Here is a 99,151-nt window from a genome sequence, read left to right on the forward strand (position 1 = left end):
TTGAGTTTGCTTAGCTCAAACACTGACTGTGTTCCGCTTTAAGCTTATAGATTTGTTATGGTTTATTCTCTTATACCATTTAATTAACTTGGTTCAAGTCGCTGCTCTTTCGAAACAGCTTATTTAGTATATCTCGCGTCGACTGAAATGTCAAGCACTTTTTAAAACTTTGTAAAAGTTTCGTTTGGCTCTCACGAGACAACTTGTATAGCCTACCTCGAATCGCGTTCGCTGTCAAGAACTTTTTTGAAATTCTTTTTTTTGCGATCCCGCTCTTTCGAAGCGACTTGATCAGTTTACTATGTGAACCGATCTTTGTCAACCTTATATTAAGCTCGATATATCGACCTGTCTTTAAGGTTCTTTTATAGTATACGCAGATCTTTTTACAATGTCAAGAATACTTTTACGTATTTCTTATAGGTTTTTTACTCTTCATTTGTGAGCTTTCGTGTCTGCTCGATAAGCTCCCATAATTGACTGTCAGACGCTAAATGGTAGGCCGCTTCGAAATCACAAAGTGCTTCTGAGAAGGCCTCGCTTCTATAATAAAGGATCCCTCGATTCATGTAGGCAGTTCTGTCTTCTTCGTTATTTTCTATAGTTTCCGTTAATACGCCTATAGCATCTTCTTCGCGTCCGAGGGCTGCCAGGGCGATGGCATAATCATTTAATACGTCGCCGGCTTTTGTGTGGCGAGAAGCTTCTTCCAGATAGTCGACTGCTCTTTCATAATCTCCCAGTCCATAATAGGCCATCCCTTTAATATAGGTACATTTTCCGGGATCGGTATATTGGGAGCTTACTTCATCTAAAGACTTAAGGGCGTCTTCGTAGCGCCCGTAATGTAGATAGGTCTTTGCCCCGTCAATGGCGGCAGGTTCCGTCACGGTTTCGATAGCTCGACGTAATTCCTCTTTAATTCCGTCGTCATCGGATGATTGTAGAGCTTTCTCGTAGTAGAATTTCGCCTTGATCCAATGTTCTCTTGCTTCGTGGACTCGCCCCAGTGCCATTAAAGCGTGGGTGTTGTCTGGGTCTTCTTCGAGTATTGCTTCGTAGCGATCCATTATCTCTTTTAACAGATCTTCACTACTCTTTCCTTCGTCCTCATACCATCTAAGATTATAAATCCCCTCCATAGCATAGGTTGTGTCGAGGCGATCCTCTATGCTGCCCCGCAAGATTTCTTTGGCGTGGGCGAAGAGGTAAACTCGCTCCGCGTCATCACTTTTAGATGCTGAAAGAATCTTTCCCTCCAGGGCTCGGAGAGTATCTTCCAGATTTTCTTTTAGAAAAGCGATGTAATCACTTGCATAGGGAAAGTGCTCGTCTAATCCGACAACCACACACATAGCCGTAAAGATATGGTCCACATCGAGGGTTCCTTCTTTCCCGGGATTTTTAATTTCGTCGACGATATCTGTTTGAAGCATAGGAATGGGCACGCCGTTTAATATGGCGCCTCCATTTTGTTGTTCCAGAAAACCGATGGCGTCGTACCAATCGGCCAGATATTTTTTACTGTCCATTCTTGTTCCTTTCATCGCAATGCACTTGATACTTTCCGTTTTTATAATTGATGTAGCGACAGATATCGCCGAGTTTGATGCCTCTTACATTTTTCGACGCTTTCAGTGGGTCCTTCGTCTCGATAAAGTCGGAATTCTTTTTTATAAATGCCACCACTTCTTCTCTCCCGAGTTCCGGATCGTCGAAACCTAATGCTTGGCCGATATAGCGATTTTCCCGACGGTAGAAGTCCCACTTAAATGCATGGTAAAGATCCTCGTCCATATAGTTCTTCTCTCGCAACTCTTCGTAAAAGAAGCGATACTTGCCGTTTTGTCCCTTCATGGGATTTTCTTCAATGCGTTCCATAACTTTTCCCGCCATTTCATAAAACAACCGGGCCAAGGATATTCCCCGCATCCTTATTGCTTCGAGTGTCGAAGCGAAAGCCTCTTCGTCGTAATATGTTTCCACGATTTCGGCAAAGTATTTTAATTGCAAGACTTCTCGGGAATTCAATGCGTTCGTTTTTATAACTTCGTAGGGTGGGGCGTCATCGTAGACGATGCCGAATTCTTTTGCCCGCGCCCTCAGTTCCGTTCCGGGAAGTAATTTTAGGAAGCCGATTTGAATGCGCTTCCCTCCGAGAGGGACGACTTTATCGAATCCGCCGAGAAAGCTATCCAAATTCTCTTCCGGCAGCCCGACGATAAGATCCAGATGCACGTGAATTTTATCGCCGTCGATTTTCTTCATGACGGTATGGATTTTTTCAAGTTCGGTCCGCCTGTGAATCAATTCGTTGACCTCGGGGTTCGTCGACTGGATTCCTGCCTCGATTTGAAAGCGACCTTTCGGCGCACTGTTCATCAAATTTATAAGCTCATCGGACATATGCTCCAGGTTCATTTCAAAATGTATGCACATATCCTCCGGGGACTCATCTATAAAAAAGTTCAGTATGGATTTCGTTCGCTCCCTATGTATATGAAAGGAACGATCTACGAATTTTATAAGTTTTGTACCCGTTTGAAAGATGTGCTCCATATCCGCTTTTATATCTTCAACCGATCGATAGCGCACGAGATCATCTTGAGAAGACAGGCAATAGCTGCAATGGTAAGGGCAGCCGCGCATGGATTCATAATAGATGATCCGGTGTTCCATATTCGTCGAGTATTGAACAGAGGGCAAATAATCCAGGTTTTCGAAGGGAACGGCTATGGGATTTTCCGATATATCATCTTCTGTTCTATAGCATAGCCCGGGAACGGATGACGCCGAAGTTTTACCGTTTACATAGTCGAGGAAAACATTAAAGCTCAACTCCCCTTCGCCGCAGAGTATCCCTTCGATCCATAAATGGGCATTTAATCGCTCCGGTGCGTCGAAGCTGACCTCCGGACCGCCTAAAAATTGCCGTATCTCAGGTTTCGCCTTGTGAATATAACTGCCGATAGATTGTATCCTCTCCCAATTCCATATATAGGTAGAGTACATAATAAAATCCGGCGATTTTTTTGCGATTTTTGCCAGGCATTGCTCTAGGGGCTCGTTAATCGTCATCTCTAAAATTTCAATTTCTCTCTCCGCCACTGCCTGTAAAAGTCTGACGGCGAGATTGGTATGCACATAGCTTGCATTAAAAGCGACGAGTAATCCTTTCATATCTTCCCTCCTTTCGCTTTTTATAGTTTAACACATCCTATTAGTATGCCAATCAAAAACGGACACTCCCGTTCGAGAGGTCCGCTTTGAGTTTACATTTTGCCCGGCGCTTCGATACCCAGCAAATTTAAACCGATCTTAATCATGTTTTTCACGCCGTAGACCAGAAGAAGGCGAGCATTTTTCACTTCTTCGTCTTCGACGAGAATGGGTGTGTTCGTATAATACTTGTTAAAAGTCTTGGCGCATTCCGTAATATAACGGGTCACGAGATAGGGCTCGTATTTTTCGTGACTGTCCACGATGACTTGATTGAAGCCGTAAAGCTGTTGAAGTAATTCTTTTTCGTCGTCTAAGGTCAGCGCCTTTACATCCACCTCTTTCGAAGGATCAAAGTTTCCTTTTTCGAGTAGGGAATGCATACGGGCGTGAGTGTATTGAACATAGGGCCCTGTCTCGCCATCGAAACTTAGGGTGCGATCCCAGTCGAATACGTAATCTTTAATGCGCTGATTGAAGAGCTCTTGGAATTTCACTGCGCCGATGCCCACTTGGCGGGCAAGTTCTTCGCGATTTTCCATGGTATAGCCGTTTTTCTCTTCCCTTTCGCGGAGGATGTCGTCTACTTTTTCCGTGGCGCGATTCAACACATCTTCCAGGTAGACCACTTTTCCCCTACGGGTGGAAAGGGTGCCTTCCGGCAAGGATACCATGCCGAAGGGAACGTGAACGCAATCGTCCGCCCAGTCATATCCCATTTCCTTTAAGATAGCCTTTAATTGTTGGAAGTGAAGGTTTTGCTGACTTCCTACGACGTAAATATTTTTGTAGAAGTCGTAGGTATCTTTTCTGAAAATCGCCGTGGCGATGTCCCGCGTCAGATAGATGGTAGATCCGTCGCTTTTAATAATGATGGCGGGAGGCAAGTTATATTTGTCCAGGTTAATAATTTGCGCACCCTGATCTTCGATAAGGAGGCCCTTCTCCTTAATTTCATCGACGGCTTTAAGCATTAAATCGGAATAATAGGATTCGCCGCGATAGGAGTCGAAGTCCACATCGAGCATGTCGTATACGCGCTTAAATTCATCGAGACTCAGATCTCTAAACCATTGCCAAAGGGCAACCGCTTCTTCATCGCCGCTTTCCAATTTGCGGAACCACTCTCTGGAATTATCCAAGAGTTCCTTGTTTGTTTCAGCCTCTTGATTGATACGAACGTAAAGCTTTACGAGCTCGGGGATGGGATTTTTCTCGATAATGTCATCGTCGCCCCAAAGTTTGTAGGCCTCGATCATCATGCCGAATTGAGTTCCGTAATCTCCCAGGTGATTAATGGCTTCTACATTGTAGCCTAAGTGCTTGTAAATTCGCTTAATAGAATCGCCGATAATCGTCGTGCGAATATGACCGATGTGGAAAGGCTTAGCGATATTCGGCGAAGAATATTCGACGATGGCGGTCTTGCCCTTCCCCAAATCGGAAGATCCGAAGCGATCTCCCTCTTCCAACACGGCTTTCAGCACATTTTCGGCGAGAGCGGTTGTGTCGATGAAAAAGTTAAGATAGGGACCGGCCACGGCGATTTCGCGAATGCCTTCCACGTCGCTTAATTTATCTTTAAGTTCCTGAGCGATAACCGCCGGATTTTTCCGCATGGTCTTCGCCAGTGTAAAGGTCGGGAAGGCATAATCGCCCATTTTTCGATCCGGCGGCGTCTCAATTTTATAAAGTAAGTCTTTGGCGTCCAAGCCCGTTTCCCGAGCGAGGCCCTCTGCGATCTGTTCTTTAAAATTTATCATCGTAACTCCTATCTTAAATATGCAATGGTCACGCCGCTGCCACCGTCACCGGGCTCGGCGTCTTCGTATTTTTTTATCGAGGCGTGGGTACGCAAATATTCCTTCACTTTTTTCCGAAGCATGCCCGTTCCCTTGCCGTGAATAATGCGTATATGGTCGAGAGAAGCCAGATAAGCGTCGTCGAGCGCCTTTTCTAAAATAGGCTCCGCCTCTTCAAAGGTCTTTCCTCGAATATCAAATTCTACTTTAGCATTTTTTGATTTTTTCTGCGACACTTTTCCCGTATTGGCCTTTTGACGATGATTATCCTGCACCTGCCGCTTTACCAAAGTATTCGCGGGGAGGGTCATTTTCATAAGGCCCGCCTGAACGAGTACATTGTTCTTTCCGTCGGGTTTTTCCAGGACAGTCGCCTCCACTCCCAAACTTTCGGCATACACCGTGTCGCCGGGCTTCAGCTTTTTAGCGGGATTCTTCGCTTTTTTAACCACGAGACCTCTATCGCCGTCGCGGAATTTCTTATTGCCTTCTCGCAAAACATCTTGCGCTTCCTGAAGGGTCTTTGCTTCATCGCTTTCCAGATGTTGCTTCAATTCCTTGATTTCCGACACGGCGAGATCCGCATCTTCTTTCGCCGATTTCAATACGCGGCGCGCTTCGTCGCGAGCTTTTTCTAATATACGATCCCGCTCTTTTTCTATTACTTCCGCCTTGCGCTTGGCCTGTTGCATTTCCCTTTGATATTCGCCCTTTAGTTGAACGAGCTCCGCTTCCCGCTTTTCAAGACGGCTTCTCTCCGCCTCGAGGGTTTTCAATACATCTTCAAAGGCGATGTCTTTTCGTTCCAAAAAGCCTTCGGCCCCGTTTAAAATTTCGGGAGACAGCCCGAGGCGGGAAGAAATTTCAAATGCATTACTTTTTCCCGGCACGCCCACATGTAGTTTGTAAGTTGGCGTCAAGGTTTCGATGTCGAATTCCATAGAAGCATTTTGCACGCCGTCTCGTGTCAAAGCGTAGAGCTTAAGTTGAGTGTAGTGAGTCGTCGCCATAAAGGTAATGCCCGTGGCGATGCAGTGTTCGATAATGCTCAGGGCAAGAGCGGCCCCTTCCGTGGGATCGGTACCGGCGCCGAGCTCGTCGAAGATTACCAGGCTGTTTTCCCCGGCACGATCCAAGATGTCGATAATGTTCATCATATGGCCGCTGAAAGTAGAAAGGGATTGCTCGATGCTCTGCTCGTCGCCGATATCGGCGTAGACGCCGTCGTAAATCCCGATGACCGTTCCCTTGTCTGCCGGAATATGAAGACCATGTTGGGTCATCAATACCATGAGCCCCAAAGTTTTCAAGCTTACGGTTTTACCGCCGGTATTGGGTCCGGTTATAATGAGGCCTCCCGCTTCCCCGCCCAATTCTAAACTCAAGGGCACGACTTTGTCCGCCGGAATTAAAGGGTGCCGGGCATTGAGAAGCTTCGTGGTTTTATTTTTCGAGAGTTTCGGTGATATTGCGTTCTGATCCGAGGCCAATTTCGCCTTGGCGAAAATAAAGTCCAGATCGGCAAAGAGGATCTCATTGCTCGCAAAGGCCTCCGCATCTTCCCCGATAATGGCGGAAAGTTCTTCTAAAATTCGCTGGATCTCTTCCCTTTCTTTAAGCTCCAATTCGCGAATATCGTTGTTGATTTCCACGACCGCCATTGGTTCGATATAGACGGTCTGTCCGGAAGCACTCATGTCGTGAACGAGACCTTTTACTTTACTTCTCGCATCGTGGCGTACGGGCACGACGTAGCGGCCCTGACGCATGGTGACCAGAGAATCCTGAAGAGATTCCTGTAGATCCGCCGAATTTAAAATACCCTGAAGTTTCTCCCGCACCTGATCTTTCTTCCGCGCGAGGGAGCGACGAATCCGTAAAAGCTCCGGCGTAGCGTCGTCGTAAATACTCTCTTCACTTTCGATGGTGGACTCGATCCTTTCTCTGAGATCGCCTCGGGTCCAAAGACCGAAGACCATTGCGCGAATGAGGGGATAAGGATCTTCCGCCATTTCATCGGTTTCCGCTATATAGCGCTGCATCCTGGAGACGCCGCGAAGGGAATCGCCGATTTCGAGAACTTCCGCAATGCTCAGCGTTCCGCCTCGAGAAGCGTAATGGGCGCTTTTCGCCACGGGACGGGCGCCGCTTAATGGCGGAGCGGATCGCGTAACGAGGAGTTGGAAAGCCTCTTCTGTCTCTTGCTGCATCCGTAGAATTTCTTCTCTATTCGAGGTAAATGCCATAGCATCTACCCGTTCTTTTCCGATGCTCGAAACGGTAAGTTCTTTTAATCGGTCGATAATGTCGTAAAATTCAAGAATCGCTTCAATTTTATGCGCCATATCTCCTCCTCTTTATCCTAAAATGCCGCGCATCCAATGGCCTCGCGTAAATTCCTTAAGAACCGGCTCGTTTATTTTTTCGCCGTCGATAAGGCGTCGAGCCTCTTTAATAATATCGGTTATGTCTTCCCCTATTCGGCTTCGAATTTTAAGAGCCGCGGGCTTGAGTGCCATAAGCTGATCTCCTTTGTCGCCGAGGTAAATAGGAAGGCTATTGTAAATCTCCGTCATATCCCCGACGCGTCTAAAGGGAAAGGCCACATTCTTTTCATCCCGCAAGTAAAAGCCTCGTCTTAGATTGCAAGTCGGGCAGTTTCTATCTTTTCCGCAGCCCTTGATTAAGCTCATAGGGCAGTGACGCATGGTCAAGGAACGAGGATAGCCGTAGTAAAGGACTTCGCCGCAGGTTCCGAAGCGCCGCGTCATTCCCTGCAATTGTTCCCGTTTACATTCGAAAGAAGGCATGACACTTCCCTTCTCAGCAAAATGGCGAAAACTGTAACTGTTAAAAATGTTCATGCCCTCGCCGAAGACGATATCTCCCTCGGCACCAGCGATTTGACCGAGGTTTTGTACGACGACACCGTCGAAGTAATCTTTTACCTCGGCGTAACCCTCGGGGGTTTCGTAAGGAAGGCTCAAATAGACCGGCACGGATAGAGTGCTTAAAAAGTCCATGGCCTCTCGCGACGGAAGGAAGTAAAGTTCTAATCGATCGATTAAATCGTAGGGCAGATCTTGTAACATTTCCTCGTCGGCTATTTCCACGGTGAGCAGAGTCTTGTTTGTCTTGAGCTTTTCAAAACGCTCGTAAAACTCGATGGGCTCGAGACTCCTCTCTTCCCCGGCCTCATACTTGGAAAGAGCTTCACGCCTGAGAGCATTCACGAGGGAGATGGGAAGAAATACATCTTCGTCTACATCAAGCTCGATGTCTTCCAGGCGGTAGGCGGAAGTATCGAATTTTGAAAGATTCGTTCGGATGCGCTCTTCGTTCAATTTCGCCGATCGGGCTTTTTCCAAAACATCTTCGCCTACAACCTCCGATTTACGGGAGCCTTCCAAACGAAAGATGGGACGCTCCCCTACGCGGGCAATAAAAGTGCCTCGCAGGCCTTCCGTTCCCATTACATCTTCGGGGTTTACTTTCAGCCTCGATTCTAAAAGGGCGGATGTTAGGCGAACAATGTCTGTCCCTTTATCGGGCGTGAGGGAAATGTTTCCGTCGTAAGTTTCTCTCTCCGTCTCTCCCTTTACGGTCCATTCCAATAAATCTCCGGAATCGGGCGCGGTATTCCATCGGATCTTCCCTTTTTCGTCGACTCGTCCGATAACGAGCCCCCTGTGATTGGGACGCTTCGTGCTGACGAATTCGTGGCCGAACTCGCCGAAGCCCAAGCCCTTCGTGTAAGAGCGGTTAAACATCTGGGCCATTTCGTCCTGATCGTATTTTTTCCCGCCGAGAGCCAAATCGTAATTCCGCGTAACGGCGGCGACATATTCGGGAGACTTCATGCGCCCCTCGAGCTTAAAGGAATAGACCCCGGCATCTGCCAATTCCTCGACGGAATCTATCGTTCGAAGATCCCTGGGGCTCAGTAAATAGCCCCTCTCGAGCAGATTATTTCCCTTTTCACCTTCGATAGCGTAGCGTTTTCTGCAAGGCTGAGCACAGCTTCCCCTATTGCCACTTCTGCCGCCGATAAAGGAGCTCATTTCGCATTGGCCGCTTATGGAGACGCAGAGAGCGCCGTGACAAAAGGCCTCAATTTCCATGGTTGTATTTTCGTAAATCCTTCGAATTTCATCGACGGTAATTTCTCGTCCCACGACGACACGGCTGAAGCCCATGTCCTCGATATAGCGGGCGCCTTCCAAGTCCATAATACTCATTTGCGTCGATCCGTGGCGTTCAAAATCCGGTAAATAATGCGCCAATAAATCGGCAACGCCTATGTCTTGAAGGATCACCCCGTCGATGCCCGTTCGGTAGAGATCGGCGGCATATTCCACCGCACGCTTACATTCTTCGTCCGACAGTAATATGTTTAAAGTGACATACACTTTTTTACCCCTAACATGGGCATAGGAGACGGCACGGGCCATCTCCTCCAAAGTAAAATTCTGTGCACTTGCCCTGGCGGAAAATTCTTTCCCGCCTAAATAGACCGCGTCGGCCCCGTTTTCGATGGCGGCGTAAAAAGACGCCATATTGCCTGCCGGCGCTAAAAGTTCTATATTATTTCTCTTCATGATCACCGCGGAGCACATAGATCTCCTTGTTCAAATCGATTAAACGCATTTGAGATTCGTAATTTTTATCTTCCAGTTCTTGAATCGTTTCGTCCTTCGATTTGATCTCCTCGTCGAATTCTTCTCTCTTACGCTTAAGTTCATCGATTTCTTTTTGAAGAGATTTTTCACTCTCATCTTTTTCTTTCAAATCCGATTTTAAGCTTTCATAGCGCTTGTTAAAGCCTTCGATCCGTTCATCTTTTTCGGCAATTTGCTTTTTAAGGGTTTCGATCTCCAAAAGCTTTTCTTTCATAGCTTCCGTATCGCCTGCAAGAGCACTGGCCTCTTTATCGGAGCGCTCCATTTTGTGCATGTCGTCTAAAGCATTTAACAAGCTCAAAAGGTACAATTGTACGTCATTTAGGCGATAATTATTCTTTTCAACGTCTCCGATGCGGCGATTAGCCTCATCAGCTAAACTTCTCACATAATCGGCATCGTCTTCACCTACGACGTGGAATGTCATGCCGGCAATTTCAACTTGTACACGCTTAGATCCCATTTTGCACCTCTTATTTCGATCGCAATTGTCCTTGGAATTTTGTCTCGATGCCTTCGATCAGATCGTCGACGGTAGGGACAATTTCCTTTTCCTTTAACGTGCGCTCTTTGTGGCGGAAGGCCAGCTTAAGAGCGATACTCTTCTTGCCCTCTTCAATTCCCTTGCCGAAGTAGACGTCGAAGACTTCTACACTTTCCAGGAATTCTCCGCCGTTTTCTTCTACATAATCCAGTAAGTCTTGAGCCGGAAGTTTCTTGTCCACGACGAAAGCCAAGTCCCGCTCCATGGAGGGGAATCGTGCGATAGGCTTGTAGGTTACATTGTCCTTCGCGTAGTCTACGATTTTAGAAAAATCGAGCTCGGCGAGGTAAACTTCTTGCTTTAAGCCCAAATCATCTTGTGCCTTCGGGTGAACGCAACCGAAGATGCCGATGAGGTCGTCGTGAATATAAACTTCCGCCTGGCGACCCTTGTGGAATAAGGGGAAATCTTGAACTTGTACGAAGCGAAGGCCGTCGATGCCCAGTCTGGACAGCACAGTTTCCACAGTCTTTTTCAGGTAATAGAAATCTTCTTCGCCGTAAAAACCGATGGCGAGCTTCATAAATTCCTTGGGAAGGCCTTCGTCGTCCGTGTCCACGGCAAAGACATTGCCGAATTCAAATCCGTAAGCCGAAGGATTTTTGTAACTCATATTCTTTACGAAAATATCCAACATATTGGGTAGAAGCGTCGTACGCATAATGGAATATTCCTCGCCGAGAGGATTGGAAATCTTGACGGCTCGGCGCAAGGGATCTCCTTCGGGGAGTCGAATGCGGTCGAATGCCGAGGGGCCCATAAAGGAATAGGTCATAAATTCATTAAAGCCCGCGGCCAATAATACGTCCTGTGCTTTCTTTTCGATTTGGCGATACAAGCTCTTGCCGCCGCGAGTGAGGGTTCCTTTTAAAGGAAGGGGCGTAATATTGCCGAAGCCGTAAATACGGCCCACTTCTTCCGCTAAATCTTCCCAAATATGGAGATCGCCGCGGGCAGTGGGAATGGTGGCGTGAAGAGTATCCCCTTCGAGGGTTGTTTCGATGAGAAGGGACTCTAAAATGCGCACCATTTCTTCGCCGGTGATGGAGGTTCCGAGAAGGCCGTTAATGCGATCTACGCTCGCATCCACCGTCCAAGGTTTTAATTCTTCCGGATAGTGATCGAAAGATCCCTTGGCTACTTTTGCCGCGCCGATTTCAACGGCCAATTCGCAAACGCGATCCACTGCCATCTTCGCAGTATTGGGATCGAGGCCCTTTTCAAAACGAGTAGACGCTTCGGAGCGCAGGCCTAAGCGCTTGGATGTCTTGCGGATATGGCCGGCTTCAAAATTGGCTCCTTCCAAAATGACCGTGTGGGTGCCTTCGGAAACGCCGGAAATCGCACCGCCCATAACGCCTGCAAGGCCGATAATGCCACTTTCATCGCAAATGACAATATCATCCGCCGTCAAACTACGTTCCACTTCGTCTAATGTGGTCATGGTTTCCCCGTCTTTTGCCAGGCGCACATGAATTTCAGGTCCTTTAAGGGAGTCCATGTCGTATGCGTGAAGGGGTTGGCCGTATTCCAACATGACGTAGTTCGTCAAGTCGACGATATTATTAATGGGACGCACGCCCGAAGCCATTAAGTCATTTTGAAGCCATTGGGGAGAGGGCGCCACTTTTACATCGGTTAACATGCGAAGGTAGAAGCGGGGAGCAAATTCCGTTTCCACATGAAGGCCGTTAAACTTGTCTTCCATGGAAACGTCACTCGTCTCTTTCACAACGGGGTCTTTCATAGAAAGTTCGCTGCCCGTAGATGCCGCCGTTTCCACGGCCATGCCGCGAATGCTCAAACAGTCCGGACGATTGGGCGTGATCTCGAGCTCGATCACTTCTTTGTCCAGCTCTAAAAGCTTTAAGTAGTCGGTGCCCGGCTCTACATCCGATTCTAAAATGTGGATGCCGTCTTTTGCGGATTTCGGAATGACCGAACCGTCCATGCCTACTTCTTCCAAAGAGCACATCATGCCGAGGCTGGGAAGGCCGCGCATTTCCGTATCGTGAATTTCCATACCGTCGGCAAGCTTCGCCCCGTCTAATGCCACGGGAACGAGGGCGCCTTCAAATACATTCTTTGCGGCGGTTAAAATTTGCTTCACTTCTCCGCCGATATCGACTTGGCAGACCACGAGCTTATCGGCATTGGGATGAGGTTTGATTTCTAAAATTTTTCCCACGACGATGCCGCTTAAATCTTTGCTGCGCAATAGGATGGATTCTACGTGATTGCCCGTCGCCGTAATTTCGTCGGCTATGGCGCGCCTATCACCATTAAGTGTTACATATTTTTCTAGCCATGATTTAGGTAATAACATAATTCCTCCTAGAATTGAGATAAGAAGCGGTCGTCGTTTTCAAACATAAGGCGAATATTGTCGATGCCGTATTTTACCATGGCGATGCGATCGATCCCCATGCCGAAGGCAAAGCCGCTGTAAACATCGGGGTCGATTCCGCAGTTTCTTAAAACATTGGGATGCACCACGCCGGCGCCTAAAAGTTCCATACTCCAGCCCGTCTCGTGACATGCCGGACAACCTTCACCGTGACAGACCAGGCAGGTTACATCGACTTCCGTGGAAGGTTCCGTAAAGGGGAAATTGTGAGGACGGTAGCGAATTTGCATATCGTCTCCGAACATTTCTTTTACGAATACATTCAGCGTGTCGATTAAATTGGCGAGGCTTACACCTTTATCCACTACGAGACCTTCAAATTGATGGAACATAGGCGAGTGGGTATCGTCTACATCGTCGAAACGGAACACACGGCCGGAACTTACGATGCGAAGTGGCGCGCCGTATTCTTTCATGGCGCGGATTTGCATAGGAGACGTGTGGGTTCTTAACAGCGTGTTGTCGTCGATATAGAAAGTGTCGCTCTTGTCGCGGGACGGATGGTTTTTTGGCGAATTGAGAGCGTCGAAGTTATTGGCCACGCTTTCGATCTCCGGTCCGTCGACGACGGTAAAGCCCATTTCCACGAAGAGATCTTCCAATTCTTCCTTCGTCTTTAAAAGCGGATGGCGGTGACCTACGCGAAGTTTCGCGGGATTTAGAGTAACATCTAAGTACTCTTCTTCCATGCGCACGTCATAGGCCGCTTCTTTTATATCGGTTTTTTTCTTATCTAATTCTATTTGAACTTCTTCACGTACTTCATTGGCATAAGAACCCATTACCGGGCGCTCCTCTTTCGGCAAACCGCCCAGGCCCTTTAGGATTTGGGTAAGTTCACCTTTTTTGCCGAAGTATTGAAGACGAATTTTTTCCAATTCTTCAATTGTCTTTGCGTTTTCGATAGCAGCGAGTGCATTCGATTCAAGTTGTTGAAGCTGCTCTTTCATAAGTACCCCCTTCGGATAGTGCTATTATCTAATGGTTCATTATATCACAGATTTTTTTGCGATCCTATTGCTCGCCGTAATAATCAGTATAAGTTTGCACAAAGTCTAGGCTTGCTTAAATAAAAAGCCTATGTTATACTTAACAAGTAATGAGTTGCGGCGACATAGCCAAGTGGTAAGGCGCGGGTCTGCAACACCCTTATCCCCGGTTCAAGTCCGGGTGTCGCCTCCAAAACCGTCGAGAAACCTCGGCGGTTTTTTTTATTGCAAATGAAAGGCTCTTAACTGTCCGTTGGAGATGTGTTCCCAGCAGGATAGTTTTGAGCCTTTTTTGTTAAACAGATAAATGCTTTTACTTAAACTTCTTCCATTCGTTTAAAGTCGATGCGAAAGTCCGGTTATTTTAAAAAACTAAAAAAGAGTATAAAAAAAGCCCGGTAAAAACCGAGCTATGGAGCGGAAGACGAGATTCGAACTCGCGACCCTCGCCTTGGCAAGGCGATGCTCTACCACTGAGCCACTTCCGCACTGGTGCCCGGAGCCGGAATCGAACCAGCGACACGCAGATTTTCAGTCTGCTGCTCTACCGACTGAGCTATCCGGGCAAGGTTGTTTAACAACCTTTGTCTATATTACAGAAATTTCATGAAGCTGTCAAGCCCCAATTAAAAATCTGCAAAGCTTATTCTTTATCCGCCGATAACATACTTTCCAGTTCCTCTTCGCTAAATTCGTAGCGACGATTACAGAAATGGCAAACGGCTTCGGCTCCGTGATCCTCTTCCATCATTTCCCGAATGTCGCTGTCGGGTAATGCGGCGATGGAATCGGCCACTTTATCTTTCGAACACTCGCAGACGAAGGCTACGGGTGCTTCGCTTAAAATCTTCAGGTCTAAATTAGGCAAGATAGCATTCATTAAACCTTTTGCATCGAGACCTTCTTCCAAGAGCTCCGTAACGGACTTCACTTCTTTAAGCATGGCCTCCAATTCCGAGATTTCTTCGTTTGTTGCGCCGGGCATAATTTCCACAATAAAGCCGCCGGCTTTTTTTACACTTAAATCTGTATCCACGGAAACGCCGAGACCTACTGCCGAAGGGATTTGTTCCGATTGAAATAAATAAGCCGCCACATCGTCACCGATTTCTCCCGTAGCCAGAGATACTTTCCCCGTATAGGGCTGACGCATACCCAGATCCATCGTCACGGTCAAAGTTCCCGGAAGGCCGACGATGCCGCTGACGTCGAGCTTGCCGTCAGTTCCCCTCGTAGGAAGGTCCACCATGGGGTGATCTACATAACCTTTGACATGCCCGTCGTTTTTACCCGTCACCACGATGCGTCCGAGAGGTCCTCCCCCGTCGATGATCATCGTAAGAGAATCATTGTCGTTCTTTAATTTATTGCGTAGCAAAATGCCGGCGATTAAACTGCGACCTAAAGCCGCCGTGGCCGTCGCCGATGTCTGGTGGGTAATGTGCGCCGTCTCCACGAGGGCCGTGGCCGTTACGACACTTACCTTAATGGTGCCTGTTTCATTAATCGCACGAATACAAATATCTTTCACATATACTCCTTTTAATTTTTCTCTACCACATAACAAATCCGTTCCGTTTTGTCGTGGGCTTTTCTATCCGTATAGCCGTCGTATGCTTCTATGAGCTTCAGACCCGCCTCCCTTAAGAGGGATTCCACTTGTTGTCGGTCAAAAGCCCGCTCCTCGTGGATCTCTCGATAGCGGTCGTATTTTCCATCTTTATCTCGAACAAACATGGTAATGCAATACTCGTTCACGGGAGGATCGTAGTCATTTTCCCAGATCAGGGTAAAATTATCTTCCTCTCGCATTTCCGTAAAGTTTCCGTAATCTGAAAAGCGCACATGAGTGTTCATATCGAATACGAAAAGTCCGCCTTTTTTTAAGTGCTTTTCCACTCTCAAAAAACTTTGGAGAAGTTCTTCATCACTCTTTAAATAATTCATACCGTCACAGAGACAAAGTATGCAATCGTAGGTTTTATTTATGTCGAAGGTCCTTAAATCCAATTGAAGAAGGGGAACGCCTCTCCCCCTTAAGCGCTCCTCGGCCAATGCAAGCATATCGGCTGAATAGTCGAATCCCGTCACCTTTCCGATGTCGGCAAGTTTTTCCGTTAACCTTCCGGTACCCATAGCCATTTCGAGGATCTCTAATTCCCTTTTTTCCGGCATAAGGGATTTCAACCATTGAAAAACTCGGTCATAGTCGTAATTGTCCATCACCGAGTCATAAATCTGACTGAATGTCGTGTAGCTATTCATTTAAGCGCTTCTCCAGCTCCACGAGTACGTCCGCCGCACTTCCCTTGAAGATGACATCCGCTTGGTGATCGTAGGGAGTGGAGCCTTGATTGACGATAATTAAATGTTCGGCAAGGCGGGGCAAATACGCAACGGGCATGACCTGGAGGGAACTTCCCACGACGAGCATAAGATCCGCCTTTTCAGCAGCCTTTACCGCCGCATCAAATGCCGGCGGCATGGCGTCGCCGAACAAAACCACATTGGTGCGCATATCGTGTCCGCATTCCGGGCATTTCGGCGGAATATTTCCCGCCTTCACCTGCTTGTCGAATTCGGCAAAATTCGTATGATAATGGCAATACTCACAACGGGCAGTGGACGCGTCGCCGTGCACCTGAAGCACATTTTTCGCGCCACCTCGCTGATGGAGATCGTCGATGTTTTGCGTAACAATTTCGTGTAAAAAGCCTTTCTCCTGCATGGCCGCCAGTGCCTTGTGACCGGGATTCGGTTCTTTTCCCTCGAGGTCTTTTAAAATCGTGTAGCCTTCGCTGTAAAAACGCTTGGGATCCGATTCCATAACCCCGACAGAAAGGGCGTCTTCCGGGATGAAATTGGTGTAATAACCTCGATTGCTTCGAAAATCCGGAATACCCGACTCCGTGGAAATGCCTGCGCCTGTCAGGCAAATGGCATATTTAGCTTCTTTGAATAGTTTAACCGCTTGATCAAAACCGTCCATTACTACCTCCTATGCGAAAGTTTTAATTACGTAGACGAGCACGAGGGCCGCCACGGGGATCCATTCCTTCCCGCGAACAACGGCGCCTCCCTTAGGTAAGGGGCGCTTAGAAGATTTTCGTAGAATAATAAAAATTCCCAGGGCGCTCCCCGCGAGGAGCACGAGGGTCATAAAATTTTTCACGCCGCCCATTCCCCTCACCAGGGCGAGATCGCCTAATGTTTTCATCCAGGATTCGCTGAAAGAGCGAACGAACAAAATGGAGCAGAAATTATATAGAAAATGTGAAAAAACCGATGCTTTCAATCCGCCGTAAAGGTAAATATATCCGAGGGCCAGGCCGAATAAAAAAGGCGCCATACTGTTTTGCCACTGAAAGTGGAATAGAGCGAAGAGAATCGCCGAAAACAATACGCTCCCCATGGGGCTTCGCCTTGCAAATTGCTCGCAAATGACGGATCGGAAGAAGAGCTCTTCGAAAAACGCGGGGATAATTGCCAAAGTAATGAGCTGCTTTATCAGTGATCCATTGGACTTTATAATGTCCAAATTTTGATTTTCCAGGGGCAATAATTGATTGAGTCCTTCGAGAAAAAGTCCGTTGATCACGAGGATGACCGGGAAAAGAGCCACGGTTAAAATAGCCGCCTCTTTTAAGCTCATAGCCTTTCGCTCTTTTGTGCGAAACCGCTTCCGACAATAAATCGCCGGCAACCCGATGGCGATGAATTCCGTCAACACCACGCCCCAGAGAGGATCCCTTCGTGAAAGTAGGGGCCCCAAGGCTAAAAATAAAACAGCCGCTCCTAAGACGCCGTAAAGTAATACTAAAAAATTAGTCTTCTTCGTAGGTGTAGATATAGGGTTTGTTTCTGTAATAGGGACCATAATTCAATCCATATCCTACGATAAATACATCGTCGATTGTAAAGCCCGTAAAGTCTGCGGCATAATCCACTTCCCGTCTCGATGGCTTATCGAGCATAACCGCCGTCTTTACAGAAGCAGGTTCCATGGCGCTAATGGATTTTACCACCGTCTCCAAAGTGTGGCCCGTGTCGATAATATCGTCGACGATCAGCACATCTCTTCCCTTTACATCGGCGCGCAAATCGCTGAAAAGCTTTACTTCGCCGGATGAAGAAAATTCATCTTCATAACTGGAAGTGGTCATAAAATCCACTTCCATCTTACTTTCCATGGCGCGAACCAGGTCCGAGCAAAAGACGAAACATCCACGGAGCAGGCCGATGACGAGAATTTCCTTTCCGTCATAATACTCGTCGATTGTCTTCGCCATTTCGGCGACGCGGCTTTTGATCACTTCTTCCGAATATAAAACGCGTTCTTTTCCTTTCATATTGTCCTCCTTATAGCTATTAACTCATTATAACAGAATCACGCGCTTGATTCTCCGATCAATGGTATAATTCTTGTAGGTGATAATATGAAGAGTGTACCCATCCATACATTGGCATCGGATAAACTGTATATCTTGGCATCCATTAAACAGGGTGGCGGCAAAATGACACGACGCGCCCTCCAAGACGCTATCCTTTCCGAGGGTCGGATGAATTATTTTTTTCTGTGCCAGTATATTCTGGAGCTTATCGAGGCCGATTTCCTCGTAGAACGAGACGAAACATTAATTCTTACTCAAGAAGGCGAAGAAGCTTTCGCTATGTTTTCCGATCAATTAAATGACGACGATGTTAAGGTATTGCATGTAGAAAATGTGGATTACCGCATAACCCACGAAGAAGACCACACGACGTACGAAAAAAGAATCGATGGGGAGATGGTATTTTCTCTATCGATCCTAAATTCTATGGCGACGGTTACAGATGAAGAGCATAAAGAGGCCATCATCGAAAACTTAATTCAATGCATCAAAAAAGCGAGCATCTAGTGCTCGCTTTTTTGATGATTACCATTGGCTATCGTAATTTCCCTTGTTTACATTGCCGGCTGCATTACTGCCTAATTGATTGGCTCTGTTCTTTTGTTTCTTTTCTTCGAAATCTTTACGAGTTAAAACATCGACAACTTCGACGTTTAATTCTACAAGATTTAAGCCGGTCATAAGTTTTAATTGTTGGGAAGCGTATTGTTTCAATTCGTCAAAAATGCGGGGAGCGGATTGGCCGAACTCGAGAAGCATTTTTACATCCAATACGACATCTTTGTCGTTAATAGTGGCGTCTACGCCCTTGGTGGAATCGGAACCGCCGAAACTTTCGGTAATGCCGGAGATTAAGCCGCCCTTAAGATCGAGAACGCCTTTGATTTCTCTCGCTGCGAGGGAAACGATCTTTTCTACGACGGAATCGTTGAATACTAAGGAATCGCGGTGATCTTCTTCTACTGCTTCTTCGCCCGGTACTTCCGGTACATCTTTTAATTCTTCTTTAATGTCTTTTTTGTTGTCATAATTGTTAGCCATTATAAACTTCCTTTCTTAGCCCAGGTTCTTTAAAAACTTCATAACGATTGGATTACGGTCAAAGAAACCGCCCACGACAAAACCGACGCCGATTAATATGGCGAGTAATAAGGTTTTGAAAAATCCAATGGTAATAAACAATATACCCACAATCAGCCCGATCACCATACCGATGGTGGTCTTTTTATAGCGATTGAAGAAGCGTTTCGTACTTCCCGCCATCGCATTCCCCGACATGGGGCTACCGCTACGGCCGTCGATCAATTGTCCCGACGGTGCGATATCGTAATCGCCGATATAGTTGAATTGATTTTCAGAATTTTGCGTAAATAGTCTCATCTCATCACCCCGCGACCTTTTCTGTTTCAGGTTCATCAGGATCCGTAAATGTTACTTCCACATCGCCTACGGGAAATCCGACATAGGTTTCCAGGTCTTGGCGCACGCGCGATTGAATGTTTTGCGCGAGAGTTTGGAGATCTTCCTCTTCTCTCACCCTACAGGCAACCTTAGAGCGCACCGTCGGATTTTTTCCGCCGTGAATGCTTACTTCCACTTCAGGTCTGGAGACTTGGTGGAAACTGCGCACCGAATAATCCACAACCGATTCCACGGAAGATTCCGTGAGGTAGACTTCACCGTCGGCATTTTTCATTCGAATGCTGCGTTCCCTTGTCTTCGTAATTAGAGCACGAAGAAAGAGGAACAGGCCGTAGGCCGCAGTAATCGACGCTAAAACGGCCAAGGTGTAAAAGCCCCACTCTTGATTCAAAGCCGAGAGCAGACTCTGTTGCGCCGAATCCATGCCGATTAAATTGCCATAGATCGAAAAGAAACAAATACAGGCAAAGACGAGAAGAATGATGGCTACTATAATGTCAAGCGCCTTTTTTCCTTTTCTCATGTTAGCCTCCCAAATATACAATACTGCTTTTCGTTTACATTGTAAGTTTACCCATTGCTTGATGAAATATGCAAAAAAGATGAGAGTTTTTGTAAAAAGGCGCTTTTATCTTATTTATCGATCTGTGATTGTACGAACGCCATGCGCTCTTGTAAGTTCGAAAGATTATTTTTATGGTTTTGAAGTTTTTCTCTTTCTTTATCTACAACCTCCGGTTTCGCTTTGTTGACGAAATTTTCGTTGGCAAGTTTTTTATCCGCCCGTTCAATTTCAGATTTCGTCTTCTCGATATCCCGTGCCAAGCGTTCCGCTTCTTTTGCATAATCTACAAGATCTTTCATGGGTAGGAAAAGTTCCGCCTTTTCCGTCACGACGGAAATAACATCGTCCGATACGTCTTGGCGATTGTCGATTAGTTCGATTTCGGTAATATTGGCAAGGTTTACGAAATGACCTTCCATTTCTTTATAAAGAGCCTTTCGATCCTCGTCGCCCGTTAAAACGTAGAGCTTGCTCTTGCGATGGGGCTCGATGTCCATTTCAGCCTTGGCGTTGCGGATGCCGCGAATGGCTTCCCGAACCACCGCAATACTTTGAACATCTTGGTCAAAGGCATAGACGCCGGATTCGGGCCACTGGGCGCTGATTAATTCCCCTTCGGTGCCGGGAAGGAAGGAATAAATCTCTTCCGTAATGAAGGGCATAAAGGGATGAAGCATAATAAGGATCTTTTCGAGCACATCGAGGAGAACCCCATAGACCACTTCCCTGTCATCGATATCGTCGCCGTAAAGGCGGGGTTTTACCATCTCAATATACCAGTCGCAGTATTCGTCCCAAATAAAATCGTGGACCGCTTCGGCGGCGAGGCCGATGTCGTATTTTTCGATCTTCGCCTCCACATCGGCTACAGTTTCATCGAGACGGGTTAAGATCCAACGATCTTCGCCTCGAAGTTTATCTTTTTGTACCTTGGAATATTTGAAGTCTTCGGGGAGATTCATGAGCACAAAGCGGGATGCATTCCATAGCTTATTGCAGAAATTACGGTTGTTTTCCACACGTTTATAGCTGAAGCGCATATCATTGCCCGGCGTGGTGCCCGTCACGAGGGTAAAGCGCAAAGCGTCGGCGCCGTACTCGGCGATAACATCCAAGGGGTCGATACCGTTGCCTAAGCTCTTGCTCATTTTGCGGCCCTGTTCATCGCGAACGAGGCCCGTCAAATAAACATCCGTGAAGGGAAGTTCGTCCGTAAGTTCGAGGGCGGAGAAGACCATGCGGATGACCCAGAAGAAAATAATATCGTAGCCCGTGACGAGAACGTCAGTGGGATAGTAGTATTTTAAATCTTCCGTGTTTTCGGGCCAGCCCATAGTGGAGAAAGCCCAAAGAGCGGAACTGAACCAGGTGTCCAGGGTATCCTCGTCTTGGCGTATATTATGGCTGTGGCAAGAGGTACACTCTTCTACATTCTCTCTCGATACTATGACCTCGCCGCAATCGTCGCAGTAATAGACGGGCAGGCGATGGCCCCACCAAAGTTGTCTGGAAATGCACCAGTCGCGGATATTTTCGAGCCAGTGGGTGTAGATCTTGCCGAAGCGATCGGGCACAAAGTGGAGATCGCCCTTTTTATAGGCTTCCAGGGCGGGTTTCGCCAGTTTTTCCATGGCGACAAACCACTGATTGCTGAGCATAGGCTCGATAACGGTCTTACAGCGCTCGCAGTGGCCGACGGCGTGGTGATGATCTTCGATTTTTACGAGATAACCCTCGGCATCCATATCGGCGACGATGGCTTTTCGAGCTTCCGAGCGTTCCATTCCCGCGTATTTCCCTGCGTTTTCATTAAGGTGCGCCGTTTCGTCCATAATGAGGAACTGACCTAAATCGTGACGCTCCCCGACGCCGAAGTCGTTAGGGTCGTGGGACGGGGTAATTTTAACCGCGCCCGTACCGAATTCGGAATCGACATAATCGTCGGCGACGATGGGGATCGTACGATCGAACAAAGGCAGGTGGACGTGCTTGCCGACCAAATCTTTATAGCGATCGTCTTCCGGATTGACGGCCACCGCCAAGTCCCCGGGAATGGTCTCCGGACGGGTAGTGGAAATTAAAATCTCTCCCTCTTCCCCTTCGATGGGATAGCGGAAAGTCCACATTTTGCCGTCTTCATCCTCGTGTTCCACTTCCGCGTCGGATAGGGCAGTCTTGTCGTGGGGACACCAGTTGATAATGCGATTGCCTCTGTAAATTAAATCTTTTTCATAGAGGCGGAAGAAAAATTCTTCGACGGCTTTCGAAAGACCTTCATCTAATGTGAAGCGATCTCTGGACCAGTCGCAGGACACGCCCAGCTTTTTCAACTGATTCTTAATATTGCCGCCGTATTCTTCCGTCCATGCCCACGCTTCTTCCAGAAACTTTTCACGTCCCAGACTTTCCTTTGTCTTTCCCTGTTCGCGAAGACGTTCCACAACTTTTACTTCCGTGGAGATCGACGCGTGGTCGGTGCCGGGAATCCAAAGGGCACTGTAACCTTTCAGGCGCTTAAAGCGAATTAAAATATCCTGCAACGTATTGTTCATGGCGTGGCCCATGTGGAGATTACCCGTTACATTTGGCGGCGGCATGACGATGGTAAAGGTTTTTTTGCCTTCTGCCTGATCTTTTTCTCTGTCCGGTGTAAAGGCGCCGTGATCCATCCACGCCTTATAAATTCTCTCTTCAAAATCTTTCGGATCATATGTTTTTTGCATATCGTTCATAAATCCTCCTCTCAATAGAAAAAACCCCATCCTTAAAAGGACGGGGTTTCCGCGGTACCACCTTTGTTCCGCAAAATGCGGCGCTCAAACTCTATAACGGCGAGTACCGTTGCCTTCGCAAATGTCGTAAGGGCGACCTTCAGTCGTTTTCGCAATTGCTCACACCACACGCAATCTCTCTTGAGCGAAAATGGGACCTACTCCTCCCCTACCAAATAGTTACATTCATTATAGAAACTTTCCCGACGTGCGTCAAGGAATGTTTAAAACTGCGCAAACCCTACCTTGCGATAGACTTTTCGAAGGGTCCGTTGTGCCAAGCGAGAAGCTTTTTCAGCGCCGGTTCTGCAAATCGATTCGAGCATTTCCTTATCTTCGCGAATTTCTTTATAACGTGCCTGAACCGGAGCGAGCCCTTCCACTACGGCTTCCGCCACGGCTTCTTTTAATTCGCCGTAATTCGCTTGGGCAAACTCTTTTTCCGCCTCTTCGGGGGTAATGTGTTTAAAGGAGCAGTAAATGTCCAGGAGATTTTTTACCCCCGGCTGCTCGTCGGTGTAGTGAACTTCGCCGACAGAGTCCGTAACGGCCCGTTTAATCTTGCGGCGAATGACATCGGGTTCGTCCAAAATTAAAATATAGGCATTTTCGTCCACATCGGATTTGCTCATTTTAGACGTAGGATCTTGAAGACTCATGATCCGTGCCCCAACCTTCGGCGCTAAAATGTCCGGCACGGTGAACGTCGGCGAATAGCGCGTGTTGAACCGCTCGGCAATATCGCGAGTGAGCTCGATATGTTGACGTTGGTCTTCCCCCACGGGCACGAAAGAGGTTTGGTATAGCAAAATATCCGCTACCATGAGCACCGGGTAGTTTAAGAGACCGGCATAGATCTCTTTCTGTTTTTGGGATTTATCCTTAAATTGGGTCATGCGATTTAATTGGCCCACGGAGGTAATAGTGTTCAGAACCCAGGCGAGCTCCGCATGCTCCGGAACTTGGGATTGAATGTAGAGAATGCTTTCTTCGGGATCGATGCCGCAGGCTACGTAAAGGGCGATCAGATCCAATGTGCGGCGTCGTAAATCCGCCGGCTTTTGAGGCACGGTAATGGCGTGCATATCGGCGACGCAGTAGAGACAGTTATAATCCTTTTGCAGATCGGCAAAATTGCTGAGAGCTCCCAAATAATTGCCGATGGTTAAGCTCCCGGAAGGTTGAATGGCCGAAAATACTATTTTTTTATCCATAAAGATCTCCTTTTAGTTAGGCTCTTTCATTTTCTTTTTGGGCTTTACGCTCGAGGAGCGCTTGGAACTTTTCTTCAACTTGGCGGCGAATCTCATCGAGATCCACGCGGGTAAACTGTCTGTCCCGCATAACGAACTCCCCGTCGATCATAACGTGCTTCACATCTTCCGATTGAGCGGAATAGCAAAGGGCGCTGATTAAATTGTTAATGGGCGTAAAGCTCGGCGAATTTAAATCGAAGCAGGCGATGTCCGCCTTCTTTCCCTCTTCGATGGAGCCGATTTCATCTTCACGTCCGAGGGCGTAGGCGCCGTTAATGGTGGCCATGCGAATGACATCCGCCGCAGAAACTGCCTCTGGATCCATGGTGACCGCCTTATTGACGATGCTCGCAATGTGCATTTCTTCGAGCATGTTCTGATTATTATTGGAGCTGTCGCCGTCGGTGCCCAAGGCCACGCGGAAGCCCTTCTCGAGGAATGTTTGCACCGGCGTAAAACCGCTGGCCAATTTTAAATTACTGGAGGGATTGTACACCGGGAAGAATTTCGATTTATCTACAAGATCCATTTCCTCTTCCGTCATGTGGACACAGTGAGCGGCGATCGTATGCACCTCGCCGAGGCCGAGGCCCATCATATAATCTACGGGCGTCTTGCCGTAATTTGCCACACTGTCTTCTACTTCTTTTTTCGTTTCCGAAGCGTGAAGATGTAAAAGTCCGTCCATTTCTTTGGCGAGTGAAATAATATCCTGAATGTACTCGCCGCTACAGGTATAAATGGCGTGAGGTGCAGGCGCCACGCGAACTAGATCGTTCCCCTTGCCGTGGCAGGAAGCGTACAGCATGCGAGTCTCTTCCAGTTTCTCCTCGCCGCTGCCGTCGATATCCGTCAGACCGCGGGTTAAAAGACCTCGCATGCCGATCTCCACAGCGGCATCGGCGACGCGATCCAGTTCATAATACATATCGCAGAAAGTCGTGGCGCCGGAACGAATGCCCTCGGCCATGGAGAGGAGGCTCGCCCAGTAAATATCGTCCGGCGTTAAATGAGCCTCCAAAGGCCAGATCGCCGTCGTAAGCCAAGTATTTAAATCCATATCGTCGGCATAGTTTCTGAAATAACTCATACCGAGATGGGTGTGGGCGTTGACGAAGCCGGGCACGAGGAGAAGATGGGATCCGTCGATTTCCTCTCCGACTTTTAAGCTTCCGCCCTCGGCAATGGTCATAATCTTGCCGTCTTTTATTTCGATGTCTTTGTTCTCTCTCACGACGCCCTCGATGACGTCGATAAAACGCGTGTTTTTAAAAATAGTATGCATGTTCCACCTCTTTTTTCTCTTATGGGTAGTATAACATAAGGAAAAGTCCTCATGTTAAGGGAATAAGCCCTTTACATACGGAAATCTATCTTATATAATAATTGAGGTTCTAAATTATCGCGGCAAATAATAATTTAGGAGTGAAAGATAATGGCAAAAATGATGGGACCTAGATTTAAACAATCCAGAAGATTAGGTCTTAACGTATGTGGACACCCGAAAGCAATGAACAGAGCAGGTAGAGGTACCGCTCGTTCCGATAAGAAGTTAACCGAATACGGTAAACAATTATTGGAAAAACAAAGACTTAGAGCATACTACGGCGTCATGGAAAAACAATTTTTCCGCTATGTTACAGAAGCTCAAAAAGCCGAAGAAGAAACCGGTCCCGCACTGGTTAAGCGCTTAGAAGTCCGCTTAGATAATTTAACGTATCGTATGGGATTTGCATCCTCCATTCGTCAAGCTAGACAAATGGTAACCCACGGTCACATTCACGTTAACGGACAAAAAGTCAACATCCCCTCCTACCGTGTAGAAGTCGGCGATGTTATTTCCTTAAGTGAACGTGGACGTAAAGTTGACATGTTCAAAGAAAACTTTGAAAACAACTTCGTCAACAGCTATCCCTATATCACGAAGGAAAAGAACAATAAGGCAACCTTAAGTTCCGAACCCGCTCGTGAAGATATTCCCATTGAAATCGAAGATCAACTGATCGTCGAGTTCTATTCCGGAAAATAATGAAATTGCGGATTTTTCCGCAATTTTTTTATTACATTCTTTAAACACAAACTAAGGAAGCGAGGAAAATATGTTTCAGTTTGAATTTGGTACGGACCACTACCACCACATTCACTTTATCGGCATCGGTGGCATCAGTATGTCCGGCTTGGCGGCATTAATGCTTTCAAAAGGTTATAGCATTTCCGGCAGCGATCAGAAAACCTCCTCCATTACCGATCATCTTAAAGAGCTCGGCATTACCGTCTATGAAGGCCACGATCCTTCTCAAATCGAAGGCGCCGATCTCATCGTCTATACAGACGCCATCCACATGGACAATCCCGAATATCGTGCGGCGGTTCAGCAAAAGATCGACATCGTGGACCGTGCCACTTTTTTAGGCTCCGTAATGCGAAACTTTCATGTTTCTGTCGCCGTATCGGGTACTCACGGCAAGACGACCACCACGTCCATGATCGCCACCGCCATTAAAGACGCCCCCTTTTCCCCTACCATTATGGTGGGCGGAAACCTCGGCGAAATCAGCGGCAATGTGCGTATCGGCACCGGCGATTTCTTCCTCACGGAGGCCTGCGAATATCGTGCCAATGTATTGAAGTATTTCCCCTCCACGGCGATTATCTTAAATATCGACGAGGACCACCTGGATTTCTTCGATAATATCGATCATATCTTAGATACTTTCAGGCAATACGCCGGCAATTTAGGCAAGGGCGATACATTAATCTTAAATAAGGACGACGAAAGAGCCTACAGCATGCGAAATGCCACCGAGGCCGACATCGTCACCATCAGTATTAAGAGCGATGCGGATTACATGGCGAAAAACCTCGACGTCGATCCCATAACCGGCCATATACGCTACGAACTTTACATTCGCGGGAAGAACTGCGGAGAAGTGGCCATGAACACCATGGGGCTGCACAATGTTACCAATTCCCTGGCGGCCATTGCGGCCTGCGTCGAAAACGGAATCGCCATCGAAGAGGCCGTGGCAGGTGTGCAGAAATACCACGGCGTCGGGAGACGCTTAGAGTTTAAAGGCGTCGTCGACGATGTTCGCGTCATCGACGATTACGCACATCACCCGACGGAAATCGCCTCAACTCTCCACGCCTTAAAACCCACGGTCACCAATCGTCTGATCTGTATTTTCCAACCCCACACCTATACGCGCACGAAGCTGCTCTTGGACAGCTTCAGCCATAGCTTTAAGGAATCGGATATTACGATCATTGCCGATATTTACGCGGCGAGAGAAAAAGATTACGGCGATATTCACTCGAAAACATTAGTGGATGCGGTAAAAGCCAATCACGACCAGGCCCTCTATATCGGCGAGCAAGACGATATTTTGGATTATATTATGGAAAAATCCAGACCGGGAGACGTGATCCTTACCATGGGCGCCGGCGATATTTATCGCGTAGGCGAACGCTTCTTGGAAAATTGCAAAACTCAAAAGTAAAAACTCCCATTTTAGAGCTCGGTATCGCCGGGCTCTTTTTTTGCGAAACTTCGACTGAAATCTCTCCAATAAAAAAGGTTCTCTGTCGACTATAATCGTCGATTGAGAACCTTTTATTCATTATCTGAATAGAGAAGCGATCCAGTCGATAAAACGACCGATGGCGCTTTTAATGGACATGAGCATGCTTTGTCCTTCTTCGCTACCGAGATATTCTTTCGCCTGGCCGGCGGCACCTTTCGCCTTTTCGGCGATGCCGTTCCAGTCGATGTCGGTTTTTCTTAAGCGATCGAAGAAGTCCGTCAAATCTTCCTTTTGTTGTTCGGAAAGATTAATGTTAAATTCGTTGGAAATGTTCACGATAATGGACTGTACTTCTTCCCGGGATTTCGGCGCATTGGCGGCTACCTGTTCCTTTACTTCCTTTATGAAGCCGGCGGCCTTTTCCGCACCGACATCATTAGCGAGGTCCGATGTGACGACCATCTCTTCATTGGCGGCCTTCTTCACATCGTCGCTGATCTTCTTGCCGCTGGTAACCTCATAAGCTTTCATGATTCCCGTAAGAGCCGCCGTTCCCGAAACATTCACCGGCGCATCCACGGTAATATTGGCGTCCTTAACCCCTGCAGTTTCCAAAGCTTGGCGGTACATATCGTCGGTAATGAATTTGATGCGCTCGGAAGTTTCCACGTGAATGCCGCTTCCGGGCTTCGTATACTCGATTTTGGCACTGGAGATAGCCTTGGAACCGATCTTCGCCTCGGGTACAAACTCGCCGAGATACTTATGCTCTTCTTCATTGGTAACCTCGATGATTTGGTCCCCTTCTTTGGCGCCGAATCGTTCTTTAAGTTCCTCCCTCTGAGCGTCCGTTAAATTTTGTCCGAGAGATAAAATAACATCTCCCTCCACCGCATCGGCAAATACCGGCACGGCGGCAATGGCCACCATGGCCACCGCAAGGGCGGTCGTCGCCCAACGTTTTATTTTATTCATAATTTCCTCCCAATTAATTTACACTTTTTTACGGACCTTATTATACCATAGGCCCGTCTGTCCTTAAGGCCCGGGGATCAGATTTAAAAGAGGCTTAGAAAAGAATTGGCAATTGGATTGTTATAGCGAGAAAAAATTTTGTAATTTGGAGATAAACATAATAATGAGCCCCGCGACAATAATTCCACGTCCCGTATTTTCATAAAAAGTCCTCTCACTCAAAGAAGATTTAAAGCGGTACACCTCTGAACCGAGTAAGCCGCATAGGAATATAAGATCCAATTGCGTACTCTCAATCTTTTTATAAATTGCAACAAGCTTCAAAATTATATAGCCGGCGCCAATACATCCGACGGCCACATCGGAGGAACTGATTCTCTTTCCATTTTTAATCATCTTTATTCGCTCCTCACTGTAACTGATCTTTAAGATTCAGCATCATAAGTGTCGCTTCCTCTCGACTCGCCGTTCCCTTGGGATCGAAGATTCCGCCGCTGCGTCCGTGTAAAATTTTTCGAGCCGTTAAACCCGCCACGGCTTTACGGTGCACGGGATGAATCTTGTCTCGATCTTTAAAGGGAAGTCGAGCCCCGGAATCGTCGTATTTCATGGCGACGTAGACGATGCGGGCCATTTCTTCTCGTGTAATGAGCTGATCCGGTCGGAAGCTGCCGTCGCCGTATCCGTCGATAAGGCCCGCCCTTTTCGCCGCAACTATGGCGTTTTTGTAATAGACCTCATCCGAAATATCGTCAAATCCCGTATCTCCGTCGACCAAGGGAAGCTTCATAGCGAGGGCCATCAAGAGAGTAAACTCTCCTCGGCTCATAGCCTCTCTCCCCTGGAAACTGGTAAGGTTTCTGTAAGCCGCCGTATTCATTCCCTCACGGTCCGCTAGGGCAGGCACCTTATTCGCCCAATTAGAGGTGGAATAAAAGCTCATAGCATAATTTAAAATCGCCATGGTGTCGTGGTAGCGTCGATCCTTCCCCGTGGATCCCATGACAACGGAAATCAATCGGCGTCCCTTTTTCGTGTAGGTCGCCGTCAGGCATTGCCCTGCATAAGATGCCGTGCCCGTTTTAAATCCGTTGATCCCTTTGAAATATCGAAAATCTCTATAAAACTTATTAGTGGAGCGATACACCTGCTCTTTATAGAGCGTCTCGTGCTTGGAGGTCGTATTCAAAATGTCCGGATAATCGTGAATTATGGCGCGAGTTAAAAGAGCCTGGGCCCGAGGCGTGACGCGATTGGGCTTGAGCCCGTTGGCCTCTGTATAGCGGGCGTCAATGCCGAGATCTCTCGCTTTTTCATTCATCCTTTCTGCAAAAACCGCTTCAGAACCGCCTCCCAAGTATTCCGCCATAGCGATTCCCATCTGATTATTGCTTCTAATAAGATAAGGCTCGAACAAGTCGCCCAGTCGTTCCTCGTCGGAAAAATTTGTTTTATCCCAGGGAGATTTGTTGCGAGCATTTTCGGAAATGGGAATTAGGGTATCCCAGCTTATTTCGCCGGACTTGATACTGTCTAAAATTAAATAGGCGGTCATGACCTTGGTCATGGACGCTGCCGAAAAAACTTTATCTGCATTTTTTTCGTAAAGTACTTGCCCCGTATCGTAATCCATAACGATAGCACCGCGGGCGCTGATCTGCGGCTCTTTCTCTGCAAAGGCCGTCGCCGGCGTCAGCAAGATGATAAAGGCGAGGAAAAAAGCCACAAACTGATTTGATCGTTTCATTCATTCTCCTTTCTGATATACCTTATCTATTTTAACAAAATCTCATGAAAAATCCCCGCAGTTTTCCGCGGGGATCCTCTTATTATTCCTGTTCAAAAACACTCATAAGCTTAAAGGGGCTAAAGCCTTCCAGCACTACATCGTCCACTTCGATCATGGGGACGGAGTGATAGCCTTTCGATTGAAATTCTTCCAAGGCCTTTTCATCGGTTTCTACGTTTTTTTCTACATAAGATGTTTTCAGAGTGTCAGTTAAAAATACCTTCGCCATATTGCAGTAACGGCAATCGTCGCGGGTATAGATAACGACCTTACGCTCCTTGCGTGCAGGGGGCGTATAATCGTTGGCCGCTTTTGTAATTCTCGCCATTTCGCTTCTGCGAATGGGGCGATCTCCTTCAAATTTTCCGTCGCTTCCCTCCGGCGCGAGAACATTAATCTTAACGAGAGCCGCCACATATTCCGCCACGGGAACCGGCTGATCGAACTGATCGCCAATAGTACCCAGTGAATCCAGGTCGGCCAGCTTCAAGATGCTGAGATCTCCATTGCGGGGCACGCGAAGGGCCCGAGCATAATAGGATGCGATTTCCCGTCTCGTCGGGTAACTCTTTCTCGGACGCTCGAAGGCTCCTGCCTTGCCCGCATCCATTATTTGCTTCTCCGTAATGACACGTTGTTCCAAAGCATAGGCTGCCGCTTCATAAGCCCAATCCTCGACACCGGCGCGGCGTGCCATATTTCCGTAGGAAAGGACGGCTTGACGCAACTCCGCTTTCGTCGGATTCTTGATTCCCTTGATTAGGGAGAAAGTTTCGGACAGGGATACCGGATCATTCGGTTTAAAAGTCCCGTCGGGGAATCCCTTTAATACGCCGGCGGAGCTCAACTCTTCAATATAGGGACGGGCCCAGTGAGTGTCCGAAACATCAGTGAAAGACGATGCATAGGCGATTTGTGTTAGACCGGTTGCGAGAGCTAAAGCACAAAGTGCAATGCCTGACAATTTATTTTTCTTCATGTTCATTCCCTTCCTTTTTCATTTGAATGACTAAATTCGGATCTACACGCTTTCCGTGTTCCTCTTCCGCCGCTTCTAAACGGCCGCGAACAGATTCCATTCGCTCTACGGGTATCTCTCCCGTAAGAGCTTCTCGCACGGGGATAACTTCAAAGTGAAGACCGCCTGCACTGTATTTATCTACATAGGTCGCTAAAGGTTCGAAGCTTTCCACGCGCGTTCCCTTTTCGTCCTTTACAATGGATGCGCGTACCATTTGTCCCGTCTCCACATCGCGGCGGTTCATGTATTCCCGCCTTTGATTGGAAACGAAATTTCCCATGGAATAGGCGACAAAGGTCTTACCCTCATCAGTCAACAGATTGTCTACTCCCTGAGGAACGTGGGGGTGAGATCCCAGTATAAGGGACACGCCGCGATCGGCTAAAAAACGAGCCTGAGCTTTTTGCTGATCCGTAGGCTCCTTGCGATACTCTTCACCCCAGTGTATAAAACAAATTATAGCATCTACGCCGTTTTCTTTTAAGTAGCGAATATCATTTTCCGCCTTCTCTTCGGAAAAAATATTCACGGCGAAAGGCTTGTCGCTGTTTCTTAAAATATCATCGAATCCGTTGAGCCCGTAAGTATAACAGATAAAACCCAACTTCATTCCGTTGACCTCTTTTATTAAAGGCGGCGCATCTTCTACCTGAGTGCCCATTACATCGAGACCGGCTTCTTTTAAATAGTTGTATGTGCTTTCCACCCCGGGGCCTAGTTTATCGTAACTGTGATTATTGGCGGTGGAGATAATATGGAATCCGACTTCTTTAAAATCGCGGGCCACTTCTTTTGGAGAAGAAAATACAGGATAGGTTGTATAGCCCTTTGAACCGTCCGTAAGTGTGGTTTCCAGATTGATCATGGCGATATCCGCTTCCTGAATATAAGGTGTTAGATAGCGAAATATGGGCTTAAAATCGTATCCCTCGCCGGATTGCGCCGCGCGGAGCTGAGGTCTGTGTAGCATGAAATCGCCGAATGCCACAATCTCCACACGTTTCGGCGGTTCCGGTTCCGGCTTTTGCGGTGGTGTTTGATCTAAAGTTGCGCAACCCGTTAATACGGAGATCAGCCCCAAGGTAATGAGTATTTTTTTCATCTTACGCTCCTTTGAAGTATGTACAAAAAAAGCGGAGAAACCTCCGCTCTTGTCGACTACGTCTATAAGCCGTGTTTTGTATTCGTTAACTATCTGTCTGGTCCTTCCGTCACCGGAAGGCTCTAGCGACCTACCTAACCGGAGGCGACGAGTAATCGCCTTTAATCCACTTCGGTCTTGCTTCGAATGGGGTTTACATAGCCGTATAGTCGCCTATACGCTGGTGAGCTCTTACCTCACCTTTCCACCCTTACCTTTGCAGGCGGTATATCTCTGTTGCACTAGCCTTGGGGTCGCCCCCACCGGACGTTATCCGGCATCCTTACTCTGTGAAGCACGGACTTTCCTCGCATACGCGCAGTTAACCGACGTACTCGACTTCTTATTTTACCATAGGATTCTTTAAATATCAAAGACAAAGGGACTGTTCATTACTACATGAGCGGCTGCATCGGAAACCTCTTCCACCCAATAGGCCATGGTTTCAAGAATCGCCTTTTCACTGTGGAAGTGGCCTATGTCCAAGACCATAAGGCCGATTTCGTAGGCCCGTTGACCGTCGTGGTGCTTTACATCGCCTGTAATTAAAACATCCGCTCCTTTAAGTGCAGCTTCGTCGATATAATCGGCGCCGCTTCCCCCGACAAAGGCGACGGTCTCCACCTGTTCTTTTCTCCGCCCGTAACAACGCACGCCGGTAATGGCTTCTCTTTCGAAGATATTTTTAAAATCCGCAAGATCTAATGAAGCCGTCCCCATAATGCCCAGCTCGTCTTCATCGCTTAAAGTCCTTACACTTTGAAGCCCGAGTTTTTCAATCCACTGATCATTGACGCCGCCCTTGGCTTTATCCATGGACGTGTGAGATGAATAGACGGAGATATTATGACGAATAAGATCGCACACCATTTTCCCTCTAAGGCTTACATCGTCCACATATTCGAGAGGAGAGAAAATAAAGGGGTGATGAGTGAGGATCAGCTCCGCACCCTTTTCAATGGCAAGATCTACTACATCTCGGGTAACATCCATGGCCACCACTACATTCTTCACTTCCCGCTCTTCCAGTCGCAATTGCCAGCCCGTTTTATCCCAGGGCTCTTGTAGTTCTTCCGGTGCCCAGGCCCGTAGCTTATCGACAAGTTCTACTGTATTCAAGATAATCCTCCCATCGCTTGACATCCGATTCCGCTTTTTCGATTATATCCGCTCTCCCGCTTTTTTCCACGGCGCGGCGCACATCTCGAAGTCTCTCCAGTTCTTTTTCCGCCATGGGAATAAAATCTCCGTAATGGGCAAAACTTTTCCAGTCTATGAACGTGTTCTCGCCTTTTTTAACGAGGAGAATGGGATAAAATTTTTCTCTCTCCTCCACGAGATCCGATTGTACTAAGGCGAATCCGGATCTGTTTAAATAATCGAAGAGATCTTCCGCACCCTGCATAGGCTGCAGGATCATATAATCTAAAGCCTCTACTTTTTCCCTGTCATTTTGTAAAATATCGGCGATCAATCGTCCGCCCATACCCATAATAATGGCGGCGTTTAATTCGCCCGACTCCATGGGTTTAAAACCGTCTCCCACTCTTATGTCATAATATTCCTCGGGAAATGTCGAGGACAAAAGACCCCGTGCTTTTTCCAGACTGGGCGCCGAAATATCGCTTGCGATTACTTTTTTTACACGATTCTCCTCTAAAAGAGCATAGGAGATATAGCCGTGATCACAACCTATATCTCCTATGCACTCCACGGGTTCTACCAGTTCAAGCACCCGTTTAAGGCGTTTTGATTCCGGCATCATTCGAGGAAATCCTTTAATTTTTTACTGCGGCTCGGGTGGCGCAATTTTCGAAGAGCCTTTGCTTCGATTTGGCGAATCCGCTCCCGAGTAACGTCAAACTCCTTGCCTACTTCCTCCAGAGTACGTGCACGGCCGTCCTCTAAGCCGAAGCGAAGAGTCAAGACCTGCTTTTCTCTCTCTGTAAGGGTCGTAAGCACATCCCCTAACTGCTCTTTTAAAAGAGTAAAGGTCGCCGCCTCTTGCGGAGATAAAATATCGTCGTCGGGAATGAAATCGCCTAAATGGGAATCTTCCTCTTCTCCGATGGGCGTTTCCAAACTGACAGGCTCTTGAGCGATTTTTTGGATTTCACGCACTTTTTCAACGGTAATGCCCATTTCCTCGGCGATTTCCTCGGGCTGAGGATCTCGACCTAAATCCTGCACTAATTGACGTTGAACTCGCACAAGTTTATTGATGGTCTCCACCATATGCACGGGAATACGAATGGTTCGCGCTTGATCGGCGATAGCGCGGGTAATGGCCTGACGAATCCACCAGGTAGCGTACGTGGAGAACTTAAAACCTTTTTTATAGTCGAATTTGTCGACGGCCTTCATGAGACCGAGGTTACCCTCTTGAATTAAATCTAAAAAGCTCATGCCGCGGCCTACATAGCGCTTGGCGATACTGACTACAAGACGCAAATTCGCTTCGGCCAGTTCCTGCTTGGCAAATTCATCTCCCGCTTCCATACGCTTTGCGATGGCCACTTCTTCGTCCGCTTCCAGTAGGGGAATCTTTCCGATCTCTTTTAAATACATACGCACCGGATCGTCTACATTGCCGCTGCGCACGGGATTTTCTTTTTTCTTTTTATCCGAGGCCTTCACCTTTTTTTCTTCGTGATCCTCGTCCTTTAAAATATCTACGTCTAAATCTTCGAACTCGGCGTAAATATCGTCCATTTCGTCGCTGGTAAGATCCACATCTTCCAGGGCGTCGACGACCTCTTTCGCCGTCAAACTTCCCTTTTGAACACCTTTTTTAAACAGTTTTTCTATGGCCGGATCTTTCTCCATTATATGTTCATCAAATTCGTGAATTTGACTATTGCTCTTTGTCATCTAAGCAAAATCCCCCTTCTCCATATCGTGTAATCGCGTATTTATTTCATTTAATTCATGTAATCTTTGATTTAAAGTTTCGGGATCCAGTCCGTCTCCTTCGCCACTTTTTTCAATGGCTTCGATATTTTTTAAAAGCTGATCGCGACGCGTCTTGAGCCCTTCTTCATAAATACGATCAATAAGCTCGTTGACAATCGCTTCTCCCTGTATTAGATCCATACCCTTTGTCAGCTCGGAAAAACCTTCAATTAATTCAGGATACATATCGAAAAAACGCTGCTTCCGCTTCTCTGCCCCGAGATCCTCTCCATAGAGATCTCCCAAGCGCCGGAATAGCTCCCCTTCTTTTTCGCTCAAAACATATTTCCACTGCTCTCTCTTAAGCAAAATGGCGTAAAAATCCTCTTCCTCTAAAGCATACTGCAGTAAGCGAATCCACAGTCCTCCATGAGAACTGTCTTGACTATTCATTTCTTTCTCCCTTTTTTTAGGGCTTACATGCTGCGCTTTTATTTGTGCCTGAAAAGATTCGGGGCGTATTCCGTAGGTCTCCGCATATTTCGTCGCGAAGACATCCCGCTCCACCGGGCTCTTTATTTTTTCTAAAACGGTGCTCACCCGATTTAAAAACTCCGAAAGTGACGATGCATCGTGTAGGTCATATTCCTTTTCGAGCATACCCACTTCATAATCGGTGGCGGAGAGCCCTTGGGTCAATTTACTTTCAAAGGCTATCTTCCCGTAGGTTCTAATGTAGTCGTCCGGGTCATGGCCACCGTCCAAAACGACGATGCGGGGACGCATGTCTTCCTCCATTAAAATATCGATGGCGCGCATAGTTGCCCGTTGACCTGCGCTGTCACCGTCGTAGCAGATATAGACCTGTTTGCCGTAGCGTTTCATCGTACGGGCCTGTTCCCGGGTAAGGGCTGTGCCCAGACTGGCTACTGCATAGCCTATACCTTGGGCGTGGAGAGAAATGACATCCATATAGCCTTCCACTAACAAAATCCGCTCCCGATTACTTACTTTCATCAGGCGATTCAAACCGTATAATTCTCTGCTTTTTTTATAAAGAGGCGTATCCGACGAATTTAAATATTTGGGCATGGAATCGTCCAGTACTCTTCCACCAAAACCTACGACGCGGGATTTCGTGTCGATAATGGGAAAGATAATGCGATTGCGAAAGCGATCGTAGTACTGCTTACGCTTTTCGTTAAAAGATACGAGATTAGCCTCGTACATTTCCTCTTCTTTATATCCTCGCTCTAAAAGATGCTTTAAAATCTGATCGCCGCCTGCCGGAGCAAATCCCAGGCCGAAAGCGATGATCATTTCTTTTCCGATGCCTCTATTCTCCAAATAGCGGAGGGCATAGGGATTTCGACTGAGGATGCCCATGTAATAAAGGGCCGCCTCTCTGTTCATGGCGGCGATGCGCTCACGCTTTTGAGTCATTTTGTCGTTTCGATAGGCAGGCTTTAAATCAATATTCAATTCTTCGGCCAGCTTCTCGACCGCTTGAATAAAACCCAATCCTTCTTTTTCCATGAGGAATTTAATGACGTCGCCGCCGACGCCACAGCCGAAGCAGTGGTAATAACCTTTTTCCCCTTGCACAGAAAAAGAGGGCGTCTTTTCTCCATGGAAAGGGCAGAGCCCCATATAGCTCCGTCCCTTTTTTTGAAGTTTTGTATAACGCCCTATGACCTCGACGATATCCGTTTCGCTTTTTACTCGTTCGATGATCTCGTCGTCGATGATCGATGCCATTTCCTCACCTCGCTTTTAAAGCGTATGCCAATCTTTTGGTACGAACAGTTCTTTCCAGAGATTTATGGCGAAGCGATCGGTCATACCGGCGATGTAGTCGGTAACCGTATCGTCGTCGCTTACGCCGTGTTTTTCCGCGAATATAAGATGCTCTTTCGGGATCGCTTCCCGATGCTCCATAAAGTAAGAATAGAGATCTTTTATGAGTCTTTCTACTTTGCCGTCTTCACTCTTTACCTTTTCATTGAAATATACATTTTGGAACATAAACTTCCGCAAAGAAATCATGGCTCCGTAAATGTCCGCCCCCATTCCGATAGCATCCTCCTCGATTCCGTAGTCGATGACGCTTTTTACGAGGGCGGTAATCCTCTCGGAATGGCTCGTCCCTAGAATCTCCACTACTTCTTTCGGAATTTCATCCAATGTAAGAACACCGGCTCGAATGGAGTCGTCGATGTCGTGGTTTAAATAAGCGATGCGGTCGGCGAATTTTATAATTTGACCTTCCAAGGTATGGGCCGGATTGGCGCTCTGCTCCTTGGAGTGATGTAAAATTCCGTCTCGCACTTCCCAGGTCAGATTAAGTCCCTCTCGATCGGGCTTGGATTCCAGCAGGTCTACGACGCGCAAACTGTGCCTTGCGTGATCGAAACCTTTCGGATTCAGATCGTTCAACACCGCTTCTCCGGAGTGACCGAAGGGCGTGTGCCCCAAGTCGTGACCGAGGGCGATGGCCTCGACGAGATCCTCATTTAAGCGAAGACCTCGCGCAATGGTCCGCCCGATTTGCGCCACCTCGAGAGTATGGGTCAAACGCGTGCGGTAGTGATCTCCTTCCGGAGCGATAAAAACGTGGGTCTTGTGCTTTAAGCGGCGAAAAGCTTTGGAGTGGATAATGCGATCTCGATCCCTCTGATAGCAAGTTCTCAATTCACAGGGCTCCTCCTTTTGAAGACGCCCCTTGGAATCCGCGGCATGGGCCGCCTTTTCAGAAAGGATAGCCTCCTCGATCTGTTCCCAGCGTTCCCTTAAGAGCATAAGATCACCTAAAATCTTTCTCGCATATAGTCGTTAATTATTTCCGCCGTCTCTTCTATAGCCTTGTTGGATACGTCGATAATAGTGCATCCGATGTCGCGCATAATGCGAACGGAATAATCCACTTCCTCCTCGATGCGATCTACATTGGCATATTTCGCAGAGGAATTGAGCCCGAGAGCGCGGAGACGCTCTTCGCGAATGGTGTAGAGCTTTTCGGAATTTGCCACAAGCCCGAACAGGCGACGGTTGTCTTTTTTATAAACTTCTTTCGGTACAGGCACTTCCGGCACTAAGGGCACATTGGCAACCTTATACAGCTTGTTGGCCAAGTACATGGAAAGAGGCGTCTTCGATGTGCGGCTGACGCCCACGAGGACGATATCCGCCTTTACAATGCCCCTCGGATCTTTTCCGTCGTCATATTGTACGGCAAACTCAATGGCTTCTACTTTTTTAAAGTAGTTATCGTCTAAACGGCGAATAAGCCCGGGCTGACGCATAGGTTCGTAACCTAAGATCGACTCCAACTGATCCATAGGCGGGCCCATAACATCTACCGTATGAAGATGGAGTTCTTTCTCTTTGCGCTTAATATACGCTCTGGTATCGGCGTCCACATTGGTATAGACAACGAGACACTTTTTATATTGTGCCGCCTCTTCCAACAGCGGCTTTATTTGGTCCACCGTGTTGGTATAGGGGAATCGCTTGATCATAAAATCCGAGGTATCAAATTGCTTCACCGACGCCTTGGCAATAAGTTCTCCGGTTTCGCCGATGCTGTCGCTAATAACATAAACCATTAATATATTGTCTTGATCCGGCTGATTACTGTTCATCGTCTCCCCCTAAATCTACCATTAAACGGTTAATATTAGTCTTTGTGATGCGTCCCACTACTTTTAAATCTTTCTCGCTCGAAATTACGGGCAATGCATCGATTTCACCTTGCTCGATTTTAATGCAGGCCTCGTAAATAGAATCTTCGGGCCCTACACTGATAATATTGGGCATACGCGTCATGATCATGGAAATCGGCGTCTTTTCCAGGTCCACCGTACCTATAGCGGAGCGAAGTAAGTCTTTTCGCGAAACACAGCCCACTAATTCCCCGTCGCGGGTAATAAAGACCGTGCCGATATTCTCCAAAAAGATCGTGCAGATCACGTCGTAGACGCTTGCCTTTTCGTCTTGAACTACGGGTACACTCATAATTTCTTCCACTTTTATGGATTCCAGAACATCTCGTATACGCACGAGTTCCGGTTTACCTTTATAGTAGTAACCGACTTTCGGCCGAGCGTCTAAATAACCGAGCATGGTCAAGACACTGAGATCGTTTCGTATGGTACCTCTGGCAAGATCCAAACTTCCGGCAATATCATCGCCGATAATCGGTCCTCGCTCTTTTACGATGGCGATAATTTCCTCTTGCCGCTCCGTCAGTTTCATTTAGCACCTAACTTTCGACAATTTGTTTTCCGTTAAATTCCCTTTGTACTAAAGAATTGATTTTTTGCACGAGTTTCAAGCGGTTAATCTTGAGCTCTTCCTCTTCCGCCATGACCATAACATCGTCAAAGTACTTATGAATAAGTTCGGTTAAGGTAGCTAAAAGCTCCAAATATTCTAAATCTTTTCGCTTGCCATAGAGTTCGCTCAAGTCGTCTTCGATACTTAAAACGCCACGATAAAGGGCGAATTCCGTCTCCGTCATTAGAGATTCGTCGATGGCGCCTTCTAATGTTTCTGCTTTCGACGCCAGATTTTCTACACGGGTAACGGCCTCGAGGAAGGATTTGCGATCTCCTTCGCTGAAGAAAGTTTGCAGAGCAGTTGCCTTTTCAAAAATGCGAAGGCTGTCTTCTCCGGGGATGTCGTTAAGGGCTTCGACGATGTCGTAGCGAATACCCTCTTCGTCGAGCATGGTGGTAATACGGCCGCGGAAAAATTCCAAGATTTGGCGGCTCACTTCTTCCACATCGAAGACAAGGCCCATTGAATCTACAAAACCGAATAAAGATGCGTCGATACATTCGCTCAGGGGAAGTTCCCAACGCTTTTCGTTGATCATGCGTAAGATACCGATGGCCTTACGACGAAGAGCAAAGGGGTCCTGGCTTCCCGTCGGGATTTGACCGATAGCGAAGAGACCGCAGATCGTGTCGAATTTTTCCGCTAAAGATACGATCGTACCCGTCGTCGTTTCGGGAAGTTCGGCGCCGCTCGCAACGGGCATGTACTGCTCTTTAATGGCGGAGCAGACAATATCTTCTTCCCCGTCGAGCTTGGCATAAATGCTTCCGATAATGCCCTCAAGCTCTGTAAATTCCTGAACCATATTGGTGGTCAGGTCGGCCTTGGAAAGATAGCAGGCTCTTTGTGCCGATTCGACGGTCTTTTCATTGACTGCTAAAATTTCGCCGATGCGCACGACGAGATTGGACATGCGCTTAGATTTGTCCGCCATGGTTCCCAGTTTTTCTTGGAAGACGATACCGTTAAGGGCGGGCACATACTCTTCCAGTGGACGAGAGCGGTCGTTTTCGAAGAAGAAACGAGCATCTTCCAAACGAGCTTCCAATACTTTTTCGTTGCCTTTGGCTACGATATCTTTATGTTCCTCGTTGCCGTTACGAATGGTAATAAAGTATGGAAGAAGGTCGCCTTCCGGACTGTACACCGGCGTAAAACGCAAATGTTCACGCATAGGTGTGGTGATGACAACTGCAGGTAGTGCCAAGTATTTTTCCTGAACATTGCCGAGAACCGCCGTGGGATATTCCACGATAAAAGTAAGTTCTTCTAAAAGATCGTCGTCTGTATGAATTTCTCCACCATTGGATTTGGCCATGTGGCGAATCTGATAGAGTATATTTTCTTTGCGCTTCTCGTGATCTAAAATGACGTAATTCTTTTCAAGAAGCTCTTCGTAATGGGCCACGTGATCGATTTCAATGGCGCTACTTCCTAAAAAGCGATGGCCTCTCGTAATATTTCCCAAATCGATTCCCTCTAAATCGAAGGGTACAACTTTTTCATCGAGCATGGAGACGAGCCAGCGAATGGGACGTGCGAAACGAATATTCTTACCGCCCCAGCGCATATTCTTCGGGAAGGGAATATGGTGAATGGCATCGGGGATAATTTCAGCCAAAATAGCTTCGGCCGACTGACCTTTTTTATGAATATGTGCGTAGACATAATCATTGCCCTTCAGTTCTCGCACTTCAAGATCATCTTCCGTAACGCCCTGGCTCTTCATAAAGCCCATGAGCGGTTTGTTGATCGATCCGTCTTCTAAATAGGCAATTTTTTTAGCCGGACCCTTGACCCAGTCTTCAATATCTTCTTGGGATTCCGCTATGCCGTGAATCATAAGGCTTAGACGGCGAGGTGTAGCGTAAGCTTCGATGTGATCAAAAGCTAATTTGTTTTCATCTAACCGCTTTTCTACATCGGCGCGAAAAGCATTTAATGCGTTGCGCACGTAGGAAGATGGCAACTCTTCCACGCCGACTTCGATTAAATAAATGGTTTCCGGATTACTCATGATCATCCTCCGCTTTCTCTATAAGAGGGAAGCCCATAGCTTCTCTCTGTTCAATGTATTTTTGTGCAACGAGTCTTGCAAGATTACGAACTCTTGAAATGTAGGAGGCCCGTTGAGATACGGAAATAGCGCCTCTCGCATCGAGTACGTTAAAGGTGTGGGAACATTTTAAAACATAATCGTATCCCGGTAACACGAGATCTAATTCCAGTACGCGACTCGCTTCTTTTTCGTAGATATCAAATAGGTTTCTGAGCATATCCATATCCGCTACTTCGAAACTATACTTGGAGTGCTCGTACTCCGCCTTTTTAAAGATATCGCCGTATTTAATGTGGCCGTTCCAATCGATATCGTAAACAGTCTCTACATTTTGAAGATACATGGCGATACGCTCGAGCCCGTAGGTAAGCTCCGCACTTTCAAGATCGCAGTTAATACCGCCTACTTGTTGGAAATAAGTAAATTGTGTAATCTCCATACCGTCGAGCCAAACTTCCCAACCGAGGCCCCAGGCGCCGAGAGTCGGGGACTCCCAGTTATCCTCTACAAAGCGAATGTCGTGCTTCAAAGGATCGATGCCCAATGCCTCTAGGCTCTTCAGGTAAAGCTCCTGAACATTTTCAGGGGACGGTTTCAAGATAACTTGTAACTGGTGATGTTGGTAAAGACGGTTCGGATTGTCCCCGTAACGTCCGTCCGCCGGACGTCTCGACGGTTCAACATAAACCGTACGCCAGGGCTCGGGACCGAGGGTTCTTAAAAAGGTGTGGGGACTCATGGTACCGGCACCTTTTTCCGTATCGTAGGCTTCTAAAACCGTACATCCCTGTTCATTCCAATAGTTTTGTAATTTCTGCATCATGGCTTGAAAATGCATTGTTTCCTCCCCCCTACATCCTTAATTGTAGAGATTGAATCTTATCCAGGTCTAAATTAACTTTCAAATAACGGATTAACAGGCCGTAGCAGTTTTCTAAGGTCCGTTCTTCCATCATATCTAAATTTATCTTATCTAATGAAGTATATAGCAAATGACGAAATGTGTAAATATCCGCAGGATCGACGGCAACACCGCCGGGAATATACTCCCCTTCGACAATGCCTCTATCCGGCAAAAAATAGGCTTCCTCTCCGTCCGCGATTGGAATCAAAGGGCGATAACCCATAAAGGAAACATATTTAATCACGAAGCCTAAAAATAAAGGTAAAGGCTCTTTTTCAGTGCTGAGTTCGTGAAGCGTTTTTCGCAAAAGAGAAAAAATACGGGGCGTCCCCTCCCCCTCCATACTGCTTCTGTCGACAATTTCCACGATGGCCGAAGCGTATATGAGGCGGTCATATGACGATCTGAGACCCAAATTGGTCTGCAAGATTTTGCCGCTGTTGAGATAGTAAAAGGAACGTCCACGACTCAAGCGATATAGACCGAAGGTGAAGACCTCGCTCAGGGGCAGGAAACGGGAACGTCTCGATTTTGCACCCTTTACAATGACCGATACTTTTCCCTTCCGCTCCGTATAGAGCCTGAGAATACGGTCGCTTTCGCCGTAAACCGTCTCGCTCAAAACGACGCCCTGACACTCAATCCGTTCGGTAGCCAAAAGCTTTCACCTTTTCGGCTTTTTCTCGCCAGTTCTTGCTGACTTTTACCCAAAGCTGAAGATTGACCGGGCTATCGAGAAATACCTCGATTTCTTTACGAGCTTCCATACCGATGCGCTTCAACATCTGGCCGCCCTTCCCGATAATAATACCCTTGTGAGAATCTCGCTCCACGTAAATTGTGGCCTGAAGATCCATCATATCCTTGTCCTCATAGGGGCGCATGCGGTCGATGGATACGGCGACTCCGTGAGGAACCTCCTCGTGTAAATAGAATAGGGCTTTTTCACGAATAATTTCCGAGACGATAAATTTTTCCGGCTGATCGGTGATCATGTCCTCGGGATAATATTGCGGCCCCTCGCTTAAATAAGAGAAGATCGTGTCGATCAGGTGTTCGATATTTTCATCTTTTAAGGCGGAAACGGGAACGATATCGTCGAAAATATCCATTTCCGAGAAACGGGCGATGATGGGAAGTACTTCATCCCTCGGCGCCGTATCCACTTTATTAATGACGAGAATAGCGGGTACGTCCTTGGCCAATTTTTCGATGGATTCCAAAATCATTTTGTCCTTGGAACCGAGGTAATCGCTCATGTCCACGACCATGATCACTACGTCCACTCCCTCTAGGGAAGACTCACTGGCTTTAAGCATGTAGTCTCCCAGCTTATTGCGCGGCGATTGAATCCCCGGCGTATCTGAAAAGACGATCTGTCCGCGGTCGTCGGAGTAAATCATGGTGATCTTGTTCCGAGTCGTCTGGGCCTTATTCGATGTTATGGATATTTTTTCTTTTAATATACGGTTCAGCAGAGTGCTCTTCCCTACATTAGGTCGACCTACCACGCTGACAAAACCTGATTTATACATATTATTCTCCTTTAAGACTTTCCGGCCCGAAACTATGGGGCAATAAATCGTCGAGGCGATAAGTAGCGTATTCTTCCGTATTGCGTGCGATTATAATCTCTGCATCTTTTCCGAATTCGCGAATCACCTGACGGCACACGCCACAGGGATAGCCCATATCTTCTCCCGCCACGACGGCGATTCTTTTGATACTTTTCGCCCCTTCACTTACGGCTTTAAAAATAGCCACTCGTTCGGCACATACCGTGGGAGAAAAGGCAGCGTTTTCAATATTACAGCCTTCATAAATATTCCCGTCGTCGGCAATTAGCGCGGCACCTACTGAATAATTGGAATAGGGCACATAGGCTCTTTTTTGAGCCGCCATGGCGCGCTCGATCAGTTCTTTTGTCTCTATTTCTCTATTCATATCAACCCATCCAAACAAAAATTATAACGGCGATGGCGATACCTAATATGGCTCCCGCTACCGTCTCCATCGGCTTGTGTATTTCCCCTTCGATTCGGCTTTCAGCCACTAGAAAAGCCAGGCCGAATGCCAAGGCGGCGATAAATCCGTTCATGGAAATGAAAGCGATGGAAGCCGCCATACAAAAGGCCAGTGCGGAGTGACCGCTGACGGCCCCTCCTTGAAAATAGCTTCCCCCGTTTTTCCGATGATACAGAAGTTTAAAGCCTACGGTTAAAATCAATACGATCACGATAGCCACAAAGGTTAAGTGGGGTCCGGAGTTCTTAATTCTTACGAGGACCACATCGGAAAAACTCATAATGCGATCAAAAAATAAAAGATAGCCCGTTACGGCGGCATTTATTCCCGCTAGAAGTACGGCGCCGGCACTGATATCTTTTACGAGCTTGGCGATAGGGTGGTATTCCTGTGTCACCATGTCCACCAATCGCTCGATGGCCGTATTAAAAAGTTCCGACACAATAACGAAAGTGACGGCGAAAAGCAGTGAAATAAATTCAATACGGGACAAATTAAAGAGCAGACTAAAGGCGATGACGCCGAGGGCTGCCAAATAATGAAACTTCATATTTCGTTCCGTATGGATGGAACTGATAATGCCTTGAACGGCAAAATTAAATGATTTTATAAAATTACCGCGCTTCATCTTCTTCCCTTTCAAAAGCGGCGAGGAGCTCCTCTTCTCTTTCACGCATGATCCGCTTTTCTTCCTCTTCCATATGATCGTAACCTACCAGATGGAGCAAACTGTGGACGGTAAGATAGGTGAGTTCTCTTCGGTAAGAGTGGCCGAATTCCTCCGCCTGCTCCTTTACTTTTTCCGTATTGATGATCACATCACCGAGATTGCGATAATCGTCGAAAGCCATGTCCATAGGAAAGCTCAAGACATCGGTGACTCGATCGACTCCTCTATAATCTCGATTGAGTTCTCGAATTTCCTCGCCGTCTACAAAGCTTACGGAAACTTCTACTGTGTCTTCATCGCAGATTTTATCCGCTACGAAGGCGATCAACCGCCGAATCAGATCCCGATCTTCCTCTGCCAGAGAAAGGGACTTTTGGCGATCGTCGATTAAAAGATCAAGATGGCGCATTTTCCTCACCTTTATTCCGATCTTTCTTCTCTTTCGCCTGTTTTTCCATCTCTTTATCGTGACGTTCGTAAGCCTCGATAATTCTTTGAACCAGAGGATGGCGCACGATGTCCGTCCGTCCCAGGCGAATAATGTCCACGCCCTTTACCCCGTCTAAAATACGGAGAACCGTCTTCAGGCCCGACTGCTTTCCTCGAGGAAGGTCGATTTGGGTAATGTCTCCCGTAATAATGGCTTTGGATCCGTAGCCTAAACGGGTTAAGAACATTTTCATCTGCTCGTTCGTCGTATTTTGCGCTTCGTCTAAAATAACATAGGCATTGTCCAGTGTACGGCCACGCATATAGGCTAAGGGCGCCACCTCGATGAGTCCTTTTTCCAAATATTTTCCGAAGGCGTCTTGCCCCAAAATCTCAAACAAGGCGTCGTAAAGAGGACGCAAATAAGGGTCTACCTTCATTTGTAAATCTCCTGGCAGGAAGCCCAGATTTTCACCGGCTTCCACTGCAGGACGGGTAAGAATAATGCGATTCACTTCTTTTTCTTTAAAGGCCTTCACCGCATTGGCCATGGCGATATAAGTCTTTCCCGTACCCGCCGGGCCGATGCCGAAGACCACATCATTGCTTCGAATAGCGTCGAGATAGCGCTTTTGCCCCAATGTTTTTGGACGAAGAGGCCGACCCATTTCCGTATAGACGATGACATCGTCTAATAGGGTGTTGATACTCTCTTCGACGCCGTCATTGACGAGATCGATGCTGTAACGCACATCTCGTTTGTCGATCTTCTTTTGCCTTTGAATGGCTTCCAGTAGATTATGAAGCACGATTTGGGCCTTGCGGCACCCTTCTTCCTCGCCTTGTACCTTGAGCCCGCTACTGTCTTGCGCGACGGTAACCTCAAAGGCTTTTTCGATCATTTTAATGTTTTCATCTAAATAGCCGAACAGCTCTTTTAACATGCGAGGTTCGTTAATTCCTATTTCAAAAGTCTCTTGCAAGAACTTCTCCTTTACTTCCGTTTACACTTAGGTTGACTTAAAATTTCCTGATACATTACCGGGCGCACCGCCGGGTCGTAGCTTTCCACAAAATCAAGAGGATGGCTTTCTTTTTCCGGAACTGATTTTATCTCCCGTTCCTCGTCCTGAACAATATCGAGGATCTTCCTATCCACCTCTTTTTTACGTTCTGTCAACTCTTCTTTATTATTTTTTTCTTTATTCTTATTATCGCCGAAGGCTGTCGATTCAAGTGATGATTTCGGCGGGGTCTTGCCTCGGGCAATGGCCCGCTGCACTTCAATAGGGACGCCTTGGAAATCTTTTTTCAGGATGTCTTTCTCCCTCATCTTACCGTTCTGCTCGTCGGCAACTTTTTTCACGTTCCGATAAATGGCAAAGCCCAGTATGAGCAGCCCTAAGAGAGAACTCATACTCGATCGCCGCCGGAGGCGTTTTTATCTCCACTCTTGGCGATGGCTTCGCGCATGGAGGTGTCGCTCTTCATGTTTTCAAGCTCGTAATAATCGTTGACGCTCATAGAGCCGTTTTTGAGGGCCTCCGCCAATGCCTTGGGTACTTCCGATTGAGCTTCTACGACGCGGGCATGCATGGCTTCCACTTCCGCACGCATTTCCTGTTCACGAGCGATCGCCATGGAACGGCGTTCGCTGGCCTTCGCCTCGGCGATACGCTTATCCGCTTCCGCCTGATCGGTTTGCAGTCTCGCGCCGATATTGCGGGCCACATCCACATCGGCGATGTCGATGGAGAGAATTTCATAGGCCGTGCCGGAGTCCAAACCCTTTTCCAGTACCACCCTGGAAATATTGTCCGGATTTTCCAATACCCCTTTATAGGTTTTCGAGGAACCGACGGTGGTGACGATCCCTTCCCCGACTCTGGCGATAATGGTTTCTTCGCCGGCACCGCCGACGAGGCGATCGATATTGGCACGTACAGTTACTTTCGCAATGACGATCACCTCGATGCCGTCTTGTGCCACGGCGGAAATTTTCGGTGTTTCAATAACCTTCGGGTTGACGCTGACTTGTACCGCTTCGAGAACGTCGCGGCCCGCCAAGTCGATGGCCGCCGCTTCTTCAAAGTTCAGCTCGATATCCGCCCGTTGAGCGGCTATCAAGGCATCGACGACGGCGTCCACATTCCCACCTGCCAGGGAGTGGCCTTCTAAAGCGCCGATATTGAGTTCCATGCCCGCCTTGGTCGCCTTAATCATAGGATTTACGATCCGGCGAGGTTTTACGCGACGCAAACGCATACCGATAAGATCGCTCAGGCGTACTTTCACGCCCGAGAAAAACGCCGTAACCCATAGCCCTACGGGGACCATAGTAAGAATGACAAAGACGGCGACAATAATCAAAAAGATCAACAGTCCCCCTAAAATTTTTCCGATTACCATATTAGGAAACCTCCTTTACATAAACAGATTTTCCGCGAATAGCTACGATAACTACATCGCTGCCCTTTTCAATAAAAGAGCCTTCCGATTGTACCGTAAGTTTTTTTCCGTTAAACTCGCCGATGCCCGTGGGCCTAAGGGTCGTTACGGCGACGCCTTTTTCTCCGAGACTTCGGTCGAGCATTTTTTGAGGATGAGCCACTTCATTCGATATAAAGGGCTTAAGTAAAGTGATCTCATCGCCCCTTTGGACAAAGTTTTTTATCATCAGAGCGACTATAATGGCGGCCACGATAAACGTGACTGCGGCCTGAGCGCCGCCGCCCATGGAAAGGGCGATCGATATAAGAAACAGAAGTATGCCGCTGATCCCCGCCACGCCGAAGCCCGGGAGGATGAGCTCGAGAAAAAAGAGAGCTCCGCTGATTAAAAAAAGTAAAAAGGTAAGAGACGATGTAATCCCCACTCCGATGCCCAAAACAAAATAAAGACACATGGCGCCCAGGCCGAAGATCCAGCTCTTGGAGCCGCTCCTGGAAAAGAGAGCATTTACGAGGGCCACCAGGGCGAGGATCACCAATACCGAACGTAGAAAATGAACTCCCGTGAGCATATGGCTCGGGATTTTTTCGCTTAGGGCGGTCGATAAAAAGCGGTCCATTATTTTAAAAGGCACATTCATATCCATTCCTCCTAATGGATTTATACCCGTCAATTTACCCTATAATCGAAAGTAACCCGGAGAACAATTCCCCGGGTTATCTTAATTTAGAATGCGATTTACAATTGCATTAACTGCCTTACCGTCGGCACGTCCTTGAACCTTCGGCATGATATTTTTCATCAGAAGACCCATCTGTTTCTTCTCGGTAATGTTGTTTTCTTCCATTACCTTACGAATCATCGCTTCGAGTTCTTCCTCCGATAATTGTTCAGGCATATAATTTAAAAGAACATCAATTTCCGCCTTGGTGGAATCGATAAGGTCATCCCGTCCAGCTTTTTGAAATTCTTCGATGCTTCCGCGTCGTTCTTTAATTTCCTTAGCTATGATTTGAATGACATCGTCGTCATTTAGTTCGACGTGATCGTCCACTTCTTTTTGTTTGATGGCGGCCCGTACCATGGTAATGGTATCTTTCGTTCTTTTATCCTTATTTTTCATTGCAGTTTTAAGATCCTGCATTAAGGTTTCTTTTAAAGACAAAACAACACCTTCTCAACGATTAGTATTTACGTTTTTTTCTACGTGCTTCTTCCGATTTTTTCTTACGCTTTACACTGGGTTTTTCATAATGTTCGCGCTTGCGAACTTCCTTTAAAACACCACTGGAAGCACATTGTCTCTTGAATCGTTTTAAAGCAGATTCTAAAGACTCGTTTTCTCCAACGCGGATTTCCGACATGATTTTCCCTCCCCTCTTTAGAAAAGAGTGATTAGTCTTTTCGACTAAATTCTTAACTATTATACACGTTTAGGGAGTTGAATTCAACAAAAGCTGTCGTCTAAATAATTTAACCCGGAGGCCATTGTAAACTTCTGCCACCTAATACGTGGAAATGTATGTGTTTTACCGACTGACCGCCGTCCTCGCCGATATTATTTACGACGCGGTAACCTGCGGACAGATTTTCCTTTTTCGCCAAATCGCGAATTTTCGTAAAGATATAACCGATCAATTCGCTATCCTCATCTTCAAGGGCATCGAGGGAATCGATATGTTTTTTGGGAATCACCAAAAAATGAGTGGGCGCTTGAGGTTCGATATCGCGAAAGACGAAGATCTTATCGTCTTCGTAGAGACAATCCGATGGGATCTCGCCGGCAATAATTTTACAAAACAGACAATCCATGCTCATTCTCCTTTCCGATGCGGCCCCTTAATTGGCCTCCATCTTCTCCCTCAATTGTAACATATTCCAGGAGATTCTGAAGATTTTTATCACTTTTCACGGCGACACGCAAATAATTTGGAGTATAACCGAAATAGAGATCGTCTTTTTCTTCTTCAAAGAGCACGGGATAGCTTTCACCTGCAAGTTTTTCAATAAACTCCCGGTGCATTTCTCTTCCCAGCTCGATCATTTCCCGGGCACGCTCTTTTTTCACATCCCCGTGAATCTGATCTTTTCGCTTGGCCGCCGGCGTATTTTTTCTACGACTGTAGGGGAATACATGGAGATCGCTGAAGGCCATTTCCCTTACAAACTCATAACTCTCTTTGAAATCTTCGTCACTTTCTCCCGGAAAACCTACGATCACATCGGTGGTAATCCCCGCATCGGGATAATACTTTCGGATGCGCTTTACCGCCTCCCGGTATTCGTCGGGGGTGTAATTGCGGTTCATGTCCTTTAAAGTTTGGGCGGCGCCGCTTTGAAGAGAAAGGTGGAAGTGTGGCATAAAACTCTTTAAATCCTTCACCCGTTTTAAAAACTCGTCGGTTATGGTCATGGGCTCTACAGAAGAGAGGCGAATTCTCTCGATTCCCTCCACCTCGTCGATGGCTTCGATTAAATCCACGAGGGAAAGTTCTTCTTCCAAATCTTTTCCGTAACTTCCGATGTGGATCCCCGTGAGCACCACTTCCCGGAAGCCGTTTTTCCCGAGGCGTTCAGCCTCTTTGACGGTGTCTTCTATGTCTCTTGAGCGGATAAAGCCGCGGGCGTAGGGAATAATGCAATAAGAGCAATATTGATTGCAGCCGTCCTGCACTTTCATATAGGCTCTCGTACGGCCTTCTACTTCTTTGATGGCGAGGTTTTCAAAAGGATCTCCCTGAGCGTGTTTTTCCACATCGACGATCTGATCCGCACCCTTAAACAATTCTTCTAAATGGCGAGGAAGTTCTCCGCGATTTTTCGTGCCGAGAACTAAATCCACGCCTTCGATTTTCGCCACTTCCTCTTGGGAAACCTGGGCGTAACACCCGAAGACCACCACTTTACAATGGGGGTTTTTCCGCTTGTGGCGGCGAATGATTTGCCGACTCTTCCGATCGCTTTCGTTGGTTACGGTGCAGGTGTTAATGAGCACCACATCGGCGTCCTCTTCTGTATCGAGGACATAGCCTTCTGCTTCGAGCATTTCCTCCACGGCTTCGGTTTCGTATTGATTCACTTTGCATCCCAATGTGTAAATTTTAAAGCGTCTCAATCTCTTCCCCTTTCCATTAAACGGCGTAAAACATAGGAGGCGACGATGCCCGCCGTCTCCGTTCGTAAAATCGAATCTCCCATGGTGACGAAAATTGCCCTGTCCTCGAGAAGATCCACTTCCCTGGGGGATAAGCCACCTTCCGCACCGATCAGAAGATAGACGGTACCCGTTCCGTCGAAGGAAAGGTCCAGTATGTCCCTTTCCTCTTCCCCTTCGTAACAGACGACGAGGACGTCCTCTTCTCCCAGATTTTCTACGAGATCATCTATCGTCCAGAGGTCGCCTATATCGGGAATAAGGCTTCTATTGGATTGTTTGGCTGCTTCTTCTGCGATTTTTTCAAATCGCTTTCGCTTGACCTCGTATTTCTTCGAAAGATTGGAGACGGAACGATCGGTTTGAACGGGAATGAAGCCGTCGATGCCGCATTCCGTGGCGTGCTTTAATACAAGCTCCGTCTTCTGGTTCTTCCCCACACCTTGGCAAAGGACGAGGCGGCCCCGATTCTCTTCTTCTCGAATCTGCTCCTCCACCATCACAAAGGCTTCGTCTTCTATAATGTGAAGCTTACCGAGATACTGAACTCCCTCGTGGGCGAGGAGAATCTCCGCCCCGTCTTCTTTTCGGAGCACGCGAAGAAGATGGAAACTGTCTTCTCCATCTAATCGCGCATAATGTCCGACAACAGGTTTTTCCTGTACAAAAAATTGTCTCAATCTAATCGCCTCGCTGCCACCGCCGACCAATCGCCGTCGGTCTTATCGTCGAGAAGTTCGAAGCCTTCTCTTTCAAGAGCGTCCTTCACATCTTGCAGCTTTTCTTTTAAAATCCCCGATGCGATGTAAATCCCGTCGAGCTTGACGTGGCCCTTCACATCGTGGAGCATGCCGATGATCACCTCGGCGAAAATATTGCTCACCACCACATCGGCGGATTCCTTCACTACGCTGAAAAGATCCCCTTCACGAATGTCGATAGAATCGAGCATGTTATTTTTTATGGCATTTTCTTCCGTGGCGATCATACATTGGGGATCTAAATCCACGGCGATCACTTTCTCCGCGCCGCTTTTCACGGCGACGAGGGATAGAATGCCGCTTCCGCAACCGATATCGATGACGGTGTCCCCGGGCTTAATATATTCTCTTAAATAACGGGAGCAAAGATAACTCGTGGCGTGATTGCCGCTACCGAAGGCCATGCCCGGATCCAAAATAATAATCTCTTCTCCTTCTTTAGGCTCGTGATCTTCCCAAGAAGGCACGATCGTAAGGCCCTCGTCGATGGAGATGGGATGGAAATAGGATTTCCAGTCGTTGGCCCAATCCTGATCGGGCACATCTCCCTCTTCTACCTCAAAGCCCATTTCCTCTGCTCGTCTTTTAATGGCGAGCCTTTCCTCCTCTTGAGAGGAATCGAAATAAGCTTTTAACTCGAAGCGATTGACGTCGACCTCCAGCACATCTTCGTCGATGGCGTCCCAAATAAAGCCGCCCTCTTTTAAATTGTCGATGGCATCTCCCGAGATTACCTCGTAACTGAGGACGCCCTGTTCCTGAAGAAAAAGTTCCCCTTCTTCTTGGCGACGATGATCGCCCTTAATGATGAGCATTTTATATTGCATTAGTCAAAAAAGTCCTTTATTTTTTGTATAAATCCCTTTTCCTGCTCGGTCTTAGTCTCGCCCTTTTTGTTGCGAAGTTCTTCAAGCAGCTCCCGCTCTTCGGCAGAAACTTTCGTCGGCACGAGAATTTTTACGGTAAAGAGCAAATCTCCTGCCCCTTCCCGTCGCAGGAAGGGAACCCCTTCACCTTTTATTTTAAAAGTCTCGCCGCTTTGGGTGCCGGCGGGAATATCGTAATCGATGATTTCTTTTAAAGTAGGCACTTGAATGGTGCCGCCTAAGACGGCGTCCTCATAGCGAATGGGAATGTCCACATGGAGATCATTGCCTTCACGACTGAACACGGCATCCTCTTCAATATGAAGATAAATGTACACCGTGCCCGCCTGTCCTCCGTTTTCTCCGGCGTGGCCTTCTCCCGACATGGTGATCACACTGCGGCTGTCTACCCCGGCGGGAATACGAATATGGAGCTTTCTGTTAACCGTCTCCCGTCCGCTGCCGTGACAATGCTTACAGGGCTTTTCAATGACGGTCCCTGTTCCGCCGCAATCGTCGCAAGGCACGACGCGCATAAAGCGTCCGAAAGCCGAGGAGGTAGCTTGGCGCACCTGTCCGCTTCCGCCGCAGGTTTCACAGGTGTGGATGCTCTCATCGTCTTCCGCGCCGCTGCCATGACAGCGGGAACATTCTTCGGTTCGGCGAATTTGAATGTCTTTTTCCGTGCCGAAAACCGCCTCTTTAAACGTAAGGTTCAAGTCATAGCGAATATGGGCACCGTCGCGGGGCGCTTTCGCCGTGTTGCCGCCGGAAAAATTGGCGCCGAAACCGCCGCCGAACATATCGAAGATGTCGCCGAAAATATCGCCAAAGCCGCCGAAGTCTCCGCCGCCGGATGCTCCGAAATCATTCTTCAGTCCTTCTTCTCCGTACACATCGTAAGTTCTCTTTTTCGTTTCGTCGGAAAGCACTTCGTAGGCGAAATTTACCTCTTTAAATTTCGTCTCCGCCTCCTCGTCTCCCGGATGAAGGTCCGGGTGATACTGTTTGGCTTTTTTACGATATGCTTTTTTTATTTCAGAAGATGTGGCCGTGCGCTCGATCTCCAAAATCTCGTATAAGTCTCTCATAAACACCATCACTTTCTAATCGCTCAAATAGTGTTATCATACCCTAAAAACGGCTGCTAGGGAAGATATAAACTAAAAAAGGGCACTTTCGTGCCCCTTATTAGTTTGTTTTATTTGTCGTCTTCGTCTTCGTCGACTACTTCGTAATCGGCATCGACGACGTCGTCATCTTGAGCGGCTCCTGCGTCAGCTCCGCCGGCTTCCGCTTGAGCTTGTTTATATAATTCTTCCGAAACCGATTGGAAAGCGGTTTGAAGTGCTTCGGTCTTGACTTTGATGGCGTCGAGATCATCGGTATCTTTTACGCTCTTCAAGTCTTCGATGGCATCTTCAACTTTCTTCTTGTCATCTTCGGAGATTTTGCCGTCTACATCTTTCAACGCATTTTCAGATGCATAGATTACGGAATCTGCGTTGTTTTTGATTTCGATGGCTTCCTTTTTCTTCTTGTCTTCTTCTGCGTGGGCTTCCGCTTCGCGAACCTTTTGATCGATTTCGTCTTCGGTCAAGTTGGAAGAAGAAGTAATGGTAATGTGTTGTTCCTTACCAGTACCCATGTCCTTAGCCGATACATTGACGATGCCGTTGGCGTCGATGTCGAAGGTTACTTCGATTTGAGGTACGCCGCGGCGAGCCGGTGCAATGCCGTCTAATTGGAAACGACCGAGGGTGACGTTGTCGCTTGCCATTTGACGTTCACCTTGTAAGACGTGAATGTCGACGCTGGTTTGATTGTCGGCTGCCGTCGTAAAGGTTTGGCTCTTCTTCGTGGGGATCGTCGTATTACGTTCGATTAGGCGAGTGGTTACTCCGCCCATGGTTTCGATACCTAAGGAAAGGGGTGTAACGTCTAAGAGTAATAAGTCCTTGACATCGCCGCTTAAAACACCTGCTTGAATAGCCGCACCTAAAGCGACACATTCGTCCGGGTTAATGTCTTTTTGAGGTTCTTTTCCGACGATGGATTTAACTAAGTCTTGAACTGCCGGTACACGGGTGGAACCGCCGACGAGGAGAACTTTGTCGATATCCGACGGAGAAAGATCGGCGTCTTTTAACGCTGCTCTTACCGGTTCTTCCGTCTTCTTAACGAGGTCGCCGGTCAATTCGTCGAATTTCGCGCGGGTAAGATCCATGTTCAAGTGTAAGGGACCGCTGGCATTGGCCGTAATAAAGGGAAGGTTGATATTCGTGCTCATAGTAGAGGAAAGTTCCTTCTTCGCCTTTTCAGCCGCTTCTTTTAAGCGTTGCAAGCTCATGCGGTCGGCCTTTAAGTCGACGCCGTTTTCTTTTTGGAAGTTTTCAGCGATCCAATCGATTACGCGTTCGTCGAAGTCGTCGCCGCCTAATTTATTATTACCACGAGTGGATTGTACTTCAAATACGCCGTCGGAAAGTTCCAAGATGGAAACGTCGAAAGTACCGCCACCTAAGTCGTAAATCATAATGGTGCTGGATTCTTTATCTTCATCTTCACCATAAGCGAGGGCCGCAGCCGTCGGTTCGTTGACGATACGTTTTACATCTAAGCCTGCAATACGTCCTGCGTCTTTTGTCGCTTGACGTTGAGCGTCGGTAAAGTAAGCGGGAACGGTGATGACCGCTTCGGTGATGGTTTCTCCTAAATAGCTTTCCGCATCGGATTTCAGTTTTTGAAGAATCATTGCGGAGATCTCTTGGGGAGAGTAATCTTTGCCGTCGATGGTTACTTTGTGATCGCTTCCCATGTGACGTTTAATGGATGCGATGGTTCTTTCCGGGTTGGTGATGGCTTGACGTTTTGCCGTTTCACCTACGAGTCTTTCGCCGTCTTTTGTGAAAGCGACGATGGACGGTGTCGTTCTGTTACCTTCGATATTCGGAATAATAGTGGATTGTCCACCTTCCATAACGGCTACTGCCGAGTTTGTTGTACCTAAGTCAATACCAATAATTTTAGCCATATTAAATCCTCCTGATTTAAACTTTATTTTTTACTTTTAATCTATATTAATTATTTTGAGACCTTGACCATGCTGGGTCGAATGACGCGGTCGCCGAGTCGATAGCCTTTTTGCAACACGTCGATGACGGTGTTTTCCTCAACCCCTTCTTTTTCTTCCATAACCACCGCATGGTGTAAATTGGGATCGAAGGCTTGGTTTAAGGCGTCGATTTCCACGATGTCGTTTTTAGCAAGTTCGCTGCGGAACTGATCGGCGATCATTTCCATGCCCTTGTAAAAATTTTCATCCTGTACGTCGTCTACCATAAGGGCTCGCTCGAAATTATCGAGAACGGGAAGAATGTCCATGGCCAGTTTTTCCATACCCATGGCGTGCATTCTCGCCTTTTCCTCCGTGCTCCGTCTGCGGAAATTACTGTAATCCGCCTGGAGGCGAAGGTATCGGTCTTCCAATTCCTTGTACTTGTTTTCGTCTTCGTTTTCCACGACCTCTTCTTCTTCGACTGTCGTCTCCGTGGTCGCCTCTTCATCTAATGTCGTATGTTCTTGTTCGTCGATCGTTTCCTGATCTTTATTTTCTACTACCACTTCTCACCTCAACGTTCCTTCCCAAGGCGCCGGCTCAAGGCATCCGTAAACGCCACCAGCGCATTTGCCGATTTCCTATAATCCATGCGAACCGGTGCGATCAAGGCCACTTTTCCGAATTTAGAAGAGCTTAAAGGATACACCCTTCCCAACAAACTGTTGCCCTGCATCACATCGGCGTCGTTTTCACTACCGATTTTAAACTCCACATCGGAGGATGTGGAAAGTTCGTTAAACAGCCGTAGGAGATTATCCTTTTCCTCCACATAGCGCAAAAGCGACTGCACTCTGGATACATCTTTAAATTCTTCGTACCTGAAAAGATTTCCCACGCTACTAATCGCCACTTCCATATCGTCCACATTGCCTGCAATTTGAGAAAGCAAGCTCGTAATGTGAAGGACGAAAGATTCGTAGCGAACCAATTTGCCGGATAAAACAAATTTTACGCCGTCGATGGCATCGAAGGATGTTCCCACAAATGCCCTTGAAAGAACCTGAGAAATATATTCCAGATCCCCTTCGTCGACGGAAAATTCCATGGGAATCATTCGTTTTACCACGACGCCGCGGTCGCCGACGACCAGCAACATGACGAAGTAATCCGAAACCGGAATTAAATCGAGGTACTTGATCTTTCGATCGCCTCCTTTGGGCATCATCATCAGCGCCAAACTGTCGGTTTCATGGGCCAGCGCCTCTACAGCTCGACGATAAAATTCGTCGGTGCCGAGCAAATGCTCGGGCATGGCTTCCACAAAACGTTCGACGAGGGAATCTTCACGATTGATCTCGGGAATTAATTCGTCTACATAAAATCTATAAGCATCTTCCGAGGGGATCCTCCCGGCGGAAGTGTGGGGCTTCATTAAAAGGCCCAACGCCTCCAAATCGCTCATTTCGTTTCGAATGGTAGCCGATGAAACGGCGAGACCCGATTCCTTTGAAAGTGTGCGACTGCCGATGGGAACAGGCGATGCGATATAAGACTCGATAATTCGATTAAGAATATCTAATTTTCTCTCATCTAACATCTTATCGCTCCTCCCTTCTCTGTTAGCACTCTTTTTAGTTGAGTGCCAATTGCTTATGGTCTTAGTATACACGGGCTTTTAGCACTTGTCAAGCTTGAATGCTAAAAATAAAAAATCGCCCGGCTTTTCCGAGCGATCTGAAAATGATGCAATTATTTTATTCCTCTTCTAATTGAAAGAGATCCACTTCCACCTGATTGGAAAGATCCCTTCCCCGTTCCGTCAGTACGATATGATGTTTGCAGATTTTTAAAAGTCCGCTCTCCACATTGCGTTCGATACCAATTCCGTAGCGATCTTTAAAGGGGATACCGGAAGGGAGCTTTTCGTTTAAATTAATTCCCTCGTTCAGTCGAATTCCGAGCATCATGAACTCATTGTCACGATCGAGGGGTGACAGCTCCTCAGAGTAAGCGACGGGTTTTTTACCTTCCTCAATGGAAGAAATGTATTCTCCTAAACTCGCCATATTGGTGTGGCGAGTATGGCGAAGAAAACCGCTGGCAGTCGGACCCAAACCGATATAGCGGCCCAATTCCCAGTAGTGGAGATTGTGTCGACACTTATAGCCCGGCTTGGAGAAGTTGGAGAGCTCGTACTGTTCATAACCCATGGCGCCGAGCATTTTTTCGTAGCGGTGAACGTGGCGCCGATCTTCCGTATCGTTTTCAGGCATATGGCCGTAGCGCGTAAAGAAGGGAGTGCCCTCTTCCAAGATCAAGCTGTACACGCTGACGTGCTCCGGGTTCAACTGATTTATAAGAGAAATACTCTTTTCAATATCTTCGTCTGATTCTGTAGGGACAGACGAAATAAAATCCAGATTAATGTTTTTCGCGCCGCCTTCTCTTAAATGGCGAAAGGCTTTTATTCCCTCATCGACATTGTGAATTCGACCCATTATGGTTAGGAGGCGATCGCTTCCGCTTTGAATCCCCATGCTGAAGCGATTGACTCCCGCCGCCATTAGCTTTTCAATGTTCAACGCCACCACGCTTTCGGGATTACACTCCAGGGTAATCTCGCCGCTTTTTTCCACATAGGGTGCGACTCGGGTTAAAATTCTGAGTAATCTTTCCGTTCCGAGCATGGAAGGGGTTCCGCCGCCGAGGAACAGGGAGCTTATTTCCTGCCCCCGAAGTTCACCCTCGTAAAGCTCCCATTCCCGCAATAAATTATCCACATAGTCGTCCATGACCTCCTCGCTTTTGGGCAAAAAGGAATAAAAATCGCAATAGCCGCACTTTTTCTCGCAAAAAGGCACGTGAATATAAATAGCAAGAGATCGGTTCATTTTTTCCTCCAAAAAAACGGACCCTCCCGGATCCGCTCTCTTAATCTTCGTCGTATTTCAATACGGCGAGGAAGGCCTCTTGAGGCACTTCTACGCTGCCGATATTGCGCATACGCTTTTTACCTTCTTTTTGTTTTTCAAGGAGCTTCCGCTTTCTCGAAATATCGCCGCCGTAACACTTCGCAAGTACGTCTTTGCGAAGGGCGCGAATTGTTTCCCGGGCGATAATCTTCGAGCCGATGGCCGCTTGAATGGGCACGGCAAATTGATGGCGCGGGATAACGTCGGTAAGACGTTCGCAAATTTTTCTTCCCCGCTCGTAAGCTTTTTCGCGGTGTACGATAAGGGAGAAGGCATCGACCAGTTCGCTATTGATGAGCACGTCCATTTTCACGAGATCGCCCTCTTCGTAACCGATAAGCTCGTAATCGTAGGATGCGTATCCCCTCGTCTTGGATTTCAGCGCGTCGAAGAAATCGTAAATAACTTCGTTTAATGGAAGTTCGTAAACAATATTGACACGCGTCTCTTCCAGATAATCCATATTAATGAAACGGCCTCTCCGCTCTTGGCAAAGTTCCATAACCGTTCCTACATAATCCGTAGGCGACATGATCTCCGCTTTTACGAAAGGTTCTTCCATATAATCGATGGTGGTGGGATCGGGAAGATTGGTCGGGTTTTGAATCTCCAACATCTCCCCTTCTAAAGTGTGTACGCGGTAAATAACAGATGGTGCCGTCGTAATAATATCCAGATCAAATTCCCGCTCCAAACGTTCCTGAATAATTTCCATATGGAGCAGGCCTAAGAAGCCGCAACGGAAACCGAAGCCCAGGGCCACGGAAGTTTCCGCATCAAATACGAGGGCCGCATCGTTAACCTGCAGCTTCTCAAGAGCGTCCCGCACATCGGTGTAGGATTCGCCTTCCGCAGGATAAATACCGGAGTAGACCATGGGCACGACTTTTTTGTAGCCGGGAAGAGGTTCCGCCGGAGGATTTTTAGGATCGTAAATTGTATCCCCGACACGAGCCTCTTTTACATTTTTAATGCTCGCCGTAATATAGCCTACATCCCCTGCGCTGAGTTCCGCCAAGGGGATAGTGCCGTTGGCATTGACGCCCACTTCCACTACTTCAAATTCCTTACCGGTTGCCCACATTTTAATCTTGTCTCCGGCCTTTACTTTGCCGTCGACGATACGCACATAGCAAACGACGCCGCGGTAACTGTCGTAGATGGAGTCGAAAATAAGAGCCTTCAGTGGAGCCTTCTCGTCGCCACTCGGCGCGGGAACCTGCTCGATAATGGCGTCTAAAACATCTTCGATGCCGATGCCGTTTTTCGCACTGATAAGAGGGGCTTCTTCCGTATCCAGGCCGATAATATCTTCAATTTCTTTTTTCACCTCGTCGGCGCGGGACGAGGGAAGGTCGATTTTATTGAGAATGGGTACGAGTTCCAAATCCTGATCCAGTGCCAGGTAAACATTGGCGAGAGTCTGTGCCTCAACACCTTGGGTAGAATCCACGACCAGGAGTGCACCTTCGCAGGCCGCCAAGGATCGGGAAACTTCGTAATTAAAGTCCACGTGGCCCGGAGTATCGATAAGGTTTAAAATATATTCTTCGCCGTCGCGCTCGTGAACCAGGCGAACGGCTTTTAATTTAATGGTAATGCCCCGTTCCTTTTCAAGGGCCATGGAATCGAGAACTTGCGCATTCATTTCCCGTTCCGTGAGCATACCCGTCTTTTCGATGAGGCGATCGGCCAAGGTACTCTTACCGTGGTCGATATGGGCAATAATTGAGAAATTGCGAATGTTCTGTTGACGATTGCTCATTGTTCCTCCTTATTCATTCTGTCCGTGGAATACTGTAAATTTTGAGAAAGGAAAATAACGGAGCGCCGCTCGCGAGCGAATATGTTCCTTTTCTACGGGACCGAAATAACGGCTGTCGATGGACATGCCCTCGTTGCGATTATCTCCCATGACGAAAAATTCGTCGGGCCCGAGTGTCCACTCGTCGCCCTGATAAGTACCGGTTTCGACACCCGGATGGATGTAGTCTTCTTCAATATGGACGCCGTTGACATAAACTTCTCCCGATTGAATGGCCACCTGATCTCCCGGGGTCCCAATAACCCGCTTAACATACTCCTTGCCCGATCCGTCCGGCGCATCGATAATCACGATGTCTCCCCGCTCCGGATCGGAGAAATACTTGGGAAAGACCAGGCAGATCATGCGTTCATTTTGATGAAGAGTCGGCTCCATGCTCTGACCGATGACCATGGTCGTATTAAAAATAAAATGACGAATTAAAACGGCGAGCACCACAGCGGTGGCGACTAATTTTATAACTTCAATCGCCATATTCGACGACTTTTCTTTTGATTTCAAAATCTATCCCCTTTCTTCGCTTAGCAATTCATTTTACCACAAAAGGAAGTTTCTCACACACTTCCCTTAGATTCTTGCAAATTCTACGGGTCTGTGATAGAATTCTACAAGTTAAGGTATCCCAAGGGATAAAATTATAATCGGAGGTGAACCATGGCAAATATTAAATCCGCGATTAAACGTATCGGCACGACCAAAAAAGAAACCTTGCGCAATAAAGCCGTCAAAACAAATGTTAAGACTACGATCCGCAAGTTTGAAACCGCGCTCGATAAGGGCAATATTGATGAAGCGAGAGAACTTCTCCAAGACGTCGACAAAACTTTAAAGAAAGCTGCGTCGAAAAACGTTATTCATAAAAATGCTGCTTCACGCCGATTAAGCCGCTTAAACAAGAAATTAAATAATGCAAAATAAATAAAAAACTGAAAACGCATGTTTTCAGTTTTTTTATTGCCCTGCGATCATTTGAAGCACCAAGGTCTCCAATACTTCCCTGTCGCTTACCGATGTGGATTTCATGGCGAGTTCCGCCTCGAGTAGGAGTTCATAATGATGCTCCAGGGTCTCCTCTCTATACAGTCCGCTTTGTGCGGCTATTTTTTTGCCCTCATAAGGCTTGACGCCCATAAATTTGAAAATATCTCCGTCCCGGGAGTAGATCTTTTTCATGGTCTTATAAAACAAAAGATTTCGCGTCTGCCTGCCGATCATATAGAGAATCCTCGGAGCCGGCTCTTCCTTGGCGTCGAATTCTCTCAAGAGCCTGATCACATCCCGCGCTCTTTTTTTTGCAATGGCGTCGAGGAGATCGAAAATAGTCTCCGTCTGGAAGGGATCGAGGAAAGTATCCACGGCCTCCGCACTTACTTCTTCGCCGGAAATACTGGCGATTTGATCCAAAGTCGTTATTAGGGACTCCAGATCTCCCTCGTAGCGACGATCGCCGTAGCCGGAAAGGCGAATAAAATGCTCCAACACTTCGGGCTTAATGCGACGATTCATCTTGCCGAGATAGCCCGCCAAGTACGAACGCAGGGCCCTTCCCGTGAGCCGCTCCATTTCTACAAGCCTCCCGGCTTTTTTAAAGCGGGTATAGAGCTTCTGATTTTTCTTGATCGCCGTTTCCGTCTCCATTAAAAGAAGAATAGTGGACTCGGGAATAGAAAAGACTTCTTCTAAAAAATAATCCAGTTTTCCGTCGCCACTTAAAAGGCCCGCGTCCTTTACGATCACCATGCGCTTTTCCGACATAAAGGGCAGGGTGTTCGCCTTGGCTAAAATCTCCCCTACATCTTCCGAAGCCACATCGTAATTTAAATCCCGCATCTCGGGAGCGATATACTGTTGTTCTATTTGACGCCGCTTCTGCTCCATGCCGTATTTTTCCGGCCCGTGGAGTAAATAGGCGCCGCCGAAATCCATTGGTTCCATATTGTCTTTCTTTCTTTTAAATAGTTCGCAAGCATCCATGCTGACGCAAATAAGAATATCATGTTCCAAATAAAAAAGATAGCGTCGCCGCGGCTCTTAGCCTGTTCGTCATAAACGGATACTTTTATTTTTCCGTCGCGAAACGCCAGGCGAATGGCGCCGTCTTTCGTCTGCAGGTAGGGGATCTTATTTTTCTTTAAGCGATCCAATACTTCTTTGTGGGGATGACCGTAACGATTTCTCGCGCCGGCGGAAATAAGTGCCAACTTGGGACGGACGGCTTCCAGTATTTCGTCGGAGCTCGAAGTCTTGGAGCCGTGGTGTGCCAATTTTAAAACCGTCGATTTCGGCTCTAATCCCACGAGGATTTTTTCTTCCGCTGCCGGAAGATCCCCCAAATACAATGCGTGAGCACCTTTGGAAGAAAGCTCCATAACCATGGAAAGGGCATTGCCCTCTTTCCCGAGAGGCGGATATATCTTTATGTCCCCTCCTCTTAGGGGAAAAGTTCCCTCGACGGAACGCACACTTCCCACTTCCTCCTCGATTTTATCCCGCATCGCTTTATCTTCTTCTCCCGAAGCCTCGGGTCCGTAAATACTTCCTATAGGGATCTCTTTTGAAATGGTGAAAATACCGCCCACATGGTCCACGTCATAATGGGAGAGAAAGACCGCATCCAGAGCGCGGATATTTCGCTCCCTCAAATAAGGCACGATATAAAACGCCGTTGGGTCTTTTCCGAAGCCGCTTCCTCCCGTATCGATCAGGGCCTTTAAGTCGCGAAACTCTACGAGGGCACAGTCCCCTTGCCCCACATAGAGCTGGGTAATGTGAAGATCGTCGGCGGGAGCTTTAAAACATAATAAAGCCGCAAAAGTACTTAATAGGGTGTAAGCCATTAAAAAGTAGCCGCTCTTCTTGGACAAGCATCTGTATGGAAAGTAAAAACCTATGATGAGCACGGCAATATAGAGGAAGCCATCGTAAACATTAAAGCTCGGCAAGGGTACGCTTGCGTTTATACCTGCAAAAAACTCGGTGACAGTATTGAAAAGAGTCAGTACCATTTCGAGCAAAAGGGAAATTCCTCCGGCAACGGCAGGAAAAAACAGGTGACATAAACTCACGGCGACGCCGCCGTAAAGTAAGAGGGATGCCAAGGGCAGGACGAGCACATTGGCAAAAATACTCATAAGTGAAAATTTTCCGTAAATACGGCTTAAAAGAGGCACGATGGCGAGCGTAATCGTCGCCGAAAGCAGAATTCCCTCCGCCCGCCTCCCCTTGCTCTGTGCCATGTACCGTACTTTCGGATAGAAAAATAGAATGGCGAAGACGGAGAGGAAGCTGAATAAAAATCCGTAGTGATAGATGTAGAAGGGATTAGCGAGAAGAAAGATAAAGCCGCTGAAGGAAAATGCATATTTCGGATCCACAGGTAAACCCAAAGTCTTTCCCCAGTCGGTGAAAAGGAGAGTGAAAAACACCCGCATGCCTCCTACGGGAAAGCCCGTTAAAAATAAGTAGAAAAACATGGATAAGTGGACGGCGATCTTTGACCATGTAATGGGGAGGGTTAATAATTTCGTCAGCTTTTTGAGCAATATAACGATAAGACCGATATGTAGCCCCGAAATCGATAAGATGTGAATTAAATTCAGCGCATTTAAATCTTCGAAAGAATCCCGATCGGAATCGGTTCCGTAAATCATAGCGGATAAGAGACCCGCTTCCCGATCCGGAAAATAACGGTTCATAGTCTTTCTTCCGTAATTTTGGAAGCTTTCCCTTAATTTGTAACCCCGACTTAAAAGAGAAGTACTTTCCCTCACCTCTTCCTGCAAGGGCCCCACGGATTTATAAATTCTATGGGAGAGTTCGTAATGAAACCCGTCAAATACGCCCGGGTTTCGAGGCCGCTCCGGCTCGATCACATTCCCCTTTATTCCTACGCGGGAACCTACCGCCGGCTTTTTACTCGAAAGGACGCGCACGGTTTTAAAATAAGGCACGGAAAGATCGTAACTATTTTCCCCCGTTTCTTTTACGATGCCGATAAATTCCACCTCTCCTCCCCTATCTTTTAATTGATAATGGTAGGTGCAGGTAACAAAGGTGAAGAGAGCCAGAAGGACGACGCCACTTCTTCGTATACCGGTCTTCCATAGGACGAGAAGAAAAATGACCGCACAAAAAGCGACCCCGTACACTAAGGGGATTCGTCCGGCGAAAAATGCGCCGCTCGCCACTGCGAGGCTCAAACATAACCACAGTTGTTTCATGGACACCTACTCTCGTAATTTCTTCAGATATGATAAAATAACATAAACAGTCAAAGGAGGCGTTTATGGCTCTATATTTATCGGAACCTTATCGCAAGACGATGAACATCACGGTTCCCGACACCGTAAAAAGCAAAGGCTACCATTATTTTTTACTGGAAGACAGTATTGTGGCACCGCCCATCGAAAAATATTCTGCGGGAGATGCCCTTTTTATCGATAAACAAGCTGTCGAATACAGCGTAACCGACGACGGCCACATTCAGTGCAAGGCGGAAACCGCCGACAGCGGGCAGGAAAAGGAACTTTCCATCGATTGGCCCCGCCGTTTGCAACATATGCAGGACAATATCGCCCGCATTTTACTTATTGCCGCCGTAGACAAATTGCTCAATCGCCCGATTCTCGATGCGGAGACGGCGGAAGAGTGTTTCGTCCTTATGGATACGGACGACATCGGCTTTATGACGCTGGAAAAAATAGAGAACTTTGTAAATCATCTTATCGAATCTAATTTGCCGATTCAAGACCATTCGGGATCGGTTGAAATTCCCACTGTAGGCGAAAGTAAAAGCTACGGTCCCGTACTGAAACAGACCGGAGAATTGGCACTTTTTGCCGTGAAGTCCGTAGAAAAAACAGAAGAAGGACTCAAGCTAAACTTCGTCACGGGAAAAGCGGCCCTGGACGATTACCGCAGCCACCGCTACCTTACGAAGAATCTTTCCATGTACTTAAATGTCCACACGCCGAAAGAAATTTGGCAAGGCGTTAAGAAACTTCAGGGAAAAATCGACGATCAGAAGAAGACCATCGAGTCTCTGGAATCTCAATTGGGTCTGGAGCAGGTTCAGGAATTTATGGCGAGACGCCGTTCTATCGACGGAGTGGGTTATATTTACCTGACCCTGGAAAATATTAATTTTAAAAACTTTAAACAACTTACATCCGCCATTCAGAAAAAGCCGAAGACCGTTCAGATTTACGGCATCCCCAACGGCAGCGACGCTCAAATCCACGTTATTCGAAGCGCCGATTTAAATGTGGATCTGAAGAAAATCATGGATGAGATCACCGACAGCCAATTAGACGGCACGGGAAATCTTTACCGCGTACAGGCCAATGTTTCCCACGACCGAATGGCTCACGTGATGGAAGCTTTCCTCTATCGCATTCAAAAAGAAGTGGCCGAAAACTAAAAGAAGCCCTCCGCCGGTTTTCCGACGGAAGGCTTTTTTTGTTACATTAATTTCGTATCTTCCAATTTTTCTTCGAAAACTTCGTTTAAATGCATTAAGGGCTTTCGAAGGACGAGTCCCAGCAAAAGAGACGCCGCAACATATACTTGCAGGATCATAAGCTCTTTAAAATAGATATTGCCGTAAAATCCGGCGATAGTTTCCTTCATGGCGTTCATACTGTGAACGAAGGGCAAATAGACGTATAGATTTCTGAAGAAAGAGGGGGCCACGTCGATGGGAAAAGTCCCTCCGGATCCCGCTACCTGAATGACCATGAGCACGACGCAAATCGCCTTGCCGATGTCGCCGAAGGAAATGGTCAAGGTGTAGATCAGGATCGTAAAGACCATACCGGCGACCCACGAAGCCAATAGGAAATATCCCGGATGGAGACATTGCACGCCGAGAAAATATAAATTTCCGAGGGTGATAAAGGTGCTTTGAATCAGGGAAATGGCGATAAACAATGCGAGCCTTCCGAAATAGGTTTCGTGGGGCTTAAACGCACCATATTTTTCCGTATAAGATTTCGGCGTCGATACATTTATAAGCGCCACCTGAATGACCGCCCCGACCCAGAGAGAAAGAGTGGTATAAAAAGCCGCCATAGCGGAACCGTAATTTTCCACCGGATAGAGCCGATGGGTGTTGGTGCCTACGGGCCCGGAGAGGAAGCGGCTCAAATCTTCCGTATCCTGTTTTAGGAAGAGATTTAATTTTTCCACACCCTCTGAGCCACCGTGCGATCGTAGAGATCGTCCACTCGTGCCTTGGCGCCGTTTAAAAGGGCGACGGACTCGTCCATAGCGGCGGAAAGCTTTCCGAGATCTTTTTGTATGTCGGCGGAAAGGGCGCGCACTGAATCCACGGAACCGTCTGCATCACTCCAAAGATCGTCCATGGAGCCGCGAACGGAATCGAAATCTCTTTCCACCACATCGAAACGGTCGAGGATGTTCTCGGAAAAATCGCGACGAAGTGATTTTAAATTGGCCACATTCTTGTCTCGATACTCTATAAATTCACTGCGGGCTTTCCGAACTTTTTCGTCGGATTTTTCGCCTTTTGCGACGACGCGCTTCAGAGAACTTACCATCATTTCTTCATATTCTACGCTTCGAAGGATCTTGTCCTCCGCCCTCTCGAGCCCCCTGAGGGGAATGGGAAGCTTGCAGTTTAAGCGGTTGATTTTTTCTCCGATCTCTTTTTTATCCTCTATATCCTTTTCCAGAGTGGCCACCATGGCCTCGCCGTTTGCGCGCGTCGCCTCCCTGCTCTTTTCTCCTTCATTAAAGAGCTCCTCCACATTTCCGCTCAAGGCGTTCATATAGTTCAGATTCTTATCCAGAGCTTTTTCCGCGCTGCGGTTTAAAGACTCCAAAGACTTGCCCATGGTCTGAAGATCTTTTTTATTCGCCTCCATATTGCTCATGCCGTCTTTTACCGTCCGCGCCGAAAGATCCATAAAACCTTCGCCGGTTTCCAGTACATCTCCCGAGGAGCGAGCCAAACTTTGGAAGGAACGGAGCGTCGATTCCTGTACGGCCAAGGCATCGGAACTTTTCTTCAGCTGCTCCTGAAGGGCTTGCCACATTTCCCCGTCACCTACACTCTTCGTCTCGTCGGACAGAGCCATAAGGCTTTCGAAGGATGTGGCGTATAAAGTTTCGGTAAAGGTATTCCGCACCGTTTCCGTTACGGCGCCGGCGCCCTTCCCCGTTACCTTCGGGGCGATGGCGTTTTTCTTTTCATTGACATAATAGTGAAGTGAGGGCGCTTCCGCTTCGGATGTGGTGAATGAAAACATCTTCTCGCTGAAATCCGGCGGAATAACGATGGCGGCGTAATACTTTCCGCTCCTTACCCCCTCTATGGCATCGTCCCGCTCCGTAAAGATCCAGTCCATTTGCTCGTTGACGCCGAGGTTTAATTTAATCTTATCGCCGATAGTGATATGGGTTTTAATTAAAGAAGGGGTGTAGCCCTCGTCATCATTTACCACAGCGATGCGTATCCCCTTGGTCTCCTCGTAAGGATCCCATGAGGCGGCAATATTGAACCAGGCGTAAAGGCAGGGAATTAAACTGATTCCCAGAATAACAACCAAGACGATGCTGTTGGATTTGATCCTGGAAAAATCTTCTTTAATGTGATTCCAAATCATTTTCATGATCGTTCCTTCTAATGTGTTTCAGCAGTTCCTCTTCGGAAAGGCCCATGAGTTTTTTCTCATTTTCGTAGCGGTCGTATCGGAGCTCGAGCCAAATAAGATAAGTGGCGAAGGCAATAATGGATACTACCCACGTGACCAAATAGCGAATTTTCGTCTCCATATTAAATAACAAAACCAAACAGATGGAGGGTATAACAAAAAGCGCCATGAAAGCGTAAAATTTTCGTTTTTTATACGTTTCGAAAAAATGATCCTGTTTGAAACGAATCTTCGAAAGCGTCGCCTCATCCCCTCGAAGAAGTGTCACCATCAGATTTCCGTCAGCCGTTTCTTCGTCGTGAGGAAAGTCGGCGTGAATCAGTTCACTTTCTGCCAATCGCCCGTCGAAAGTACGGCTCAAGTTGCTCAATACCTTCGGTCCGCATAGGCCCAGCAAAAAGGACAAGGGGATGTAACTGATTAAAATCAACCAATCCTTCACAAAATGAGGCCAATAGATTCCCATCATAGTTTCCCGCAAACCGTCGATTCCGTAGTGGAACGGCAAGAAAGGATAAATGGATTGGAAAAAGGGCGCCATCATTTCGATAGGATAGGTCCCCGATGCGCCGGGAATTTGCAAAATCAAGACGATAACCGCTATGGCCTTGCCGATATTTCGAAAGGTCCCCGTCAGAGAAAAAATAATGGATACATAAGCGAGAGAGGAAAGGAGAGCCGTCGCCACGAAAAGCGCAGGGTTTTCGCACTGCACTTTTAAGATCACGAGATCCCCTACGCTTACGATAAAAGCTTGCACAAGACCCAGCAGAGCGAAAAGTTTAAAGCGCCCCATATAGCCTTCGGCAAAGGTGAATTCCGGAATCTCCTCGTCTCGGTCCACATCGATTTTTAAAATGGAGATTAAAATCATGCCACCGACCCAGAGGGCGAGATTGGTGAAAAACGGCGTCATGGCGCTACCGTAATTGTCGCTCTTATAATTGGCGTGTTCCTCCATGTGTACGGGCTCGCCCATAAAGGCGGAGAACTTTTCGGAATCCATGGCCGGAATTTCCTTTATTTTTTTATAAAGAGGACCCCGGGCCAATTGGGAAAGATCGACGCGGAGAGTTTCCACAGTGTTTTCCGCCCGATCCAAGCTGGTAAGGCTCGTGTCGATGGTCTTCCGAGAGTCGTCGATTAAAGATTCCATCTCTCCCAATACCTTGTCGAACTCGTCGAGGAGCAAGGGCATGGTGGATAGGGTGGACGAAAAGCGGCCGTGTACCTGATTTAATAAATCCATGTTTTGCATCAGCATAGGCGGCACGGCGGTGCGAAATTCATCCCGAGTCTTTCGGTGATTCTTCGACGATTCGTCTAAGATATCGCTCATTTGATTGTAGCTTCTCTCCAAAGCATTTAATGAATCCTCCACTGTTTTGTTTTGCGACTCGAGAGTGGAGAGGATTTTCTCGTTGCGATCGTGAATATTTCGCCACTGACCCGAGAGGTTTAAAGGCTTCATCTCCTCAGGGACGGGATCAATACATTCAAACTCTCTTAAGATCTCGCCGCTCAATGTGTTGACGCGCTGAAATCCGTTGAGGGCCGCATCACTTTCCCGCACTGCCAGGCTTAAGTCCTTGTCGAGAGATTGGTATTTCTTCCCGGAGTAATTTCCCGCGAGGACATTCATGCGCTCCATATCGTTCATTAAATCGTCGTAGGCGCGGATGATTTTTTCGCTCTCTCGGCGGGTCTCGTCGAGAAGGGCCTTGGAATCGGCAAGGGTCAGCTGCCCTTTTTTCACGATTCCCTTCATGGAACCCACCTGCCGCCGCACATCTTTCGTCAGCCCCTCCATGCGCACCAGTTTATCGTCCATGGTCTTCAAACTTTCGTGATAAGAAAGGAGATTGCTCTCCACATTCATTAAAGAATCCAGGGCGTCTTTTCGCTTCTCCTCTTCAATCTCCACTAATTCGCCGGAGCTTTTCTTTAGTTCCTGAGCCAAAACCTCCGATGTCATGGCCACAAAATTACTGTTGATCTGGGTTTCAAGGGCGTCCAGTCCGCTGGATGTAATTTTCGGGGCGATGGCGTTCAGCTTTTCGTTGACATAATAATCCAGCTCCGGAAAGCGAATCCCTTCCCCTTTCACGATGGAAACGAAAGATTGGGAAAAGTCCTCGGGAATGATAATGGCGGCATAAAAATCTCCCCGCTTTAGACCCTCGACAGCTTCATTTTCATCGACGAAAGACCAGCCCATTTGATCGTTCTGTTTTAAGTTTTTTATAATTTCATCGCCTACAAAAATTTCTCGTCCGTCGAATGTAGTCGGGCGATCTAAATTCGTAACGGCGATCTTAACCCCCTGCAAATTTCCGTATGGATTTTTATTGGCGCCGATATTAAACCAGGCGTACAAAGACGGCAGAAGGCAAATGCCTAAAATGACGAGAATAGCGGCCATGTTGCGGCGCAATCTGTTAATGTCCCGTTTTAAAATTTGATTGGATTTTCTCATAAACAATCCTTACTAATGCATTCCACGCAATAATTCGTATGTCATCAATAATAAATTTATGTATTTCATTATTGTAACACGACTGAAAAATTTTGCCTCCCACTTTTGAAAATTTTATACATTCGTAACTGAGCAATTAAAAAAGGAACCCTTGCGAGTTCCTTTCCTTTATGCTTTGATCACTTCCGCACCTTCATCGGTGGTGTGTAAAATTCGAATATCCCAGGTAGCGTCCAGTGGCTCGGAAATTTTTTCCCAAGCAGCCTTAATCTCTTCTAAATTATCTCCGTATTCCGTGACGAAAAGAAGGGTCGGACCGGCGCCGCTGATCACCATCTTCCCCGAATAAGCTTCCTCGATGGTCTTCATGGTGTCGTATCCGTGAATCAATTCCGAACGATAGGGCTCGTGAATGCGATCTTCGAGACCCAGGAAAATAGATTCCACATCGCCGGATTCAAGACCGTGAACGAGAAAAGCCATGCGGCCGATATTGGCCACGGCATCGGCATAGCCCAATGCCTTCGGAAGCACGGCGCGAGCCTCGGCGGTGGACAGATCGAAGTCCGGGAAGGCGGCGATAGTGGAAATGGCGCGGCTTCCCGCCATTTTGCGGTAGAGAACCTTCTCTTCCGTGCCGATGCTGATAACGCAGCCCCCTAAAAGGGCGGGGGCAATATTATCGGGGTGACCTTCGAAATCCGAAGCCATTTTTAAAATTTCTTCCTCGGTGAAAGGATCACCTAAAAGAGCGTTGGCGCCGAGCATACCGCCGACAATACAGGTGGCGCTGCTTCCCAGTCCCCGAGCGATGGGAATGTCCGCCTCGACACTGTAATTAAACTTTTCCATGGATTCTCCGGCGCGATCGAAGACCACTTTCGCCGCTTCATAAATCATAGAACCTCGATCTACGTTTTCGCCGTCCATAGAAAAAGTAAAAGTGTTGTATAAATCCAGAGCCATTCCGATAACATCGAAACCCGGACCCATATTGGCCGTCGTGGCCGGTACGCGTACTTTAATCATCAAATCCCTCCCTTACAACTTGCGCCATCTCGTCGATTGCGATGGCACCTTCAAAACGTACGGGCTTTTCAAAAACATCCAAAAGCTCCTTGGGAATGTCCATATGGGATTTCTCTCGAATGGATTCCAACAGAGCCTTCTCGTCCTCTCCTTTTTCGACGGAAAGAGCGTCCGCCACGGTCTCCGGAAATTTATAGGGACTCGCCGTAGACATTAAGAGCACATGACGTTTCGAACCGTGTTTTTTAATGCCGTCGTAGGCTACAGCCGTGTGGGGGTCCATTAAATATCCCGTCGTTTCGAAAACCTCTTTAATTCGCGCTTCCCCCTCGTCGTCGGTAGACCAATAGCCCACCAGCTTGGCACGGCGAATTAAATCTTCCGGAATTTCGAAGCGACCGGTTTCCTGAAGAGATTCCATTTTTTCACGAATCTTGTCGTTGTTTTTAAGGAGCAATTGCAGGAAGCGCTCGATATTGCTCGCTACTAAAATATCCATGGAAGGAGATGTGGTCTTGTAGAAATCGCGATGGGTGTCATAGATGCCCGTTTGAATAAAATCCGTCAGCACGTGGTTTTTATTGGAGGCGCAGATAAAGTCGCCGAAGGGCACGCCCATGCGCTTGGCATACATAGCCGCTAAAATATTGCCGAAATTGCCCGTGGGCACGCACACGTCCACTTTCTCGCCCATGTCCACAGTTCCTCGCCGCACAAGCTCGAGATAGGAATAAATATAGTAAACCACTTGAGGAACTAACCGACCGATATTAATCGAATTGGCGGAGGAAAATTCGATTCCCGACGCCCTTCCCGCTTCACGAAGCTCTTCGTCTCGGAAGAGGGCTTTTACCGTACGTTGAGCATCGTCGAAATTGCCGCGAATGCCGAAGACGTGAACATTTTCCCCCTCTTGGGTGGTCATCTGAAGTTTTTGCACGGTGCTTACGCCTTCCGCAGGATAAAAGACGAAGATATCCGTGTTCTCTACATCTTGAAAACCTGCCAGGGCGGCCTTTCCCGTGTCGCCGCTCGTGGCGGTTAAAATGCGCACGCGGCGCCCCTCGGCGGAGCCCGCCATTAAGTAAGGAAGCATTTGAAGGGCGAAATCTTTAAATGCCGCCGTGGGACCGTGGAAAAGTTCCGCCACGGTGATGCCGTCCAGCTCGTGATAACCCACGGTACCTTCCGCCTCAAATGAAGCGTAGGCTTTTTCCGCGCTCTCTTTTAAATAAGCGAGATCGAAATCCTCGAAAAAAACATTTAAAACCGCAGCTGCCAGTTCTTCATATTTTGAATTTAAGAAATCCTCATAGGGAAAAGCGGGAATTGTTTCGGGCACATAGAGACCGCCGTCGTCTGCCGGTCCTCTAAAAATCGCCTCTTTCGCGCTTACTTTTTCGTCGCGATTGCGAGTCGAGTAATAATTCATAGTCCCTCCTCAGTATATTTTAGTTTAGTAATGTATCACAGTTTACGCTAAATCTTTCCATCCTTCAAGGTTTGGGAAAAACATATCCATCCTCCGAAGCGTGGATATTCAAACTATGATCTATTATAATAGATTCACAGAGAATGGATGGGAGGAAATTATGTTTAAAATCTTGGAAAAAATCAATCTCGCGCCGAACGTCTTCTTGGTGCGCGTGGAAGCACCCAGAGTGGCGAAGGCGGCTCAGCCGGGCCAGTTCGTCATCGTCATCGCCGATGAACGGGCGGAACGGGTGCCCCTGACCATCGCAAACTTCGATCGCGAAGTGGGTTGGGTGGATCTCGTCGTTCAGGCATCGGGTCCCTCGACAAAAAAACTTGCCGCCAAAAATAAAGGCGACGAGCTGAAAGATTTCGTCGGCCCCTTGGGCGTCCCCTCGGATTTCACGGAACTCAGCGACGAAGAACTTAAAGAAAAGAAATTCCTTTTCGTCGGCGGCGGCATCGGCGCGGCGCCGGTGTACCCTCAGGTACGTTACTTAAGTGAACGAGGCGTTCACTGCGATGTCATCATCGGATTTAAAAACAAAGAGGCCGTCATTTACGAAGAAAACTTTAAAGAGCTCGATTGCGATCTCTACGTCTGCACAGACGACGGTTCCTACGGATTCGACGGCATGGTCACCAAAAAAATCGAAGACCTTATTGAAAACGAGGGTAAAGAATACGATACCTGCGTCGCCATCGGCCCCATGATTATGATGAAATTCGTCTGCCTCACAACTGAAAAATACGATCTCCACACCATCGTATCCCTAAACCCGATCATGGTCGACGGAACGGGCATGTGCGGTGCTTGCCGCGTCAGCATCGACGGCGAAACGAAATTTGCCTGCGTCCACGGGCCGGAATTCGACGGCCACAAGGTCGATTTCGATCTGGCCATGAAGCGTCAACGTCAATACATGAATGTGGAAAAAAGTAAGGGTCAACAAGTTTGGAGGAATGCATAATGGATCGCTTTACGAGAATTCCTGTCAGAGAACAAGATCCCAATCAACGAAATAAAAACTTTGAGGAAGTCTGCTACGGCTACAATCACGAAGAAGCCGTGGCCGAGGCGAAGCGCTGTCTAAATTGCAAAAAGCCTATGTGCCGCACAGGTTGCCCCGTATCCGTAGATATTCCCGCCTTTATTCACCACATCGCCAACGACGATCCCGAAAACGCCGCAAAAGAGCTTTCCAAACACACGGCCCTTCCCGCCGTATGCGGCCGGGTCTGCCCCCAGGAAAGCCAATGTGAAAAATACTGCGTCTTAAACAATAAAGGCGATTCCGTAAGTATCGGCAAGCTCGAGCGTTACGCAGCCGATTACGCCCGCGAAAATAATATCCAGACCATGGAAGTAGAATCGCCTAACGGACATAAAGTCGCCGTCGTCGGCGCAGGCCCCGCAGGTATTACCGTAGCCGGCGAACTCGTGAAAAAGGGATACGACGTTACCGTCTTCGAATCTCTTCAACAGGCAGGAGGCGTATTGGTCTACGGCATTCCCGAATTCCGCCTCCCCGACGAAGTGGTGGCGAGCGAAGTTGAAAAACTGAAAGATCTGGGCGTGAAATTTGAAACCAATACCATCGTCGGCCGTACCATGAGTTTAGACGGCATTCGCGGCGAAGGCTACGAGGCCATCTTCCTCGGCACCGGCGCCGGTCTCCCCCGCTTTATGAACATTCCCGGCGAAAACTTCAACGGCGTCTTCTCCGCCAACGAATTTTTAACCCGCACCAATTTAATGCACGCCTATGAGGCGGGCTACGACACGCCCATTATTGCCGGCAAGCGTACCGCCGTTATCGGCGGAGGCAATGTGGCCATGGACGCCGCCCGCGTCGCCAAACGATTGGGTGCCCACGTTACGGTAGTCTACCGCCGCACGGAAAAAGAACTCCCCGCACGGGCGGAAGAAGTGCACCACGCCAAAGAAGAAGGCATCGAATTCCATTTCTTAACGAGTCCCATCGAAATTCACGCCGACGACGACGGCTGGGTTAAGAGCATGTTGCTGCAACAAATGGAACTGGGCGAACCCGACGAATCGGGACGCCGCCGCCCGGTGCCCATCGAAGGCAAAACCTACGAGGTGGAAGTGGATACGGTGATCATGGCTCTCGGAACCAATCCCAATCCTCTGATTACCTCCACCAATCCCGATATCGAAACCAATCGTAAGCAAGGCATCGTCATTACAGAAGACGGCCAAAGCTCCGTTGAAGACGTCTTCGCCGGCGGCGACGCCGTAACAGGCGCCGCTACGGTTATTCTCGCCATGGGTGCGGGAAAACAGGCCGCCGAAGGCATCGACAAATATATTAAAGAAAAACACGGAAAATAAAAGAAAGAGGGAAGGCATTAATGTCTTCCCTCTTTTTATGAAAAAATCCCGCCCCTACTTTTCGTAACATCACCTTGCGCACCCGTAGGGGCTCGCCCGTTAAAGGTGTGCACGATAAATAACCGACTTAAAATGTACTCTACACCACACGGAACGATATGAATTAAATGATGTTAAGGAAAAGATCGAGGTTTAAGGTAAAAACAAAAAACATCACCCCTCAGAGTGATGTTTTGTCTATTCTTCTAACAAGAACATTCGTCGTCGCCACAACCGCAGTCGTGATCGTGTCCGCTACAATCGTGGTCGTGTCCGTGATGGCCGCATCCGCAATCGTGATCGTGATGATGGTCGTGATCATGCTCACCGCCCATCATGTGGGCGATCTCGTGCAGCTTCCCGTGATACTTATCGTCGCGGAAAAGGGCCTCCAGATTAATGTAAATATCCATGGCGAGCTCGAAATTGCCCTCGTCTTCCGCCTTTTCGGCGAGACGCTCCAAAGTCGTGGCGCGTTCGGCGCTAATGGTACCCGTAATTTTGCGTTCCTTCAAATAATCGGTGAACTCCTTTTTCGACGCCGGCTCCACATCGGGGAAACGACTGCCGATGATCATTAAATTACCGTCGGCCTCGTCGTTCTCCTCGTCGTATTCCTTGGCGATCATACTGCAGGAAAGAGCGAGGGCGGGCCTGTTTTCCTTGTAGAGGAAATACCCTTCATTGCTGAAGCAGTTGGAAAAATCCGCCGCGCGATAGGCCGATAAAAAAGCCTCCCGATTATATTCCTTGGCCCTCGCCATATCCTCTTTCATGCGATACACTTTAGAAAGACCTAAGCGATTGGCAGTGGACATAGGATTGACTTTGATGGCCCTTTCCAAATAGAAAATCGCGTCGTCGTAATGCTTTAGTTCCAGCGCCATGCCGCCCTTTAAACTGAGCCAAATTTCCGTCTCCGGACCTAATATGGGCACCCGTTCCCCGTTATTTTCCACTCGATAGAGAATTTCTTCTGTCATGGATTGGAAGGAACGGAAAGATTCTCCTTGCTCTAAGGCGTCCAGAGAGACGGAAATAAAATCCACCTCTTCTTCCATACGATTTAAAAATTCATCGGCTCCTTCGAAATCTTCGTCTAAAACCTTGGCGAAAATCGCGTCTAATAGGGTATAAAACTTCTCGACATCCTTATTATTTTCTTCCACACTTCTGAAATCGCCGTCGCTACCTTTATGCTCGGCGATCATTCCCTGTCCGTATTTTAAAAGTTGATCGGCGAGTTCATGCTCTCCCTGCGCCGTCAAATCACGCACGGCATCGGAAATGGCGTTTAAGTCTTCCACATAATCGCCGGTCAATTCGTTAATAAAATCTTCGTAACTTTTCATGTTTACCTCCGAATTACAGTATACCAAAGAATAAAGGAGTTGTTATGGCAAGTAATGTAACCCACTATTTTTTTGCACGCGAAATGATGAACCGCCTGCCCAAAGAGGCGCAGAACGTCGTTCAAAAATATCCTAAACAATTTATTATCGGCAATCAGGGCCCGGATATTTTCTTTTACCATATGACCTCGAAAAATCATAAGGTCGGCAGCTATATTCACAAACGCCCCTTCGATCATCTGCTGCTTTTAAACCGCCCCTGGCTGCAAAAAAAGCCCGTCGACTCCCCTACATGGTCCTATTTCCTGGGTCTCCTCTGCCACTTCTCGCTGGACATCGCCTTCCATCCGTATATCGACGAAATCGAACGGTCGCTTAAAATCGATCACATTACCATGGAACGGGAAATGGATCGCCATCTCCTTCAAAAAGCGGGCTATACCTTCGGCGAATTCTCAGAAATCGAAGCCATCCCCCATCCCAAATACGTGGCCGACGACATTTTACCCGTCTATGCGCCCTATTCGGATATTTCCATTCACGACATTCGCAGATCCCTCTATTCCTTCAGGATCGCCATGAACTTTTTCCACGTAAATTCCAAAAGTGAATATAGAATAAAAAGAGAACTCCTGCGCCAAATGGGGCTTTTCCGCATATTCGGCGGTATGTTAATGAATCCCGACGGCTTCTATGAGGCTGAACAAATTACGACGCCCGCCCTTGAAGAGCGCATGGAACTCGCCTATTCCATCGCCCGAGATGCTATTGAGGGGATCTACGGAGATGAAAAAGACTTCCCCGCCTTTTTCCACTTGAATTTTAACGGACAATAAGGAGAATGCCATGTTAAAATTATTTACTTCGAAAGAACGGGACTGGATGCTCTACGATGTTGGTAATTCCGCTTTTATTCTGTTGGTGACCACCATCCTCCCTATTTACTTTAAGAGCCTTACGGAGGGAAGCGGCGTTACCGGCACGGAATACTTCGCCTATTGGGGCATGGCCGTCACCGCCTCTACGCTGATCACCTCCGTTTCCGGCCCCCTTCTCGGGAGGCTCGCCGACGGCCCCGTAGGGCGGAAGAAAAGTTTCCTCTTTTCCGTGGTCCTCGCCGTCTTCGCTTCCCTTCTCTTTCCCTTTTTCAAATCCTGGCAGAGCTTTCTGATCGCCTTCGTCGTGGCGAAAGTGGGATTCAACATTTCCCTTATCTTTTACGACGCCATGCTCGTGGATACGACCGATCATAAGCGGGCCGATCGCGTCTCCGCCACAGGCTACGCTCTGGGCTACATCGGCAGCTGCATCCCCTTTGTCATCTCCCTGGCCATGATCATGCTCCTTCCGAAAACGGGCATCTCCATAACCTTCATCATGACCGCCGTCTTTATTTTAAACGGCGCATGGTGGTTTATTTTCACTCTCCCTCTCTTGAGGAGCTACGAACAGACCCATAGGAGCGAAGAGCGAGTCGATTTCAAAGGCATTAAAAAGACACTGGCCCATATTTACAAAGACAAAGCCCTCTTCTTTTTCCTCGTAAGCTTCTTCTTTTACATCGACGGCGTCTACACGATCATCAATATGGCCACGGCTTACGGCGAATCCTTAGGACTGAAATCCGAGGGGCTTCTCCTCGCCCTCCTGGTCACCCAAATCGTCGCCTTCCCGGCGTCCCTCGTCTTCGCAAAGCTTTCCGGCCGAATGGCGAGTCAAAAACTCATCGCCATATCCATCGCCGCCTACACGGCCATCGCCCTCTTTGCCGTTCAACTGGACAATCTCACGGAATTTTGGATCCTCGCCATCGCCGTGGGCCTGTTTCAAGGAGGCATCCAATCCATTAGCCGCTCCCACTTTATGCGACTCATACCGGCTGAACAGAGCGGTGAATACTTCGGCATCTACGATATCTTCGGCAAAGGCGCCTCCGTCATCGGCACCTTTCTCGTTTCCACACTGACCCACACATTGGGCAGCCAATCCAAAGCCATCTCATCCCTCGTCGTCTTATTCATACTGGGAGGCATCTTTTTTAAAAAATCCCTAAAGTATATGGTAGAAAATGAATAAAAATCAAATAAAAAGACCTGTGCGAGCCTTTTGGCAAAGTGCACAGGTCCTTTTTATTTTATATGGGGATTACCTAACGCTTAATACGTTGGAAAAGATCTTGCGTAATGGTGAGACCGTCGATGTTTACATTGAAGATCACATTATCTTGGGTAATGGTGTGTGCCTTAAAGAATCGACCATCGTGCATAAAAGTGTTGCTTGCAAGAAGAATGTCGTCATAAGACCACATGGAGGGTTTCACATCGCGGTAATGCATCAAGTTCTTATCGTTGCGACGAATATAATCCCGGTCCATTACGCGGTTAAACGCGCGATTACTTACCGCCGCCACTTCCTCACGAGGCATGGGGGCATCCGCCTTAAACTTCGCGAGACCTTGAGGATAAATATCCAGCCATCCGGCCTTGTATGCGGCTTCAATTTCCGCTGTAGCCCAGTGGCCTGCACGCAAGTTCATGTGGTTGCCGTCTTCCTCGGCGATTTGTTGGAAACGACGTAAAGTGGCGATCCATTCTACCGTGGAAATCTTTTCGTCCGGACGGAAGTAACCGTCGGGATAACCTACAAATACATTAGCTTGTGTCGTAATACGAACAGCTTCGTTATACCAATTCTTGCCCACGTCCTTGTAATCGATAGGATAATTGGGATCGTATTTGTAACCGTCCTCTTTAAGCGCATTGGCTAAAATCTGAGCGGCTTCCGAACGCTTCAATCCTTCGTAGGGTCGGAAGTCTCCTTCAAATCCGCACATATACCAGACTTCCTTGCGGTAATTGCGATCGCGAACGGGAACTTCCACTACGCGGGTTTCCACGCGAGTTTCTACAATACGTTCCGGCTCCCTCGGTTTATCCGGTACGACAGGCGGTTCTACGGGCTTTTCTATCTTGGAATAAGTTGCCGTAATAACATAGGTCGGATCATCTGCCCTTAAAGTTACAACCAAGCTCTTATCCCATCCTGCAAAGCGATACCCCGTATTCGGCTCGACTGCCGGCGCGGGAAGATTTACGACAGTATCAGGTTTTACCCAATAGTCCGTCGTGCCGCTTAAACTACCGTGATCGCCGGGCTCGAACTCGACCTTTGCATAGCCTTGAACTTCCGTCGTGGAAATATTCCAGGGTTCATTGTAAAGGGCTTTAATGACCGTTCCGTCTCGGTATACGGTAGGTCGATCAATGGAAGAATCCCATCGAGCAAAACTGAAACCCTTCCTAATATTAAATTCTTGAGGTTCATAACCTTTTAATACGACAGGCTTATTCGGATTGACGAAGACAGTCTTCTTTTCATTTCCGCCTATATCGGTGGTGTCAAAGGTGACCGTAATATAGCCATCCGGCTTCGTATTTTCCGATCCATCGTCATTCATTTGCGGAACGACATCGTCCTTAGATTGATACTGTGCCGTTACGGTGATATCGGTTTTGATTTCCGTCGTATCGTTTGTGTCCCATCCATTTGCTATAAAACCGGTTGCCGGCTTAATAGTGGGATGCGGTACATCGTTTAATATCTTTTCTACTTTGGGATTGACGAAATAAACAGTTTGTCCTTCGAGGCTTCCATTAGCGCCTTTCTCGAAGGTAACGGTGACGTAGCCATCGGGCTTAGTATTTGTTTTTCCGTTTTCTTCTTGAGGGATAATGTCTTTACCTTGTGTGAAACTGCCTTTAATCTGAGTTTCAATAGCATATTTCACAGGTGTTTTAGTATCTTTATCCCATCCTTTAAACGAATAGCCTGTGTCGGCGATCGTCTTCGGTTGAGGAATGGTCACTGCTTCGTCCGGATTGACATAATAAATCGTAGTTTCCTTATCTGCAATCTTGCCGCCCGTGGCAGGGTCAATGACAAATTTAACCATGACGTAGTTATCGGGAACCGTCGGCTTGTCCGTACCCATTTGAGGAACAACATTTTTTACGACGGTAATGGGAACTTCTACAACCACCGTTTTACCACCCGGATATTCGATTTTTACCTTGGCAGTAACGCTGCCGTCTTTATCCACTTTTGGTTCTGTTACATAAGTGATGTTCGTTCCTTCGGGCAATGGATCCGTTTCGCTACCTGGGACGTTCTTAATAAGGTCTCCCGCATCCGGCACAACGCCCTTAGGCGTTATCATATCTTTCTTGGGTACCGGCGCCGGGACAAGTTTTTCAATCTTGACCTTGGTGCCATACTCGGCGGTAATATCCGTATCTTGGGTGAACGTACTTTTAATCGTCTCACCGGGTTTCCATGTACCGACGACACCTCTCGTCGAACTCCAATTCGCAAACGTAAAGGTGTAGGTGTTTTTATTTGCATCGGTAATCTCTTTACCCACAGGATCCGTACTTGGAATGGTTACCTCTTCCTTCGGATTGACAAAGAAAACTTTAATCGTCTGATCCGTAGCTTTATCCGTCGGGATGAGTGTCACTTTTACATAGCCCTTGGGCTTTTCAGATTCATCATCTTTTGTCTTCTGAATGACATTTCCAAGCTTTTTAAAGCTAAAGGTAAACGTAGTTTCATCCGCAGTGAATTTTTGTTTAAATTCAGCAGGACTCCAAGTTCCGCCGACTTCCGTATAAGCAAAGTCCGGCGTCTTGGTAAAAGCTTTTACTGTTTCTGTAAAGTCAACTTCCTTATTAGGATTGACATAGTAGACAGTCGTTCCGCTCAAGGAGCCGTGATTGCCTACAAACTTTACGACCTTATAGCCGCTCGGTTTATCCGAACCATCAGTTTTTTCTTGAGGAATCATATCCTTGAGGGGTTCGTATTGGGCCGTAATCGTTGTGTTTTCAGCAAATGTTTGGGTTAAGGCTTTATCCCAAGCATCGCTACCTGTTTTTTGCTTCCAACCCATTACAGGTGTTACGGTCGGCGCAGGAACCGTCACTTTCGTATTCGGCTTCACGTAGTAAACGGTCTTGCCACTTAATTCACCATGTTCGCCCTTATCAAATGTGACAGTGAGATAACCTGCCGGCATGTCGCTTCCGTCGGTTTTTTCTTGGGGAATCACATCGCCCTTTGCGTTGTACTTAGCTTTGATAACATCATTGTCCTTGTATTGGATTGCTTTTTCTATTTGAGTATCCCAATCCGCAAAATCAAATCCGGTATTGGGTGTAACTTTCGGATCATGCCCTTTCAAAACGACACCCTTTTCCGGGTTAACGTAGACAACTTTTTCCGTCTTGTCAGTGTCCGCTATCTTACCGTTATCCTCTGTAGAGAATTTAACCGTAATATAGCCGTCGGGTTTTTCCGATTCGTCCTCTTTCGTCTTTGGAATCACGTCACCGAGTTCATCATATTTTGCATAAATGAAATACCCATCAGAAATATTAGTGAAAACATAAGTGTCTTTAAAGGACCATTCAGTAAACTTATAGCCTAAGTCCGCCTTTACTTCAGGAGCTAAATCTCCTACAGTTTTGCCGGCATAGGGATTTACATGATAGGTTGTTTGACCGGCCAGTCTACCATTTTTACCCTTGTCATAAATAACAGTAACATATCCAGCAGGCTTTGGTTTATTGCCGTCAATGACTGATTCGAGTGTTTTAAAACTTCCCTTTACCGTTGTATCCTCATCATAACTTACTTTACCTTTAGAAAATGGCTTGTCACCAACTTGCCATTTATCAAATTCATAGCCCGTTTCAGCTTTTGTTTTCGGTGGGGTGAGAGCCACTGCCGTATTAGGCTTGACAAAGAAAACCTTGGTTTCGGTGTGTAAGATACTTCCGCCCTTTGCCGGATCGATAAGGAAGGTTACCGTTACATACCCTGCAGGTTTTTCGGATTCATCCTTTTTCGTTTTGGGAATGACGTCATTAGGGTCATTAAAACTTGCGGTGATAGTTATATCTTCCTCATAAACTGTAGGTCGAGTCGCATCTTTATCCCATGCGCCAAACTCATAGCCTGTGTTGGCCTTGATTGACGGCGGATTGATGGTGACATATTCCTTCGGGTTGACATAGAACTTGGTTACGCCTTCAATGGAACCCTTAGAAGCATCTTCTGTTTTTACAACAAAAGTAACTTCCTTATAGCCTTCCGGCTTTTCATTCGTCTTTCCGTTTTTATCTTTTTCCGGAATAACATTATCCAACTTGGTCCCCTTGGCCGTAACGACAATATCCGCCGTTTCGATGACAAGAGAGTCTTCCTTGTCCCACTTGTCGAACTTGTAGCCCGTATCCTCGGAATACGTCGGATAACCATAGTTTGTTGTGTCATCCTTAATAGCTTTTAAGGTAAGCGGTTGACCTTGTGCGTCCTTAGCATCTTGTTTTACATAGTACGCTTTATTTTCCGTAAGCTTCAAGCCCTTTTCCGCTTCAAAGGTCACTCTTACATATCCTACGGGTCTTGTGATTGGTTCCTTTGGATCGTAGGGAATGATATTCTTCGCTTCTCCATAAGTGGCGGTGATGGTGGTTCCGTTTTTGTCAGTAAACTGCTTAGGCGTCCCTACTGTGTAGGTTTCTCCGGTGGCAACATCGCCAATCTTCCACTCTTCAAATGTGAAGTATTGTTTCCCTACCGGATTCTTTACGGGAATGGTGACTTCTTTTTCCGGATTGACCCAGAAGATTTTGGCGCCTTCCATCGTCCCATTGTCCGTGGGGACGAAAGTGACCTCAACGAAATTGTCCGGCACGCCTTCGGGCTTTGTATCGCCTTCTTGCGGAATCACATCGGAAACATATTGCGCCGTAATGGTGATTGCATCCTTAAATTGATGTCTTTCTGAAAGCTTATACTCTTGAGGATCCGGGGTTCCCGGAATCGTCCACTTGAGGAACTTGTTATCGCCGGCACCCGTGGGATCTTCCCCGGGAATAACAACATGTGCTTCTTTATTCACGTAGTAATAAGTCTTTTGAGGATCGGATGCCTTTGTAGTCGGATCAAGAGTTACTTGAACATAGTTTTCCGGAACATAGAAAGGCTTCTCCGTCAAAGTCTTGGCTTCGTAAATATTTTTAATGACCTTAATGGGTATTTCTACAGTTTGGCTCGTACCATTGGCATGAGTAACTTTTGCCTTAACAGTTTCTACTCTGGTAGGTTCACCCTTAGAATTATCTTTTTCTTGTAATTTTCCATAAAGATAATCTTTAAGTTCAGCATCAGTTGCGTACTCTTTTTCTCCATCAACTATAGAAAAGGTATCACCTTGCGCTAATTTCTGTGGAGTTCCGCTTGCGTCTTTAATCTTGACTTGTCCTTTTAAGGTATCAAGTGTCGGAATAAAGTCATTAGTATATTCTGTTGCACCGTCAGCCTTAAAAGATTCATTAACAGTCAATTCTTCTGCTTGAATTTCGTTATTGTCCCAGATGGCATAGAAGGTTTTCGCTTCTTTGATGTTTTTGATAGCAGCCTTAAAATCTTCTTCAGAAAGTGGTTTTCCATCTTTGGCTGTCGCCCAGCCTTTAAATGTTTCAAGATCCTTCTTAGGAACTTCCACATCATTTGTCAAGTCTTTACTATATTCCACTTCCTTGACGATCTTTTGATCGGCAGTCGCATCTGTAATGGAGTCAAACTTCCCGCCATTGGCGTCGAAGGTCACGGGCAAGATTTCCGTCATGGTGAGCTTCCCGCCATTAATGACGTCGTAAGTGAAGTCGTATTTGAACTTATGCGCTCCATCTAAGGTCATAATAGTTTTATTTGCTTCGTCAAATTTATAAGTGGGAGTTCCTTCTTCATCATTCTCATCTACAAACTCAATCCCTTCAGTGACTTTTACTACAGGCGTTTTCACTAAATCCGAAGAAGAATATTCGCTGTAGCCGGGATCAACATAATCCGAGTTGTTGATAAAATCATTTCGAATGATAATAGATCCCCCATCTTTTGTGGAGAAGGGGAAGTATCCCGGGTACTCGTCGATCTTGTTATCGAACTCCCCATTCACCGGCGGTCTTGCATCTTCAGCCAGGCCCGTATGCCACTCAGAAATAAATTTCGTAGAGGCCACTTGTTGAATGCTTAGGTCGATGACGATATCGGCTACGTGTAATCCGGTTTCCGGGTCTTTTTCAAAGCCGCCGGAGCCGGGAGTTCCCGCAATGCGATAGGTTAGCAGCTTAACCTTTTCCGATACATTTTGATCTAAATAAACCGAATAGGTGTAGGGTTCTAAGCTTTTCGAATAAAGAGGAATTCTGGCAGGTTGACCTTCCCAGTCTTTCCAACTATATGTTCCGTCCTCGCTTACTTCAAGCTCGTAAGAAACATCTGTCTCCTTATTGTTCAGCCATTGCTGAAAAACAAGTTTTGCTTTTCCCGGATTGCCGTTGGAATCTTTTCCAAAGACGCCCTCCCAATCGAATGCTTCGCCGTCCAATCCTTTTGTCTTGAAATCTGCAGATACTTTCCCGACGATTTTCGGCTTATCCTTATCCGGAATATTCTGACCTGGCAAATAGGGAGTGTTAAATCTTGTTGCTCCGGATTTTTTTTGTAGATTCTTTCTGCTATTTTCCGTCGCTTGTTTCTGGATGTCCAGTATAACTTTGTTTGTCAGCTTAGGATAATCTTTCCCACTTACCTTTCCTACTTGTACAAGACTCTTGTCCATTTTCGGATTAGGCAAGCTTGCCTTCTCTGCACGGGCTGCGCTAGGTACAAATACCTGCGCAACCATCAATAGTGCCAGAAGGAACGCTGTTGTTCTCTTTGTCATTTCTCCTCCTTATCGGACAATATACTGATACATATCAGATTCGCCATTTTCATTGATTGCCCAGAAGTTGATCTTGTCGCCCTTATTGAGTGGTTTGTCCAGACTAAAGCCATGTACTTCTTTCTTGACCATTCTACGTCCTTGTCTTACTCGGACTTCGATTTTAGCATCGTCATATACATTGCTTTGTCCGGCGCTGATAACTTCTAATTTTCCTCGAGCACCTTCTGTCAGTTGTTCGATTTTTATTAAGTCCATGCCGGCTGTCGGAACTTTAACATGGATCTCCGGTTTTTCCAGAATTTTGTCAGATATTACTGTATCTTTATCAAAGCTTCCTTTTATTTCCATGGTAACTTCATGGTTGAACATCCATCCTTTAAATTCGTAGTTTTTAATTTTATTAAATACTACAGGCGATGGAATCTTAACCTCTTTGTTTCTTTCGACATAGTATTTTGTAATGCCATTCATATAGGCTTCTTTATCATCTACTTTAAATGTTACCAATACCATTCCTTCCGGCTTATCTTCTTGAAGTTTGTCATCAGGTGTGACTTCCGGATCGATGGGGATGACGTCGGCTTCGGGAACGTATTGTGCTGTAAAGATTTTTTCTTTTTCGCCGTCCACTAGGGTTAAGTCAAGTGCTTTATCCCAACCGGCATTTTCCTCTTGTGCCTTGTAGTATTTTGCTGAAACGATGTCCGGGACGACTAATCCCGCTTGAACTGCCTTGTTAAGATCATAGTCTTTTGCAACTTTGTAGCTTACCGGTTTATCTTGTTCAATATCGGCAAGTTTTAATTTACCGTGGTCGCCTTCTTTGAAGGTTACTTTGATAAATTGTTCTTCGACTTTCGCGTCTTCGTCGATTTTTTGAACGGGTTCTTGCCATTGGGCGACGAGAGTTTTGTCTGCAGTGATTTGACTGTCGAGATTAAAGAAGGCATCTTCGTTTTCTTTGTCTTTTTCTTTCCAGCCCATAAAGACGAAGCCGTCTTTCTTCGGGTCGGTGACTTTATCCTTTTTCAGCTTGCCGCCGTGTTGGATTTTTTGCTCAGGAACATCGCTTCCGCCCTTAGTATCGAACGTGACGGTGTGTTCCACCGGTTTCCATTGAGCCGTGACGGTTCTTGCTTTTTCAAGTTTTACGGAATCACCGGGTTGGTAGATCTTGTCTTCGCCGTCGAGTTTCCAGCCTGCAAATTCGGAGTTTGTTTTAACTAAGCTACCCTTTCCTGCCAATTGGACGGTAGTGCCGTAGTTTACTGTTACATCTTCAGGAGCATCGCCTGTTGCACCTTCTCCGGATTTGTAAGTTAATATTACTTGTCCCGATTGGAAAATGGCGACGTGTACTCTCTCACTTGTGACGGGAGTGTTTTCGTCAATGTTTTCTTGCCATTCTTTGAAGGTATAGTTCGCATTCGGCTTCGGCGTGGGAACTGCTATTTGTTTGTCGTTTGCCTTTTCGCCATCACCTAAAACTTTCAGCGTAATCTCAGCCTTCGGATTGACGTAATAGATTTTTTGATCTTTGTCGTCTACCTTGCCGTTGCCGTCCGTCTTGAACGTGACTTTGATATAGCCTTCGGGGATCACTTGGTTCGGATCGTCGGTTTTTTCGACGATGTCTTTTAACTTAACGAAGTTAAATTCGTAGGTCTTTTCCTCAGTGATCTTTTCGGACTTAATTTCAGGTGACCAAGTTCCGCCTTTAGCCGTATAACCGACGCTCGGGGTCTTGGTAACCTTGCCTGCCGATTCGGTCATATCCAGTTCAACTTCCGGGCTTACATAGTAAACTAAATTTCCGCTTACGGATCCGCCTTCGCCTGCCTTAAAGATGACTTTGACGTAATTATCGAGGGCATCTTTCGGCTTTTGTCCGCCCGGTGCTTCGGGAATGATGTTTTTGTGGACTTCGACGGGAATGACGACGGGCTTGTCGTTGGTGCCTTGGGTGGAACCGTCTTTGTATTTAATGGTTACCTTGGCTTCTTGCTTGCCCGGCTTTGAAGGATCCGGACTTTCAACAACTGTTATCGATTCAATCTCTTTATTCTCCGGTGGAGTGATTCTTCCTATTAAATCCTTGTCCGTAATTTCTTTGCCCTCAGGTGTGTGAAGCTCTTCCGTTTTGATCGGCTTAACGATTGGCGTTGCAGCAAATCTTTCAAAGTAAGAGGCTTCGATAACGGTGACTTTGTCGGTATATTTATTCTTCGACAAGTCGATTTTCTCTGCCGGTTTGACTTCTGTTAAGCTATCTTCCACTTCGCCGGCCTTAACCTTTTGCCATTGATTAAATACATAGTTGACTTTTTTCTTTCCAAGTTTTGGAATATCTACTTCTTGGTTCGATTTACCTGTCGGGTTAGCTACCGGAATAGTTACTTCCTTCGTCGGGTTGACCCAGAAAGTTTGCGTCAAGTCACTTGTCGCCTTGTCCGTGGTCTTGACGATGACTTTTACAAAATTATCGGGTACTTTCGGTTTGTCTTCCCCTTCTTGAGGAACTACGTCTTTAGAAAAACCCGGTGAAATTACTGTTTCTTCAGTAAACTTGTGTCGTTTATCGAAGTCATAGATTCCATTTTCATTTTGGGCATCTTTATCTGCTGTCCAGTTTGTAAAGCCTAGGTTCGCTTTTTCTTCGTCAGTTAATTTAATTTCAGGAATTTCTACCCATGCCTTGGGATTGACATAGTAGATCTTACTGTCCTTTTCCCCCGGTTTTCCTGTGGGATTTACCGTTACTTTTACATATTCACCGGTTATATCTTTCAACTCGCCCTTTTCTGCATCAGATAAGAATAAAGGTTTCTCGCCTGTTGTAAGGGCTTCATAGACATTTTTGTAGACCGTAATTGGAATCGTCAGTTCTTGGGGTTCTTTTCCATCTTTAAAGGTGGCTTTTACCTTGATGTTGACGGTACGAACGAGTTCATCCTTGTCAGCGGCTTTTTTTTCATTGACTAAATTATAGACTTGATCGTCTTTCGTCAGTTCATTACCCTTTTCATCTAAGAATCGGATGGTTGTTCCGGCCGGAAGATCTTTAACTAGATCCTTTTCCTTCCAGACGAGTTGTTTCTTTAACTGTTCAATCGTCGGAGCAAAGTTATTGATCCAAGTACCGTTCGTATCTTTGAAGGATTCCGTGGTTACCAATCCCCTAGCCGTGAGTCCCGACCATTCAAAGTAAGCGGTAAAGGTGTGGTTCTCATTGATGATGGTATTGGCATTTAATAATGGTTTTTCATCCCACTTTGTAAATTTCTTACCCTCATCGGGGGTGACATAGTATTTGCCGGATGCTTTTTCTTCGCCCTCTTTAAGTTCTTGCGGAACGGGGAGAAGATCGGACTTGAGACCCTCAATGACATCATAATGAAGTTCTGTTACAGATTTTCCGGTGTTGTCGGTAAAAGCTCCTCCCTTGAACTCTTCATCTATCTTATAGGTTACTCTTACATAACCATCCGGTACCGGATCATCTTTCGGCACTTCGATCACTCGTACGTCTTTGTAATAGAAGAATAGTTGATCGCCGCCGGTGCCGTTGATGCCTAAAAATTCATTGGTTCCTTCGTTAAGATCGAAGAAAAGTTGTTGTTGCGGATCGCTCACCAGCTTCCAACCCGGGATAGGCCTATAGTTTCTCGCGTCGTAGTCGCGGTTGCCGTTTGTAACAGTTTCCGGATCTACAACCCTATATTTCTCAACAATTTTTTCTAATTCTGATCTCTTCGCTTCAAATTTCGCTTTGTTTTCTTTATTTGCTTCTAAGAGAGCATCACCTGACAATCCGTCGGTAGAAATAAGGTCCAAGTCTGCAAAGAATGCTTCAACTTCCGCTTTCCCTCTTTCATCCAGATAGTTGACGGTGTATTCACGTTGTCTAAACGGTCTGTAGAAGAAGTGGAATTCATTGCCTTTATACTCGGGGTTCGCGATCATTTCTCCCGAATTCGGATCTTTAATCTTTTCAGGTTCAATACGTTGGTTTTGGAAGTAGGTGTTGTTAAATCCATGAATCTTATTGTAGTCTCCATATAGTTTTTTGATTTCATCATCTTGAGACTTTTCTAACTCTTCATGAGGTGCAAGTATCCATTTTTGGCCTTGTTGATCGCCTGTCGTTGCGGTGTAGTAACCCGTCCTCTTGTTTTCGAGATATTCTACAAGGGGATCTCCGTCTTCTTTACAGTCCTTATCTAAGAAGTGGTGGGTGACTTTTACATCCACCCTTTGGTTCGGATTCCAAATGGCCTTCAGATAAATAGGAGACACGACGTCGTTACCGAAGGTATAAAGTTCCGGAACGCCGTATCGATCACGGTAGGAAGTGTCGACTTCATCGGTGTAGTCACCTTTTTCATTTTTCTTATAGCGAATAACTTCCCAACCCATAAAGTCGTAGCCTTTTTTTACAGGTTCTACAGGTTTTACCAATTTTTGTCTTTGGACTACTGTAAAGATTTGCTTGCCGTCCGGTGTAGTAGGCTCTTCTTTTAAATAGCCTTTTTTGCATAGGTGTTTACTTCTTCCTGGCCTATGTCTCCTTCTTGGATGGTCTTGCGTTCTGTCGTCAGATTTTCTTCTTTAATGGTCTTCAGTCTTCCGCCGTCGGGATCGAAGGTTACTTTCCACTTAAAGTCCGGCTCTCCCCACTTGGCGTAGAGATTGAGCGGGTGGAAGGGCATAGTTTCGTCCTTGTTTTCCCAAATAAGTTTTGTGCCGGCGGGGTCCAATGCCCAGCCTTTGAAAACCATTTGGTCGGAAAGGCCTTCCGGTCTTTTTACTTTTAGTTTGTCATCTTTCGAATCCGTATAGACGAGATCGGTAAGACCTAACTTGTTTAAGTTTTCCGGATTGTCTAATAGGTTTTTAGGTCCTTCCTTTGTGTCTACTTTCTTATACTCATCGTTTTCATCTACATCAGGGCTTAAGGCCTTGAGCGGGAATTGGTAGTAGGTGTCCAGTTGATTTGTAGAGTTAAAATAACTGTCGTCTCTGGTAATTGACGGATCGTAGTTGAATCTTAGTGGATATTCGTTGCGAGTATATTTGTAACGAAGGTAGCCGTTTTCTTTAAATGCATTTTCTGGTCCACCTAACGGATCGCCATATTCATCGGCATTGCTAAAGAAGGCGGGTATAAAGCTCAGCTGCCCAAGAGGGAGTTTGATGCCAAATATGTTATAGCGCGACTCACTATTGTTGGGGGTGATTTCCTCCCGCTCGTCGTTTAGTTCATCAATTTCAGCTTCAGTCACACGGCCATTGTCCACTTGACCCTCGTGGATTACAGGCCATTGTTCTTTAGGATTATAGCCATAAGGCATAAAGCCCTCTACTCTCGGGTACCTGTGGCCATAACCCAAGTTAGCGGTATCCGCCTTGGTCCTGACAAGATCGTAACGTATGATGGTTTCGCCGGGCTTAAAGCCATCCATCCAAAAGTCCATATGGTGAGGGATGGAGGCCTCCTGCTGTTTTATACCGAAGGAAAGGGTTGTAAAATCGAATGTATCTAAATCCATTGTGGTGCCGTCGCCCTTGTCTATTTTCTTCACATAGCCGCCCCAGGTATCATAGTTTGGCATGTCTAAAAATTCATCGGCATTAAGCCTATAGGGAGGCGTGTCTAGATGCACTGGCCAGTTGGGTATCGAATAGTTTGCTCCCCATCCATAAGATTGCCAACCGGGGCTGAAGCCCTTTGTTTGCATGGCATCGTCTGGCCACTTATACATCATTTCATTGAATCTGGCTGTGTAGTGGAAAAGATTGCCGGGGCCACCCTTCATTACCGCTTCACCTTGTGCTTCGTCATATTCATAAATTTTAGGGTAGAAGGTTTCTTTATCAGATAGTGCATTGGACTTGGTAAAGTAAAGATCATAGACCTGTCTGTCGTAGTAGATATTGTAGACGGTCTTGCCCGTGGCGGATACGGTCTTTGTCACCTTTGTTTCAGAGTCTTTATTTTGCTCGTCTGTCAATCCTTTATTGTAAACAAAGAACTTGTCCAGGAATTTATTTTTTCCCCTGTTGAATGTCGCACCATTCCAAATTTTTTCTAAACGAGCTTGGTCCAAGTCCGGGAATCTTAAACCCTTTACCGGCTCTGCATCCAGATTTGGTGTACTATCTGTATCGGCATCTTTATGGACACGGGTTCCCATGTAATCATATTTTTCTAAAAGACTTGCATCGTCAGCATGGTCTGATTTTTCTACCCAGAATTGAATAGCGTAGTCTGCCTTTTCCTTGTCCTTCCAGACCGCGGTGATTTTTAATCTTTCCCTCGTCTTCTCATCCTTGCCTAATAAAAGGCCCGGCATTTTTAGATGGACATCTAAATCGAAGGCAGGTGTTCCGTCTGCCTTTGTTATAATTTGATTCGCTTTGTAAGTTTTGCCGCCTGTGGTTTTCAGATCGTGAGACGGCATCCATCCTTGGAGTTCACATCCGACTTTAGTCGGTATATTTTCTATCTTGGGAATCTCTTGATCAAAGTAATAGGTTCTGGTCGGAAGCGGTGTGCCGTCGGCGGTATCGAAGTCCACATTGTAGTGGGCGCGGTTATAGCGATATTCCAATACGAAATCTGTCGCATCTTCCGGCACTTGCATGGTAATATAATCCGCTTCCGGAACAAATCCTCTTCTATCATTTTCATTTAGAGGGCTTACTTCCATTGTGGATCCGGTATTGCCGTTTTGAGTAGTGATTTTTTCCGGCTTGTCCTCTCCTCCGGGATTTGTGTACTTGGTAAAGTCATTCATATCTTGGAAGAGGTGCTTGATCTTGATTTCATTCGGTTTAGCCTTGTATTTGAATTCCTGGCTACCGTTGCCGGCATTTTTTACAGTGTCGTAATCAATTTTGTACTCATCGTCCAGCTGGGACTTATCGTAACCTGCAAGATCGGGAAGTTTAATTATTTTATTAACTTTCCCTTTTTCAGCCTCTGTTGCCAATGCGCCGACGCTGGCAATATAGGGTTGGTAGTTGATTTCGTACTTATCCCCTTTTTGCACTTTATAATCGGTGCGTAAGGTATAGATCTCAGGCTGATCGGGATTTTTTATTATATCAGCTGCATTGTCTGCCTTCACAGGATTTACGGGATTCTTATTATTATTAATAATCTCCGATTTACTCTTGTCTAAATTATTGTGATCCTCTCCGGCTGCATATGCGTTAAATGGAAACGATGTCATTACCATTATAATCGCCATTGCCATCGCCAAAAATCGTTTGACATAATTGCGAACTTCCATTGTGCTTACCCCTCCCTTGTTAGTTTCACCACATTGTGCTCGTGATCGATGGAAGTTTATCTATCCACTGTTAAAGACCTTGAAATGCAGCCTCGCTGCATATACTGGTACACCGTTATCATAGCATATATCGGGCAAAAATATTTACTTATTTGGTCACTATTGACTGTTTTTTTAAACATTTTATATGGTTTGTTCATGGTTTAAAACTATTCTATATAAATAAAAAACGACATCTTTCGATGTCGCAGTTTATTTCGTATAGATTCGGAAAATTGAAAAGACGATAACCGCAATTCCGAGGATCAGAATGATCGTCGCCGCAGTTTTTTCTCCTCTCTTGTAGGTTTTGTAGACGGTGCGGATCCACTGCATTATATAGAGAGCCAAGGCAGCAAAAGTGCACAGGATTCCCACGGGCGTAAGGACGCGGAAAAGCATGTCCGGATAGGTGGCGCCGCTTAACACCACGGCCACAAGAGATCCCACGCCGAGAACGGTTAAGATGAAGGCGATTTTTCCTAAATTATTCAGAATCTTTTCCACGCTTCACCTCCCGAATTTTGTCGACAGCTCCTTGACCCGAAAGAACGAGGAGGATGCTGTAAATTAATCGCCACATCATATTGGGCGCGGTGTCTATGAGGCTCGCAAACACCATGAAGCTTGCGATGAAGTATAGTAAGTAAATTTTTTCTTTCATAGACTTATATTACTAAGCCCGCCTTATGGAGTCAAATGATGATCCTCAGCTTTTAAAACTTTTCCTTAAGATGATGCGGGCCAGTAGATAAATTGCACTCAAGATAATGGCCGTAAGATAAAATGGGTAGTCTTTTGCAAAAAAGAAATTGGAGATGCCGAGGATAAGGGCGCTGTTGTTGAAGAAGCCGCCGTTCCAGTTTTCGGCGTAGGCGTAGAACATCTCCAGATCTCTTTTAATCTCTACGCCGGAGATTACCATGGACGCCACGAAGAGAACAAAACCTACGGTAAGGCCGATACTGTTGGGTAGGGCCGGGTGGAAAAGGGTTCTTAAAAAACCGAAGAGCAAGGACGCTCCTAATGTGTAAGCCGTCATTTTAATGTCGAGTTTTTGAATCATAAGCTCCTCCTTTTCTCTAGTTTAGCATGCTTCGAAGCCGGGTTCAGTTAACTTTAGTATCGTTTTAAAAGCTGTCGATGTAGCCGATGGTTCGGGCGCGCTGCACCATTTCCTGATAATTCTTCACATCGAGCTTCTCGTAAATTCGATTGAGTATAACGGCGAGGCTCGAGGTTGAGATAAAACATTCCTCCGCCACTTCCCTGCGTGATTTTCCCGTGGCGTAAAGTCGGAGTATTTTAAGTTCACCGGCGGTAAGATCTTCCCACGTTTTTTCTCCACGAGAAAAGTATTTTTTGTCTTCCTCCACAATAGCTTTCATAATCTCCATCAACTTTTCCGTAGTCTCTTCTTTAGAAATAAAGCCGTAGCATCCTATGCTCTCTGCCCGCTCGCGGTAATATTCCCTATCGTAGCCTGTCAGGATGAGAATCTTCGCTCCGTTGATTTTAATAAGCTTTTCACTTACATCCAAGCCGTTTTCTCCTTCTCCGAAACCGGAAAGATTAATGTCCATAAGAAGGAGATCGTAGTCATTGTCCTTCATTTTATCCTCTGCCATTTTTACGGAATCTGCAGTTTGGACGCTACATCCATGGGATTCAAAATCGGCCTTTAAGCATTGGCCCAGCATTTTATGATCTTCGATTAATAAAATCTTCATAAATTCGCTCCTTTGCAATGGGAATGTCTACGTAAAATGCGAGCACCGGCTCCTCTCCTCCCTTCTCTTCTGAGATGGTAAATTCTCCGTCCAATTTTCGAACTTCCATGGTGATGAGTTTTAATCCGATATGGTTACCTCCGTCATTTTCAGCTTCCAAACTGTCGCCCATATTTCTCATACGAAGGCGAACGGCGCCTTTTTCCGCTCGAAGATCCATGGCGCTATAGAAACCTCTGGAATGTTTAAAGAGATTGCTAATAAGTTCTCCTATGATTTTGTAGACAGCCCGATCGTAAGGCGACGGCAATACTAAATCTTCCGGGCAGTTAAAGTCAATAAGAATATCTTTGTTCCCGTATTTTGTCCGCAATTCGTTAATCAGACCATAGTAGTGATCACTTAAGCTGTCTCCGTAATCTAACAGAGGATCGTTTAAATTGATCTCTTCACGTATGGTTCGAATGCTGTTTTTCAAAACTGTTTCGATTTGCTCTTTTTCGTCGAAGGATCCCGCCCTTTGAGTCAGTTTATGTGCGAGGATAATATCCTGTAGCACATCGTCGTGGAGAAAGCGATTGGTTTTTTGAACATAGAGCTGGTCATATTTATCGAGAAGTCTGCTCTCATTCCCTATTTCCCGGAATGTTCCGAACTTATCTTTTATAAGACCGAAATACATCCCGTATGATCGAATCATGAGAAAAATAAAGCTGAGTTGAAGCCCTTGAATTGCGCTCGCCTTATAATCATAAAAGTTTACTTTTACAAGAAGAATGGAGGTGAAGGCGATAAGCAAGGTGATGGTGTGAATTTTTACGAGGGAGAGTACTTGTTTTCCATCGGGTTTACTTCCCTTGATCATAAGAAAGATCAAAAGAGCGATCAGTGGCGGAATCATGGCTATTTCGCCAAACACTTGGGGACTCCGTAGGAAGCCTCCTCTCATATGATAAAAAATGAGATAGATCATTAGAAAAAGAGACATCACGGGAATGATCTTTAAACTGTAGAGAGTATGGCGGTGTATATCCTTTAAATTGAGGAGATAAAATACGGTAGGAAATCCGCAGAGAATGACCATACTCGCCACGTAGAGGTAGTGAGCGTCGAAACCGTAAGTTCTTTCCAACAGTAAGATGCCGAGAAAATACGCCCACGCAAAGAGTCGAAAAGGCGTAAGATCACGGCGACCTTCCAAGAGCATTTCCATATAAGAAGCTACAAATAAATAAAGAAAAAAGTAGCGCACGAGGTAAATATCACGAGTATAAGAATAAACTAAGGGTTCCAGCAAAAAATAAAAGGCCGGCATTAAAAAGCTTATATTCCCTCGTTTAAAATACTGCCGTCTCCCTTCGTTTAAGCAGATATAAAAGATAATCTGATCGGCAAAGGCAAAAAATATAATGATCCCTTCTTTTCCGGCGTCGCCAAGAAACCATAGGGCTATGTATAGAGCCATTTGCAGAATAACATTCGCAGCCAGCATTCCGCTCCATTCCCTCGATCTTTTCTTCATTCTTTCACCTCTTTTCTGTATTATACTTAATTTTTTCCTCGGCTTCAGTTAACTTTTCGCTCTATTTCACAAAAAAATCCCCCAAGCTTTTCGACTTGGGGGATGATGTTTCAGTTATGCTTTTCTTGCTTCGATGATTTCTTCCGCTAAATGAGCGGGAACTTCTTCGTAGCGTTCAAAGTCCATTGTGAAAGTTCCGCGGCCTTGGGTCATGGCGCGAAGATCGATAGCGTATTCGAACATTTCCGCTTGAGGCGCTTCCGCCATGATAAGCTGTTCGCCGGCGTGTTGATCCATACCGAGGATACGTCCGCGACGCTTGTTCATATCGCCCATAACATCGCCCATGAACTCGTCGGGCACGGTGACTTCCACGCGCATAATGGGTTCCAGTAGAATGGGGTTGGCTTCGGCAATACCTTTTTTGAAGGCAAGGGATGCCGCCATTTTAAAGCTGACTTCGTTGGAGTCTACGTCGTGGTAGCTGCCGTCGTATAATACGGCTTTTACGCCGCGCACGGGATAGCCTGCGAGGACGCCTTTTTCCATAGATTCTTCCAAGCCTTTTTCAACGGCCGGGAAGTAGTTTTTCGGCACGCTGCCGCCGAAGACTTCTTCGTCGAATACAAAGTCTTCTTCCGTCGGTTCGAAGCGAATCCAGACGTCGCCGTATTGGCCGGCGCCGCCCGATTGTTTTTTGTGCTTCCCTTGTACGGATGCCGTGCCGCGAATGGTTTCTCTATAGGGAATAATAAAGGGCACTTTGTTGACCTCGACGCCGAAGGTGTTTTTAAGTTTATCTAAAATAACATCCAGGTGAACATTGCCTTGTCCGCCGATGGTCATTTGTTTGGTTTCGGGATTGCGATCGATGACGATGCCCGGGTCTTCATCTTGAAGTTTACGAAGAGAGGTGGTGAGCTTTTCTTCATCATTTTTCGACGCCGCTTCAATAGCGTAGAAGTATACCGGTTGAGGCATTTTGACACGTTTGTAAATTACCGGGTGGGCCTTGTCACAAAGGGTGTCGCCGGTTTTAGTGGCGGTCAACTTGCCGATGGCGCCGATATCTCCGGCGTGAATAGCCTCTACAGGCAATTGATCTTTCCCGCGGATGACGAAGGGTCCGGTGTTCTTTTCCTCTTTTTCTTGCGATACATTGCAGAGGCCCGTGTCTTTCGTCATGGAGCCGCTCAATACTTTGTAGACGGATATTTTTCCTACATAGGGGTCGGTAATGGTTTTAAAGACGACCGCGGAGAAGGGTTCGTCGCTGGAGATGCTGCGTTCTTCCCCGGATTCGTAGCGGAATCCCGTGTGAGCGCGCTCGTCGTCCGGTGCAGGCATGTAGTTGACGATGGTATTCAATAAAATATCGATGCCGATGCCTTTTTCCGCACTGCCTACGAGTAGGGGCACGGCGTCCCCTTCTAAGAGAGCTGCGGTTACGCCGCGAAGGAGTTCTTCACGGGTGAATTTTTCGCCGCTGAAGTATTTGTCCATAAGGACTTCGTCGCTTTCGGCGACAACTTCGGCGATTTCTTCATACATACGCTCGGTCGCTTTAATTTGATCGTGGCTCAGTTCCACTTCTGCGGGAGCCGCTTCCGTATATTTAAACCCTTTTTGGAAAATAACGTCGGTTACGCCGACGAAGTTTTCGCCTTCGCCGATGGGTACGGAGAAGGGAATAACTTTTTTACCGAAGAGGGATTCGATTTCTTCCATAAGATTGCGGAAATTGACATTTTCGCCGTCGATTTTATTGACGAAAATAATTCTCGGAAGACCGATTTCTTCCGTATATTTCCACATACGTTCGGAGCCCACTTGCACGCCTGCAGTGGCGTCGATAATCATTAGGGCTGCTTCCGCCGCACGAAGGGCGCCGATGGATTCGCTGATGAAATCCATGTATCCCGGCGTATCGATAATATTAAGCTTCATCTTACGCCATTCGATAGGAATAATGCTGGTGCCGATAGATGTTCCACGGTCCTTTTCTTCTTTTGTAAAGTCGGACATGGTATTTTTTTGATCGACGTGGCCGATTTGTTTGGTCGCGCCGGATTGATAGAGCATAGCTTCCGTAAGATTGGTTTTACCCGATCCGCTGTGACCGACTAAAGCCAAGTTACGCACTTGATTGGTATTATAAACTTTCATCTGAATAATTCCTCCTATCGTGACATTTCCTTAAGGGAAACGTTTTTATGTTTCGATTATATCATAGACTGATTTAATTTTCATTGCCGGGTTTTGAACTTTCCGTTTTTCTGAAACTTTTTGGCGAATGATGAAAGACTTGCAGTAAAACGTGGTCCACTCCATTTTTTCCAAAAAGGCGAGGAAAAGGTTATCGAGATAGATTTTATGAATATAAGATTTCTCTAAAACGATGTTTCGAGTCGGTTTCGTATCACCTGAAAGTAAACTCGCGGGGAAGGGGAAAGGACTCGCCCCTTCCC

General features: G+C 46.8%; 78 protein-coding genes, 3 tRNA genes, 1 other RNA gene, 1 pseudogene and 1 other annotated feature. Of the genes and pseudogenes, 10 read left to right on the top strand and 73 right to left on the bottom strand.

The genetic code is table 11. The features are described 5' to 3' along the window. Nucleotides 1–428: 428 nt before the first annotated feature. The 8 genes from PEPTYR26121_RS00230 to pheS all read right to left on the bottom strand — a co-directional run bounded on the left by PEPTYR26121_RS00230 (nt 429) and on the right by pheS (nt 13,601). Nucleotides 429–1,532: a tetratricopeptide repeat protein gene (locus tag PEPTYR26121_RS00230; RefSeq protein WP_180498079.1), complete on the bottom strand. Its 1,104-nt coding sequence runs from the start codon at nt 1,530–1,532 to the stop codon at nt 429–431. Next, nucleotides 1,522–3,180 (bottom strand): B12-binding domain-containing radical SAM protein, encoded by a 1,659-nt coding sequence (locus tag PEPTYR26121_RS00235; RefSeq protein ID WP_180498081.1) that lies wholly within the window; start codon nt 3,178–3,180, stop codon nt 1,522–1,524. The genes PEPTYR26121_RS00230 and PEPTYR26121_RS00235 overlap by 11 nt, the downstream gene beginning before the upstream one ends. Nucleotides 3,181–3,272: 92 nt before the next feature. Continuing rightward, entirely contained in the window at nt 3,273–4,982 is a 1,710-nt protein-coding gene (gene argS / locus PEPTYR26121_RS00240; RefSeq protein WP_180498083.1) for an arginine--tRNA ligase, read from the bottom strand. An 8-nt stretch (nt 4,983–4,990) separates the two neighbouring features. Beyond that, on the bottom strand, nt 4,991–7,366 hold the full coding sequence (locus PEPTYR26121_RS00245) for an endonuclease MutS2 (protein WP_180498085.1): 2,376 nt from the start codon (nt 7,364–7,366) through the stop codon (nt 4,991–4,993). A gap of 12 nt (nt 7,367–7,378) precedes the next feature. Beyond that, a complete protein-coding gene (locus tag PEPTYR26121_RS00250) occupies nt 7,379–9,619 on the bottom strand; it encodes a peptidase U32 family protein (protein WP_180498087.1) in 2,241 nt (746 codons plus the stop codon). Then, a complete protein-coding gene (gene zapA, locus PEPTYR26121_RS00255) occupies nt 9,606–10,163 on the bottom strand; it encodes a cell division protein ZapA (RefSeq protein ID WP_180498089.1) in 558 nt (185 codons plus the stop codon). The genes PEPTYR26121_RS00250 and zapA overlap by 14 nt, the downstream gene beginning before the upstream one ends. Nucleotides 10,164–10,173: 10 nt before the next feature. Beyond that, nucleotides 10,174–12,570, bottom strand: a complete 2,397-nt coding sequence (pheT, locus tag PEPTYR26121_RS00260; RefSeq protein ID WP_180498091.1) for a phenylalanine--tRNA ligase subunit beta — start codon at nt 12,568–12,570, stop codon at nt 10,174–10,176. A gap of 8 nt (nt 12,571–12,578) precedes the next feature. Next, nucleotides 12,579–13,601 carry a phenylalanine--tRNA ligase subunit alpha gene (pheS, locus tag PEPTYR26121_RS00265; protein ID WP_180498093.1) on the bottom strand — a complete coding sequence of 341 codons (1,023 nt, stop codon included), beginning with the start codon at nt 13,599–13,601 and terminating at the stop codon, nt 12,579–12,581. Between the two features lie 158 nt (nt 13,602–13,759). Between pheS and PEPTYR26121_RS00270 the strand changes: the two genes are divergently transcribed. Further along, nucleotides 13,760–13,833, top strand: a tRNA-Cys gene (locus tag PEPTYR26121_RS00270). A 220-nt stretch (nt 13,834–14,053) separates the two neighbouring features. Here PEPTYR26121_RS00270 and PEPTYR26121_RS00275 read toward each other — a convergent pair. The 7 genes from PEPTYR26121_RS00275 to hpt all read right to left on the bottom strand — a co-directional run bounded on the left by PEPTYR26121_RS00275 (nt 14,054) and on the right by hpt (nt 17,989). Further along, a tRNA-Gly gene (locus PEPTYR26121_RS00275) sits at nt 14,054–14,128 on the bottom strand. Nucleotides 14,129–14,130: 2 nt separating this feature from the next. Next, nucleotides 14,131–14,206: transfer RNA gene (locus PEPTYR26121_RS00280), tRNA-Phe, on the bottom strand. A gap of 77 nt (nt 14,207–14,283) precedes the next feature. Beyond that, entirely contained in the window at nt 14,284–15,171 is an 888-nt protein-coding gene (hslO, locus tag PEPTYR26121_RS00285) for an Hsp33 family molecular chaperone HslO (RefSeq protein WP_246285850.1), read from the bottom strand. Nucleotides 15,172–15,182: 11 nt separating this feature from the next. Then, nucleotides 15,183–15,905 (bottom strand): class I SAM-dependent DNA methyltransferase, encoded by a 723-nt coding sequence (locus PEPTYR26121_RS00290; RefSeq protein WP_180498095.1) that lies wholly within the window; start codon nt 15,903–15,905, stop codon nt 15,183–15,185. Then, nucleotides 15,898–16,629 (bottom strand): SIR2 family NAD-dependent protein deacylase, encoded by a 732-nt coding sequence (locus tag PEPTYR26121_RS00295; protein WP_180498097.1) that lies wholly within the window; start codon nt 16,627–16,629, stop codon nt 15,898–15,900. The genes PEPTYR26121_RS00290 and PEPTYR26121_RS00295 overlap by 8 nt, the downstream gene beginning before the upstream one ends. 9 nt (nt 16,630–16,638) lie before the next feature. Continuing rightward, nucleotides 16,639–17,517 (bottom strand): CPBP family intramembrane glutamic endopeptidase, encoded by an 879-nt coding sequence (locus tag PEPTYR26121_RS00300; protein WP_180498099.1) that lies wholly within the window; start codon nt 17,515–17,517, stop codon nt 16,639–16,641. After that, entirely contained in the window at nt 17,465–17,989 is a 525-nt protein-coding gene (gene hpt, locus PEPTYR26121_RS00305; protein ID WP_180498101.1) for a hypoxanthine phosphoribosyltransferase, read from the bottom strand. The genes PEPTYR26121_RS00300 and hpt overlap by 53 nt, the downstream gene beginning before the upstream one ends. 87 nt (nt 17,990–18,076) lie before the next feature. Between hpt and PEPTYR26121_RS00310 the strand changes: the two genes are divergently transcribed. After that, on the top strand, nt 18,077–18,538 hold the full coding sequence (locus PEPTYR26121_RS00310) for a DUF4364 family protein (protein ID WP_180498104.1): 462 nt from the start codon (nt 18,077–18,079) through the stop codon (nt 18,536–18,538). A gap of 18 nt (nt 18,539–18,556) precedes the next feature. On the opposite strand, the gene PEPTYR26121_RS00315 is transcribed toward PEPTYR26121_RS00310, so the two are convergent. The 6 genes from PEPTYR26121_RS00315 to PEPTYR26121_RS00340 all read right to left on the bottom strand — a co-directional run bounded on the left by PEPTYR26121_RS00315 (nt 18,557) and on the right by PEPTYR26121_RS00340 (nt 25,330). Then, nucleotides 18,557–19,072 (bottom strand): Asp23/Gls24 family envelope stress response protein, encoded by a 516-nt coding sequence (locus tag PEPTYR26121_RS00315; protein ID WP_180498106.1) that lies wholly within the window; start codon nt 19,070–19,072, stop codon nt 18,557–18,559. Nucleotides 19,073–19,087: 15 nt separating this feature from the next. Beyond that, nucleotides 19,088–19,411 (bottom strand): DUF2273 domain-containing protein, encoded by a 324-nt coding sequence (locus PEPTYR26121_RS00320; RefSeq protein WP_218956299.1) that lies wholly within the window; start codon nt 19,409–19,411, stop codon nt 19,088–19,090. Between the two features lie 4 nt (nt 19,412–19,415). Beyond that, nucleotides 19,416–19,976 carry an alkaline shock response membrane anchor protein AmaP gene (amaP, locus tag PEPTYR26121_RS00325; protein WP_180498108.1) on the bottom strand — a complete coding sequence of 187 codons (561 nt, stop codon included), beginning with the start codon at nt 19,974–19,976 and terminating at the stop codon, nt 19,416–19,418. 110 nt (nt 19,977–20,086) lie between these two features. After that, nucleotides 20,087–22,750, bottom strand: coding sequence for a valine--tRNA ligase (locus PEPTYR26121_RS00330; protein ID WP_180498110.1), 2,664 nt, complete (start codon nt 22,748–22,750; stop codon nt 20,087–20,089). Between the two features lie 33 nt (nt 22,751–22,783). Then, nucleotides 22,784–22,970 (bottom strand) — a binding site (T-box leader). Nucleotides 22,971–23,013: 43 nt separating this feature from the next. Further along, entirely contained in the window at nt 23,014–24,003 is a 990-nt protein-coding gene (trpS, locus tag PEPTYR26121_RS00335) for a tryptophan--tRNA ligase (RefSeq protein ID WP_180498112.1), read from the bottom strand. A 16-nt stretch (nt 24,004–24,019) separates the two neighbouring features. Further along, on the bottom strand, nt 24,020–25,330 hold the full coding sequence (locus PEPTYR26121_RS00340; protein WP_180498114.1) for an amidohydrolase: 1,311 nt from the start codon (nt 25,328–25,330) through the stop codon (nt 24,020–24,022). Between the two features lie 150 nt (nt 25,331–25,480). On the opposite strand from PEPTYR26121_RS00340, the gene rpsD reads away from it, so the two are divergent. Together rpsD and murC are read left to right on the top strand one after the other, a co-directional pair. After that, nucleotides 25,481–26,074 carry a 30S ribosomal protein S4 gene (gene rpsD / locus PEPTYR26121_RS00345; RefSeq protein WP_180498116.1) on the top strand — a complete coding sequence of 198 codons (594 nt, stop codon included), beginning with the start codon at nt 25,481–25,483 and terminating at the stop codon, nt 26,072–26,074. 70 nt (nt 26,075–26,144) lie between these two features. Then, the gene (murC, locus tag PEPTYR26121_RS00350) at nt 26,145–27,545 is read left to right on the top strand and encodes a UDP-N-acetylmuramate--L-alanine ligase (RefSeq protein WP_180498118.1); all 1,401 of its coding nucleotides are present in this window, start codon (nt 26,145–26,147) and stop codon (nt 27,543–27,545) included. A gap of 120 nt (nt 27,546–27,665) precedes the next feature. Here the strand turns inward: murC and PEPTYR26121_RS00355 are convergent, their stop codons facing one another. From PEPTYR26121_RS00355 to lepB, 36 genes are all read right to left on the bottom strand, one after another. Continuing rightward, nucleotides 27,666–28,544, bottom strand: coding sequence for a DUF1002 domain-containing protein (locus tag PEPTYR26121_RS00355; protein WP_180498120.1), 879 nt, complete (start codon nt 28,542–28,544; stop codon nt 27,666–27,668). Between the two features lie 409 nt (nt 28,545–28,953). After that, nucleotides 28,954–30,291, bottom strand: coding sequence for an S-layer homology domain-containing protein (locus PEPTYR26121_RS00360; protein ID WP_180498122.1), 1,338 nt, complete (start codon nt 30,289–30,291; stop codon nt 28,954–28,956). A gap of 82 nt (nt 30,292–30,373) precedes the next feature. Continuing rightward, on the bottom strand, nt 30,374–31,312 hold the full coding sequence (locus PEPTYR26121_RS00365; RefSeq protein ID WP_180498124.1) for an S-layer homology domain-containing protein: 939 nt from the start codon (nt 31,310–31,312) through the stop codon (nt 30,374–30,376). Beyond that, the gene (locus PEPTYR26121_RS00370; protein WP_180498126.1) at nt 31,299–32,456 is read right to left on the bottom strand and encodes a CapA family protein; all 1,158 of its coding nucleotides are present in this window, start codon (nt 32,454–32,456) and stop codon (nt 31,299–31,301) included. The genes PEPTYR26121_RS00365 and PEPTYR26121_RS00370 overlap by 14 nt, the downstream gene beginning before the upstream one ends. Before the next feature lie 49 nt (nt 32,457–32,505). Then, nucleotides 32,506–32,833: RNase P RNA component class A (gene rnpB, locus PEPTYR26121_RS00375), an RNA gene on the bottom strand. A gap of 25 nt (nt 32,834–32,858) precedes the next feature. Further along, nucleotides 32,859–33,614, bottom strand: coding sequence for a Nif3-like dinuclear metal center hexameric protein (locus PEPTYR26121_RS00380; protein WP_180498128.1), 756 nt, complete (start codon nt 33,612–33,614; stop codon nt 32,859–32,861). Next, nucleotides 33,589–34,260 carry a tRNA (adenine(22)-N(1))-methyltransferase gene (locus PEPTYR26121_RS00385; RefSeq protein ID WP_180498130.1) on the bottom strand — a complete coding sequence of 224 codons (672 nt, stop codon included), beginning with the start codon at nt 34,258–34,260 and terminating at the stop codon, nt 33,589–33,591. The genes PEPTYR26121_RS00380 and PEPTYR26121_RS00385 overlap by 26 nt, the downstream gene beginning before the upstream one ends. Continuing rightward, nucleotides 34,257–35,366 carry an RNA polymerase sigma factor RpoD gene (gene rpoD, locus PEPTYR26121_RS00390; protein WP_180498132.1) on the bottom strand — a complete coding sequence of 370 codons (1,110 nt, stop codon included), beginning with the start codon at nt 35,364–35,366 and terminating at the stop codon, nt 34,257–34,259. Before rpoD ends, PEPTYR26121_RS00385 begins: the two co-directional genes overlap by 4 nt. Continuing rightward, on the bottom strand, nt 35,367–37,145 hold the full coding sequence (gene dnaG, locus PEPTYR26121_RS00395) for a DNA primase (protein WP_180498134.1): 1,779 nt from the start codon (nt 37,143–37,145) through the stop codon (nt 35,367–35,369). A 15-nt stretch (nt 37,146–37,160) separates the two neighbouring features. Next, on the bottom strand, nt 37,161–38,186 hold the full coding sequence (locus tag PEPTYR26121_RS00400) for a deoxyguanosinetriphosphate triphosphohydrolase (protein WP_180498136.1): 1,026 nt from the start codon (nt 38,184–38,186) through the stop codon (nt 37,161–37,163). Nucleotides 38,187–38,194: 8 nt separating this feature from the next. Further along, a complete protein-coding gene (locus PEPTYR26121_RS00405) occupies nt 38,195–39,028 on the bottom strand; it encodes a pyruvate, water dikinase regulatory protein (RefSeq protein ID WP_180498138.1) in 834 nt (277 codons plus the stop codon). Continuing rightward, complete coding sequence (gene ccpN, locus PEPTYR26121_RS00410) at nt 39,018–39,641, bottom strand: transcriptional regulator CcpN (protein ID WP_180498140.1); 624 nt, start codon at nt 39,639–39,641, stop codon at nt 39,018–39,020. The genes PEPTYR26121_RS00405 and ccpN overlap by 11 nt, the downstream gene beginning before the upstream one ends. 7 nt (nt 39,642–39,648) lie before the next feature. After that, nucleotides 39,649–41,742, bottom strand: coding sequence for a glycine--tRNA ligase subunit beta (glyS, locus tag PEPTYR26121_RS00415; RefSeq protein ID WP_180498142.1), 2,094 nt, complete (start codon nt 41,740–41,742; stop codon nt 39,649–39,651). After that, nucleotides 41,735–42,622, bottom strand: coding sequence for a glycine--tRNA ligase subunit alpha (gene glyQ / locus PEPTYR26121_RS00420; protein ID WP_180498144.1), 888 nt, complete (start codon nt 42,620–42,622; stop codon nt 41,735–41,737). Before glyQ ends, glyS begins: the two co-directional genes overlap by 8 nt. A gap of 13 nt (nt 42,623–42,635) precedes the next feature. After that, entirely contained in the window at nt 42,636–43,346 is a 711-nt protein-coding gene (gene recO, locus PEPTYR26121_RS00425) for a DNA repair protein RecO (protein WP_180498146.1), read from the bottom strand. Then, on the bottom strand, nt 43,327–44,223 hold the full coding sequence (gene era, locus PEPTYR26121_RS00430) for a GTPase Era (RefSeq protein WP_180498148.1): 897 nt from the start codon (nt 44,221–44,223) through the stop codon (nt 43,327–43,329). Before era ends, recO begins: the two co-directional genes overlap by 20 nt. A 1-nt stretch (nt 44,224) precedes the next feature. Beyond that, nucleotides 44,225–44,632 carry a cytidine deaminase gene (gene cdd, locus PEPTYR26121_RS00435; protein ID WP_246285857.1) on the bottom strand — a complete coding sequence of 136 codons (408 nt, stop codon included), beginning with the start codon at nt 44,630–44,632 and terminating at the stop codon, nt 44,225–44,227. Nucleotide 44,633: 1 nt separating this feature from the next. Continuing rightward, a complete protein-coding gene (locus tag PEPTYR26121_RS00440; RefSeq protein WP_180498150.1) occupies nt 44,634–45,341 on the bottom strand; it encodes a diacylglycerol kinase in 708 nt (235 codons plus the stop codon). Beyond that, complete coding sequence (ybeY, locus tag PEPTYR26121_RS00445; protein ID WP_180498151.1) at nt 45,328–45,792, bottom strand: rRNA maturation RNase YbeY; 465 nt, start codon at nt 45,790–45,792, stop codon at nt 45,328–45,330. The genes PEPTYR26121_RS00440 and ybeY overlap by 14 nt, the downstream gene beginning before the upstream one ends. Beyond that, entirely contained in the window at nt 45,779–46,756 is a 978-nt protein-coding gene (locus PEPTYR26121_RS00450; protein WP_180498224.1) for a PhoH family protein, read from the bottom strand. The genes ybeY and PEPTYR26121_RS00450 overlap by 14 nt, the downstream gene beginning before the upstream one ends. Nucleotides 46,757–46,806: 50 nt before the next feature. Next, complete coding sequence (locus PEPTYR26121_RS00455) at nt 46,807–47,229, bottom strand: hypothetical protein (RefSeq protein WP_180498153.1); 423 nt, start codon at nt 47,227–47,229, stop codon at nt 46,807–46,809. Next, nucleotides 47,226–48,221, bottom strand: coding sequence for a flotillin-like protein FloA (gene floA, locus PEPTYR26121_RS00460; RefSeq protein ID WP_180498155.1), 996 nt, complete (start codon nt 48,219–48,221; stop codon nt 47,226–47,228). The genes PEPTYR26121_RS00455 and floA overlap by 4 nt, the downstream gene beginning before the upstream one ends. Before the next feature lies 1 nt (nt 48,222). Beyond that, the gene (locus PEPTYR26121_RS00465; protein WP_180498157.1) at nt 48,223–48,903 is read right to left on the bottom strand and encodes an NfeD family protein; all 681 of its coding nucleotides are present in this window, start codon (nt 48,901–48,903) and stop codon (nt 48,223–48,225) included. Nucleotides 48,904–48,984: 81 nt separating this feature from the next. Next, a complete protein-coding gene (locus PEPTYR26121_RS00470; RefSeq protein ID WP_180498159.1) occupies nt 48,985–49,428 on the bottom strand; it encodes a GatB/YqeY domain-containing protein in 444 nt (147 codons plus the stop codon). Nucleotides 49,429–49,447: 19 nt separating this feature from the next. After that, on the bottom strand, nt 49,448–49,627 hold the full coding sequence (rpsU, locus tag PEPTYR26121_RS00475) for a 30S ribosomal protein S21 (protein WP_068367335.1): 180 nt from the start codon (nt 49,625–49,627) through the stop codon (nt 49,448–49,450). A gap of 109 nt (nt 49,628–49,736) precedes the next feature. After that, a complete protein-coding gene (locus PEPTYR26121_RS00480) occupies nt 49,737–50,075 on the bottom strand; it encodes a histidine triad nucleotide-binding protein (protein ID WP_180498160.1) in 339 nt (112 codons plus the stop codon). Next, the gene (gene mtaB, locus PEPTYR26121_RS00485; RefSeq protein WP_180498162.1) at nt 50,056–51,378 is read right to left on the bottom strand and encodes a tRNA (N(6)-L-threonylcarbamoyladenosine(37)-C(2))-methylthiotransferase MtaB; all 1,323 of its coding nucleotides are present in this window, start codon (nt 51,376–51,378) and stop codon (nt 50,056–50,058) included. Before mtaB ends, PEPTYR26121_RS00480 begins: the two co-directional genes overlap by 20 nt. Next, a complete protein-coding gene (locus PEPTYR26121_RS00490) occupies nt 51,375–52,097 on the bottom strand; it encodes an RsmE family RNA methyltransferase (RefSeq protein WP_180498165.1) in 723 nt (240 codons plus the stop codon). The genes mtaB and PEPTYR26121_RS00490 overlap by 4 nt, the downstream gene beginning before the upstream one ends. Further along, the gene (gene prmA, locus PEPTYR26121_RS00495) at nt 52,094–53,005 is read right to left on the bottom strand and encodes a 50S ribosomal protein L11 methyltransferase (protein ID WP_180498167.1); all 912 of its coding nucleotides are present in this window, start codon (nt 53,003–53,005) and stop codon (nt 52,094–52,096) included. Before prmA ends, PEPTYR26121_RS00490 begins: the two co-directional genes overlap by 4 nt. Further along, nucleotides 53,005–54,135, bottom strand: coding sequence for a molecular chaperone DnaJ (dnaJ, locus tag PEPTYR26121_RS00500; RefSeq protein ID WP_180498169.1), 1,131 nt, complete (start codon nt 54,133–54,135; stop codon nt 53,005–53,007). The genes prmA and dnaJ overlap by 1 nt, the downstream gene beginning before the upstream one ends. Nucleotides 54,136–54,245: 110 nt before the next feature. Beyond that, nucleotides 54,246–56,078, bottom strand: coding sequence for a molecular chaperone DnaK (dnaK, locus tag PEPTYR26121_RS00505; protein ID WP_180498171.1), 1,833 nt, complete (start codon nt 56,076–56,078; stop codon nt 54,246–54,248). A 50-nt stretch (nt 56,079–56,128) separates the two neighbouring features. Further along, nucleotides 56,129–56,668 carry a nucleotide exchange factor GrpE gene (gene grpE, locus PEPTYR26121_RS00510; protein ID WP_180498173.1) on the bottom strand — a complete coding sequence of 180 codons (540 nt, stop codon included), beginning with the start codon at nt 56,666–56,668 and terminating at the stop codon, nt 56,129–56,131. An 8-nt stretch (nt 56,669–56,676) separates the two neighbouring features. Then, nucleotides 56,677–57,702: a heat-inducible transcriptional repressor HrcA gene (gene hrcA, locus PEPTYR26121_RS00515; RefSeq protein ID WP_180498175.1), complete on the bottom strand. Its 1,026-nt coding sequence runs from the start codon at nt 57,700–57,702 to the stop codon at nt 56,677–56,679. Between the two features lie 157 nt (nt 57,703–57,859). Further along, complete coding sequence (gene hemW / locus PEPTYR26121_RS00520) at nt 57,860–58,996, bottom strand: radical SAM family heme chaperone HemW (protein ID WP_180498177.1); 1,137 nt, start codon at nt 58,994–58,996, stop codon at nt 57,860–57,862. A 40-nt stretch (nt 58,997–59,036) separates the two neighbouring features. Beyond that, nucleotides 59,037–60,842 (bottom strand): translation elongation factor 4, encoded by a 1,806-nt coding sequence (gene lepA / locus PEPTYR26121_RS00525; protein WP_180498179.1) that lies wholly within the window; start codon nt 60,840–60,842, stop codon nt 59,037–59,039. A gap of 9 nt (nt 60,843–60,851) precedes the next feature. Then, nucleotides 60,852–61,403 (bottom strand): signal peptidase I, encoded by a 552-nt coding sequence (lepB, locus tag PEPTYR26121_RS00530; RefSeq protein WP_246285858.1) that lies wholly within the window; start codon nt 61,401–61,403, stop codon nt 60,852–60,854. Nucleotides 61,404–61,556: 153 nt separating this feature from the next. On the opposite strand from lepB, the gene rpsT reads away from it, so the two are divergent. Further along, nucleotides 61,557–61,820 (top strand): 30S ribosomal protein S20, encoded by a 264-nt coding sequence (rpsT, locus tag PEPTYR26121_RS00535; RefSeq protein WP_180498181.1) that lies wholly within the window; start codon nt 61,557–61,559, stop codon nt 61,818–61,820. A gap of 33 nt (nt 61,821–61,853) precedes the next feature. On the opposite strand, the gene holA is transcribed toward rpsT, so the two are convergent. Both holA and PEPTYR26121_RS00545 read right to left on the bottom strand, forming a co-directional pair. Further along, nucleotides 61,854–62,837, bottom strand: coding sequence for a DNA polymerase III subunit delta (holA, locus tag PEPTYR26121_RS00540; protein ID WP_180498182.1), 984 nt, complete (start codon nt 62,835–62,837; stop codon nt 61,854–61,856). Next, nucleotides 62,756–65,122 (bottom strand): DNA internalization-related competence protein ComEC/Rec2, encoded by a 2,367-nt coding sequence (locus tag PEPTYR26121_RS00545; protein ID WP_180498184.1) that lies wholly within the window; start codon nt 65,120–65,122, stop codon nt 62,756–62,758. Before PEPTYR26121_RS00545 ends, holA begins: the two co-directional genes overlap by 82 nt. A 65-nt stretch (nt 65,123–65,187) precedes the next feature. Here PEPTYR26121_RS00545 and PEPTYR26121_RS00550 point away from each other — a divergent pair, with 65 nt between their 5' ends. Then, nucleotides 65,188–66,321 (top strand): alanyl-tRNA editing protein, encoded by a 1,134-nt coding sequence (locus PEPTYR26121_RS00550; protein WP_180498186.1) that lies wholly within the window; start codon nt 65,188–65,190, stop codon nt 66,319–66,321. Between the two features lie 41 nt (nt 66,322–66,362). Here PEPTYR26121_RS00550 and PEPTYR26121_RS00555 read toward each other — a convergent pair whose 3' ends face one another. The 5 genes from PEPTYR26121_RS00555 to thrC all read right to left on the bottom strand — a co-directional run bounded on the left by PEPTYR26121_RS00555 (nt 66,363) and on the right by thrC (nt 73,512). Next, complete coding sequence (locus PEPTYR26121_RS00555) at nt 66,363–67,088, bottom strand: YhgE/Pip family protein (protein ID WP_180498188.1); 726 nt, start codon at nt 67,086–67,088, stop codon at nt 66,363–66,365. Continuing rightward, a complete protein-coding gene (locus PEPTYR26121_RS00560) occupies nt 67,076–68,533 on the bottom strand; it encodes a YhgE/Pip domain-containing protein (RefSeq protein WP_180498190.1) in 1,458 nt (485 codons plus the stop codon). Before PEPTYR26121_RS00560 ends, PEPTYR26121_RS00555 begins: the two co-directional genes overlap by 13 nt. After that, nucleotides 68,508–71,051, bottom strand: coding sequence for a YhgE/Pip domain-containing protein (locus PEPTYR26121_RS00565; RefSeq protein ID WP_180498192.1), 2,544 nt, complete (start codon nt 71,049–71,051; stop codon nt 68,508–68,510). The genes PEPTYR26121_RS00560 and PEPTYR26121_RS00565 overlap by 26 nt, the downstream gene beginning before the upstream one ends. Nucleotides 71,052–71,219: 168 nt before the next feature. Next, the gene (thrB, locus tag PEPTYR26121_RS00570; protein ID WP_180498194.1) at nt 71,220–72,080 is read right to left on the bottom strand and encodes a homoserine kinase; all 861 of its coding nucleotides are present in this window, start codon (nt 72,078–72,080) and stop codon (nt 71,220–71,222) included. Further along, nucleotides 72,073–73,512 carry a threonine synthase gene (gene thrC, locus PEPTYR26121_RS00575; RefSeq protein WP_180498196.1) on the bottom strand — a complete coding sequence of 480 codons (1,440 nt, stop codon included), beginning with the start codon at nt 73,510–73,512 and terminating at the stop codon, nt 72,073–72,075. Before thrC ends, thrB begins: the two co-directional genes overlap by 8 nt. Nucleotides 73,513–73,672: 160 nt before the next feature. Between thrC and PEPTYR26121_RS09240 the strand changes: the two genes are divergently transcribed. Both PEPTYR26121_RS09240 and gltA read left to right on the top strand, forming a co-directional pair. Further along, nucleotides 73,673–74,524 carry a sulfide/dihydroorotate dehydrogenase-like FAD/NAD-binding protein gene (locus PEPTYR26121_RS09240; protein ID WP_343045201.1) on the top strand — a complete coding sequence of 284 codons (852 nt, stop codon included), beginning with the start codon at nt 73,673–73,675 and terminating at the stop codon, nt 74,522–74,524. Further along, nucleotides 74,524–75,909 (top strand): NADPH-dependent glutamate synthase, encoded by a 1,386-nt coding sequence (gene gltA, locus PEPTYR26121_RS09245; RefSeq protein WP_343045202.1) that lies wholly within the window; start codon nt 74,524–74,526, stop codon nt 75,907–75,909. Before PEPTYR26121_RS09240 ends, gltA begins: the two co-directional genes overlap by 1 nt. Nucleotides 75,910–76,154: 245 nt before the next feature. On the opposite strand, the gene PEPTYR26121_RS00585 is transcribed toward gltA, so the two are convergent. Next, nucleotides 76,155–77,300 carry a hypothetical protein gene (locus tag PEPTYR26121_RS00585; RefSeq protein WP_180498198.1) on the bottom strand — a complete coding sequence of 382 codons (1,146 nt, stop codon included), beginning with the start codon at nt 77,298–77,300 and terminating at the stop codon, nt 76,155–76,157. A 44-nt stretch (nt 77,301–77,344) separates the two neighbouring features. Here PEPTYR26121_RS00585 and PEPTYR26121_RS00590 point away from each other — a divergent pair, with 44 nt between their 5' ends. Beyond that, entirely contained in the window at nt 77,345–78,136 is a 792-nt protein-coding gene (locus PEPTYR26121_RS00590; RefSeq protein WP_180498200.1) for a zinc dependent phospholipase C family protein, read from the top strand. A gap of 10 nt (nt 78,137–78,146) precedes the next feature. Next, a complete protein-coding gene (locus PEPTYR26121_RS00595; protein ID WP_180498201.1) occupies nt 78,147–79,376 on the top strand; it encodes an MFS transporter in 1,230 nt (409 codons plus the stop codon). Nucleotides 79,377–79,449: 73 nt separating this feature from the next. Here the strand turns inward: PEPTYR26121_RS00595 and PEPTYR26121_RS00600 are convergent, their stop codons facing one another. The 8 genes and pseudogenes from PEPTYR26121_RS00600 to PEPTYR26121_RS00640 form a co-directional block, all read right to left on the bottom strand. Further along, complete coding sequence (locus tag PEPTYR26121_RS00600; protein ID WP_180498203.1) at nt 79,450–86,094, bottom strand: InlB B-repeat-containing protein; 6,645 nt, start codon at nt 86,092–86,094, stop codon at nt 79,450–79,452. 9 nt (nt 86,095–86,103) lie between these two features. After that, a pseudogene (locus tag PEPTYR26121_RS09250) lies at nt 86,104–93,392 on the bottom strand (InlB B-repeat-containing protein). A 252-nt stretch (nt 93,393–93,644) separates the two neighbouring features. Further along, the gene (locus PEPTYR26121_RS00615) at nt 93,645–93,938 is read right to left on the bottom strand and encodes a hypothetical protein (protein ID WP_180498207.1); all 294 of its coding nucleotides are present in this window, start codon (nt 93,936–93,938) and stop codon (nt 93,645–93,647) included. Between the two features lie 202 nt (nt 93,939–94,140). Further along, the gene (locus PEPTYR26121_RS00620) at nt 94,141–94,497 is read right to left on the bottom strand and encodes a hypothetical protein (protein ID WP_180498209.1); all 357 of its coding nucleotides are present in this window, start codon (nt 94,495–94,497) and stop codon (nt 94,141–94,143) included. A 64-nt stretch (nt 94,498–94,561) separates the two neighbouring features. Next, the gene (locus PEPTYR26121_RS00625; protein ID WP_180498211.1) at nt 94,562–95,161 is read right to left on the bottom strand and encodes a response regulator transcription factor; all 600 of its coding nucleotides are present in this window, start codon (nt 95,159–95,161) and stop codon (nt 94,562–94,564) included. After that, entirely contained in the window at nt 95,133–96,683 is a 1,551-nt protein-coding gene (locus PEPTYR26121_RS00630) for a sensor histidine kinase (RefSeq protein WP_180498213.1), read from the bottom strand. The genes PEPTYR26121_RS00625 and PEPTYR26121_RS00630 overlap by 29 nt, the downstream gene beginning before the upstream one ends. Nucleotides 96,684–96,797: 114 nt before the next feature. Further along, nucleotides 96,798–98,849, bottom strand: coding sequence for an elongation factor G (gene fusA, locus PEPTYR26121_RS00635; RefSeq protein WP_180498215.1), 2,052 nt, complete (start codon nt 98,847–98,849; stop codon nt 96,798–96,800). A gap of 45 nt (nt 98,850–98,894) precedes the next feature. Continuing rightward, a partial coding sequence (locus PEPTYR26121_RS00640) for a hypothetical protein (protein ID WP_218956300.1) occupies nt 98,895–99,151 on the bottom strand: 257 nt, incomplete at its 5' end.

The sequence above is a fragment of the Aedoeadaptatus nemausensis genome (assembly GCF_903819165.1).
GTDB classification, from domain to species: domain Bacteria; phylum Bacillota; class Clostridia; order Tissierellales; family Peptoniphilaceae; genus Aedoeadaptatus; species Aedoeadaptatus nemausensis.

Coding starts and splice junctions, on each gene's coding strand:
- PEPTYR26121_RS00440 (WP_180498150.1), bottom strand. CDS start 45,341: ATGAAGCGCGGTAATTTTATAAAATCATTTAATTTTGCCGTTCAAGGC.
- PEPTYR26121_RS00310 (WP_180498104.1), top strand. CDS start 18,077: ATGAAGAGTGTACCCATCCATACATTGGCATCGGATAAACTGTATATC.
- PEPTYR26121_RS00315 (WP_180498106.1), bottom strand. CDS start 19,072: ATGGCTAACAATTATGACAACAAAAAAGACATTAAAGAAGAATTAAAA.
- PEPTYR26121_RS00630 (WP_180498213.1), bottom strand. CDS start 96,683: ATGAAGAAAAGATCGAGGGAATGGAGCGGAATGCTGGCTGCGAATGTT.
- PEPTYR26121_RS00385 (WP_180498130.1), bottom strand. CDS start 34,260: ATGATGCCGGAATCAAAACGCCTTAAACGGGTGCTTGAACTGGTAGAA.
- prmA (WP_180498167.1), bottom strand. CDS start 53,005: ATGCAATATAAAATGCTCATCATTAAGGGCGATCATCGTCGCCAAGAA.
- fusA (WP_180498215.1), bottom strand. CDS start 98,849: ATGAAAGTTTATAATACCAATCAAGTGCGTAACTTGGCTTTAGTCGGT.
- thrC (WP_180498196.1), bottom strand. CDS start 73,512: ATGAATTATTACTCGACTCGCAATCGCGACGAAAAAGTAAGCGCGAAA.
- rpsU (WP_068367335.1), bottom strand. CDS start 49,627: ATGTCGGAAATCCGCGTTGGAGAAAACGAGTCTTTAGAATCTGCTTTA.
- PEPTYR26121_RS00465 (WP_180498157.1), bottom strand. CDS start 48,903: ATGAATGTGCCTTTTAAAATAATGGACCGCTTTTTATCGACCGCCCTA.
- PEPTYR26121_RS00295 (WP_180498097.1), bottom strand. CDS start 16,629: ATGGACGGTTTTGATCAAGCGGTTAAACTATTCAAAGAAGCTAAATAT.
- PEPTYR26121_RS00450 (WP_180498224.1), bottom strand. CDS start 46,756: ATGTTAAAAGAGCTGTTCGGCTATTTAGATGAAAACATTAAAATGATC.
- argS (WP_180498083.1), bottom strand. CDS start 4,982: ATGATAAATTTTAAAGAACAGATCGCAGAGGGCCTCGCTCGGGAAACG.
- PEPTYR26121_RS00600 (WP_180498203.1), bottom strand. CDS start 86,094: ATGACAAAGAGAACAACAGCGTTCCTTCTGGCACTATTGATGGTTGCG.
- PEPTYR26121_RS00595 (WP_180498201.1), top strand. CDS start 78,147: ATGTTAAAATTATTTACTTCGAAAGAACGGGACTGGATGCTCTACGAT.
- dnaG (WP_180498134.1), bottom strand. CDS start 37,145: ATGGCATCGATCATCGACGACGAGATCATCGAACGAGTAAAAAGCGAA.
- PEPTYR26121_RS00585 (WP_180498198.1), bottom strand. CDS start 77,300: ATGAAAAGTTACGAAGATTTTATTAACGAATTGACCGGCGATTATGTG.
- hrcA (WP_180498175.1), bottom strand. CDS start 57,702: ATGTTAGATGAGAGAAAATTAGATATTCTTAATCGAATTATCGAGTCT.
- hpt (WP_180498101.1), bottom strand. CDS start 17,989: ATGAAAGGAAAAGAACGCGTTTTATATTCGGAAGAAGTGATCAAAAGC.
- ccpN (WP_180498140.1), bottom strand. CDS start 39,641: ATGAAACTGACGGAGCGGCAAGAGGAAATTATCGCCATCGTAAAAGAG.
- PEPTYR26121_RS00300 (WP_180498099.1), bottom strand. CDS start 17,517: ATGGTCCCTATTACAGAAACAAACCCTATATCTACACCTACGAAGAAG.
- murC (WP_180498118.1), top strand. CDS start 26,145: ATGTTTCAGTTTGAATTTGGTACGGACCACTACCACCACATTCACTTT.
- ybeY (WP_180498151.1), bottom strand. CDS start 45,792: ATGCGCCATCTTGATCTTTTAATCGACGATCGCCAAAAGTCCCTTTCT.
- PEPTYR26121_RS00455 (WP_180498153.1), bottom strand. CDS start 47,229: ATGAGTTCTCTCTTAGGGCTGCTCATACTGGGCTTTGCCATTTATCGG.
- PEPTYR26121_RS00370 (WP_180498126.1), bottom strand. CDS start 32,456: ATGAAAAAAATACTCATTACCTTGGGGCTGATCTCCGTATTAACGGGT.
- hemW (WP_180498177.1), bottom strand. CDS start 58,996: ATGAACCGATCTCTTGCTATTTATATTCACGTGCCTTTTTGCGAGAAA.
- floA (WP_180498155.1), bottom strand. CDS start 48,221: ATGGTAATCGGAAAAATTTTAGGGGGACTGTTGATCTTTTTGATTATT.
- PEPTYR26121_RS00330 (WP_180498110.1), bottom strand. CDS start 22,750: ATGAACGATATGCAAAAAACATATGATCCGAAAGATTTTGAAGAGAGA.
- rpsT (WP_180498181.1), top strand. CDS start 61,557: ATGGCAAATATTAAATCCGCGATTAAACGTATCGGCACGACCAAAAAA.
- cdd (WP_246285857.1), bottom strand. CDS start 44,632: ATGAATAGAGAAATAGAGACAAAAGAACTGATCGAGCGCGCCATGGCG.
- gltA (WP_343045202.1), top strand. CDS start 74,524: ATGGATCGCTTTACGAGAATTCCTGTCAGAGAACAAGATCCCAATCAA.
- PEPTYR26121_RS09240 (WP_343045201.1), top strand. CDS start 73,673: ATGTTTAAAATCTTGGAAAAAATCAATCTCGCGCCGAACGTCTTCTTG.
- pheS (WP_180498093.1), bottom strand. CDS start 13,601: ATGAAAGAGCAGCTTCAACAACTTGAATCGAATGCACTCGCTGCTATC.
- rpoD (WP_180498132.1), bottom strand. CDS start 35,366: ATGACAAAGAGCAATAGTCAAATTCACGAATTTGATGAACATATAATG.
- PEPTYR26121_RS00365 (WP_180498124.1), bottom strand. CDS start 31,312: ATGAAGAAAAATAAATTGTCAGGCATTGCACTTTGTGCTTTAGCTCTC.
- PEPTYR26121_RS00405 (WP_180498138.1), bottom strand. CDS start 39,028: ATGAACAGTAATCAGCCGGATCAAGACAATATATTAATGGTTTATGTT.
- PEPTYR26121_RS00565 (WP_180498192.1), bottom strand. CDS start 71,051: ATGAGAAAATCCAATCAAATTTTAAAACGGGACATTAACAGATTGCGC.
- amaP (WP_180498108.1), bottom strand. CDS start 19,976: ATGAGAAAAGGAAAAAAGGCGCTTGACATTATAGTAGCCATCATTCTT.
- PEPTYR26121_RS00400 (WP_180498136.1), bottom strand. CDS start 38,186: ATGCTCTTAAGGGAACGCTGGGAACAGATCGAGGAGGCTATCCTTTCT.
- PEPTYR26121_RS00355 (WP_180498120.1), bottom strand. CDS start 28,544: ATGAATAAAATAAAACGTTGGGCGACGACCGCCCTTGCGGTGGCCATG.
- PEPTYR26121_RS00480 (WP_180498160.1), bottom strand. CDS start 50,075: ATGGATTGTCTGTTTTGTAAAATTATTGCCGGCGAGATCCCATCGGAT.
- PEPTYR26121_RS00620 (WP_180498209.1), bottom strand. CDS start 94,497: ATGATTCAAAAACTCGACATTAAAATGACGGCTTACACATTAGGAGCG.
- glyS (WP_180498142.1), bottom strand. CDS start 41,742: ATGAGTAATCCGGAAACCATTTATTTAATCGAAGTCGGCGTGGAAGAG.
- PEPTYR26121_RS00360 (WP_180498122.1), bottom strand. CDS start 30,291: ATGAAACGATCAAATCAGTTTGTGGCTTTTTTCCTCGCCTTTATCATC.
- trpS (WP_180498112.1), bottom strand. CDS start 24,003: ATGGATAAAAAAATAGTATTTTCGGCCATTCAACCTTCCGGGAGCTTA.
- thrB (WP_180498194.1), bottom strand. CDS start 72,080: ATGATTAAAGTACGCGTACCGGCCACGACGGCCAATATGGGTCCGGGT.
- PEPTYR26121_RS00625 (WP_180498211.1), bottom strand. CDS start 95,161: ATGAAGATTTTATTAATCGAAGATCATAAAATGCTGGGCCAATGCTTA.
- dnaJ (WP_180498169.1), bottom strand. CDS start 54,135: ATGAGAGACTTATACGAGATTTTGGAGATCGAGCGCACGGCCACATCT.
- PEPTYR26121_RS00590 (WP_180498200.1), top strand. CDS start 77,345: ATGGCAAGTAATGTAACCCACTATTTTTTTGCACGCGAAATGATGAAC.
- zapA (WP_180498089.1), bottom strand. CDS start 10,163: ATGGGATCTAAGCGTGTACAAGTTGAAATTGCCGGCATGACATTCCAC.
- lepA (WP_180498179.1), bottom strand. CDS start 60,842: ATGAGCAATCGTCAACAGAACATTCGCAATTTCTCAATTATTGCCCAT.
- glyQ (WP_180498144.1), bottom strand. CDS start 42,622: ATGCATTTTCAAGCCATGATGCAGAAATTACAAAACTATTGGAATGAA.
- PEPTYR26121_RS00290 (WP_180498095.1), bottom strand. CDS start 15,905: ATGAATAGCTACACGACATTCAGTCAGATTTATGACTCGGTGATGGAC.
- holA (WP_180498182.1), bottom strand. CDS start 62,837: ATGGAACCAATGGATTTCGGCGGCGCCTATTTACTCCACGGGCCGGAA.
- PEPTYR26121_RS00320 (WP_218956299.1), bottom strand. CDS start 19,411: ATGAGACTATTTACGCAAAATTCTGAAAATCAATTCAACTATATCGGC.
- PEPTYR26121_RS00340 (WP_180498114.1), bottom strand. CDS start 25,330: ATGCATACTATTTTTAAAAACACGCGTTTTATCGACGTCATCGAGGGC.
- rpsD (WP_180498116.1), top strand. CDS start 25,481: ATGGCAAAAATGATGGGACCTAGATTTAAACAATCCAGAAGATTAGGT.
- dnaK (WP_180498171.1), bottom strand. CDS start 56,078: ATGGCTAAAATTATTGGTATTGACTTAGGTACAACAAACTCGGCAGTA.
- PEPTYR26121_RS00250 (WP_180498087.1), bottom strand. CDS start 9,619: ATGAAGAGAAATAATATAGAACTTTTAGCGCCGGCAGGCAATATGGCG.
- PEPTYR26121_RS00235 (WP_180498081.1), bottom strand. CDS start 3,180: ATGAAAGGATTACTCGTCGCTTTTAATGCAAGCTATGTGCATACCAAT.
- PEPTYR26121_RS00230 (WP_180498079.1), bottom strand. CDS start 1,532: ATGGACAGTAAAAAATATCTGGCCGATTGGTACGACGCCATCGGTTTT.
- era (WP_180498148.1), bottom strand. CDS start 44,223: ATGTATAAATCAGGTTTTGTCAGCGTGGTAGGTCGACCTAATGTAGGG.
- pheT (WP_180498091.1), bottom strand. CDS start 12,570: ATGTTATTACCTAAATCATGGCTAGAAAAATATGTAACACTTAATGGT.
- PEPTYR26121_RS00550 (WP_180498186.1), top strand. CDS start 65,188: ATGGCTCTATATTTATCGGAACCTTATCGCAAGACGATGAACATCACG.
- PEPTYR26121_RS00560 (WP_180498190.1), bottom strand. CDS start 68,533: ATGAAAATGATTTGGAATCACATTAAAGAAGATTTTTCCAGGATCAAA.
- PEPTYR26121_RS00545 (WP_180498184.1), bottom strand. CDS start 65,122: ATGAAACAACTGTGGTTATGTTTGAGCCTCGCAGTGGCGAGCGGCGCA.
- PEPTYR26121_RS00245 (WP_180498085.1), bottom strand. CDS start 7,366: ATGGCGCATAAAATTGAAGCGATTCTTGAATTTTACGACATTATCGAC.